Below are 115,343 nucleotides of genomic sequence, written 5' to 3' on the forward strand. Positions count from 1 at the left end.
CACTCATTCAACATTTTTTCTTTGCGATGGCCATGAGTACCTTACTCAGTTGGTTTGCCCATTTGGCTCGGAAAAACTTGGTAGAAAAACAACAAGAGCTTGAACGGGAACGCGATATCGCCCTTAAGCACGAAAAAGAAGCCAAAGCTGCCACAGAAGCCAAAAGTGCCTTTTTGGCCAATATGAGTCATGAAATTCGCACGCCCATGAACGGTGTTATCGGCATGATCGAATTGGTGTCGCAAACCAAGCTCGAAAAAGTGCAGCAAGATTACATAGCAACAGCAAAGCGCAGCGCTGACTCCCTTATGGTGATCATTAACGATATTCTCGATTTTTCTAAAATAGAGGTGGGTGAGCTTACCATCGAGTTAGTGGAATTTGATGTTGAGCAATTTTTTGCAGAATTGGTTCACGACCAACAATTTCAAGCGAGTGAAAAAGGACTAAAACTGTCGCTTATAAAAGAAGAATTACAACACACCAAAGTGGTTGGTGATCCCTATCGTATTAGGCAAATTGTCAATAACCTATTGTCTAATGCGATCAAGTTTACCCAGTCAGGCCATATACAAGTGCGTTATAGCTTGACGAGTTCAAGTGACAACTTGGAGTTGCACTGCGCTGTGACAGACACAGGCATAGGCGTGAGTAATGAGGCTTTGCCTTATCTCTTTGATTCATTCTCTCAAGCTGATACATCAACAACGAGAAAGTTTGGTGGTACCGGGCTTGGTTTATCAATTACAAAACAGCTTTGCAATTTGATGGGCGGAGACATAAAAGTGCAGAGTCAGTTAGGTAAAGGCTCAACCTTCGAATTCTCTGTCAAACTTGCTTTTTCACAATGTTCAAACACCGAGCTAGAAAAGCCTAGCGCAGCCGTAACATTTCCAAACGTGCAAGTTTTGTTGGTTGAAGACAATTTTATTAATCAAGAGGTTATGTTGGCAATTCTGCAAGGGTTAGCAGTAAGAGTGTACATCGCCAATGATGGGCTTGAGGCAATCTCCACCTTGAGTCGTTGCCAAAAAACACGGTTCGATCTCATTCTTATGGATTGCCAAATGCCAAACCTTGATGGTTACGAAACCACTAAACGCATTCGCGCGGGTGAAGCGGGCGACATCTTTAAAGACATTCCCATCGCTGCGCTAACGGCGAACGTGCTAAATAGCGAACGGTTAAAATGCTTCGAGTCAGGAATGAACGAGTATTTGACTAAGCCTGTTGATTTTGACGCATTAAAATCGATTTTGTATAAATACCAACACGCTAATCTCGAACAGTAATACAAAATTATCTGTCGAGGTTAGCGCCGCAAGATTGCTAAAAACGCACTCGATTAGCAATGGCTGAAAGCGCGAAGCGCGCTAATCAGCCCATCTTTTTGTAGTGGTTACTAGGCTTGTTTTTTCCAGTCCAGCAAGGTCTGAATATGCCCAGTAGATGCAGCAATTAAATAACACGCTTGTAAATAGCCCTTCATTTTGAAGTCTTCTAGTGTTTGCCCCTTTAATTCAGCGAGTTTCGCTTCATTAATATTATACAGGCCGTCAAAGCGCTTTTGCTGACCATCTTTTAGGGTAATACTCAGTTGCAACTCTTCAATCAAGTCCAGCTCGAGCAACGCATTGATAAAGACCTCAGTACGGTTGTTTCCTGACATCAATTGACCCAACAAATCAACCATTTGGGTCAGATAAGCACTGGCGTTACCTTGCTCATCAAATAAACGCTCACCTTGCTCAATGTTTACCCTGGGGCTATCCATATCCACTGTGAGTACGGTATTCTCGCTAGTTGGCTTGGCGCCGTTTTCTGTCACCCCCACCAAAAATGGCTGGCGTCTCAAATGAATAGGCACATAATGCGTGCGCCATTCATTATTTTGCAAAAATAAGTTTTCACCCGCTTCGAATCCCGTCAACACATTTAGACCAAACTGCCCCGTGTTATTGTCTTTCAAAAAACAAATAGGATACGCAAGGGCAAGTGCCCTCACCTCATCGGCTATCACTGGAATAAAGTGTACATTCTCGCCGAACTCGGCGCCCCTCTGGGTTTTTATTAGGGTTTTACTATGCTGTTTAAAATCGATTAGTACTGGCTGGGCCACTGCCGCCTCCTTGTTATGCTTGTTTGCTGACTATCCGGGAGTCATGTCGAGTTGAAAAAGTTTACACTTTTTGTAATCCATACTGATAAATTTTATTTATTAACGCGCGGTTACTCGGTAACGTTTTAAGCATTTGCTGAATTTGTTGCGTGTTTTTTTTGCGAAAATTAGTGGCTCTTTGTTTGTATGAGTCTGACATACCCAATGGGTTCGGCTGCGTATTAAACCCCATGCCGTAAAGCACGTACTGATAGCTGGCCGCGGGGAACACCTCTACCGCATGTTCAAAATCATTATGCCAAGGCGGTTGATATTGCCACAGAGTCAATTGGTCTTGCAGGCTTTGAGGAATGCTTGCTGGGTCGCGATTATCTATCCAAAAAGAAGAGTCATCGCGTTTACTCAGCATATAATGCAGTTTCAAAAAATCGATAATACGTTCCCATCGGTATAAGAACGTGCTGTTGAAGCGCTTGGCAACGATTTCCATCGCATCCCGTGTCGTAGGGAATTGGTCAGCAATCATTGACGCTGATATCTCAACGAGTAACAAAGATGATGCTTCTAAGGGCTCAAGAAACCCTGCGGATAACCCAATGGCAACGCAGTTCTGGTGCCAGAATTTTTCTCTGTGCCCGGGATTTAGCGGGATTTTACGAATATCAGCTTCGTTTACATGGCCACCCGTTTGGGCGATATAGTTGAGCAGCTCTTCACTCGCTTGCGCCTCATTGGTATGAGCGCTGGAATAAACATGCCCTACCCCGCGCCTGTTTTGCAAACCAATATCCCACACCCAACCGGCTCGTTGCCCGGTAGATATCGTATGCGATGCAATAGGTGCATCTTCACTCTCATAAGGCACGTGTACCGCCAAAGCTTGATCCACAAACAATACATCCTTGCAGGACTTAAAACCAACCTTAAAATGCTCTTTAAGCAGCAGTGATTTAAAGCCAGTGCAATCGATAAACAAATCCCCCTCGATATCGCCATTATCGGTTGTAGACACACTGACTATATCATTATTTTCAGCGGCGTTAATCCTTGTTACGTTATCCAGAACATGGCGCACGTTTAGTTTTTCAGTGCAATGTTGTTGCAAGAAGGCTGAAAAACGTCCCGCATCTAAATGATAAGCATAATTAATAATGGACGTGTATTCAGCGGTCGCAATTGATTTTGGGGCGAGCCCTAATTCACATACCGCCTCTTGCGGGCTGACCGCTTGCGAGAAAGACTGTTCGAACGGGCGCTCCATCCAATGACGAGCAAGGTTAGTGCTGTCAAAGTCTTGGGGTAACACAAGTGGATGATAATAAAAATCATCTTCGGCTCCTGTGACCCACTTGGCAAATTTAGCCCCTTGCTTGAACGATACATTGCACTGGCGAATAAAGTCGGTCTCTCTAACACCCATCGCCTTTAGTGTGCGACGCATAGTCGGCCAAGTTCCCTCGCCCACACCTATGGGTTTCACATCCGGTGATTCCACTAAGGTAATGCTAAAACCATCAGCGTATTCGCTTTGAAGTTTGGCGGCTATTGTGCCAGCGGTTATCCATCCTGCGGTGCCACCGCCTACAATCACGACCGATTTTATTGCCTGTGCCATATGACTCTCCAGAGGGCTTATTCTCTTGCTAAGCTAAAAGGTAGTAAAACACTTTGCAGGTGATAAAAGCCATGCTTTTCACCGATAATAAAAAGCCGCCCATAAAGGCGGCTCGATTTAATGCTTATAGCGTCAGCTCAGCATTCACGTGCATGTTTACCTGAATGCTCTGTAGTGGCGCCCCTACCATTTACCACTAATACCAAAGCTGAAACGTGGGCCATATTGTTCAGCAGAAATCAGTTGCTCTTGGAAGCGGCCGTGACGACGAACCGTTTCATCCGTCAGGTTTAAACCATCAACATAAACAGTAAAGGTTTCGTTTATCTCGTAGTTTATACTTAAATCCCACTGACCATACGCTTCAGTGAACGTTGGCTCAGTACCAAGAGACAATAAGAAATCATCGCGCCAGTTATAGGCGACCCGCACTTGAAGCTTCTCATTTTCATAGAAGCCGACCAAGTTACCTGAATCACTTAAGCCAGTTAATGCAATCGTTTGGTCAAAGTCATATGGGTCAAATGACTCATCGCTGTCCACCAAGGTGTAGTTGGCCACGGCACCAAATCCGGTGTCAGAGAACATATACTGGGCGTTCAACTCCCATCCATCAACCTCACGATTTTGCAGATTGTCTGGTGTGGCCACATCAAATATCACGATAGAATCAGATGCTTGGCTTAAACACGCTGGGTTTGGCGTATCAGATGAATCTGGGCAGCCAGGACGTGGATTGATACTTGGGTCTCGCAATGGATTGCCATTTACATCGTTAATTGCGCGCTGCTCAACACCTGCGCCGATGAAGTTTTCTACGAATTTTTTAAAGTAACCCACAGAGGCATAACTGCCGTCATCGTCATACCATTCAACAGAAAAATCGAAGTTATCTGAGGTGATTGGCAGCAGATTAGGGTTACCTTGTGATGCGTTAAAGGGGCCTTCTGGTCTAGCATCAATGTTGGTTGACGGGAACATCGCACTTATTCCAGCGCGGGCCAGCGTGCGACTGTATGAGAAGCGGGTTTTCACTTCTCCCGTTAGCTCCATACTAAAATCAAGATTAGGTAGTATACGCGTGTAGTTACCATCCAGCTCTTGGGCAGTTGCTGTAGTATCAAATACGGGGCGCAACTCTTCTGCGTGGCGATAATTCAAGGCAACAATACCTGGCTGCACTGAATAAGCACTTACGTCAGTGTCTTCATAGCGTACCCCTACATTTAAATCGATAGGTAAATCGTTAAACTCCGTTCTGAAATCAAATGACACATACAAGGCGGTGGTTTTTTCATTCACCCCATTCGTCGTCACGTCAGGCGCACGAAATAGACCTTGGTCTCTAACAATATCGACAAAGGTATTTGCGCTGAATTGCGGAATGTATGGAAACAACGCATTTGCACCAGAGAATTGGTCGGCAAAACCACCTAAGGGTTCAAACGTAAGTCCAAGATCATCAAGAGGAATATCAACAAATGAGAAACGCTCAGAAAGATAAGTATCGACTTGATAATCAGTGTGCATAACGCCGAAATTAATCGCTGCTAGTGCGCCATCTTCGATGTTTTCCCAGTTGCCGTTTATCTGATATTGCTTTATGTTATTTTCCATCTCGTAACCACGCAGTTGGTACAAGTCAGACACTATGTTGTCAGGGTTATACGCGCCACCAGCTAGGCCGGAATCATCAACAACTATAGAGGGGATTTCTCCGCTAAAGTTTGCCCCAATCAAAGCAACCGAGCCCGATGGGTTTTTCAAGTTAGCCAATGTTTCCGCTGTTTGTCCATCAGGGTTCGAATGAGATGTTGAATCGTGGGCATCAAACGTGAGGTTTAGCGATTCCGTTGCTTGCCACTTTAGATTAAAACCAACCGAGTCATTTTCTTTTTTCTCATAACGTTCCCACGCCCAAAAATTGAGTTCGTCATTGACATTGGTAATATCAACTAAGGTTCCATTCTCATCAGTAGTTCCTGCTGGATTATCGAACCAGAACGCTTGTTTGTTTGTGGAGCTGGTTTCTTCGAAGCGTGACATGGTGTAATCCAAGGTTGCTTCAATGTCTTCGTTAGGAGCGAACTGCAACACCAACTGTGCGTTTTGGCGCTCACGCTCGGTGTCAAAGCGCTCTATTTCAGGTGTCCAGGGTACCCAATACGCTCCCGTCGGATTATTACTTGTGTTAATGGCACTGGCGTCAACGCCGTTTGGATTTGCACGATTACGTACCCAGCCTGATGATGTACCAACACGGTCACGACCGCTGTCACGCTCTGAATGAGATGCCGACAATAAAACGCCAAACTTACCATCAGCAAAGGTTTGACTGATCATGCCAGAGATTTCTGGGGTAATGCTACTACCTGTGTCTACACTGGAATCATGGACTCCTTTGACACTTGCAAAGGCTTTGAAACCGTCGTAATCGAAGGGTTTTGCAGTACTAATATCGATGGTTGCACCAATGCCACCCGAGGCCACATTAGCTTTACCCGTTTTAAACACAGAGACACCTGAAACACTCTCTGAGGCAATTTCTCGAAAGTTAAAGCTTCTTGAAACACCGTCCGATTGCAATGCAGAAGAATTTGGCATTTGACGACCATTCAAAGTCACTAGGTTAAAGTTAGGCCCAAAACCACGCACAGTCACCTTGTTACCTTCGTTGTTGGCGCGATCAATCGACACACCACTGATACGCTGTAATGACTCGGCCAAATTGGTGTCTGGTAACTTACCAATGTCTTCTGCTGAAATAGCGTCTACTACACCTGATGATTCTTGCTTGATCGATGCAGATTTACTTAGCGCACTTCTAATACCAGTCACATTAATGACTTCAAGGTCGGCGTCTTCGGCTGCTGTGGACTCCTGCTGTGCATAAACGTTAGTGGATGACACTAACATCGCCATGCATATGGCATTCAGTTTAAATTTTGCGTTACTCATTTCGTGCACCTCAAAAAACATTGGAAATTCAGAATGAATCAGTTCTGGTCATGTTTACATCATAACCAAACCAATATTGTCATCAACAATATTGTTAACAATTCACAAACAATAATAAAAATTGTAGTAACAAGTCAATCTAAATCAACATTATTTTTACAAATTAACAGGAGAGCGATTACCCGTTAAGTGAAGGAGCACATGCCAAGCGGAGTCATTTATTACACGCTTTAAAATACATTTAGATTGGCTTGCTAACACTAACCCGCTGAAATTATTCGTTATAAAATTGCGATAACCGAATCAGCTGTTACAGCAACCTAGTAACTTTGAATTTCTAGCGAGGGGTTAACAGCACGATTGTTAAAACGAGAAAGTGAATATTAAGTGGTTGTTCTATGATCAATTGTCACGTGTTAACGCTGAAGAGAAAGAGCAAGAGAAAGAGAAAGAGAAATTAAAAGACAGGGATTAAAAAGGAAGAAATCAAAAAAGCCGCTTCAAAGAGCGGCTTGTAATTTAGCACCCATCTCACTTACGTGAGACGGCTAATCTCACTATTTTATATTCTTGCGAATACTGGAAATAGCGAGTTTCAAATCATTTTTACGTAGCGCATCAACAATATGGCGATGCTCGTCCACCAATGTTTGCGAGTTACGAATACGTTGATAGTTCATACGCATTCGTAGCACAACTGGGTACCATAAATTGGTTAAGTCTTCACCACCGGCCAATCCGACAAAATACTTGTGAAACTCGATATCGGTTTTGGTTAGCTCAGTAAATTCTTCTTTGTCAAAGTGTTCTTGCATCTTATCGATGATGGCATCCATACGGGCCAAATCCGCTTCAGATATATTGTTTTCCAATTGCTTTACTGCATGCTCTTCAATCTTACGACGAATTTCAATACTCAGTTTTTGTAACTCAGGCGTCAGCGGGCTGCTAACCGACGACCCTACATTGTCCTTGCTGACTAACAAGCCTTCTTTAGTCAATTTAATTAATACGTCTCTGATCGGACCGCGAGACGTACCAAAACGTTCAGCCAATTGTTGTTCATTCAACTTTGTGTTCGGCTCTAATTCGCCAGAGATAATATCTGAGCGCAATACATCAGCGATTTGCTCTCTGACGGAAAGAATTTTATTAGATTTCATAAGGTAAGCTTCCCAAAAAGCGGCATTATATTATGTACTATATACTAAACGAAAAAGTCTTCGTGTGATAAATATTTTTAGTTAACAATGCTCATATGTATAGCATGATCAATTAGGTTTGCAATTAATTGTTAACAATGTACAATTAATTCACGGTCAATTTACATAGTCAGGATTTCCATGAGTGTCATTACCAAACTAGACACACCTGCCATGAACAGTTCACAAATTCAGTCAGTCAATGTTGAGTTATTCAACGTGCCCCTTGACGAAGTGTTGAACGATGCTAAGCACGGCGATCATACCCACTTTGAGCTGATCCTATGCACCATTACTTGTACCGATGGTACTCAAGGCGTGGGGTATACCTACACAGGTGGTAAAGGTGGACGCGCTATATACTCACTGCTCAATGACGAACTAAAGCCTTTCTTGATGGGTAAAGATGCTAGCTGCATCAATCATTTATGGGAAGAAATGCAATATCACTTGCACTATGTTGGTCGTGGCGGTTTAGTCAGTTTCGCCATATCCGCAGTCGATATCGCCCTGTGGGACATTCATTGCAAGGTTCTGAATCAACCCTTGTGGAAAGTAGCTGGGGGCTGCAGTGACCGCGTAAACTGTTATGCAGGAGGCATTGACCTTAATTTTTCCACTGAAAAATTGCTTGGCAATATCCAAGGCTACTTAGACTGCGGCTTTGAAGCGGTCAAAATAAAAGTGGGCAAAGAAGATTATCGCGAAGACGTGGCCCGCGTGGCGGCAGTGCGCAACCTGATTGGTCCTGACGCGATATTTATGGTGGATGCAAATTATTCACTTACAGTCAATAAAGCCATTAAGTTTGCTCAGGCGATAGAGCAGTATGATATCACCTGGTTTGAAGAACCGACCATTCCTGATGATTTTGCCGGTTTTGCTCACATTGCCAGCAAAATCAATATTCCGTTGGCCATGGGCGAAAACCTGCACACTGTTTACGAATTCAACCAAGCGATAAGCCAAGCCAAACTTGGGTTCTTACAACCTGATGCATCGAATATTGGCGGTATCACTGGTTGGCTAACGGTTGCCCAGATGGGCTACGCGAACAACTTACCTATTTGCAGTCATGGCATGCACGAATTACATGTATCTCTTATGGCATCTCAGCCAAATGCAGGTTACTTGGAAGTACACTCGTTTCCCATTGACCGATATACCACTCATCCTCTGAAACTTGAAAATGGCAAAGCCGTTGCGCCCAGTACACCCGGTGTAGGCGTCGAGTTCAAGACAGAGTTACTTCTTCCCTATTTAGTTAAACATTCTTAGGAGGCGCGTATGTTCGCTGCTCAATATATTGGTAATAAATCATTCAACGTAGTTGAAGGTCACGCTATTGCACCACAAGCCGGTGAAGTTCGCCTAGATGTTGGCTATGTGGGCATTTGTGGCACCGACATGCATATTTACCATGGCGTGATGGACCAGCGTGTGTCTATTCCACAAACCATAGGTCACGAAATTTCAGGGGTCGTGGCGCAAATCGGTGAAGGCGTAGAAGGCTTTACGGTTGGTGAAAAAGTCGTGGTTCGCCCACTGGACTGGTGCGGTGAATGCCCTACCTGCGAAGCAGGTTTAACGCACATTTGTCAAAATCTCAAATTCATGGGTATCGACACCCCTGGTGCTTTTCAATCAAGTTGGACGGTAAAAGCCCGTACTTTGCATAAATTGCCGGCCGGTGTGGATTTGAAACAAGGTGCATTGGTCGAGCCTCTTTCTGTGGCCTGCCATGACGTGCGCCGTTCTCGCTTAAAAGCCGGTGAAAAAGCGGTTATCCTCGGCGGTGGCCCTATCGGTCAATTGGTAGCTGCGGTCGCTAAAAGCGTTGGCGCTGAGGTATTGGTGTCTGAGCCAAACGACAGTCGCCGCGAATTTGCCGACGAGCTTGGTGTGAAGTCTGTTAATCCTATGGATACCGACTTAGCGGCCTACGTCGACGAATGGACAGGGACAAAAGGTGCTGATGTAGTATTTGAAGTATCGGGCGTGTTACCCGCCATTCAATCGATGACCCAAATTGCTGGACGTCGTGGCCGCATAGTGATGGTGGCGATTCATTCCACTGCACCACCAATTGATTTGTTCCAGTTCTTCTGGAAAGAGCTTGAACTATTAGGTGCCCGCGTTTATGAAGCCGCTGATTTTGATTGGGCAATTGAATTAATCGCCAGTGGTCAAATAGACTTAAAACCTTTCATCAGCTCTGTGAGTCCGCTGGCAGATATCGGCAGTGCATTCGCCAATATGGACGGCAATCCGCAGGGCATGAAAGCCCTGGTTGAATGTAACGCTGAGCAATAAAAAATAGGGCAGAAAGGAAAATTAATATGTTAGAAAAATTCAGTTTAGAAGGTAAAGTTGCTCTAGTAACGGGTTGTAAGCGCGGCATAGGTAAAGGGATCGCGCTAGGGCTGGCCGAAGCAGGCGCGGATATCATTGGCGTTTCAGCAAGCTTAGCGCTTGAAGGTTCAGACGTTGAAAACGAAGTGAAAGCACTGGGTCGTAATTTCAAAGGTTATCAATGTGACTTTTCAGACCGTGATGCGTTGTACGCTTTTATTAAAGAAGTTAAAGCTGATTTTCCTAAAATCGATATTTTGGTGAATAACGCAGGCACTATTTTGCGTGCTCCCGCAGCGGAACATGGCGATGATTTATGGGATAAAGTGATTGACGTAAACTTAAACTCTCAGTTCATTCTTAGCCGAGAAATTGGCAAAGAGATGGTGGCCCGCCAGTCGGGAAAAATCATTTTCACTGCATCATTACTCACCTTTCAAGGCGGCATCACGGTACCGGGCTACGCGGCAAGTAAAGGCGCTATTGGTCAATTGGTGATGGCACTGTCAAACGAATGGGCAGGCAAAGGCGTGAATGTTAACGCTATTGCCCCGGGTTATATTGATACTGACAATACACAAGCATTGCGCGAAGATAGCGAGCGCTCGGCGGCAATTTTAGGCCGAATTCCGCAAGGTCGCTGGGGCAACCCTGACGACTTTAAAGGGCCTGCGGTATTTTTAGCTTCTGACGCTGCCAGTTACGTCAATGGCGCTATTTTATTGGTCGATGGCGGCTGGATGGGGAGATAATCTCAATGACTGTTCAAGATTTACACTTTAAAAACAAGGTTAATTTCATTGGAGGGCAATATGTGCCCTCTAACGAATCCGATACGATTGACATACTTAGCCCGTCAACTGGCAAAGTCATAGGCGAAATACCGGCAGGTTGTAAAGCGGATGCTGAAAATGCCCTAGAGGTGGCTCAGGCCGCGCAAAAAGCATGGGCCAAATTAACCGCTCGTACACGCCAGAATATGCTGCGTACCTTCGCTAACAAAATTCGTGAGAATAAACACATTCTTGCCCCTATGCTCGTCGCTGAGCAAGGAAAATTGTTATCAGTAGCCGAAATGGAAGTGGACGTAACCGCTACGTTTATCGACTACGCATGTGACAATGCCCTGACCATAGAAGGCGACATTTTGCCTTCAGATAATCAGGACGAAAAAATATACATTCATAAGGTACCAAGAGGCGTGGTTGTGGGCATTACCGCCTGGAATTTCCCTCTGGCATTAGCCGGTCGAAAAATTGGCCCTGCGCTTATTACCGGTAATACCATGGTGTTAAAGCCTACCCAAGAAACGCCACTTGCAACGACAGAGCTTGGGCGTATTGCCAAAGAAGCAGGCCTTCCCGATGGCGTATTAAACGTCATAAATGGCACGGGCTCAGTGGTCGGGCAAACCTTATGTGAAAGCCCCATCACTAAAATGATCACCATGACAGGCTCCACTGTCGCGGGTAAACAAATTTATAAAACCAGCGCAGAGTATATGACCCCTGTCATGCTTGAGCTAGGTGGTAAAGCGCCGATGGTCGTCATGGATGATGCCGATCTTGATAAGGCGGCAGAAGATGCACTTTGGGGGCGTTTTGCCAACTGCGGACAGGTATGCACTTGTGTAGAGCGCTTATATGTTCATGCAGGTGTTTACGATGAGTTTATGGCTAAATTCTTACCTTTGGTGAAAGGGTTGAAAGTCGGGGATCCTATGGATGCAGATTCACAAATGGGCCCTAAGTGTAACCAGCGTGAAATAGATAATATCGACCACATAGTGCATGAAGCCATCAAGCAAGGTGCAACGGTTGCCACTGGCGGTAGAACGGCAACAGTTGAAGGCTTCGAAGGCGGCTGTTGGTATGAGCCCACCGTTTTAGTGGATGTTAAACAAGACAACATAGTGGTGCACGAAGAAACCTTCGGCCCCATTCTACCTATTGTTAAAGTCAGTAGTATGGAACAAGCTATCGAGTTTTGTAACGACAGCATCTATGGTTTAAGCGCTTACGTACACACCCAAAGCTTTGCCAATATTAATCAAGCTATCAGTGATTTAGAAGTCGGTGAAGTGTATATCAACCGCGGAATGGGTGAGCAGCATCAGGGCTTCCACAACGGCTGGAAACAAAGCGGTTTTGGCGGTGAAGACGGTAAGTTTGGCCTTGAGCAATACCTGGAAAAGAAAACCGTTTATATCAATGAGGCTTAGTTCTTTATTGGATTCTATATCGCAACAACGCTCACTGATAGTCTAAATAAGCTCAGGCAAGTTTAGACGAAAATAATAATAATGTGCCGACGCAGTGCAAGTCAGTAAGTGATGTGCCCTACAACCCAAAAGGGTAAACTTAGCAATAGGTTTACCCTTTTTTATGACCTTTCTACTGTGAAACACATACCTATAAAGTCGCTTCCTGGGTAACGCTCTTTAGCTATTGTCAGTCAGGCTTTTTTACCCCCAGCAATGATAAATTAATGCGTGCTTTCACGGCTATGGGGCTTTCTGCGCGTGGCACTCGCGCGATCAAGGGTGCATTAAGTAAGCGCGCCAGACTGTGAATGTTCTCTTCCAAAAATGGCATTTCTGGCTCAAGCATATTAGCGACCCAACCAGCAACATTAAGACCGTCCTGCTCTATTGATTGTGCTGTTAACAACGCGTGATTAATACAGCCTAACCGCATACCAACAACTAAGATCACTGGCAGTTTTTGGCTAATGGCAAAGTCAGATAAAAACTGTTCTTGGCCTTGACTATTTTGACCAAGGGGTAAACGCCAACCGCCCGCGCCTTCTACCAAAAGCATATCGCTTTTTTTCTCTATTAAGGCTACGTAGCCTTCGGTTATGGTATCTAACTCAATGGGAGCCCCCTGGCCTTTAGTCATTAACTTTTCACAGGCTAAGTGCGGCGCGATAGGCTCTGCAAACGCAATAGGATTTACTTCATCGTAGCTAAGTGGGGTATTACTGGCTTGTTGTAACGCCAGTGCATCTTCATTTCTAAGGCCCGCCTGGGTCACGTCGCAACCAGCGGATACGGGTTTATATGCCGCTGTTGATAAGCCAGCGTCATGACATGCTGCTAGTAACGCGCAGCTAACAAAGGTTTTGCCCACTTCAGTGTCAGTGCCTGTCACGAAAAAAGCGTGTTGCTTACTTTCTTTTAAGGGCCTCTGATCTGAGGGCGCTTGCTCCGCAGGCGTATACTCTGAAGAGCCTTGTTGTAAGGCATTTTTGCTGATGCTTTGCTGATGACTTTTAAGGTGGCGTTGATTAGTACTGGGGGAGTCTAGCGACATGGCGCTTTCCTTAACAATTCGATGATAACAGTGATAATAAAGATGACGATGCCAGCTTAAGATCAGCTCATTGCTTGCTAACTGGCTTTACCAGCCTTAAGAAGCACACATTGTACGTCAAGGGTAACCCTTGATTACGGCCAAATGTGCTTTGATAGTAGAGCTCAAGTGCATGTAGCGTGTTACGGCTAATGGCTTTTTGTTGCATGTTGCTAGTAACGACATTAGCGCCAATGTTTTTTATTGACCCAAGTAACTCGCGCACATCTTTATGCCATGTAACGTAACCTTTCTGCTGCGTGGTCACCTGTAATCCAGCGGCTTTTGCCGCACTTGACCATGTTTCGGCTGACGCAAATTGATTGATTTTGCGCTGACTATCAACGTGCTGCCAACATGTATCTAGCTCGTGCATGGAGCCTTGACACATGATGGCCAGCACGCCACTTGCCCCAGGGGCTAATACGCGGTTAATTTCAGTACATACTTGGGTACTGTTTTTACACCACTGCAGCGCCATGGATGAGAACACACCACTTGCGGCACTATCCCCCAAGGGCAAATGTTCCGCGTCACCTTGAAGCCAACTAATATTATTGTTAGGAGCGCCCTCAACGGTTTGCTCTCTTGCGTGCTTTAGCATCCCTAGGGCAAGGTCCATAGCGAAAATATGTGATGTGTGCTGCGTATTAAGACGTGCTAATTCACGTGTTACCCGCCCGGTGCCGCAGCCAATATCAATAATGCGTTTAGGCAATATTTGACTGTGCTCGTCACACCTTTCAAAGAACAATTCCAAGGCATCATCGGCGATATCGATTTGTACTTGCGCTGCAGCATCGTAACGCGTTGCTGCACGGCTAAACTGTTTGGCAATACGAGACTTGAGTTGCTGTTCATGATTAATATTGGTGTTAGCAATATTATTTTCAACGCTTTCTATTCGCGCAGAATTTGCCACAGGGCGAATCTTAGCGGCTGAATGCTTAGCAGAAACATTTACCTTATCAGCCACATATAAAGCGGCATTACTTGTCATCAGGTAATTCATCCATCACAAGCGCTAAGCCATCCACTAAGGCTTGAATGTCTCTTTTATGGTGAGAAGCACTCAAGGTAATGCGCAAGCGGTCCGTTCCTTTTGGCACAGTCGGCGTGCGAATAGCGCTGATCCACAATCCCATTTCCCGCAGCCGTTGACTGATAACTAACGTGCGTTTCGGGCAACCAATAATAATAGGCTGAATAGCGGTGATGGATGATGTCAATGGGATCCCAGCAGCAGTGGCAAGCTTGCGAAATTCGTCAATATTTTGTTGCAGCAAGCTTCGCTGATCACTTTGTTGAATCGCTTGCAAACTCGCCAAGGTGGCAACGGCTTGCGCTGGCGGCATAGCGGTACTGTAAATATAATGCTTAGCAAAATTACTTAAATAATCTATCAAATCTTGGCTACCGGCGATAAATGCCCCTGAGGTACCCACCGCTTTTCCAAATGTAGCCATCAACACTGGTACCTGATGTTGGCTCAAACCCGCTTGTTCAACACAGCCCATGCCGGTTTCACCTAACACGCCGAAACCGTGAGCATCATCAACCATAAGCCAGGCGTTATGCTGCGCACTGATACCCGCCAACGCGTGAAGCGGTGCTTGATCGCCATCCATGCTGAACACACCTTCGGTTACCAGCAATACATCTTGCTCTTTGCCTGACTTTTGCGCGTCGCTAGCGCGTATCTTACTCAGCTGAGCCTGTAGATGTGTGCAATCATTGTGCACAAATCGGCGCAAAGTAGCATTGCTGCCCATCGCCCCATCAAGCAAAGAGGCATGCATTAACTTATCTGCCAGTATGTATCCCTCCCCGCTATCTTGAGGAACAGAAGACTGGGCTTTGACCTGAAACAGAGCCTGACATACAGCCTGATTCGCTCCAAAGCCAGAATTGAATAACATGACTGCTTCACGATTTAGGCTATGGGCTAAATTGTCTTGCAACGCTTGATGAGCTCGGGTGTGGCCAGTGACCAAAGGCGATGCACCACTGCCACCGCCAAATTGGCCAATACCATCTACCCAGCCCTGCATCACAGCAGTTGATTGGCGCATACCGAGGTAATCATTGCTGGAGAAGTTTAAATAGTGCTGACCGCCCACCTCGATTAGCGCACCCATAGAGGAATCTAACGTGGTGACTTGGCGAAATAAGTTGTCTTTACGCCGCGCGGCGAGCGCGGCTTGAATAAAATCAAATGCCATTAAATGTTTACTGTTTCTGGTTTTTTCTGGGTAGCATCATAGAACATTTCAGGTGCTTGAGGTGCTTCATTGGTTTGAATTTCATCTAGCAAGGCCGCTTGATGGGCTTCATCAGAATACTCGCGGGTTTGCTTGGCATTGATGCCCAACTTTTTGAATAGCATCACGTCTTCATGCGTCTCAGGGTTTGATGTAGTCAATAACTTGCAACCATAGAAAATCGAATTAGCACCAGCCATAAAGCACATGGCCTGCATTTGCTCATTCATGGCTTCACGCCCAGCAGATAAGCGCACATATGATTTAGGCATCATGATACGGGCAACGGCGATAGTACGAATAAACTCAAAATAATCTAAGTCTTCTACGTTTTCCATTGGGGTACCTTTGACCTTCACTAACATGTTAATGGGCACACTTTCAGGTTGATGTTCTAAATTAGCGAGCTGCATCAATAAACCCGATCGGTCTGAGCCCGTTTCACCCATACCAACGATACCGCCTGAACACACATTCATGCCTGCTTCACGCACCGCATCTAAAGTATTTAAACGGTCCTGATAAGTACGTGTGGTAATGATATCACCATAGAATTCTGGCGATGTGTCCAGATTATGGTTGTAATAATCAAGGCCAGCTTGTTGCAATGCAATGGCTTGCTCGCGCGTCAACATGCCAAGGGTCATGCAGGTTTCCAGGCCAAGCTTTTTGACTTCACGTACCATGTCGGTCACATAAGGCATATCGCGCTCTTTGGGGTTTCGCCAAGCGGCACCCATGCAAAAACGCGTTGAACCAGCCGCCTTTGCCTCGCGAGCCCGCTGAATGACTTTTTCAATTTCCATTAAACGCTCTTTTTCAAGACCGGTATCATAGCGGGCACTTTGCGGGCAATATTTGCAATCTTCTGGGCAAGCGCCCGTTTTGATCGACAGTAAAGTACTGACCTGTACGTAGTTCGGGTCGAAATGCGCCCTATGTACGCACTGAGCTTTAAACAATAAATCGTTAAATGGCATGGCGAATAAGGCGTTCACTTCTGCTAACGTCCAATCGTGGCGTACTTCACTGGCGCCACAGCTACTAGTTGCGTCGACATTGACTGACATACTTGGTCCTTTACTTCATAATAATTCGCGCTTAGTCTAAGTCCGCTTAGCACATTGTCAACTTAAATTCTTTTTCAAACTTTACAAGCGAGTGTTTTTTGAGCAATTCAATACAGGCAAATCTTGCCTTTGACCAACAACATATTTGGCACCCGTATACATCAGCTATCGATCCATTACCTTGCTATCAAGTGTCCGGTGCACAAGGCGTATATATTCATTTGGCCACTGGCGAAACGCTCGTTGATGGTTGTTCATCTTGGTGGACGGCCATTCATGGCTACAATCGTCCAGAATTAAACGCTGCGGCTAAAACGCAAATTGATAACTTCTCTCATGTCATGTTTGGCGGCTTAACGCATCAACCTGCAATTGATGTGTGCAGAAAATTAATCGATATGACTCCCACCGGCTTGGAGCGCGTTTTCCTGGCGGACTCTGGCTCGGTATCCGTCGAAGTTGCCATGAAAATGGCATTGCAATACTGGGCGTGTCAAGGCAGTCCAAATAAGCACAAGTTTATTACCCCGCGCAATGGGTATCATGGTGACACGTTCGCAGCTATGTCAGTATGCGATCCCGTTAACGGCATGCACTCTTTATTCACCGAAGCTCTGGCCCAACAGATTTTTGCCCCCGCGCCACAAACGCGTTTTGCGCAAACCTGGAACGAAGATGACATCGCGCCACTGGAAGAGCTGATCCAGCAACACCACAATGAGCTTGCTGCGCTGGTTATTGAACCTGTGGTGCAAAATGCGGGCGGTATGCGTATTTATCACCCTGAATATTTAAAACGTGCTCGTCAATTATGTGATGACTATGGTCTGTTACTTATTTGCGATGAAATTGCCACTGGCTTTGGCCGCACGGGCAAACTGTTTGCCTGTGAACATGCTGATATTAGCCCAGATATTATGTGTGTCGGTAAAGCGCTGACCGGTGGCTATGTGACGCTTGCCGCCACAATATGCACAGAAGATGTGGCACAAGGCATTTGCCAAGGCAGCCCTGGGGTATTCATGCATGGACCCACCTACATGGGTAACCCTTTAGCATGCGCCATCGCAAATGCCAGTTTAGATATTCTTGCCACCGGTGCTTGGCAGCAGCAGGTACAAAACATTGAGCAACAATTAAAACAAGAGTTAGCAAAATGTGCTGAGCTTGAAGGCGTGGCTGATGTGAGGGTACTAGGCGCAATTGGTGTCGTTCAGTGCAAATCTGCTGTTGATGTGGCCTCGTTACAGCGAAAATTCGTTAAAGCGGGTGTGTGGATCCGTCCTTTCGGTAAGCTAGTTTACATCATGCCGCCTTATGTTATTCAACCAAACGAGTTGCGCCAGTTAACACAGGCAATTTATGACGTGCTGAGCTAAGTGGAATTGGCTTAATAGACGTTGGCTCAATAAGACCGCAGCACGTGTCAGTGCATCACAGGTGGCGTCGTGTTCATGTGTTTAACTTGCTGAGCCAATAACGTCGCAGCTGGGTCCTTGGGACATTGGCGAATGAAATATTGATAATCAATGATAGCCAGTTGCGGGCAGGCCAATTCGTGCAGCAATACGCCCCTATCTCTGCGCTCATAAGGGTTATTGGGGCACAAGGCAATCAACAGCTCAATACTTCGCAATGCTTCTTCGTAGCGTTTTGCGTTGATTAAAGACGCTTTAAGTTGATTTAACATGTGAACGACCACTTCATCACAACTTGCTGTTTCAAGCGCCTCTTTGGGCATGGTTTCGTCGTCAATTTCCTCAATGACCTCAAAATACATTTGCTCTAGTATTTCTTGGCTGAGAACACGCCCATCGTTCGGGTCAATGAATAAGCTGGTGCAGGCCACAGGGGAGTCAGAATATGCCTCTCTATTACCCTGCTGGGATGACATTAGGCCGTTTTGCAGAGTTGCTTCTACCTCTGGTGGAGAAATATCACAGCGCAGTAAAAAATGCCCAGGGAAATTAACACATGCCACCTTAAAACCCAGATGTTGTGCCACGCTACTAAAAACGATCCCTAATGTAACAGGTGTACCACTGCGATAATCGAGAACCTGGTGCAGCACACTTTGGCGCTCTACTTCACCTGGGCTTATGTCACCCCTTAAACGTGAGCCGCTAAAGGCTAAATCTCGATAAAAGAACTGAATTAAACGCTCAAATGCGGCCTGATCAGGCTGTGATATATGAGCCATAACCTTGGCTTGTTTGGCCCATCGTTCCACTTTTCGCAAGCATGTGCAGATGTCTTTTTTAGCACCCACAATATGCTGGCTTGCAATAAGTCCTGCGCGCGCCAGCTGGTTATTTTGAATGGCTTGCTTTATCAACTGCACTGAAAAATATACCTCATCCGTAATCTATATATTTTATCGGAAGATGAAGCGTATTCTTGATAAGAAATTTTGTGGAATGTTGTGAACTCGGTTCGACAAAAAAGCGCAGTACTGCCTGCACAGATCAGGCTGCAAGTATCTAATACCATTCCACATTAATCAGTGAGCACTCAGCGAGAGCATAAAAGGACTTAAACAAGGCGCATGACTGAATGAATAGTTGCTCTCTTTCGACGTCATGTAATGCAGTGTAAGCCCTATTAAAACGCACCTCAGAATGCGGATTGATATAACAGTGTTAAGCGAACAAAATTGGTTGCTTACTGATCGCGACCAATGCGGTGAAGGCTATCCAGCTTAACGCCCCCACTAAACCAACGACACGCATAAAATTGGTACGTGCCATCTTTAATGCTAACGCCACCATAAATACGTACATCAACAAACCCACAAACTTTTCAGTGACCCATGGGGTGACAAATGGGTATTGGCTAATCATGACACACAAAGTCGCAGCACTTAGGATCAGTAAGGTATCAACAATATGTGGGGTAATTTTCACCCATTTTTTTTGCAACATACTTGAGCTGGTCATGGTCCAAAAAAAGCGTATAACAAATAACAAAACACTCAGCGCTATGCAGGTTAAGTGAATGTGTTTGACTGCTGTGTACATGGGTTGGTCCTTATGATGTTAATCGTATTTTACGTTAATTACCTAAATTAGAATCGGGCTAGGTAACCAAGAATCGGGGCGCATATTAACGCACAGCCCCCTGACTGACACCCTCAATTTGATGAATATTTTCACTTAACAAGGCCACCAAATTTGGGTCAAACTGCTCTCCTGCCAATGCTTGTACGCGTTCCAGCGCTTTTTCAACTGACCATGCTGCTGTTTCTTGTGCAGGACAGCGCATGACGCTGTAGGCAATGGCGATAGATGCCACGCGTGAATACAAGTGAATATTATCCCCTTTCAAACCATTGGGATAACCTTGTCCATTCCAATATTCATGATGCTCTTTAGCAATCGTGGCGGCTATTTTGATCAACGGCTTGTTTGACCCTTTTAATAGCCGATAGCCAAAGTTAGTGTGCTTATCGATTGAGTCAACATCGTCTTGTGTGAGTTGCTCTAATTTGAATAACGCATGGGTAGACCCGCACAAGTTGCCCACATCGTGAAGGGGCACCGCCGAGGTTAATAGTTTTAGCTGCGATTTGTCTAAATTTAGCGCTTTCCCTAGTACCTTACATACATCAACGATGCGTTGCGTGTAGTCAAGACTGATTGCCCCATCTTCAGTAACTTGTCCTAAACGCTCGATAATTTCCCGTTGGGTGTCTTCGATGTCCTTGGTCAACATGATGTTGTCAAAAGCGATTTGCACATTTTGCGAGAAAATTTCTACTAGTTTTTTCTGGGAATCAGTTAACTTTTTTGGCAATCCGGACAAGTAAAGTAAAGAGCCGGAACCTCGTTTACTCTCACAATACGCTACCAGATACTCGTCTTCGTAAACCAAAGATTTGTTGTTCAGTGCTGCGCGACACGCTTCTAAATGCTCCCCTGATAACACCGACGACAATGACTTTCCCGCCGCCCTCTTGTATTCACCCTGTCCAGTAAACACATAAAGCTGCTCTAAGGAGTTTAAACGTGATGTCTCTGAGGACTTAGGTCCCGCGACGGCACAGGTTAAGTAAGCTGCATCTTTGCTGCCCCCGAGTAAAGATGAGAGTTGCTGTACGATGCCCTCAATGAAGTGCTCGACGGAATGAGTTTGGAATAGGTTAGCAGATGCTGAGATAATTTTTTCTAAGCCAATGCGATTCTCATTGATTGCCACTATGTCACGATAAGACCGCAGTGCTGCAATAACCACAGTGAACAGCTTTTGCGCAGTTAATTCGGTTTTAGACTTATAGTCATTGATATCATAATTGATAATCACATCACGCTCTGGGGCTTGACCTGGTTGGCCTGTGCGTAAAATGATCCTGATGAAATGGTTATTCGCTTCATTGCGAATAAAGTCAGCAATTCTTAAACCTGCGTCATCGGTTTCCATCACCACATCTAATAAAACGACGGCAATGTCTGGTTCACTTAACAATATTTCACGGGCTTGAACACCATTGTATGCACTCAGAAACTCTAAATTTTTATTTTGAAACTCAAAATCACTCAATGCCAGTTTTGTTACCGCATGAATTTCTGGCTCGTCGTCAACAATGAGGATTTTCCATGTGCCTTGGTACTGAACTGTGTCTTCATCGGTATCGTCTGCAAATAACAACTCGTCGTTCATTCTACCCTTCCCTTCGCTTGCGCAATTATCATTCTGATTTCGTTGTACAACTATATGCATGTCTAAAATAGTACGCTTTTCAAACAGTTGCAATCCTGCAGCATACTAAGCGCTGACTAAACACCCAAGCGTAATACGAGGTAGGTCGTTTAAATCGTTAACAGAATGAACCTGCTCGAAGCCATTGTTTACTAGCAGTGCTTGTACCCCTTGCGCTTGCTGATATCCATGCTCAAAAGCAAGCCAACCGCCGCTAGGCAAAAACGTTATCGCTTTACTAATGATAATGCGAATATCGTCTAAGCCATCTTTGCCTGATGTGAGTGCGCTGGCGGGCTCGAAACGCACGTCACCTTGTTGCAAGTAAACGCTGTCATCTTCCACATAAGGCGGATTGCTGACGATCAAAGAGAACACGTTATGCTGATTGTTTTGCTGGGAGTCTCGCTGATCTAGTTGTGTCTGTTCTAGCGCACTAAACCAATCGCTTTGCATAAAACGGACTTGTGGCAACGAATTTAACTCGGCATTTTGCTTAGCAAGTGCCACCGCATCAGCACTTTTATCGATGCCCAGTACTTGCCAATTGGGTTTCTCACTGGCCAGCGCAAGGGCGATTGCTCCTGTACCCGTGCCAAGATCAAGCACATGAGCATCTTCAGCGATAGGAAGATTAAGCACAGTTTCAACCAATAATTCGGTTTCAGGGCGGGGGATCAATGTCGCGGGGGAAACACGTAAACGCAGGCTCCAAAAATCACGATACCCCAACAGATAAGCGATGGGGTAACCTGTTTTGCGTTTTGCCACTAGTTGCTGATAGGTGCGCAATTGCACCTCATCTAAAAGCTTTTCTGGCCACGTCATCAAGTACGCTGTTTCACATTGTAAAACATGGCACATGAGCAAACGGCTATCCAAAGCAGCACTATCGCTGTCAACGAATTGCGCCTTTGCCAGTGCTAATTGCTCGGCGATACTGTGGCCACTAAGAGCACGTTGCAGGGTGCTCATTGAATTTAGCCTTCGTCAGATAATGACGCTAACAAATCAGCTTGGTGCTCTTGACGAATAGGTTCAAGCACCGCGTCTAAATCACCCGCCACAACGTCATCTAGACGATATAAGGTCAAATTAATACGGTGATCAGTCACTCGCCCTTGAGGGAAATTGTAAGTTCGAATACGCTCGGAGCGATCGCCACTTGCTACCAAATTGCGCCTGGTCGAGGTTTCTTCCGCTTGACGCTTTTCTTCTTCAAGTTTGTTTAAACGTGATTGCAATACCGCCATGGCTTTGGCGCGGTTTTTATGTTGTGAGCGCTCATCCTGACATTCCACCACAATACCGGATGGTACGTGAGTAATACGAATAGCGGAGTCAGTTTTGTTGACGTGCTGACCACCGGCACCCGAGGCACGAAACGTATCAATTTTAAGGTCAGCTTTATTCACCTCAATCGCTTCGGATTCTGGTACTTCAGGCATAACCACCACAGTACACGCCGAAGTATGAATTCGCCCTTGCGATTCAGTTTCAGGCACACGCTGAACGCGGTGACCACCGGATTCAAACTTAAGCACCCCATAGGCGCCGTCACCAATAATATTTGCAATCACTTCTTTGTAACCGCCATGGTCGCCTTCATTCATGGTAACCACTTCGACTTTCCAGCGACGTGCTTCAGCGTAACGGCTGTACATGCGAAACAAATCCCCAGCAAAAATCGCCGCTTCATCACCGCCTGCACCTGCGCGTATTTCAATGAAGCAATTGCTTTCATCGTTAGGATCTTTAGGCAGCAACAGTATCTGCAATTCATCTTCATACTGTTCAATGGCCTGCTTAGACGATTTATATTCTTCTTGGGCCATTTCACGCATTTCAGGATCACTTTCTTGCATCATTTCTTGCGCAGATTCAAAATCTCCCTGAGCACCTTGATAGTCTGCAAAACATTTAACCACGCCCTCGAGTTGCGAGTATTCCTTGGTCAATGCGCGGTATTTATCTTGATCGGCAATAATTTCAGGCTGACTAACTAATGCCTGTACCTCTTCAAAGCGCTCCGTCAATGACTCTAATTTACGCTGAACTGATTCTTTCATGTTATTCCTGCTAATCACCTTTGATTCGCTGTGTACTTGTTGGTCTCAACCCAATGGCTTGAACCTGGCAATAGTACCGAGCAACATAGGTGTAAATGAAGTTACTTAGATGAGTCGTTTGCGCGAGCTAACCCTAGCGCATCCTGTAATAGACTCATATTTTTATTATCTTGCTGCATAGCAGCTTTTTTTAATGCTTTGGTCGGCGCATGTATTAACGAGTTCGTTAACTTATTCGCTAACTCTTTGATAACTTGCTCCGCTTCCTTGCCGTCTGCTAACTGATTTAATGCTTTGGCAATCAACGTATCTCGTTGACTCTCACTTTGCTGGCGAAAATCACGCAATACGTCAATAGATGATTGTCCTTGGCGCCATAGCATGTATTGCTGAGCTTGTTCTTCAATCATCTGCTGAGCTTGCAAAGCAGCATGCTGGCGCGACTCAATGTTCTTTTCGACAATTTGCTGTAAATCATCCACGGTATATAGGTAGGCATCATCGAGCTCACCCACTTCGGCTTCGATATCCCTGGGTACGGCTAAATCAACCAAGAACATAGGCTTGTGGCGTCTGTCTTTTAACGCTCGCTCCACTAACCCTTTGCCGAGTATAGGCAACTGACTGGCCGTAGAGCTGATCACAATATCGGCGTCCTTTAAATGCGCTGGAATTTGCGTCAAGGTTAGGGTTGTTGCTCCCAGCGGCTGAGCAATGGCTTCGGCGCGTGCCAATGTTCTGTTGGCTACGCTGAGTTTTTTAACCCCTTGCTCATGCATATGCTTAGCAACCAGCTCTATAGTTTCACCCGCACCGATGAGCAACACATTACTTTTCTTTAATGAAGAGAATATATGTTTGGCTAATTGTACCGAGGCATAAGCCACTGATACAGCATTAGAACCAATTTCCGTTTCGCTGCGCACCCGCTTGGCCACTGAAAAAGTCTGCTGGAACAGGCGTTCAAAATCACTTTTAATAACGCCAGAGTCTTTAGCACTGACAAAGGCCTGCTTGACCTGCCCTAAAATTTGCGGCTCACCTAGTATTAAGGAGTCTAAGCCGCAGGCTACACGCATAATGTGTTTTATGGCATCTTCTTGATGATATATATAACTATTAAGGCCTAGTTCGTCCGCTTTGGCTTGATGAAATTCAGCGAGCCATGTTGTGAGCGCGTCTGCGGTGAGGTTTTCCGCTTGCGCGTATATCTCTGTCCGATTGCAGGTAGAGACAATCACAGATTCATCAGCACCTGTTAAGTGTGCTAAAGATTTTAAGGCTTCGACCATAGCGTCCGGCGAGAAAGCGACTTTTTCTCGCAATTCTACTGGCGCAGTTTTATGGTTTATCCCAAAGGCAATTAAGGTCATGCGGAATACAGCTTTTTCATTAAACGGTGTTAAGGCCAGATCAGGGCGGCATTGTACGCAAAAGGTAAAACTATTGAAAGCACCCTGCTATGTATGTTCCTATAGCCTCCTTTCATTTTCTAAGTATGGTGCCTGTGAGCGTGCGTTCAACAATACATTTCGCATTACTTATTCTTATTACGATTTTACTCAACGCGTGTGCGACGCCTCCACCCCAAAATATTCAGGTTAATAGTCAAGAACATCAAGCTAAGTTAAGTCAGATAAAGCACTGGAAATTAAAAGGTCGTATGGCCTTTAAAGGTAGCGATGAAAAGTTCAGTGCGAATGTAAATTGGCAACAAATCGACGATAGCTACCATCTTACTCTCAATACTATGTTGGGCATTAATATTCTGACTATGCAGGGAGACAAAGAGTCTGCTGAGCTCAGTACAGACGATGAGCAGTATCAAGATACGGATGCCAGCCATTTAATATGGCGAATCACCGGGTGGCAAATCCCGGTGTCGCAATTTCCATTTTGGATCAAAGGCCAAGCTCAGCCCACTGACAAGGTCATTTATGCGCAAAGTGGCGTAATCGAGCAGCTAATCCCTGTTTGTGACAGCTGTGCGGGTTGGCTGATCACTTACCAAGACTACCACCAAGTGGATGAAGTCTGGCTGCCTCACAATATAGAGCTCAACAATTCCGCTCTTGGGAACCAAATTTTAATCAGAGTAAATCAATGGACCAAACAATAGATTGGTGGCCAAGCCCCGCCAAATTGAACCTGTTTTTACACATCAATGGCCGTTACCCCAACGGCTATCATCAATTGCAAAGCCTATTTCAACTATTGGATAAAGGCGATGAATTGGCTTTTACGGTCACGCCCCGTGCTGAGATTACATTGCTCACGCCGATAGACGGGGTAGCAAATGAAGACAACCTTATCGTTAAGGCGGCACGTTTATTACAAACACATACGGGCTGCTCCGAAGGTTGCGACATCCAATTACGTAAAGTGTTGCCCATGGGGGGGGGAATTGGTGGAGGCTCATCTAATGCGGCGACCACATTAATTGCCCTTAACTATTTATGGAAATGTAATCTAAGCCTGACAGAATTGGCGGAATTAGGCTTAGCGTTAGGTGCAGATGTACCGGTTTTTGTCATGGGCAATACCGCTTTTGCTCAGGGTGTTGGCGAGCAGCTAACGCCTGTAAATATTGCGCAGAAGCACTACCTGGTTGTGTTTCCTGAATGTCACGTGTCTACCGCTGAGGTATTTAACGCCCATGATTTGCCCAGAAATACACCACTTATTTCTTGGCAAGAGTATGATTTTGACCAAACACATAACGACTGCCAGCAATTAGTCTGTAATCGCTTTGAGAATGTTGCAAATACATTACGCTGGTTGTTAGAATACGCGCCGTCTCGAATGACAGGCACAGGTGCTTGTTTATTTGCGGTCTTTACCAGTAACCAAGAAGCAGAAAATGTACTTGCTAATTTACCATCAGGTTGCTCAGGTTTTGTCGCCAAAGGAGTCGATGTGTCTCCCGTGCACGACAAATTAGCGCACCTAGGTAGCATTAGCTAGCGCAAGTAAAACGCGTCATTACGCGGCGAAAGGTTATATTAATACAGAGTATTTTTGGGATATCGCCAAGTGGTAAGGCAACGGGTTTTGATCCCGTCATTCGTTGGTTCGAATCCAGCTATCCCAGCCATTTTCACTTTTACGCACTGAGGAATTTAACGTGCCAGACATGAAGCTTTTCGCTGGAAACGCAGTACCTGAACTTGCACAGAAAGTAGCCGACAGGCTGTATACCAAACTTGGCCACGCCAGTGTTGGGCGCTTTAGCGATGGGGAGATCAGCGTAGAAGTACATGAAAATGTGCGCGGCTCAGACGTCTTTATTATCCAATCGACTTGTGCACCTACCAATGACAACTTAATGGAATTGATTGTCATGATTGATGCATTTCGTCGTGCTTCGGCAGGCCGTATTACCGCTGTTATTCCTTACTTTGGTTATGCTCGTCAAGACCGTCGTGTACGTTCTGCCCGTGTACCAATTACTGCCAAGGTCGTTGCCGATTTCTTGTCAAACGTTGGGGTTGACCGCGTATTGACTATTGACTTACACGCAGAGCAAATTCAAGGCTTCTTCGATGTGCCTGTTGATAACGCCTTCGGTACACCGATTTTGTTAGATGACATGCGTCGTCGTAACATTGAAAACCCAGTGGTTGTGTCTCCAGATATTGGCGGTGTTGTGCGTGCTCGTGCGGTAGCAAAACTGCTAAACGATACCGACCTTGCCATTATCGACAAACGTCGCCCTAAAGCGAACGTTGCTCAAGTTATGCACATCATAGGTGATGTACAAGATCGTGACTGCATTATAGTTGATGACATGATTGATACTGGTGGCACTTTAGCCAAAGCGGCAGAAGCCTTAAAGGCCCACGGAGCTAAGAATGTTTTCGCTTATGCTACCCACGCTATTTTCTCGGGCAACGCGGCACAAAACCTGCGCGACTCTGTAATTGATGAAATTATCATCACTGACAGTATCCCCCTTAGCCCAGAAATAAAAGCCCTTGATAAAGTGAAGCAATTAACCTTATCAAACATGCTTGCTGAGGCCATTCGCCGCGTGAGCAACGAAGAATCAATCTCGGCGATGTTTGAATACTAACGTGTGCTGAGTGAGAATCTATTGAGCCGCTTTTACAGCGGCTTTTTTGTGCTCATTTTCTACCTCTTTATTAACCATTTATAGCCAACCAACTGGGTTTGGTACATAACTTGCGCCACCACGATACCTTAAACTGTTGGTGGAATAACGATGCAAGAAGTTTGGCAGTTTATCCCTTACCCGTGGCTGGTTGTTGGCGGGTTAGTGGCTATCAGTGTAATCACCATGTACTTAGTAAAACGCTTCGTATTGGTGCAATTACAAAGAATAAAGCGCAGTGAAGGCCGACATGTCACTAGCGTGCTGCTCGACTCTTTGAGTAAACCGCTGAATATATTTATTCTTGTCATCAATCTTTACCTCCTGCAATACCTGCTACTTAAATACGAATTAATATCCGATCAGTTTTATAAACAAGTCGATGTCACGGCGCAAATAGGCATTATCATCGCATTGCTGGTATTTGCAGAACGATTTTGCAATCAACTTTTGGTCAGTTACGCTGATACGTCAGAGGCCTTACGCAACAGCCAGAGTATTATTCGAGGTACTAGCAAAATACTCATTATCGGGATTGGCAGTTTAGTCATTTTAGGCACCCTAGGAATTTCTATTACGCCTATTGTGGCATCTTTGGGTATTACCTCTCTTGCCGTGGCACTCGCCCTGCAACCCACCTTGGAAAACTTTTTTTCTGGCGTACAACTGGTTATCGATAAACCCATACGGGTGGGCGATTTTGTTGAGTTGGATTCTGGCGAGCAAGGCTTTGTCGAAAAAATTGGTTGGCGCTCTACTTGGATTAAGATGCTACCGAACAATATTGTGGTCATGCCCAACAGCATGCTGTCACAGTCAAAGGTGATCAATTATTACTACCCTGAAAAAGAGTTGTCTGTACCGGTCGATGTGGGAGTGCATTACGATTCAGACTTAGAGCACGTAGAGCGTGTGGTCTTAGAGGTCGCAAGGGAAATATTGCACTCTCATAAATGGGGCATAGATGACTATGATACGTTTGTGGTTTTTCACACCTTTGATAGTTCAAGTATAAATTTTACTGTGATGCTGCGGGCTGAAGAGTATTTTAACCGCTTTTTTATTAAATCAGCTTTTATAGAAGCGTTACATAAACGTTTTCGTCAAGAAGGAATTGTGATCCCCTATCCCATTCGGGCAATCAATACACAACAAGAGCAGTCCCAGGAGGTGAATACTTCGCGCTGATGCACATCGGAATCCCCGCCCCCTATTGTTGTTTTGGCTCCTGAACGGATGCGTTGCATGCTGGCCCGCTTTAGATAGACAACAACGGAGATCTTTCTTGTTAACTTACTATGTCAGTGGTAACATTCGCCGCCCTTTTTATAGGGCTGCAAATTATCTTGTTTTGATAACGGGTTAATTTAGCGAACATAGTAGATTTTGGTCGCAGAAATCTACACTTTATTACTTACTTATTGGAGTTATCTCATGTCTGAAGGAATTTTCACTCTAGACGCAGAAGTCCGTACTGATTTAGGGAAAGGTGCGAGCCGCCGCCTACGTCACGAAGACAAAGTACCAGCTGTATTATACGGCCTTGGTAAAGAAGCCGTTTCTTTAACTTTGTCACATAACAAAGTTTTCCAAGCGCAAGAATTCGAAGCTTTTTACTCTCACGTTCTTACCTTGAATGTTGACGGTAAAAAAGTTGAAGCCGTTATTAAAGACATGCAACGTCACCCATTCAAGCCTCGTGTAACTCACTTGGACTTTTTACGTGTTGATGCGAAGCAAGCTCTTCAAACAAACGTACCTTTACACTTCGTAAACGAAGATAAAGCAGAATCTATTAAAACTCATGGTGGCCACGCTGAGCACCACATGGTTGACGTAGAAATTAGCTGTTTGCCAGCGGACTTGCCTGAGTTCATCGAAGTTGACGTGACTAACGTTGAACTTGGTCAGACTCTTCACTTGTCAGACATCGCTCTTCCTGAAGGCGTAACGTCTGTTGAACTTGCTAAAGGCGAAGATCACGATCTAGCTGTTGTAACCGTTAAAACTGCTAAAGGCCCAAGCGTAGAATCTGAAGAAGATGATGCCGAAGGTGAAGAAGCTGCTGCGGAATAAGTTGTTTGTCTAACATACAACTTATTGTAGGCCTGGGTAATCCAGGCCTCGAATACAAATACACCCGCCACAATGCCGGTACTTGGTTAGTTGAAAACCTTGCCCGGATGCACAATTGTACTCTGAGTTTACAAAGTAAGTTTTTTGGTTATACCGGTCGTGTGACGATAGGTGGCCAAGATATACGTTTGCTCATTCCCACCACTTATATGAATAAAAGTGGTCAAGCGGTTGCGGCATTAGCCGGATTTTATCGCATTCCCCCTGAATCCATTTTAGTGGCCTATGATGAACTCGATTTGCCCCCTGGCATCGCCAAATTTAAATTGGGCGGCAGTTCAAGCCAAAATGGTATTCGCGATATTGTATCAAGCTTGGGAAATAACAAAGATTTTTATCGTTTGCGTGTAGGCATTGGCCACCCTGGTCATAAAGGCAAGGTGTCAGGCTATGTATTAGGCAAAGCCCCCGCGAAGGAACAAGAACAAATGGATGCCGCAATAGATGAGGGCGTCCGCTGTATTGAAATACTAATAAAAGATGATATGAAAAAGGCCATGAACAGGCTGCATTCATTCAAAGCAGAATAAGCACATCAGTTAATACTGATATTAAAGATAAAGAGGATCTAAAAATGGGTTTTAAATGCGGCATAGTGGGATTACCAAACGTAGGTAAATCAACGCTCTTCAATGCTTTGACCAAAGCCGGTATCGAAGCCGCAAACTTTCCGTTTTGTACGATTGAGCCGAACACGGGCGTAGTACCTGTTCCTGATCCTCGTTTAGACAAGCTAGCTGCTATCGTTAACCCAAAACGTATCTTACCTACCACGATGGAGTTTGTGGATATCGCGGGATTGGTCGAAGGCGCATCTAAAGGCGAAGGCCTTGGTAACAAATTCTTAGCAAATATCCGTGAAACTGATGCGATTGGTCATGTTGTTCGTTGTTTTGATAACGACAACATAGTTCACGTTGCAGGTAAAATTAACCCCCAAGACGATATCGATATTATCAATACTGAATTGGCGCTAGCAGATTTAGAAACCACAGAGAAAGCCCTTTTACGCGTCGCTAAACGTGCCAAAGGTGGTGATGGCGATGCCAAGTTCGAACTTAAAGTACTTGAGAAAATTAAGCCGCATTTAGACGAAGGCGAGTTGTTGCGCTCCGTTGAACTTGAAAAAGAAGAACTAAAAGCCATTAGCTACATGAACTTCTTAACGCTTAAGCCAACCATGTATATTGCCAACGTGAACGAAGATGGTTTTGAAAATAACCCATACCTGGATAAAGTACGCAGCATCGCCGAAGGCGAAAACGCTGTTGTTGTTGCAGTCTGCGCGGAAATGGAAGCAGAAATTGGTGAGTTAGAAGACGACGAACGTGCTGAGTTCATGGCTGAAATGGGCCTTGAAGAACCAGGGCTAAACCGTGTTATTCGAAGTGGCTACAGCCTTCTTAACTTAAACACCTACTTTACTGCTGGTGTACAAGAAGTGCGCGCATGGACTTTCCCAATTGGTTCTACCGCGCCGCAAACGGCTGGTATCATTCATACCGATTTTGAGAAAGGCTTTATTCGCGCCGAAGTCATTGGTTACGACAACTTTGTTGAATTCAATGGTGAGCAAGGTGCCAAAGACGCAGGTAAATGGCGCTTAGAAGGTAAAGAATACATTGTTAAAGATGGCGATGTTATCCACTTCCGTTTCAACGTATAGCTATTTTTAAGATCCGCTAGCGTATCTCCCCCCTTTTTTAAAAGAAACAGAGCTTTTTAGCTCTGTTTTTTTATGCCTAAAACGTGGTCTGTTATGTGCTGGGTAATTCACACCAGCGTTCATCGACTAAAGCATTAAGGAAAAACACCTAATGTACACTAGTATCACGTTAACTCACTATTATATTAACTCGCCCACTGCATCTTAGCTGTGTGTTGCTGTGCTAAATTCGGGCTTAAAAATTAACTAAGCCACTTCAACTTAAGGTATTTTTATTATGCGCTTTTGGCCTTTCATGCTGCTTTATTGCTTTTTGAATATGGCCGGCCCTCATGCCAAAACGAATGAGACCCTAAACATTAGCTTATTAGTGGCCAGTAAAGGCCAGCGAGCGGCATACCATCAATTAGCAGAAGCATTTGAACAGCAGCATCAAAATCTACGGATTGTGTTTACGGTGCAAAACGACAAACAGTACAAAGCATCGATAGAGAAGTGGCTAACCCAAAAAAATGGATTTGATGTCGTATATTGGCAAGCGGGAGAACGTATGGATCAGTTTGCCTCCCAAGGTTTATTAGAGCCGTTGGACGATTTGTGGCAGAAGAATAACTGGCTCACACACTTCCCTCAAAGGATAACGAGAACAGTGCAACAAGGTGATAGTTTATATGCAGCGCCTTTCGCTTTTTACCAATGGAGTATCTATTACAAAAAATCACTCTTTTCCCGTCTAGCGATAGAGCCACCTAAAACTTGGAGTGAATTTCTAGTTGTTTGCGCAGCCCTAAAATCAAATGGTGTTACGCCTATCGTGGTCGGTGGGAAAGAAAAATGGCCAGTGGCGGCATGGTTTGACTACCTGAACTTACGTATCAACGGCCTCGCCTTTCATCAACAATTAATGGCTGGAAAAATAGACTACACCGAGCCAAGGGTAAAATCGGTTTTTAGCGCTTTGAAGCAACTTATCGATTTAGGTTATTTTTTATCGGGTAGCCAAGCAAAAAATTGGCAGGATGCTATGCCATATGTATATAGAGATCTGGCAGGTATGACGTTATTAGGCAGTTTTGTGGAGCAACAGTTTGTTGAGCAATTTCGTGACGATATCGGTTTTTTCCGTTTTCCACAAATAGACAGTAAATTACCGTTATTCGAAGAAACACCCATTGAGGTGTTTATGATCCCTAAAAATGCGCAAAACAAACCGGCTGCACGATTGTTCATGTCCTTTATTGGCCGTGCAGATATCCAAGAAACGCTCAGTAAAAATTTGGGCTATCTGTCCCCGCATCTGCAAGCAACACGGACCCACAATTACCATTCAAACCAGGAGCCTTACATATTCGCTGATAACCAGGATATCACCCAATTCTACGACCGTGACACCACGAAAAATATGTCTGTCGATGGTATGCAGCTCATGTCAGATTTTATTGATAACCCAGATGTTTCCCTGATCACGCGCAAACTGGAACAGGTTCGCTTAAGATCCTTTCCGCAATCTGATATAAAATAGCGTTGTTAGTCTTTGTAGTGTATTTTTATCGCGGCCTGTGTACCGTTTTGGTAATGGCGAATGTTAGTGCTGCTAGGGTTAAATGATTAAGCATTTAGCTCCGCATATAGACCCCTAATGCTCATCAACAGTGAATTTACTATGCACATATCACTTACAATCAGCTAAAAATTGACTAGAAACAGAAGCCGAATGAAACCTATATTTGATATACAGCCGTCTTTAGGCACCACGAAAATCCCTTTAGATGCCCCCAGAGAGCAAGTACTAAATACCCTAAATCAGCCTTTCAAATCCATCAATAAGTATCCTGAACGCAAACTAGCAAGTGACGCTTTTTACCGTAACGATTTGCATGTATCTTACCAGGGTGATCCAGCGGCAGTTGAATCCATCGAATTTGCTTACAGTGAACTATACGATGTCACCTTATTAGGCGAGTCTATTCTGAGCTTGCCGGTGAAGAGTGCATTAACAAAAATCGAAGCACTCACAGGGCACCCGCCAGTCACACATGATAACGGCTACACCTATGAAATTCCTGAGCTTGGATTATGGCTGTGGCGTGAATCAAACGATAACTTTGACGAAAACGGCTTTTACTTTTTTACTATTGGCATTAAAGCCGTCCGCTAATATCACTTAACAGGCTATGCACGTTGCGCTAACGCAAATTGAATAGAGTCTAACTTCTTGGTGGAAGGTTGATGGGAGTTTAGGGTTTGTGTGTAGCGCAAAAAATAACGGCCACACCGTTAGCAATTCCTTGTGGTGCCTCTCTGTTCCGGTGATTGCCTGCACCTACCTTTGAATTCCCGGCTGAACTGATATGCACTCACATCGCCCACTTTGGTAGCAATATCATCAATAGTGGTATTCAGCCCTAAGTGATTGAATAAGTATTCTATTGCATGAGCAATTTCGTTTGCTGCCCCAAAAGCACGCCTGCTTAAAGACCCCTATTCTCCCCTTAACACAGCGCAGTAAAGCTCTCGAAGACGGCTTTCATCAAGGATTGCTGTATCGGTTGGGTTTCCCGTTAACTGCATCAATCGCAATAAGGCTTCGCTGACGTTGTCATCCCATTGAGCCAATACTAATCCTTGCTGCTGTGAGCCACTTTCAGACGTTTTAATTGCGTAACTGGTACTTTGCATCTCAATCGTTAATTCCGCCATTACTTTTGAATCTAATAGGATGTAGGGGGCTTAAAATAAACGTCTTTCGTAATAATAAATGCGCACTAAACAGGCACTCATTGCCAACAGCTTTTTACGGCGGCTAGCGTGCTTGTATCGGCAGGAATGAAAATGATACTGCGGGATCCTTCCAAACCTGCCCCATCTAAAGTTGCCAGAGCTTAGCTTGCGCAATCAAGAGCAAATTTACAAAAAAGGTTCAGATAGAAGGTTCTTGTAAAATCTCAAGTAAAAGAACACTGAAACATCCACACCTCTTTCACATAAAATACTGATTCAGCATCTGCCAAACGTTTTTTTAGCAAAAAGATACCTCTAAATTAACTAAGACAAGAAAAGTCGATTAAAAATTTTATTTAGTTTTCTCAAAAAGACGCCGTTAATGTCAGGAATTGTGTGGTTTTAGCGGCTCAATTTCTATAAAAACAAATCTATTAAACCAGAGTAAACACAAAAACAGACTCATATTGCCAATTTTTTACTCACAAATAGATTAAATTCACACCAGCTGTTTATTATGCGAGCAATCAAACATTTTGCTTTAAAAAAACGGTTGACGACTAAAAGCCTAATCAGCATAATACGCGCCTCTTCTGAGAGGGAGAGAAGGAATGGCTACATAGCTCAGTTGGTTAGAGCACATCACTCATAATGATGGGGTCGCAGGTTCGAATCCCGCTGTAGCCACCATTTCCTGTTTGACTATGTTTATAATAGAGAAACAGGGAAAAAATGTGCGGGAGTGGTGGAATTGGTAGACACGCTGGATTTAGGTTCCAGTGCTTCACGGCGTGAGAGTTCGAGTCTCTCCTTCCGCACCATGTTTGGGATATCGCCAAGTGGTAAGGCAACGGGTTTTGATCCCGTCATTCGTTGGTTCGAATCCAGCTATCCCAGCCATTTTTTCAATAAATAGATTGTTGATATCTGTTTTATTGGGATATCGCCAAGTGGTAAGGCAACGGGTTTTGATCCCGTCATTCGTTGGTTCGAATCCAGCTATCCCAGCCATATTTAGTGATTAATATCACCTGTATATGCTTAAAAAGCCAGACTAATGTCTGGCTTTTTTCGTTTGGGCGACAAATTTATTTTAATTAAGCTTTTCCAGCCTTTTTCCTTGCCTTTTTACTGCCCTTTTCCCGTTTGAACCTAGACACACCCGGCTTTACGCGGCACACTTTATTCCAATCATCATATAATTAAAAATTACGGAACGTCTTTTGATTTCTGAACTTGTCAGTTTTATCAACAATATATTATGGGGTGATGGTCAGGTATTGATTTACCTGCTTATCATTGCGGGAGTTTGGTTTACCTTTAAACTAAATTTTATTCAGTTACGCCACTTTACGCACATGTTCGGTGTCATGAAAGGCAGTAACAAAAGTGACAAAGCAGGGATCAGTTCTTTTCAAGCGCTGTGTACCAGTTTATCCGCTCGGGTGGGTACAGGTAACTTAGCAGGTGTCGCAGTAGCGATTTCATTAGGCGGAGCTGGCGCTGTATTTTGGATGTGGGTTATTGCTCTACTTGGAATGGCAACCGGCTTTGCCGAAAGTGTTTTAGGCCAACTCTATAAAGTACGTGATGATAACGGCGAATATCGTGGTGGGCCCGCTTATTATATTCAACAAGGATTAAACAAACGTTGGTTAGCTATTACCTTCGCACTCTTTTTGTTTCTTGGTTATGGCTTTATCTTCAGTGCCGTGCAAGCCAACACGATTACTGACGCGCTAAATTTCGCTTACGATATCCCTACCCTGCACTCAGGGTTAGTCATCATCGGATTAGCGGCACTTATCGTAGTGGGCGGGCTTCGTGCTATTGCTCGTTTCGCTGAGTGGGTTGTTCCTTTTATGGCAGTGGGCTACGTAGCGGTCACCTTATTCGTGACCATTATGAACATCGACATGCTCCCTGGAATGCTGATGGACATCATCAAGTCAGCCTTTGGCTTGCAAGAAGCCGGTGCGGGTGCACTGGGCGCTGCCTTTAAAAATGGTGTACAGCGGGGGCTTTATTCAAATGAAGCGGGCTCAGGTAGTGTGCCCCATGCAGCGGCTAGTGCCACTCCGAACCCGAATCATCCGGTTTCACAAGGTTATGTGCAAATGCTTGGGGTGTTTATCGACACCATGATTTTGTGTACCTGTACTGCGTTTGTAATATTGCTTGCGGGCGGTTCATCAAGCGACCAGATGGAAGGGATCCGTTTAACCCAAAATGCCATGAGTAGCCATTTAGGCGGTGGCGGTACAGAATTTGTTGCAGCCGCGATCAGCTTGTTTGCTTTTACGTCTGTGGTGGCAAACTATGCGTACGGTGAAAGTAACCTGCATATGTTCAAGCTCGATAATAAACTTGGCAGAGCGTGTTATACCACAGGTTATTTGGCGATGATTTTGTGGGGCTCTATGGCCGCTTTACCAGAAGTTTGGGCTGCCGCGGATATGGCACTGGGCTTGATGACGGTGATTAACATTATTGCTATCGTCATGCTTACCCCAACGATAGTGGCAATTAGTAAAGACTATTTTGACAAGCACAAAAATGGAAAAAGTATGGAATATCGCACCGGTGATTGTGAAATTCAAGGCGAGAGCGAAAAAGGTATTTGGGACAAAAGCGAGTAGACTTATTCACTTGCAAGGCGACTGATTTGTTTGTTTCCTTCTCAAGTAAATTACCAGTAAAAAGCCGCTGTGACGTTACGTCCAGCGGCTTTTTACTGTCCCGTTTACTGGTCTAGCGTGCTTACAAGACTAGTTCGATGTTTCAGAAATTAGTCTAGCAACAATTAATCCCAAGGCACGTTGTTGCTTTTCATCTGTGAGCTTTCCTTGATTATCGAACGCTGTCATTCCACCACCGATTGCCAATTGCTCAGGGATCACCATCACTTGGATATTGCCAAGTAGCATTCGAAGTGGCACTAAACCACGTAGCCCTCCAAGCGCGCCAGGGGAAGTAGACGCAAGTGCAGCCACTTTATCGGTAAAGGCTGACAACGGCCGTTCCTTCTCAACATGGGGGCGTGAGATCCAATCAATGCTGTTTTTAAGTAATGCAGAGAAAGAGCTGTTGTATTCAGGTGACGCAATAAACACCCCTGAATGCTCAATAAACAGCTGTTTCAATTTAATTGCATTTTCAGGCAAACCATTGGTGGCTTCATCGTCACCATCGTAAATCGGCATGGGGGAGTCTTTTAAGTCGATAAATGTCGCATCAGCGCCCTGCTCTAACGCCAATTCATACGCGACTTTGGCCAATTTTTTATTGAGTGAATCCTTGCGAGCACTGCCCGCTAAAAAGAGTATTTTCGAAGCCATAATTTTTCCGTTTAGTGATCCCGTAGCGAGTATTAAAAGTCAGTTAGCGGTAAAGTGCATGATGAGCTGGATAACGACCATCACAACTAATAATGGCAATATCCAACGGCTCATTTTTGACATTTGCTCGTTGGATATTCTAAAGCTTGAACGTTCAAGCAAAGGTACAACGATTAATAAGGCGATGAACAAGACGCCCAAAATAATTAAAACTGTCAATTAATGTTTCTCCTCATGCAGTTAAAAACGATTGATGCGCTTAACTAGCTAGCTTCATCGCTATTAACTTTCATTTGTAGTGGCCTTCATACCAAGAGCGTTAACCCGCACCATTACTGGCAATCCAGCGTTTAACATCACTTCTAACTACAGACATGGGGCGGGCACCGGGTAAAAGCAACAGATCATGAAAACGTTTCAAATCGAATTCACTTCCCAGCTCTCGCTCAGCCATTTGGCGCAACTCAACAAACTGCAGCATGCCGAGTTTGTAACCAAGGGCTTGGCCCGGTAGCGCCATATAACGCTCAACTTCTGCGATCACATCCGTCATGCCCGTGCCTGTGGTTTCATGGAAGTATTCAATTGCTTGTTCACGCGTCCACTTTTTACGGTGCAGCCCAGTATCCACGACTAAGCGCACCGCACGATATAGCTCTGCTTGTAAGCGCCCTAAATCACCAAAGGGATCATTTTCATACATGCCCATTTCTTTGGCGACTAACTCAGAATAAAGCGCCCAACCTTCCACATACGCATTAAAAGGCGCGTTTTGTCTAAGTAGACCAATATCTTGCTGTGCCATGTTAAGGGCAATCTGAAAATGATGCCCAGGTACAGCTTCATGGTAGGTCAGGGTTTTTAGCGAGAAGCTGGGGACAGCTGACATGTCTCGCAGGTTAATCCAAAAAATCCCCGGGCGCTCGCCATCTAATGACGGCTGGGAATAATAGCCACCAGCTTCCCCTGCTTCGGTGACTTTAGGAATACGCTTGACCTCAACCTTCTGCGTCGGCAAAGCGCCATAATACATATCAGTTTTAGCCATTATTTCGGCTATTTGTCCGTTAAGATCGTTTAATAGCTGCGCACGCCCTTCGTCACTGTCTTGATATAAAAATTCAGGTTGCTCAGCCAGCAAAACCATACGCTCACCAACAGAACCCTCGTCGTAACCCTGGGCACGCAAAATAGTGTCCATTTCAGTGCTGATCCGCGCGACTTCATCTAACCCTAACTGGTGAATGTCATCCGGTGTGATGCTTGAATCACCTAAATACCGCACCTCGTGCAGATACATAGCGTCGCCATTAGGCTGCGCCCAAATTCCATCCCCTTGAGGCGCGTTCGCTTGGGTCGCTAATAAAGTGTCTTTCACGGTTTGATAAGCAGGGTAAACCACATTAGTTAATGCCTCTTGTGCCTGCTTAATCAAAGCGGTTTGTTCATCTTGGCTCAGGGGCGTTTGTGCAAGTTTTTTGGCGAACGAGGTCACTAAGGCATGTTCAGCAACCGGGCTGCCTAAAAAGTTCTCAAAATACGCTAAGGTTTTTGGATAGAGCTTTTTCGGTAATTGCACACCGTTTAATTTATCCGTTTTATATTTTTCAACCACACCGGCAACGAGAAAATCGAAGTGTTGTAATCGCGCGATATAATCCTGTGCTTCTTCAAAATTCAATACAGGCTGCTGCACTTGCATCACTTTAGGAACATCGATTAACGGACCTGAAAGCTGGTTAATAATATAGGGTAAATGCCCGGCCCATGTGTCAATGTAACCGCCGTGAAATTCAGAGAAGCCAGCGTAATAGCGTAAAATGTCAGTCACTATTTGTTGATGTCGCTTTTCATCTTGAGCGAAACCCTTGTTATCAACTTTCGCCACCGCCATGGCTGCCGTATTCATATCGTCTTGCAGCTTGCGCATGCCCATGGCAGAAAAATCGGTAAAACGCCTGTTGTAACCCGCTCCCGCTAAGGATTCTGGTACACCTATCGCGGTGGATAATAGCGGCTCATAACGCAAAAACTGCTTAGTGTACTGCTCCACTAAGGTTTGCAGCTGCGCTTGATTAAGCTGGGTATTGACCACGTTTTGTGCTTGCTGTGCATTCGGCGCTTGCAAAGCACTAGCACCTTGGTCATGGGAAGTAGAACAAGCACTCACTACCGCGCTCAGTGCGAAGGGTATCAGTAGACGTTTTATCATTATTATTCTCCTAAAATGGTGTTCAGTTTTTTCTGATGAAAAGCAATGTGCCAGCTTAATCTAACCCCATGGCATATTTCATGACTTGCTGTTTAACTACGCCGCCATTATTAGCCAGTTTCAAAGCGATATTACGCGCTGCTTTGACTAACGGGTTGCGCTGTTTAAATGTGCTGTATATTGCATCCATAGCACTCATCATGAGTAAATTATCATTGCGCCTCTTGCTTTCATACGCCGTGATATTTTCCGCTGAGGGGTTATCCCCATCGATGCAATCAAGTAACGCAGCCACATCTTTAAAACCAAGGTTGACCCCTTGACCAGCCAGCGGATTAATAGCATGAGCCGCATCACCCACCAGCACGACCCGGTGCTTAACGTATTGATTCGCGTGCATTCGCATCAAAGGAAAACGGGCTGTTTTTAGCACATCAAAATCCACTAACTCATTTGGAAACGCTTTTTTAATTTCCTGCTTGAGTGCAGTTTTGGATAATGCTTTTAAGCGATTGATGTTGTCACTGGTGTTGTACCACACCAGTGACGCAAACTGCCCATACATGGGCAAAAAGGCCACAGGTCCAGTTGGTATGAATTGTTGCCAAGTGATGTCTTGCTGGGCAGCATGGGTGATAATTTGAATAGCAAACGCCTGCTGGCGATATTGCCATCCTTTGGTACCAATATTCGCTGCCGTGCGCACGCGAGAATGCAGACCATCAGCCCCAATTAACCATTTACAGGTCAATTGACTCTGGTCAGCAAAATGCACTTCGGGGAACCCATGAGTGACGAGCTTAGTAATCTCACTTTGGGTAAACCAATTCACATTTTCGCTCTGCGACAACGCTGCGTGCAGGCCAAGCTGTAAAATACGATTTTCAATGATGTAGCCAAGACGCTCTGCTTGAATATCAGCGCTATCGAAATCAGTGCGCCCTGAGGAGTTCTCCCACACTGACAAACGCCGATAAGTGCACGTACGCATGTTTTCAATATGTTGCCACGCCCCTAAAGACGCAAGTAACGCTTGTGAGGTGACACTGATGGCTGACACGCGCATATCAGGCTCGTCAGTTGCCTCGAACGGTTTTGGCATATTGGTTTCAATTAACGCCACAGAGAATCCCTTTTGCGCTAAGCCCAATGCCGTTGCTGCGCCGACCATACCGCCGCCTACTATACAAAAATCAAACACCTAAGCTTCTCTTATCATTGGTTTTTTCCAATGCGTTTATGATAAATAACTAACTCGAATTATGCCTCTAGATTAACACACATCCTACTGTTAGCGGCGATATCTGGGCAGCGCAAATTCTAGTATCCACGGCAAAACTCATACTAAAGGATAAGATCACATAACTAACTTTGCACAAATACGTGTAATTTATACACTGTAAAAGAGGTTAATTATTTATCCTTTTGATAAAATTGAGATAAAACATATATTGCATTACCACCAGCCAGCACCTTATGTAACGGACACTAAAGGTAGATAGATCATGAATTATTCTGACAAACGTGTATTGATTGTGGACGACCAACGCCCCTTTCTCACACTCCTGCGCGGTGTGGTGAACAACATGGGGGCGCAATCTGTTGTAGCCGTTCAAAACGCCGACTCGGCGCTTGCTGCATGTAAAAAAGAGAAATTCGATTTTATCATTTGTGATCTACATTTGGGGGCGGGCAAAAAGAATGGTTATCAGTTTTTAGAAGAAGCCAGACAAAAAAATCTGGTTAAACCAGAAACCGTGTTCGCAGTAGTCAGCGCAGACTCTGACCGTCCGGTTGTATTTAGCAGTGTCGAGCACCAACCTGATGACTATTTGATTAAACCTTTTTCCCAAGCCCAGTTAAATTTGCGCCTGTCAAAGGCCTACCATAAACGTATCGCACTGCGCTCGGTTTATGATGCCATGCAAAAAAATAATACGCCCGATGCCATAGCGGCCTGTCGCAAGCTGATCATGTCTGGAACGCGCTACGCTAAAACATGTTGCCGCCTATTGGCTGAACTTTACTGGAAAGCCGGGGAATATTCTCAGGCGAAACACATGCTGACGCCACTGTTGGCGCAAAAACCCCAGCCTTGGGTAAGCATCGCGCTAGCAAAAACAGATATGTACCTAACCAATTACGATGCCGCTATTGCCCTTGCGCAGGATGTATCCTTACGCAATCCCATGCTTTTTGAAGCCCAAGATATTTTGGCCCAATGTTACTTGTTGCAGCATGACTACCCTAGCGCTTTAATCGCCATCGAACGTGCCATTGAGATTGCGCCTTACTCAGTGGAGCGACAACTGACTGCATGTAAAATTGCTCGACAAAATCAACATTATGAAATGGTTAAGCTACGTAGTTTGGATGTATGGGAGCTGTCTAAAAAATCAATTCACCGGGATATCTCTCATCTTTGCTCATATTTTCGCAGTATTTTAGATGCCGCAGAACACTGTGACGACAAACATCTGCGTAGCCGTTACCAGCACGAAATGATGACGGCGATTGCCCGCTACCGTCACGACGATGCCCTAGCCAGAATTGATGAAGACTTTGATTACAATATCTACGAGAATATTCTCACTGCGCGGATCAACTACTTAGATGGGCGTTTACTCGAAGCAAAACGTACCTTGAGCGAATGTCAGCAGCAAATTGCAGTGCGCTTTGAAAAATACCCTAGCGCCTTTGCGCCTGATTCCATAAAAGTGATGCTGGATTTAGGTGAATATGACGATGCCGAACGGTTGAGCAAAACCCTAGCGAAAAGTGGTAAACAGCTGGATGAAGGGACCTTGTATGCGCTGAAAAGCAGTGTCGAACAATCAGCGCAGCGTAGACGCGATTACCTAAATTTTAATAAACAAGGCATAGAGCATTATAACTGCGGGCGATATCAAGAGGCCCATAATGCGTTTACTCAAGCTCAAAAAGTGGCCCCGGTTAATACGGGTGTGGCCCTGAATATTTTGCAATGCAATTTAAAACTCATCGCGCAAATGAAGAAGCCCGAAACCCGTGCCATCAATGCACTAAAACAGATGTATCGGCATTTGAAAAATATGGTTATGCTTGAGTCACACCAACAAAAATTTGAATCACTTAAAAGTGATCTCGGGAAATACGTAGAGGTAGCATGAAAAAAATAATCCTCCTTGTTAACACCACACTCGTACTCGGCCTTTCAGGCTGCGCAAACAAACAGAAACCCTGTGAAGATATTCTCGAAGTAAAACGCCAAGAGCAACAATGCAATGAATGGCGCAAGACCATGAATAACAAACAGTACCCACAACAGGCTATCACGGCTAAAAAGCGCTACGAAGAAGCCTGCGTCAATTTACGCTACTACCGAGACGGTTATGACACCATCTGCAAGGGCAACGATAAAGCCATAGGCGAAAAAAAAGACCGGCCGTGACGGGTCTTGCGACTAGCTCAACAAAGTATTACCTCTGGCTTAGTTAACCTTCTCTTTCGGCTAAGAACACATACAGCCGTTTTAGCGCGTTGAATAAATACACATTTACAAATCCACATCATTTTAATGGTTTAACTTTGCCATCGCATAGGTGTTTTTTCCTGTTCGCTTAACCTCGTACATGGCCGCATCAGCCATATCCAGAAGCCCTTTTCGTTTATCTCCATGAAGTGGAGCACAGGCAATGCCTATGCTTGCTCCTATACTGACATTTATTCCGTTTCTTATTTCTATAGGCTTTGCGAGTGCTACAAGTAGTGCATCTGCTGTTATGCATAGCGCTTTATCCGTCGGCCCAATGTTTTGCATTACCACAACAAATTCATCCCCCCCAAGCCGGCCAACCATATCGCAGGAACGCCTTACAGCATCTTGCATTCGTTGAGCGCAGGCGATCAATACATTGTCCCCAGCTTCATGACCATATTTATCATTAATTTGTTTAAATCCGTCTAAATCGATACCCAATATACTAAGGGGAGTACTTTCCTGTGTACTTTCCATTAGAAAACGTTCGATTAACTCGTAACTAGCAGCACGATTTTTAAGCCCAGTGAGAGCGTCGTGTTCTGCTTTGAACAGCACTGCTGTCTCAGCGCGTTTACGCTCAGTGATATCGTATATAACGCCCTCTGTTATTTGACTCGCTACATTGTCTTTGCGCCACGCGGCTTGATGAACTGAAATAAGGCAGTGCACCCAACGCCTTCCCCCACTGCGAGGAATGAGTTCAAGATCTTTCGAAACCGTTTCTCCGGTTTCAGTCGCTTCTTTTGCATCGCTTGCAGTTCTTCAGCATGGTGAAAAACCTGCTTAACAAAATCCTCATTCTGCAATTCCAATAATCTAAAAAGCGGCACACCAATGACCTTTGCTAACGTTGGATTGCTATTTACCAGTTTACCGTTTCCGTCTAATACAAAAATGCCCGCGCTGCTTGAATCAAAAATTTGACGATATTGCGTTTCTAACGCTTCAACATCAGCTCTAAGCTCCCTTTCTCGTTCAAGCGCTTGCGCATTTGAATCTAGCAATGCGTTTGCGCTGCTCATTAACATACCCACTTCATCGCGCTTATGAAGAGTAGGAATATCTAGGCGCTCATGTGTACCAGGACGCATAGCACGTAACGATATGGCAAGTTGGGTGATTGGCCGAGATATTAAAAACGTCACTACAGCGTAAAGCAACAACGCGAGCACTGATGCTTGAATTATCATCATCACCGTTAACGTCATTGCCTCTTTTTTTGACGCGGCAGCGATATGTGCGGGTTGTGCAAAAATCCGTATTGCGCCAATACGCTCCTCAGCGTCAAAGGGTGAATAAAGTGCCCTCTCGATGTAGGGTGATCTGGCTGCCAGCGAATCGATGTTAGCGGCAGATTCAACCTCAGCGGATTGCAGCAAAATTTGATCATTATTGGAGTAGACTTCCACACGGGCAACAAGAGAATTTCGGGCCAATCCTTTAACGACCTCTTCGAGTAGCACAAGGTCTGACGCGTAAGCGCCTATAGCAACGGTTTTTTCAACCGCTTGCGTCAAATCATTCAAACTCGCCAGACTCGTCTCAATCGCTTTTTGCTGCCCTAGATAGTAAGCCGCAACACTTGCACCTATGGAGAATACACTGGCCCCTAAAACGATAACCAATAGCAGGCGCATTTGAAAACCAGTGAAGCGAATACTGCGCGTGATTTTGCTCAAGAAAGCTCCTTGAGTATGAGCAATACACGAAGGTTTTCATCTTTGGGTACGGATGTTAACCACCCTATCGCACTGGGATTACGCTTAATGATATCTATCATGGCACGTTCATTCGGCAAGGGTTGCGGCGGCATGTTTTGCCCAGAAAACATTAAGCGCGACCAATAACTGTTGACTTGCGCCATGCTCAAACCGGTTAGCGCTCGGTAAAAAGCACCGGAAACAGGCTTGCTTCTGGGCAAGTCAAATACCAATGCGAACTCTCCATTTGCAAAGGCACGACTACGGCCCATAAATAGGTTGACCGCTTCTTTCTGGCTTAATGACTGCTGTTGATTACTTGAATGCGCCACAATATAAAAATCTGCTCTGGCATGAGTGCATATAAGTAATGCGATGCCAAACATGCAATATTGAACAACGCTTCTAAAAGACATCATCAAAATATAAAATCAAGCAAGACAGTGGTTACATTTGCATTCCCTGACGCCATAGTGGCATTAGCCCACAACCTTCCTCCGTAATGATCAATTTGAATATGATCCCACTGTATTTTTAACGCCATGTTAGAATGAAAATCCCAACGCGCGCCAACCGAGTAACTTTGTTGGTTTGCACCAGATTTATTGATTGCAAACTCTGCTGCAGAACCTAATCGTTGTATTTTCTGAGCTTCAGACTTACCTAACACAGCTGTCAATGCGGACGACCACTCTGGTGTAAAGTTAGGCAAATTTGGGCTTGAGATTAAACTAACGCCGGCAAACAGGGTCACCGCATCGAAGCGTTTACCCGCACCCGCACCCGCATATCCACTTGTCATATGTGCAGAGGGGTGACCCGTCACCTTGGTCACTTCGAATGTCCACAACCAGTCACTTACCTCGTAATGTGCGGAAAGTGTGTAATAAACGACGTGGGCGTTTGAGCTATCAAGCCTTGCTTGTAATTGCCGTGCTTGTTCTGCTACCTCGGGTATTTCAATGGCACTGATACTTTCTAAACCCGTTATTATAGGTTTCAACACAGTGGGATTGTCTGACAAGCCAGAATACGCCACCCCAGCTCTTAATGTTAACTCACTTGTTTCTCTGGTTGTGGTGATACCCACAACGGGTTTTACTGCAACACGCGCGTTTTCAGACAAATCGCCACTACGAGACTTTCCCCCATAGGCTTTAAAGCGCCATAGGCTTTAAAGCGCCATAGGCTGTCATCAAATTGCAGCGTTTTGCTGATGTCCGCGCCATCTAGTGTATGGGGCAACGACGCATAAAAGTCCACGGGCGGTCGGGCAAAATGATAGGCAAAACCCACGTTGCGGTAATTTGCTAACAAAAAAGCGTCTATGTTTAACCGTCCAATGCGAAAGGTTAGATCTGTTTGAGGTCGATAAGCTGCAAATGCCCATTCGATGCTGTCGCTCAAAGGGGCGTACGAAGAACGACGAGTGGCAACTAACTGACCGACTAACTCAAATTGCACAGAAGGTGCGTAGTTCATTTGAACACCTAACCGTGAGTCGGTGTCTGCTCGCGTTCCACCATCATTTTGGGGCTGAGAAATTGCGCGCCGATACCCCCACCCGTCAGGCCCACTGCTGTGGGTCAAGCCAAGTGTGCCAAAGCCGCTTATTCTAACGGATGATTCTGGCAGCTCAGGTACGCCTGACTGCGCCGATACGCAGTTAATGCCCCCACACGAAACCAGCAAAATGAACGCGCTATAGGCGACAATCTTTGAGCGAGACCAACAAAACATTAATGCACTCTCTTTGAAAATACGGCGCGCAATTTTGTGGTAGTAGGATATTGAAAATGTTCGTGTTGTTTATAAGTAAAACGTTTCATTTAACCATCCCTAATGAAAAGCATCTAGTCAAAACGAAACCGTCATTCAAACCTAGTAAAAATGGCGGTATTTTCGTTACATGACGCGAAAAAAACATTAAACAGACGAAACTAACGATAACAATGTACACATCAATTTATGTAAATAAATATTCACACACGATTTTTCTGCCAAAGCAGATATATAGAGATAAGAGATGAGGAGAATAAGAGTCCCCAAATATCATCCATATTAATGAGGCTGTTTTTACCCAGACTTAACAACTATCTATTTTATAACCAAAAAATCAAATGTCCGCAAAGCCTATTTTTTATTGCCTTGGTACATTTCGTGTTTTGTATATGAAATCGTAAGGAACCTAGCGGTGAAGACCACCGCTAGGTTAGGTGAATATACATGAAAGGTCATTTTAAAATAACATCAACGAAAACGGCTAAATGCATACACGTTTTGCTGATTAAAGCCTACTGATTAAAACTGGCTTTTATCTACCTCTTTTAACCAAATCGGGTTCGAATAAGCTTTGTGCCCTTGCATATCTTCGACCACTAAGGCGGCCCAGCCCGATACCTTAGGCAGGTTAAAGGTAATCGACGCACTATCACCACTGAGTGCCTGGTGCTTGATTACTCTGCTGCTGTGTTTGCCTGGGCTTTCATTTTGAATTTGGGCAGAACGACTAGACTCGCTCACGCCACCAATCAACTGTATAGACTTAAGGCCGTTGACTGCAACCAGATCCACTGTAAGCAATTGAGGTTGGTCTTTAGCCAGTTTAACCATGTCACCAAACATCACATTTTGCGGGTAAATGATCGGGCCGAATGACACATAAGAACGTCCATTTTTCATGGCTTGAGCGAACGCATGTGCATCGGGTTTGCTGGCCGTGTAAACGAACATGCGATTTAAGCCGCTGGTTTGATTCCATACATCGTGAGTGTCTGATCCTGCGGTATAGTAGTAAGGCAATCCCTGTGACCAAAGCTGATGGGCTTTCTCAATTGTTGGCGCGTTATCAACTCCAGCGTTTAACTCGAACAAATCAAGACTAGGGTTGAAACCACCTGGAGCAGTGTTTTTATTCAAGCTGCTTAGGTAACCATAGGGAATATACGGGTGGTTTGATGCGATTACCGTGGCGCCCATGCGGCGCATATCTTTGATCAGGGTGTGAATATCATCCACCCCTGGGTCGACCGATAACTGTGCCCCGCTATCAATTGGGAATGCATTAAAATGCCCCCACGACGGTGACACCTCAATTGACGGAACAAAAGGCACACCGCGCTTATCTGCCAGCGCTTGTATTTCAGCATTGTTTTTGGTCGAATCATGATCGCTCACAAACAACACATTTAATCCCGCAGCTAATTGCGAGCGCACCAAATACTCAGGGGAAGTTGAGCCTTCGAGCACGTTAGCATGGTGATGTAAGTCCCCTGCGTACCAACCATGCTGTGTCGAGTACGTACTGATGGTAATAGCACTGGTAATATTTGTAGTCTCATTAGCTTTGACTTTGGCGTTCATTAATTCAGGGTTTGCGTTGAAACCACCACCAGCAGAGATACTCAGTTGGTATTCACCGGGGGCCAGTGGAAATGTCGCTTGGCCTTTACTATCAAGTTCAGTGAAAAACGTGCGCGCACCTAAAAACTCAATCAATGGCTGATTGCCTTTTTCAATTTTAATTTTCGCATCAAGGGGCGCGTTGGTGTTGGCATCGGTTACCTGAACACTGACCTTACCGGGGGCGAGAAGATCATTGAACGACAATGTTTGGGTTTGCTTTTCAGTTATTTCAATATCATGAATTTTGCTCGCAGAATAGCCTTTGCCGGTGGCATAGACTTGGTATTGCCCAACGGGTAAATCAAATTGATACTGGCCATTTTGGCCTAACCCCCACATATAGGGTACATCGTCTTTGGTCACGACAATGGCAGGTTGTGTGAGCAAGTTTCCGCTTTGAGTGCGTACTTCTCCTGAAAGCGTGCCCGCTTTCGCGTTTTTACGGGTAATTTCAGCCCGAACCACTGGGGCTAAATCGCCGCTGGCCAAGACTTGGTAATCACCTGTGAACGTCACAGTTTGACCTTTTTGCAAACTATGCTGGGTATATAAATCTCTTGATTGGTGTTTGGTTTCGCTCAGGTAAGGAGCGTGTAAGGCAACTGCCCAATCGGCAGCATAGCCCACAAAGCGATCAGCAATAAAATTCGCAGCCTGCTCCTTTTTATCATCCGATTTATGTTCTGGTACCGCAAACTTGTATCCCCCATCGGGCCATAAGGTAAACCCTGAACGCATGTCTGGGATCGCTTCACCTTGATTGGTCATAGTGGTTTGTACATGAATAAAGTCAGAGCCTGAAAGCAAACTATAGGTAGTGCTTATTTCAACCTGCCCAAAATCTCGGGTAATGTTAACGATGGCTTCATCAGGGCTGTCTTTTATCACATCAAGGGTTTGATATGTGTTGGGCCAGCTTGACCAATCATTCGGTATGAAATCCGCAAATGCTACGCGGTCAAGGCTCAGCGCTCCATCGGCTTCAACGTTTGCAATATCAACAATACAACCTCGCGCTACGCCCCAAGGCGGTGCTGATCCCATGGCTAATGAAAATGCGAGTTTGTCGTTTTTAATGGTGATGTCGCTGTCTGAGGTCGCGTTGCCATGGGGAATAACGGTTTTGCCTTTTATGATACTGACAGTGGCATAGCTTGAAAATGACAAGGTAAGGCCTGTCAATAGGATCCCGAGACTGGCAAATAAAGAAGAGCGAGAAAAGAGTTTCATGGTTATCTACCTGTGGCAGGCTTAACGCTCTGCCTGTTCTGATTAAATTAGGTTTATCACATCTGCGCGAAATAAGAATCTAAACGCGTTTTATGTCAGTTTTTGCAGCGCGCATAATAACAAAATGGCCGTATTCATGAGCAATCGTACTGACAAACACGATCACGAACGCAAGTACAAGTACAAAAAAGGCCACAAACAGAGAGTCTGAATGTGGCCTCGTAGGGTCAGTAATTTTACATTACGAATCTAACGTTAAATGATGCGATACGTGGTGCACCAATCCAACCGGCATTTGGCGCGATTGAACCTAAGTACTCTTCGTCAAATACGTTGTTTACGGTAAAGCTAAGCTCTACGCTCTCGATGCTGCCACCGATATCGTAAGCTGTTTTACCTACATACAAATCGCTCACTACATAAGAGTCGACTTCTTGAGTGTTGACTTGGTCTAAGAAACGCTCACCTACATATTTGGTGCTAAAACCAGCGTAGAAGTCATTCTTGGCGTAATCGAAACTGATAACCGCCATATCTTCTGGGCTACCGATAACTGTTTTGCCACGAACGTCAATAACTACATTAGTGGCGCTTACTTCTAGACCAGTATAGGTCGATTTATTCTTAGTGTATGAAACATACACACCGAAGTTCTCGTTAAACTTATAATCGATTGATGCTTCGATACCATCAGATTCAATACCACCTTCATTGAGGAAGCCACCCGCATCAGATTCTAAGAAATCAATACCGTTGACGTCTTCGTTGCTGATGAAGGTGATACGGTTTTCAAACTTGATGTTGTAATAGGTCAAGCTTGCGTTAAAGCCAGGCGTTGAATAACGTAAACCAAAATCAATGTTATCAGCTGTTTCTGGCTCAAGTGTGCTCACATCAGCGTCATCACGCTCTAATACTGAATCTTTTACTGCGGCAAAGTTCTCAGCATAACCACCGAATACTTCTAGGCCGTCTAGCGGCAATGGCGCAACAAAACCAGCTGAAATTAGTACATCTGAATCAGATGAGACATCCAAGTCGTTCTCTGGTACAAACTGGTCATCTTTAGATACATCGACCTTGAATTGCTTTGCTCCTAAACGGAATTTAGCGAAGCCAGCATCAAGTTCGTCTTCAATGTAATACATCAACGTTTCAACTGGGAATTCACGATCGTACTGCACCCAATAAGGAGTTTCGTCATAGCGGGGGCTCGTGGCTGCATCTATGGTTTTGTGCCAATCACGATACTCGTCACGTTGGTAATCTTCATACCAAAATCCGCCGCGTAACACGTTGTCCATATCAGAAATACTGGTATTCCAGGTAAAGTCACCGTTTACGCCGTAACGTTTTTTATCATAATGGGTATGACGGTTTGAGCTAACTGGAATAGCGCCTTGCTCGTAACAACCTGGGTCGATTTCTGCACCACCACCGCCGTAAGGGAAGCCAATTGAGCTTTCACAACCAGCGATTGGCGATAACGTTTCGCCAGCGCGATTAGTAAAATAAATCAAACTTTGTGATACACCACCATAGGCAGTGGTCGATGAATCTAGCTCAGAATTTGGATTACCTACGCCGTCATCAGTGACATTAGCAATGTAATATGGGATCCATTTTCCTGCGCCTTCATTCTCGTGGTAATAGACGTTAGTACTAAAATCAACTTCCCCTACCGCGAAGTCAGCTTTTAAGTAGGTGAAAAAGTTCTCGCGCTCAGTTACCCAACCTTCACGAAACACTTGGTCTTGGTATGGCACGCCAGACCAATCTTCAGTCAAGCCATCCCATTCAGCGTTTTGCTCGTATTGAGCTAAACCGTAAACTCGTTGATAAGTGTATTCTTCTGCATCGTCGTAACTAACATAAGCGGTAAGATCCACTTCACCAATGGTGCTGATAATTTTACCTTCAGCGTGATCACGTTTGTTGGTGATTGAACCGTCCATGTAGTCATCATTTTGCTGGCTTGATAGTGACATCCACGCGAACGTGTCTTGTGCTATTTCGCCGGTATCGTAACGAACGTAAAATTTTCTCGCATTATGTTCTGCAAGTGTTGTGCTAACCGTTAATTGCTCATCTAACGCAGGTAGAATGGTGGTGAAATCCATTGTCCCGCCAAGCGCTTCGTTTGAGCGCGAGCTGATATCAGCAGTACCTTGAGATACTTCTACACCACGCAAGTTTTCGGTATCGATATAACGACTGGCTTTGGTACCACCGCCGTAGTTCGAGTTACCATTTGATATGCCGTCAACCGTCATACCAATTTGCTGTGATTCAAGGTTCAATTGAAAACCACGAATTGAAATACTGGTAGACCATTCATCAGAGCCAAACGGGTCACCTTCAGTCACTAATACGCCTGGCAAGTTATCGACTAAGGCCAGCACGCTAGTCATGGGTGTTTGCTGCTTTTTCATTTCTTCAGAAGCGGCACTGTTTGCGTACGACACGTTACGTCCCGTTACTACGATAGACTCAAAGTCTTCTTCTTGTTGTTTTTTTGCACTGGCTTGTGCGTCTGCTTCTTGAGCAAAAGCTGGCAATGACGTCATAGACATAGCTGACAGCACAGACAAAGCAATAAGGCTTTGCTTCTTTGGCACATAAGTATTCATAAAAAGTCCTGTTTTGTGTGTTGTGTTTATATTGTGTGAATTGATGGCAAATTCCTTAGTTACTAATTCTTGGTGTTAATATTTCAAACTTTTAATCTACTGAATCTATTTTAGTGAAATCAATTTCGTTATCTTTTGGTGAACTGTCGATGTTTTTGACTGTTTTAGGTTTGCTATAAGCGATGAAAATTGCACAGCTAAAGAACAAACCGATCACCAGCGCTCCAACCCATTGAATTTGCAGAAACTCTAATTTGAACAGTAAGGTCAACAACGACAATGTGACCACGTTTAAGGCGATGTAACCGAGCTTACCCAAACGCTTGACCGTCATATTTAAATTGTCGGTATACAAGCGGATCAGCGAATCGAGTGAATTGATCACAAACACTATGCCCACAAAAGCCATGGCGAAGTTCTTCAGCCCAGCGGTAGGAATGCCCGCTTCATGGTATTGATATATAACGCTGAACCACACCGCGATAGGAATAGACGGGAAAATCAACATGGCGCCAAGTACTTGATACGTTTTTAAGCCGCCGACAAAACGAGAGGTAAACTGACCAATCATGATGCTCCACGCAAACCACCAGAATAAATAAAATTCGTGGTACTTGTTCAGGGGCAATACAAAATCTTCTAGGTTGCCAAAATAGCTGCCTATCAGCTCTAGGTTACTCACAAATGCGGCAACGTGGCTGTCACTGCCTAAGAAGGCCCCCGCCCACATAAAAGCGATCAAGGCGATAAACAGCCAGGTAGTAGAAATACTCAATATGCGTACATATTTGATGTCAGTACTGGAATAAACCGCAAAGCAAATAGCGGCAAATACAATAAAATAGAAGCTAGGGACAATTGATTCGCCATCACCGATGGCCGGTAGGTACCAAGGCAAATTAGATAACAACAAAAACGCAGTAAAGGCACAGGTGCCAATGATCACCATATTGTTAATCAGTTTAACCAGCGGGATCTCGAAAAACTTAACCTTGGGCTCGACCACACAGAAGTAAAAACAAGTAAGAAAGTAAAAGCCCCAAATCAGAAACCCCCAATAACCAAATTCAATGGCCATTGGGTTGGTAAAGGCGTATTCGGGGTTGGCCTTTAGGTTTGCATAGCCACCAAACTCGGTCAGCGGGAACATGATCAAGCCAACGTCTAGGCCTGAGGTAAATAGAATAGCGATAAAAGTGAAAAGCCTGACCGGCGTAACACCGACACAAACGACATTTCCCCATTTGAGCAAAATAACCACAATGGCCAATAGGGTGAAAATGATCCCAGCGTTAAGCCATAAGGTCATTTGAGCCTCCCCAAAATAAGCGATAAAACTTCATCTTTCTTCCTGTTTTTTGACTCGCGTTACGCAGCAAACATACCTCTTACTGCGTGTCAGGTGGCCAGATTAAATCGTTGCGTTACGTTGCACAGTTTGCCAATTGCTTGAAGTCGCAACCGTTACCTGCGCTTGACTAAGTGCAGGTGTGCCCAAAATCATGTCTGCGGCCTTTTCTGCCACCATAATGGTGGGGGCATTCAAGTTGCCGTTAGGCACAGTGGGGAAAATGGACGAATCGACCACTCTAAGCCCTTGAATACCGTGCACCTGAGTGCTGGAATTCACCACAGCCATGGCGTCTTCACCCATACGGCAAGAACACGACGGATGGTATGCACTCTCAGTTGCTTGGCGCACGAACGCGTCTATTTCTTCGTCAGTTTGGATGTGCTTACCCGGCTGAATTTCATCATCACGGTAATCATCAAACGCGCTTTGCTCGATAATTTCACGCGTTAAGCGCACGCAGGCGCGAAAGCCTTCAATGTCATCTTGGTGCTGCAAATAATTGAACTGAATTTTTGGTGCTTCAGTCGGATCAGCAGATTTAATCGTGACTGCTCCACGACTTTTGGGTTTGTTATGGCCCACATGCACTTGAAAACCATGCCCATCAAACGCGCTTCGCCCGTCATAACGCATAGCTGCCGGTAAAAAGTGGTATTGAATATCTGGCCACTCAACGCCGGGTTTTGAGCGAATAAACGCACACGACTCAAAGTGATTGGTGGCGCCTAAACCTTTGCGGGTAAATAACCAGCGAGCACCAATCAAGCCTTTAGAAATAAGGCCAAGTTTGCCATTTAACGTGATGGGCTGCTTGCACTTATATTGGAAATAAAACTCCAAATGATCTTGCAGGTTTTGCCCTACGCCAGGTAAATGATGTTTCACCTCAACCCCCGCGGCGGTGAGTGTGTCACTGTCACCGATCCCGGAAAGTTGTAACAGGTGAGGAGAGCCAATGGAGCCTGCGCTTAACACCACCTCTTTCGAAGCTTTAGCCGAGGTTTTGTTGCCGTTAATGCTGTACTCAACTCCAACGGCCTTTTTGCCGTCAAGCAGCACTTTTTCAGCAAGTGCACCTGTGACTATGGTTAAGTTCTTGCGAGACTTAACCGGGTCAAGGTATTCGCGACTTGTAGAGCTGCGCACACCGTCTTTTACAGTCATGTGCATGGGGCCAAACCCCTCTTGCTGTGCCGCATTGTAATCATCGGTGGCCGCGTAACCCGCTTGCTTACCAGCCTCGATAAACGCGGTGTAGAGGGGGTTCGCCATTTCATTGCCATTATTGACGCCAAGAGGGCCTTTATCACCACGGTAGGCATCTTTACCTAAGTAAAACGTTTCTGCTTTTTGAAAGTAAGGTAAACAAGACTGATAATCCCATCCCTGTGCCCCGTGCTCTTGCCACTCGTCAAAGTCTTTGGCATGGCCTCGTACGTATACCATGCCGTTGATAGACGACGAACCGCCTAACACCTTGCCCCTAGGGCAATGCATTTTTCGATTGTCTAAATAAGGTTCAGCTTCGGTGTGAAACTGCCAAGCGAGTTTTTCAGTGTTCATCGGAATGGACAGCGCAGTGGGCATCTTGATAAAGATGTTTTTATCGCTGCCGCCGGTTTCCAATAACAACACTTGATTGTTGGCATCTTCAGATAAGCGATTGGCCAATACACACCCTGCAGAGCCTGCGCCCACTATTATGTAGTCGTAAGTTTGCTCAGCCATCAAAATGGGCTCTCTATGTCGGTTATACCCACATAAACGGATTTAGTTTGGGTGTAATGATCGAGTGTTTCGATGCCGTTCTCACGGCCGATACCCGATTGTTTATAACCACCCACCGGCATTTCTGCCGGAGAATTACCGTAGCTGTTGATCCAGCAAATACCCGCTTGTAATTTGTGAATAACGCGGTGAGCGCGCTTGATGTCTTTAGTGAATACCCCCGCGGCCAAGCCTAAGTGCGTATCGTTCGCACGGCGTATAACATCAGCTTCATCATCAAACACCAACACACTCATCACTGGGCCAAATATTTCTTCTTTGACTATGGTCATGTCGTCGGTGCAATCGGTGAACACCGTAGGTGCCACAAAATAACCGTTCGGTGCTGATGCAGGGCTAAGCGTTGTTCCGCCCGTTAATACGGTCGCGCCCTCTTCAATGCCCTTGTTGATATAGCTCATGACTAAGTCTTGGTGATTTTTAGAAATCAACGCGCCCAAATTAACGTTTGGATCAAGCGGGTCACCAGCAATAATGTTCTGCTCAGTGCGGGTTTTAAGCTCGTCTATAAATGCCTGATACACAGACTTGTGGACATAAACCCGGGTACAATTGGTGCACACTTCACCTTGGGTGTAGAAGTTACCAAGCATTGCGGCGCTCACCGCTTGTGACACGTCGGCATCTTCAAACACGAGTAACGGGGATTTACCGCCTAATTCCATGGTCACATCTTTTAGTGAGCCAGCTGCACTGGCAACGACTTTTTTGCCTGTGCCTACTTCACCGGTGAAAGACACCTTCTCGATGTCTGGGCTTTGGGTCAGCCATTGGCCTACTTCTGCAGCGCCTTGCACCACATTGAACACACCGGCTGGTACACCCGCTTCGAAGAAAATCTCTGCTAATTTAATCGCGCCTAATGGGGTTTCCTCAGACGGTTTGAAAATAAGTGCATTACCCGCAGCAAGCGCTGGGCCCGACTTCCAACAGGCGATCTGCAGAGGGTAGTTCCATGCGCCTATACCAGCACAAATGCCAAGAGGCTCTTTGCGGGTGTAATAAAAATCATCACCTATCGATTGTTGCTGACCAACTTGAGCTGGGGCTAACCCAGCAAAGTATTCGATAACATCAGCACCCGTTTGTACGTCCACGCACTCGGCCTCTTGCCACGGTTTGCCGGTATCTAGCACTTCAATTTTTGCTAAGGCGTCATTACGCTCACGCAGTAATGACACAGCTTTCAATAAAATCCGACTACGTTCAATGGGCGTCATAGCTGACCAAAGTGCAAAGCCTTCTTTAGCACTGTTGATTGCCGCCTGTTGAACGGAATCATCTGCTACTTCAACGCGATAAATCACGTCGTCAGTTGCTGGGTTTTTAACAGCAAATGTTTCGCCAGATTGGTTAGCGAGGAATTGGCCATGAATGAAATTTTGGTAAACAGGTGTTGTCACGTTAGGATCCATATTGTTTGATAAGCGAGCGCACGTAGCCTTTTGCCAGTCGCTCACAGTGTTCAAATTCATCTTTGTCAGACTTGCTTAGTACCGCTCTTAACCACAAGCCGTCTATCATTGCCGCGCTTAATTCAGCGGCAGCTCTTGCGTCTTCAGCGTTCATTAACTGTTTAAATGAACACGCTAAATTACTGCACAGTCTTTTGCTGTTTACGTTCTGCAAGCGATGCAACTCAATGTCGTGCATGGATTGCGCCCAAAAGCTCAACCAAGTCTTGGTTGCATTACTTTGTTGTTGAAGCCGTGAAAAGTTAGCTTCAACGATTAACATCAGCCTTTGCTCTGAGGTGGTATCTGCCTTCAGCCCACCTAATAACGTTTGTTTTAAGTTAGATAACAAATAACGCACGGTCGCTTCGATAAGGCCCTGCTTCCCACCAAAATAGTGGCTAATGATGCCCGACGATAAACCTGCCTTTTTACTGATGCTATTGATGGTAGTCGCACGTAAACCAAGCTCAGCCACCGACTCTATCGTGGCGTCAATTAGTTGTTGTCGACGTACTGGCTGCATTCCAACTTTAGGCATAGTGTGCAAAGACTTTTGTTAATTGAACGTTCAATAAAAATAAATTTTAGGGTAATAGGTTTGATAATTCAACGTTGACAAACTGTAAACTGGCCAGATAAATGCGTAGAGCTAAATCTAATTCGTTGGCACGCCGCGTAATTAAAGAGCAAACAAAAAGAATAAAAATAATCACATTTTTTTAATTAAAATCTTTAAAAGGGCTTTAAAACGAGCATATTGCGTAAATGTAATCTCATAAACGCGTTTATTAGGGTCGTCATAAAACTGTCATATTTAGTAGAGCACTAACGATTTAACGAGTGAAAACACCTCATCGAAGTCAGCATGGCGATACCGAAAATGCCGACCGCTAACTGCGTCTTGTTTCTACTTCATTGCACGGTTATTAAGCGACAGTCTTAAGCGCGAGTCATAAGCGACAGTCTTACGCGAGTATTGCGCACGCACTAGCAATGCTTCGTGCTATCTGCTTGATGTCTATTGCCTCCCAACAAACACCGCGTGATTGAGCCAAGCTAGCCATATCCAAATTGCCTTAGGCGCGCTACTATTGACGTCTTAGCATTCATCCACGAAGGATAAAAAACGTTTATGAATCAACACGTACTTGTGCTCAATTGCGGTAGTTCTTCGATTAAATTCGCCATTATCGATGCCGAAACAGGCGCGGCTCCTTTGCAAGGAATTGCTGAAAACCTCGGGGCACATAACGCCCAATTACGCTATAGCTTCGATGAGCACAAAACCACCGTCGCACTCACTGACAATGCCAACCACAAACAGGCCCTGACCAGTATCGGCCAAGTGTTAACGCAATATGACGCCTTACAATCAAGCATTATTGCGATTGGACATCGCGTGGTACACGGGGGGGAACGTTTTGAGCAATCGTGTTTAATCGATTCATCAGTCAAAGAAGGCATTCGCGATTTAGCGAAAATGGCGCCACTGCATAACCTGGCGCATGTGGCGGGTATTGAAAGTGCCCAAGACGCGTTTCCAGATTTGCCCCAAGTCGCGGTTTTTGATACTGCGTATTTTCAAACACTTCCCAAGCACGCCTATCTATACGCCCTGCCCTATAGCCTTTACGAGCAGCATGGTATTCGTAAATACGGCTTTCATGGCTCCAGCCATCATTTTGTGTCACATGAAGCCGCCAGATTACTGAATAAAGATATTACCCAATGTAATCTGATCACTGCCCATTTGGGCAACGGCTGCAGTATTACAGCGATAAAACAAGGTAAGGCGATCGATACCAGCATGGGGTTCACCCCACTTGAAGGCCTAGTCATGGGGACTCGATGTGGTGACATTGATCCCAGCGTGGCGACCTATCTGATTGAGTCATTAGATTACAGCGCCGCTCAGGTAAGTGCGCTGATGAATAAGCAATCGGGCCTTCAAGGCATTTCACAGTTGAGCAATGACTGTCGAGCATTAGAGGAGCAACAAGCATTAGGCAACGAGAACGCCAAACTTGCCCTCGATATGTTTGTGCATCGCTTAGTAAAATATATCGGCTCATATTTGGCGCTTGTTGGCCCCTTAGATGCCTTAGTGTTCACTGGCGGCATCGGTGAAAACTCCAGTTATATTCGCCAGCAAACCATAGCGCAACTTGCCCATATGGGCTTTAGCTTAGATGAAACGTTAAACACTGAAACACGATTTGGCCGCTCAGGACGCATTAGCAACGCAACCTCTAAGCCTGTTTTTGCCATCGCCACCAACGAAGAGTGGGTTATTGCTAAAGACACCATTCATTGCGCCTTTAACGCCTAAGGAGACACCATGGCACGTAGAATAATGTTAATCCCTGTTGGTAGCAGCGCCGGACTCACCAGCGTTTCATTGGGTATGGTTAGAGCCATGCAGCAGCAAGGGTTAAAAGTGAATTTTTTCAAACCGATGGGCCAACCGCGCCATGGCGACGATGAACCAGAGAAGTCGACAACGATTATCACTCAGCTAGGCCCAACAAAACCCGCAACCCCCTTCACCTCGGCGTATGTTGAGGACATGATCAGCAATGACAAGATGGACGTCTTTTTAGAAGAAATTATCGCCTTATATGAAACACACTATGCAGACGAAGACATTGGTATTATCGAGGGATTAGTGTCTACCCCAAGTCATCCTTATGCAGTGCGCCTAAACCGCGAAATTTGTAACGCACTTGACGCCAAAATTGTGTTGGTGAGTTCCCCTAGCAACCTCACCATGAACCAACTCAATGATAAATTAGAGATAGTGGCAGATAATTACGGTGGTCACAGAAGTAAAAAAGTGCTCGGGTGTATCTTCAATAAAATCAATGCTCCATTGGATGATCGAGGCCATTTAAGCACTGAACTACTGGAAAATCATGACGAGAGCAAAACCGCCGATATAATCAAACGACTTGAAAATCTGCCCATTTTTAACAAAACGTTTGCCCTTCTTGGGTGCATAAGTTGGAGCTTCGATTTAATTGCACCTCGGGTGGATGATTTAAGAAAACACCTGAATGCAAAGTTACTCAACGAAGGCGATTATAAACACCGCAGATTACGCAGCGTGAACCTATGTGCCCGTGAGATCCACAATATGGTGTGGGTATTAAAACCCGGCGCATTGCTTGTTATTTCAGGCGATAGAAACGACATGTTTGTGATGGCCTGCCTAGCGGCTCAAAACGGCACCAAAATCGGGGCTATTTTGCTAACCGGCGGGTATGAACCTGACCCAAGAGTAATGGCATTGTGCTCTCAAGCCATGGAAACCGGCTTACCTGTGATGCTGGTAGATGACAACACGTGGCAAACATCACTAAATTTACACTTCTACAACTTAGAAGTGCCGGTTGACGATGAGCAACGCATTAACCGCGTGATGGATCACGCCGCCAGTTGTATTGATCCCCATTGGATAAACTCACTAAGCGCTGGCGCGTCAAAAGCTCTGCGGCTATCGCCCCCTGCATTTCGCTTTAAACTCACCCAGCTAGCCAAAGCCGCTAACAAAACCATAGTGCTCCCTGAAGGTGATGAGCCGCGTACCATAAAAGCCGCGGCAATTTGTGCCGAGCGCGGCATTGCTAATTGCGTATTGTTAGGCGACAAAGTAGAAATCTTAAGAGTGGCCGAGCAGCAAGGCGTTGTGCTGCCAGATTCAGTCACCATACAACAACCACAGGATATACAGGCACATTACATCGCCCCGCTGGTTGAGCTGCGCAAGCACAAAGGGTTAACCGATGTGGTAGCGCAAGAGCAACTGCTCGATAACGTCGTACTTGGTACCATGATGTTAAAGCAAGGTGATGTTGATGGCTTAGTGTCTGGCGCGGTGCATACCACAGCCAATACCATACGCCCTGCCCTGCAGTTAATTAAAACCGCACCTGGGGCGTCTTTGGTGTCGTCCATCTTCTTTATGCTGCTGCCGGAACAAGTACTGGTATACGGTGACTGTGCAATTAATCCAGACCCAACTGCCGAGCAACTAGCGGATATCGCCATACAATCTGCTGACTCAGCCGCTGCGTTTGGTATTGAGCCCAAAGTCGCCATGATCAGTTACAGCACGGGCACATCAGGCACTGGGGTTGATGTAGACAAGGTTAAAAAAGCCACGGAACTGGCACAACAAAAAAGACCTGACTTGTTGATTGACGGACCGTTGCAATACGATGCCGCTGTGATGGAAAGTGTTGCCAATAAAAAAGCACCGAATTCAAAAGTAGCCGGCCAAGCTACCGTATTTGTGTTCCCGGATCTCAATACAGGCAATACAACCTACAAGGCCGTACAGCGCAGTGCTAACTTAGTCAGCATTGGCCCTATGCTGCAAGGTATGGGTAAGCCAGTGAACGACTTAAGCCGCGGGGCGCTGGTGGACGATATCGTATATACGATAGCGCTAACAGCGATTCAAGCGACGCAACTAAATAGCTAAGGTGTAACTCCTAAATGTTTGAATGCCCGTTCTATCGAGCAATAAATACGGTCAATGGTAAATACCACAAGGTATGAACATTGTCCGGGGCTCGATTGTCCGGGGCTCGATTGTCCGGGGCTCGATTGTCCGGGTCTCGAACGACCGGATCACTGATGGCACGTCGCGATTTAGTGCAAATTATTGACCGCACACTTTAACGGCAAAACAAATCCACTAGGCGTTGTTGCTCCAAATCGATGGCATGTTGCTTGGTTATTTCAGAAAATGGTGTCAGTACAGGCTGATTATTGCAAATACCCGCCATCTGGTTACTTTCCCCTTGAATAAGGGCATTTACTGCCACCACGCCTAGCCTTATGCCTAACATTCTGTCTGCTGCTGTAGGGTTGCCTCCTCTTTGAATGTGGCCCAGTTTGCACACACGTAAATCTATTGCGTCGTTCACTTTACGTATCTGCTGTGACACACGGTCGATGCTCAACTCGTTGCCTTCTGACAACACCACTATAAAGGCATCTTCACTTTCGTAACCCTGAATTTTATCTAGCAGGTACGCCATATCCTGCGGGCTTTCTGGGATTAGGATCGAGTCAGCCCCTGATGTTAAGCCTGAAAACACCCCTATATAGCCTGAATCTCTGCCCATGACTTCAATTACAAACATTCTGTTATGAGACTCTGCGGTATCCCGTATATTATCAATACAGTTCATCGCCGTATTGACCGCAGAATCGAACCCCAAGGTAAAGTCAGTGCCTACCGTGTCATTATCTATGGTGCCCGGGACACCGATACAGGGAATGTCACTTATCTGTGACAACAGCGAAATACCACGAAAAGTGCCATCTCCGCCAATCGCGATGAGCCCGTCGATTTTATTATCGTGGATATTCTGTAACGCCACTTCTCGCCCTTCACTCGTTCTAAAGCGCTCGCTTCGCGCGGTTTTAAGCACGGTACCGCCCAGATGCATCGTTTTTTGTAACTGGTTAGTCTTCAGCTCCACGAAATCGTTATCAATCAGCCCTTCAAACCCTTTGCGTATCCCGCTGACTTTAATGCCATTGGCGCTAGCCGCTTTTACCACTGCATACAAAGCGGCATTCATACCAGGGGCATCGCCGCCTGAGGTAAATAAGCCAATATGCTTGATATCTTTTGTCATAAATCGTCATCCAAATCGTTGAAGAAATCTATACTGGTATTACTCAAGCACCTGCTTACTGAGTATGTCCATTGCTGTATTGCACTGATAAATATGAGGGCTAGCAGTTTTTAATTCATATGCAGCAATCTGCGCGGCGGTCATTTTTTCAATGTGCATAATAATGGCGCGCAACGAATTACCGTGAGCGCAAACCAACACATTCTTGCCTTGCTGTAGAGCCGGAACAATATGCGATTGAAAGTAAGCGATCGCGCGAGTGGCGGTCATCGCGAGGCTTTCGCCATTGGGCGGTGCGACATTATAACTTCGCCGCCAAGTATGAACCTGTTCATCACCGAACAACTGCCGCGCCTTGTCTTTGTTCAGCCCCTGTAGGTCGCCGTAATAGCGCTCATTCAGTTGCTGTGAAACGTAAATTCTCAGCTCAATTTCCTCAGCAGGAGACGCTTCAAAATGCTCATACCACTGACTACCAGCATCATGAATACGCACGTATTGGTGACATTGGCGATTATGCCGAAGTATCTCATATAGGGTATCTTGCGCCCGCAGTAGCTCAGAGGTAAATGCTAAATCAAAGCGCTGCTGGGCTAACATTTGTGCGGCTCGCTGCGCTTCTTTTACCCCTGACTGGCTAAGCGAAACATCCACCCATCCGGTAAACCGATTTTGCTGATTCCAAATGGATTGCCCATGGCGTACCAAGGTTAATAACGACATTTTCGCGGCCTTTCATCAATGTACCTATCATTGATTATGCCGCGCTACTCCCTTAAAAATAATCAGGGTTTATACCTATATTCGCCAATTTTGCTTGCAGCCCCATGTTCAACGCTCTCTTGCGTAACAGGCACTTTTTGTGATGCAGACGGCCCTTGTGATGAAGACGACTCTATGCCCATTTATCTCCAAGGCAGCTATTTTGGTGGGCTATTTTTTCGCGAGCTGTTCTTTCGCGGCGAATACTATGCCGTGCGGGCTGTAGGTGTGCCCGTCAAACTGACGGCTTTCAGCCACGAGTTACATGTTGCACTACGTATAAGCCACGCGTTTGTAGGTGGAATTACGCATAAAAATAACCTTAAGTAAGGCGTAAAATATCGGTGATTTAAGGTGCCTCCACTGACATTTTGTTGAGTTAACTCGTGCCTCTGAAAAACACAAAATATAGCCTTTACAAAATGGACGTCGCTCGCCCGAGTCAACTAACACTTTGATCCCAACACGCCTATCAACCCAGCCACGGCTATCGGTATTGATCGGGTGTGGAACAGATCTAATTACGCAGTAAATTGAGTTGCAAAACACAAACGTGAGATGAGTCAGCAATACATTATTTCGTAAAGTTTCATGAAATGCATCGGCTCAGCTAACGCAGTTCAACTCGACTTGCTGCTACATTCTACTCTTCAGCAAAAGGTAAATTTTATGAAAGATTCAACACGTTATGTTCGCTGGTTTAAAGAGCTCGGTATTGCTGATGTGGCTCTTGTTGGCGGCAAAAACGCCTCTCTAGGGGAAATGTACCAAAACCTGACAGCAAAAGGTGTGCGCGTACCGAACGGGTTTGCCGTTACCGCTGAGGCTTACAATTATGTGCTTGAATCTAATAACGCATGGCCCAAATTACATGCCGCGCTGGATGGGCTCAATCCAGATAACATCAAAGACTTACAAGCCGGCGGAAAGAAAGCCCGTGAGATAGTGATGAACTGCGTGCTGCCAGATGATCTCAAAGCAGCCATCCTAAGCGGATACGCTGAACTCAAACAAGAATACGGTAACGATATTTCACTGGCTGTGCGTTCATCTGCGACCGCTGAGGACTCTCCAGAAGCCTCCTTCGCTGGTCAAAATGACAGTTACCTGAACATAAGCAATGACGAAGCATTACTGGATGCTTATCAACGTTGCTTAGCATCAAACTTCACTGACCGCTCTATTCACTATAAGCACGATAACAATTTTGATGTGTACACCGTGTTTTTATCTGTGGTCGTGATGAAAATGGTACGCAGTGATATCGGTGCCAGTGGCGTGATGTTTTCATTAGACACTGAAACATCTTTCAAAGATGTGGTTTTTATCAACGGTGCCCTTGGCTTAGGCGAGAGCATTGTGCAAGGCACAATTGAACCCGATAGTTTCTATGTACATAAGCCCACTTTTAATCTTGGGCATCGCACTGTACTCAAGCGCCGCTTAGGTAAAAAAGAATTAAAGATGATATTCACCGACAGTCTCAATACTGACAATATCGCGGTGGAATATACCAACAATATTGAAACCAGCGACGACGAACGAAAACATTACTGTATTTCGGACGCAGACGTCATGGTATTAGCTGACTACGCGATTAAGATTGAAAACCATTACTCAGGCGACGCAGGCCATTACAAACCGATGGATATGGAGTGGGCGAAAGACGGCATCGACGGTGAGCTCTATATTGTTCAGGCGCGTCCTGAAACCGTTTCATCGCAGAAAAACGGTGCGCTTCTAGAGATTTATCATCTAAAAGAAACCGCGAATGTTGTTGCACGCGGACAAGCCGTAGGCACACGCATTGGCGCGGGTAAGGTTCGGGTTATCAATGACGTAGCCTTACTGAGTGACTTTCAGCCCGGTGAGGTATTGGTCGCCGATACCACCACCCCTGATTGGGAGCCGGTGATGAAAATAGCATCCGCAATTGTAACAAACCGAGGCGGTCGTACTTGTCACGCCGCCATTGTTGCGCGCGAGTTGGGCATTCCCGCCATTGTCGGTACCAATAACGCCACTGAACTTCTCACCGATGAACGCCCTGTGACGGTTAGCTGCGCCGAAGGAGAATTTGGTAATATCTATGAAGGTATTTTGAATTTCGACATCGAAAAAACAGACCTTAGCCAATTGGCGCACCCTAACACCGAAATCATGATGAATTTGGGCAACCCTGACCGAGCATTTAGTCTGGCCTCTTTACCGGTCGACGGCATAGGGTTAGCGCGCATGGAGTTTATCATTAACGAATACATCAAAGTGCATCCTATGGCGCTGCAACATCCCGACCAAACCGATGACGACACCCGCCAAAAAATAAATGAATTGTGCGCAGCTTATGAAAGCCCCCAAGATTTCTTTGTAAAAGCCTTGTCTGAAGGTGTTGCCTCAATTGCAGCAGCGGTGTATCCCAAACCTTGCGTTGTTCGTATGAGTGATTTTAAAAGCAACGAATACGCAACATTATTGGGGGGCACGTTTTTCGAACCTGAAGAGGACAACCCAATGATTGGTTTTCGCGGCGCGTCTCGCTATACCCACCCTGCTTACGCCGATGGTTTCGCGTTAGAGTGCCAGGCCATGAAGCGAGTAAGAGATGAAATGGGCATGACCAACGTTAAACTAATGATCCCCTTTTGTCGTCGTGTACAAGAAGGCGAAAAGGTAATAAAAGCGATGGCTGAAAATGGCCTGACGCGTGGTAAAAACGGCTTACAAGTGTATGTGATGTGCGAAATCCCCAACAATGTCATTCAAATTGATGCGTTCGCGCAACTGTTCGATGGTTTCTCAATTGGATCGAACGACTTGACCCAATTAACGCTAGGTGTGGATCGTGATTCGCAAATCGTTGCTTTTGATTTCGACGAGCGCGATCCTGGCGTAAAAGAAATGCTTCGTTTATCAATAGAAGGCGCCAAACGTAACGGTCGCCACTCAGGTATTTGTGGGCAAGCTCCGTCTGACTATCCCGAAATAGCCGAATATCTCGTGGAACTAGGCATTGACGCCATGAGCCTAAATCCAGATACGGTATTGGCCACCACAAGGCGCGTTTTAGACGTTGAAAAGCGCTTAATACGACCGGCTAAATCAGCATGAAAGTAGACTACGTCATAACGTAAAGAGCAAGGAAGAAAATGTGCGCAGTAGTCAAACAAGACTACTGCCACTTCACGTTAGTGTTATTCATTATTGAGCATTCAATAGACGTAAAACCCAAGAAATGATCTTCGAATCCCACCACATGATAAATACCAACACATCGACGCCATTTTAATCAACTTTGGATAGAAAATTGATTGCTATCAAGCCGATTAATGTCAGTTAATCAATAATCACCTTTGATAATCAGATGAAGATAATGCGTGTTTAATTCATCGGAATATATCGTAAATAGCATGCAGCGTATGCAACCCAAATCAGCTTATGAATATTCGAGAATTCGGCCATGTTTGAAAAATACAATTGGCGCACCAGACGTGAAATTTATATGGGAATATGGAGCTTTGGTCTTGGTATTGTTGGTGCCATTGGGGCACTTGGGTTTATTTGGTTACTGCAAGTGTGCAGCGAATTTTTTATCGTGGGCATAGGTGAGTTCGATGAAACTCAACCCCTGACCTTTCCGTTTTTAATGCCGTTGTACTGGGTACCTGTGGTGACCACTTTAGGTGGATTAATATCCGGGGTTATCGTTTATCGACTTGCACCTGAAGCGGAGGGACATGGTACCGATGCCTATATCGAAGCCTTCCATCAACATGATGGCGCCATACGCAGCAGAGTCCCTTGGGTAAAAGCGTTAGCGAGCGCAATCACTATTGGCTCAGGAGGCTCTGCTGGACGAGAAGGCCCCACAGCGCAGATTTGTGCGGGGATCGCCGCCATCCTTGCAGATCGTTTTGGACTAGCAAATGCAGATCGTCGCTTATTAACAGTGGTTGCCACAGCTGCCGGACTTTCAGCGATATTCAAAAGCCCACTTGGGTCAGCTCTATTCGCGGTTAAGGTTCTTTATTCTGGGTTTTCAATGGAGACCCGTGCTTTATATTTTGCCATACTCGCTTCAGCCACGGCGTACACCATTATGGGGTTTGTTGTCGGTTGGTCGCCTATTTTTAATATCCAGGCGGCCTTATCACTGACACATCCGATGGAGCTAAGCTGGTATGTTGGCTTAGGAATAGCCAGCGGCATTATCGCAAGTATTATTCCAACGATATTTTATACAATTCGCGACCTTTTTCGCCTAATCAACATACCTCATTTTATTAAACCTGCGATTGGCGGGTTACTGCTTGGCTTAATTGCCATGTGGATACCGCAAATTCTCGGCGGTGGATATCAGTGGATTGAACTGGCAATCAATCATCAACTGTCACTCACAGTGTTACTTGTTCTACTTTTACTAAAACCCCTAGCGATGGCCTTAACCATAGGCTCTGGAGGATCGGGAGGTATATTTGCACCAACATTATTCATTGGCGCTATGTTGGGTGCAGTATTCGCTGAATTAGCCGGTGCGGTAGACTCTTTTTCCCCGAGCTACGCAAGTTGTGTGATTATCGGTATGTTAGCGCTGTTCGGTGCTGCTGCGCGCACGCCACTGGCGAGTTTAGTTATGATTATGGAAATGACGGGGGAATATGGTCTGGTCGCGCCAGCAGCCGTGACAGTGGTAATAAGTGCATTGGTGCAGCGAACCTTAACAGGTTCACTTAAGTACCCCACACTGTACGAATCCCAAGTGGCATTGTCTATTGACAGTCCGACGATCCGCAGAGAATACATCGGCCAAATGGTCGCATTAGCGGATCCTAAGGGGCTGAATCTGCCACCTACGCTTTTGGTCGACGAATCCATTCGTCATCTCAGTAACGGTCAAACTATCTCATTTCCTGACGGACGAGTGATGCGTGCCTACAGTATAACTAACACCACCAGCAAAGACGGTTTACTCGCCTTGGCGCAACAAAATCACGTTTTGTTGCTCAGTATCATTCGCAATGGCGTCAGCATGATCCCGGGAGATGGTGTCAGTCCAGCAGAAGGGGACCTTGTTATTGTTGTCGGCTTGCAAGCAAGCCTACCTGCGTCGTTAACGTCAGGCGAAGAAGCTGTGTAATATATATGTGACGCGGGATTACTCCCGCATCACATGTTACGCTTCTGTGGATATCAAGATGCCTTGGCTAAGGCGAGAGCGGTATCTAACATCCGGTTAGAAAATCCCCATTCGTTATCATACCAAGCACACACCTTAACCAGTTTTCCGTCTATCACATTGGTTAAGCTCGCATCAAAAATGGAAGACGCTGAATTATGGTTGAAATCAGTAGATACCAGTAATTCATCATAATATTCAAGTACCCCTTTTAGCGCCCCATTACTTGCCGTGCGCATAATAGAGTGAATTTCGTCAATAGTGGTAGCACGACTCGCGATAAACGTTAAATCCACCATGGATACATTAATGACAGGAACGCGAACCGCGAAGCCTTTGAGTTTGCCATCTAATGCGGGTAGCACAAGGCCCACTGCCGTGGCAGCTCCGGTTTTAGTGGGGATCATCGACATCGTTGCAGAGCGCGCCCGACGAATATCCTTGTGATATACATCGGTGAGCACTTGATCATTTGTGTAGGCGTGGATGGTGGTCATCGTGCCGCTTTCTATGCCAATCGCCTCGTGCAGTGGCTTTACTAATGGTGCTAAGCAATTGGTGGTGCATGATGCGTTCGATACGATTGTATGCTCAGCCAACAGCGTGTCGTCGTTAACGCCAAATACGATTGTTGCATCAATGCTGTCTCTTGCCGGAGCGGCCAAGAGCACTTTCTTTGCACCCGCATCAATGTGCATTTGTGCCGTTTCTCTGGTGCGAAATAAGCCAGTGCATTCTAAAACGATGTCTACATTCAACTCGCTCCAGGGTAATTTCGATGGATCTCGCTCTTTAAACACTCGCACCTCGTCATTGCCGATAATGATGTTATCACCATCAACACGTACCTCTGTTTGAAAGGTTCCGTGCGCTGTATCATGTTTTAGCAATAGCGCATTGGTGCTTGCATCACCTAGGTCGTTTATCGCTACGATGCGCAGTTCATCTGCTCGTTCAGATTCATAAAGAGCTCGCGTGACCATGCGCCCTATACGTCCGAAACCATTTATCGCAATATTGATAGCCATTTATATCCCCCTTAATAGAATTCAATTCATGAAACACCCATCTGTGAGAATTAAAAAAATTCCCAGCGTTATTGATGCATCACTACCATTACATTGAGCAAATATTCGATATTGATGGGCATCAATAATGGGATGTTTGTTGAGCAAAAAGTTAAAAACACACACTCATGACAGCCCATTGTTAGCAAAATTTGCTAGGGCAAATGAGGCGCTTGTGCCCGTTAGGTAGTGAGACGTGAGAGGTGAAAAGTGAAAAGTGAAAAGTAATAACTGAAAATCTCCACTGTCGACCAAACAATGTAAATTGCGGCATACCACTAATTAACCCACATGGAATTGCGGAAAACCCTTATATAGCGAACGATCTTTTGTCGCTAACATAAAGGTCTATTGATACCGCTACTTCGATTGCTAGCATGGTTAATAGATATCCTCGATATATAGGTACCGACCTCTTTTGGGCCCATCAGTATCACTGCTAGATGGGCTCCTTTTTACGTGTCATCTTGCCGAATTTTCACGCAATATTAAGCGCTAATTTTCAGCAAAGCCAAACAGCGTAACTTTAATTAGTGGGTTGAATATTAGGCCATGACCCCAAACATCTACTGTATACAGGGTTTCCACTTGCGCTATCTATATGTGCTTTGTGAGCAGACTGTATACATTAGCAATGTAAATCACACCATACAGAGGAAGCTTTATGACTGACTACAACGATCAAAGTAACTTACAACAACGACCTGAATTGGCGACTCAAGCTATTAAAACAGCGATCGCTAACGGCGACGAAGTACGACTTAAAGCATTACTGACCAACGAGCTATTTGATGAGTTGGAGAAAAAGCACTTTATTGAATTGGCAAAAGAGAACGGAAACACCAATATTGTAAAATTACTCGAAGGAACGCCAGCAACCCCTTAGTCTGAAAGCTAACGGCCTATACGTTAAGCGCTAACAATTACAACGTGACGTTACGCTTGACGTTAAGTTTGTTATAGATTGCTGCGACATCCGTGCATCTTCAATTCTGCGCCCTGCACCGGCACAGTGACTCTAACGATATGCCAACCAGGCCTCATCTGAGCGGGTGTCGGTTATCAGTGTCTTCCACCTGACTTAAAAGGTTTCTTTGAGCAGGTTTAACATGTCATCCACCGACAGCTTAGTCGCGGCTTCATTTCCTTCTAATAAGGTATCCGCTAAGTCGCGTTTATGCTGATGCAGGGAGACGATCTTCTCCTCTATGGTGTTCCGAGTAACTAAGCGGTAGACAGTGACTGGGCGCAGTTGCCCTATTCGATGGGCGCGATCCGAAGCTTGTTCTTCTACTGCTGGGTTCCACCATGGGTCCATGTGTATAACGTAATCCGCAGCGGTTAAGTTTAAGCCTGAGCCACCCGCTTTTAAGCTAATCAAGAAGATATCCCCCTCCCCGCGCTGAAAAGCATTAACGCTAGCGTGTCGCTGCTTTTGCGGTGTCGAGCCATCTAAGTATTGGTAACTAAATCCTTTGGCTTCAATGTGCTGCTTGATCAATTGTAAATGCCCAACAAACTGGCTAAAAATAAGCGCTTTATGATTATTCAGCTTGAGCTCTTCTAATAACTCATCAAGTGCTGCAAGTTTGGCACTGGGTATTGTCGTTTCCGCCATGACCAATTTGGGGTTGCAGCAGGCTTGGCGTAATTTTACGAGCTCTGCGAGCATTCTAATGCGCTGCTCACCTGCGTTAGCTTGTTGACCGCTTTGGCTAATATTGTCGATGGCATTGAGTCTAAGCGCTTCATAAAAATCGCGCTCCTGAGCGCTCATTTCAACACGAATATTAATCTCAGTGCGGGATGGCAACTCCGTTAACACTTGGTTCTTCATGCGCCGTAATATAAACGGCTGTATCAATACTTTAAGGGCTTGACTGGCCTTACGCGCTGCCAACGGGTCTTCATGGGCATTTTCGATAGGCACTGAAAAGCGCTGACCAAAGCGCTTAATGTTACCAAGCAAGCCTGGGTTGATAAAACGAAATAGGCTCCACAGTTCAGTCAGGTTGTTTTCAATCGGCGTGCCTGTTGTAATCATCTTAAAATCACTTTTCAGTGCACAAGCCGCTTTTGTGCGCTTAGCCAGCGGGTTTTTCAAGGCTTGGGCTTCATCTGCCACTATGCTGTGCCAATGCACACCTTTGAGTATTTCGCTTTCTCTTTGCAGTAATCCATAACTGATGATCACGCAGTCGAACGGACCTAAGTCGTTCAACAGTATTCCGCGTTGTAGCGTGTTAGTCGAGTCAGCGAATAACTTTATATTCAAGGTTGGAGCAAATTTAAGCGCCTCTTGTTGCCAGTTAAAACACACAGATGTGGGGGCAATCACCAAGCTTGGCCCATTGCTGGCCCGAGACAATAAAATGGCCAAAGCTTGTAAGGTTTTCCCTAACCCCATGTCATCGGCTAAGCAAGCCCCTGCCCCCCAATGAGCAAGGCGTGACGCCCAATCAAAGCCAACCAGTTGATAATCACGTAATTGCGCTTGAAAGGTCGAGGGGATCAGCGGCGAAATCTCGCTCGCTTGGTGCATTTTTTCGGTTTGCTGCTCCCACGCATGAATGGTTTTCATGCGCATACCTGTGGTGGCTTCTTCCATTTGCAAACTGGCTAATGGGTGAAATTTTCCGTCATCAGTAACTTGATTCATTAACTCAAGTTTATGCCGCAAATCGTCAGACAAGGCGAGTATTTGTTCCTCACCAAGCTCGATAAATCGTCCATGGCTGGTTTTAACCAGTTCAAGCAGCTTTCTTAATTCAATGACCTGTTCATTGTCTATTTGTAAGTCACCGGTAATATCAAACCATTCATTCTTTTGACTGACCGCCAGCTGCAAGTGCTCACTGTCTAGGGTTTTCGACAAGGTCACTTTTTTACCTTTCGGCCAGCGCAGCACTAAATCAAAGGTGTCTCGCTTGTGGGCTATTTCTAACTGTTCAAGTGCACTCAGGGCCGCTTGCAAATCATCTAACAGTAGAACGTTGTCCGGCATATCCAAAAACACTGGGCAGGCTTGGTCTAGCTCATCGAGTAAGGTTTCTTCTCGCTGCAAATCACGTTGTGTCGCCATGCGTTTGCCGTCTAAATCGGTGGTCAAACTGGCATTGCCCACACCAGGTTTGAACGCCGGTCCATTCTCTCCAAATGGCATTACGACGCAGGTAAAGGTCAAGCCGTTTTGATTTGGCTGAATATTGACCACCAAATTAGGATCGCACTCAAAGGCTTCTAATCCGGTGTCCAGCTCAGCAATATCAGATTGAATATTCAAAAAAGGAGCAATCGCAGAAATCCCTTCAAGGGCTTTTTGTTTGGCGCTAATGGGTATAAGCAAACCGGATTCGCCAATGATGTCGGCCACTTTTAGATGCGATGTTGAGAACACGGTCAGCTGATATTGATTATCCGAAACCGCCTTTAGATTGTAGGCGGGCTGATCGTCGTCTTCGCGAATGTCATCGGGTAAATCAGCAATGCTCAAACAGAGTTGTTCGCCTAACGCGCTAACCAATAATTCTGGTTCGCGTTGGGTGATGTCAATCTTTTGGTTTACATCGTCCGCTTTGTATAAGTTGTCTATGCCAACGGCGGCTTGCAGCGCAGGTAACCCTTGCAGCATATAGTCAACTTTTGAGTAGTAGCCCCAACTTTGATATGCATCAATGGCATGGCAAAGCTTTTTGTCACTTTCGGTTAAATAGTCAAATTTATGGGGTTCTTCTTTGAGGCGTTTTAGCGAGACCACTCGCCCTTTGCTCCAGCCTGACTTATTCAACTTCTGCTCTCGCGCCGTTAAACTGTGGGCATAGGTCTGTTCAAATTCCCAAATTAAGCGCACCGGCTTGATGACCACCTCTTTAGCGGGTGTGTCATTTTTAGGTGCATTTGGGTTAAGGGCAATCAGTTTATCAAGGGCTAAATCCCATTGTGATTTAGTCACGACCAAACGGGTAAAATCCACTAGATTTCCTGCTAATTCTGCCGAGGATGCGAGCGTCGAAGATGGCGCGGACTCAGCTTTCTCGTGATTGAAGCTGGTGGCAAATTGCGCGCATATTTGCGCGAAAAGCGGGTAATCAAGTTGCATAAAATGCCCTTGATATTTCAACGCTAACGTTGCCAATGCTGGATCTTGGCTTTGATTACACCAAACCTGCCCTAAGAAATAATTGAAGTAACACAGCTGATGGGCGAAGAAGTCTAATTCATCGTCAATGCTGTTGTAACCAATATTGATATCGTATTTTAGCCCCGCAGAAAGGCACATAATGGGCTTAACAACGCCTTGGCCTATATAATAAAAGTCGCTGTTAACTTTACGATCGCTTTCTTCATATTCCACTTGTTGCAGTGCACTGCTAAACGCACTCACATCATCTTGATTCGCCTTCACCATTAACGCCAATTTATAGAAGTAACCTGGCAGCTCATTCAAGTATTGTTTTTTGCGCTTCGTTAACTTGTTTTTTGCCAGCATGGCTTGTTCGAAATAACCAATAGCAAGCTCATTCTGCCCTGTTAAAAAACAATAAGTGCCTCGCAGCTGCAACCCATAGCTGCTTTTGTCTTGTGGATTTTGAATACGTAAAAAGTCATCAAAGCGCAGCTGATATAAATACTGCTCCGCTAATAGATGATGACACTCGCTATTGTAACTCGGCTCTGTGGTATCTGGTGCAGCTGCGCAAACTTGCTCTAATAATTGAATGGGGTACGCACAGCTTTGCCCTTCTATTTGAAACGTTCTAAGAAGCGTCGCGAATGCTTGGTATTGAACCGCGCTGGAAAGCTGTAAAAAAGATTTTAAATCAAAGGGTAAGAAAAGAACCTCGAGCAATACCTTGTTCTTTGTATGCTCAATAATTTGGGGGTTCTTATGAAAATCTAACGCAGCTTCAAAGTCATCCATTTGATGCAAATAATACAAATCACGGATCACTCTAGCGCTATCAGCTTCTTTGTTCTGCCAACTATAACTGTTTATGACTGGCACTACTTGCTCGCCAGTCATGATGATTTCGAGTAATCTTTGCCCTGGTTCAAGGTCTGCGGCGACAGGCAATTGGTCGATTTTTTTCACTAAAAAATTGCCCAACAGCGGATTAAGTTGCAAGCCTTCTCGGTTGTTTATTAACAACGATTCAGAGGTGAGTTGTTCTTTTTTCTCAGAGGTAAGTGCGTATTGTTTTTTGGGTAACGCCAGTAAGCCTCGACCAATCAGTAAATCAATGACCAAGGCTAATTTCAGCGCCCCAATGGGCTTATGAATGACGGATAAAATGAATAGCGTCGCTTGCTCAGCTTCACTCAGCGTTAAAAATTTCTGATATAACGCTTCGATTTGATGATGTGATTGGGGATGAATTAAAGCAGCAAGCTTCATAGTCAATTGATTCTTAATAACGATTCTTTTTCAGTGGCGTGAAGTTATCAAAATCATTGCCGCTAAACAATTGCTATGAGTCAGCTTCAAGTGCCCCCAGCCGATCCAATGCTTCGTTGTTTAGCCTAGACTGGCTATCGCTACTCGCGCTAGCCAAACCCATAACGCTTGCTATTTTGATTGCCAAAGCTAATCAACAGTTACCGAGATTTTAAGCCGTGCGTTTTTCTTTGCTCATACATCAAACATTCAAAAATACGCTCAAGCCCTGCGAACGTTTAATCGAGTTTAACGGCTAAATAGTGAACACCTGCGTTTGATGATTGTGCCAAAAAGTAAATGTCGTAATATTTAAAATACTGCTGGCCATCTTTGCTAACCGGCTCGGCATCTTTTGGTAGCGAGTCATACGCCTTACCCAATTCATATCCTGTGTTATTAGCGGTCGACTGCTGATATTCCAGCGAATTTGCCACAACTGAGTTATCTTCAGTGACGTATTCGTCCCCCAAGTAAGCAGGCTCGTCAATCACTCGGTAAGCGCCATTATCAAACACATAATAAATGCCTTGAGCAAAATAGTAAGCACTGCCCCTCATAACAATACGCTCGTACCCTGCAGGCAGATGATTGACTCTGAGCCCAACGGGCGGACGCACCACCTTATAACCTTGCTTGACGTGGCGATAATATAGGCCATCGTGAAAAACAAACGACACACCACCAAAGCGCAAAGCAATGCTGTTTACTGGTGCTTTACGCACTAACGCGCCGGTTTTATACACCACCCGTTTTTTTACTATTGGCTTGTGAACCGACGGTGCATGTACAACGTTCTTTTGTATGACCGTTTTATACTCGGGGGAGTGGTGAACAACACTCTTTTTCACCAGCACTTTTTTATCAACGACGTTTTTATTAACGACTTTTTTGTCAGTGACCTTCTTCACGACCACATCGCCATTATGCCGCTCATTCTTATACTGTGCCTGACTTAGAGGAGATACAGCACTTAAGCTAATAACCAAGGGCAACAACCATTTTATATTCATAGTGATTCCTTAATAACGATTTTCGTTATGGGTGATATTAGGCCGCAAAACTGAATATAAACTGACTGCAATGCCCTATACCTGCTACTTTACGTAAACTTTGTAGTTCTTAACGTTTCTTAACTTTCCCGCCCTTTTTTTATTTAACGTCAATAAGGGTAGCCCTTCACAACAGCAACTTTTTACAACGGCGAATTCACAACAGCAACTTTCTACTGCAGCGAAAATATTCAACGTGGGCAAGGTGAATGTCGATGTGCGTGCACTTCTTCTTAAAATATAAAGTCACGTCTTTCAAATATAAGCCAGACCGTTACTCGCGTTTGCATTGCCGCTTTTATGGATTGCACATTGGGTTTTCGTCACCGCGCAATTAGCATCAATCACAAGATATAATTACTTTTTTGCAACAAGTTAATTTACTCTACAGATAAATGGCCATAAATAAGGTGCTCACATGCAGTTAAACGTAAACGGTACATCCCACGACGTGGACGTGGATGATGAAATGCCCCTGCTGTGGGTGTTACGTGATGAACTGAATATCACAGGCCCCAAGTTTGGCTGCGGTATTGCGATGTGCGGTGCCTGCACTGTGCATATTAACGGCCAACCCGCGCGCTCATGCTCTATGCCCGTAGGTCAAGTATCTGGCCTTGTGACCACCATTGAAGGCTTAGGGACGCCGGACGCTATGCATGAAGTACAAGCAGCGTGGGTTGAACACCAAGTCGCCCAATGCGGATATTGCCAACCCGGGCAAATTATGTCGGCGGCGGCGTTATTGCAAATGAACACGAATCCTGATGATGAAGCCATTGATCGCGCCATGTCAGCCAATTTATGTCGTTGTGGCACCTACCCGAGAATTCGCGCTGCGGTGAAAACCGCCGCACAAAATATTCGGGAGAAAAACGCATGAGCACACTCGGTAAAATTACCCGCCGCAGCTTTGTGATTGGCTCTGCCGCCATTGCGGGCGGCGTGCTTTTTGGCGTGTACAAATATAAACAGCCTTACCCTAATCCGCTTAAAAAAAGACTTGCCCCAGGCAATACCGCCCTGACACCTTACGTACTCATTAATGCAACCGGCGTCACCATTATTGTTCCACGAGCTGAAATGGGCCAAGGGGTCAAAACCACCCTTGCAGCATTAGTCGCAGAAGAGTTGGATATAAACGTAGAAAACATCACCATTGAACACGGTGTTCCGTCACATGCCTATTACAACGCTGCGGTATTGGAAGAAGGCGTGCCTATTCCTTCCCAAGATAACAGCGCCATGGCGAAAATGGCGCGTAATTTTATGCATGTACCGGCTAAGCTTTTCGGGGTGCAAGTCACAGGTGGCTCATCATCTACCGTGGATGCATTTGAGAAAATGCGTATGGCCGGTGCCACCGCCAGAGAGGCCCTGCTATTAGCCGCCAGTGCCAAGTTAAATGTGCCGAAAAACGCCTTAAGCACAGACAACGGCGAAGTGATTACACAAGACGGTAAGCGTCTTTCGTACACCGAATTAGCCAGCTTAGCTGCGAGCGTAGAATTACCTGATGACGTAAAGCTAAAACCACAGAGCCAGTGGAAGCAAATAGGCAAGTCCATTTCAAGAGTGGATATGGTCGAAAAGTGCACCGGTACTGCCACCTTTGGTATCGACGTGCTGCAAGATGAAATGCTTTACGCTACCGTTAAAGTTAACCCTAATTTGGGTGCGAAATGCAATTCGTATACGGCGAATAATGCCGCGAGCATGAAAGGTGTTAAGGCAATTTTACCCCTTGCAGATGTGGGCGTTGCAGTGGTTGCTACCAATACTTGGTATGCGTTTAAAGCCGCAGAAAAAATCGAGTTTGACTGGGCCAAAACGGACTATGGGCAAACCACAGAGGATTTATTCGCCTCTGCTATCGCTGCTTTCACTGAGGAGCATCACGACAGCGAAACGCGCAATGATGGTGATGTTGAAGCCGTCATTGGCCAAGCGGGAGACGCCACCGTGCATCGTGAGTACCGCGCGCCATTGTTAGCCCACGCCACCATGGAGCCCATGAATGCCACGGCATTGATGAAAAATGGCGAGCTAGATGTATGGGTCGGTACTCAAATGGCCACATATGCGCTGTCCGAAGCGTCACGGGTGTCGGGCATAGACCCAGAAAACATTCGTATTCACACCACCTATTTAGGCGGCGGCTTTGGCCGGCGGCTCGAAATGGACTTTATTATTTACGCGGTCATGGTCGCCAAACAGCTTGAAGGCACCCCAGTGAAAGTGACTTGGACCCGAGAAGAAGACATGACCCACGACAGTTACCGACCTTTCGCTGTAGCGCGCTTTGAAGGCATTACCAAAGGCAAAAGTGTCAGTGCTTTAGATGTAAAAATATCCTCTCCTTCGGTGATGGAGTCACAAATGGGTCGCCTTGGCGTGTCGATACCCGGGCCAGATAGCACCATAGTACAGGCCCTATGGGATCAAGCCTACATGATAGAGAACTACCGCGTGACGGGTTATCGCGTCCCTATGGGTATGCCTGTCAGCTCTTGGCGCTCTGTGGGCGCTTCACAAAACGGCTTTTTTAATGAATCAATGATGGACGAGCTGGCCATTGAAGCGCATGCGGATCCTATTGAGATGCGCTTGGGTCTTATCACCCATCAACCGACCCGAGATGTGCTTGAAACCGTCGCCAAAATGGCAAATTGGGGACGTGACCTTCCAGAAAACCATGGCTTAGGCGTGGCACTTGTGACCTCGTTTGGGGTGCCAGTGGCTGAAATTATAGAGGTGGTCAATACACCAAGGGGGATCAAAATACTCAATGTGTACGTGGCAGCCGATGTGGGCATTGCCATTGATCCAGTGAATATCGAGGCACAATTAATCTCAGCGGTTAATTTTGGTTTAGCTGGGGCCATGATGGGCGAAATTACCTTATTAGACGGTAAAGTACAGCAGACTAACTTTCACAATTATGATGCTATTCGCATGCATCAAGCGCCCGCTATACATAGTAAAATACTCGAAAATGGTGAGCGTATTCGCGGCATCGGCGAACCAGGCACCCCACCAGCAGCACCCGCTCTTGCTAATGCCATTTATGCGGCAACGGGTCTTCGCCTACGCGAAATGCCATTTAATAAGCAAATACAGTTTGTTTAGGAGCACCATCATGCAAATGAAATCAATCATGCTAAAAACCGTTGCTCTTATTCTATTGCCTATGCTGTCGTTTGTTTTTAACGCCTCAGCTCAAGTTAACAGCCTTGAGCAGGTAGACAGCCCTGAGCCACTAAAGGCCCAAGTGGCCAGCCAAGCCTGGAATAAGATCTACGAAGTATTCTCACATCCGCGCTGCGCCAATTGTCACGTGCCAGATGACAATCTACCCCGTTGGTCTGGTCCAAATTACGGCAAAACTAGCGTGCATGGCATGCATATCTCTGGTGGGCAGAGCCGCATCGGCGTTGAGACCGTGATGTGCAGCACCTGTCATGCGCACACAAATTCAGATGAGCCACATGGCCCGCCGGGCGCCCCCGTATGGATGCTTGCTCCAGTAGAAATGCTCTGGTGGCAGCAAAGCTCAAAACAAATTTGCGAACAAATTAAAGATCCCGCTCGTAATGGGGGGCGCACCCTAGAAGAAGTCGCCCATCATATTGAAGAAGATGAACTAGTCCATTGGGGCTGGAACCCAGGTATTGGCCGAGAGCCCGCCCCTTATTCGGCCCGAGAAACGGCAGCCTTTGTAAACGTATGGGCAGACGCTGGCGCCCCCTGCCCCGAATAACATAGATTTTTTAAAGGTAAAAAACGGGTACCCAGCATAATATTGCCTTGATACCCGTTTACCCGTTGCTGAGTCTTAATTTGTCTCAGTTAAAACCGAGCGCGCACACCCAGGCTAACTGAACGACCAGGGAGAGGTATTTCATCTTTTACGTAAGATGAGTGCACTCGTCCCTCTTCATTCGTTAAATTGCTGCCTTTTAAGTAGAACGTCATATCAAGATCATCAAGCGCTAGATAGTAATTCGCTGCAGCTGACCACATGGTGTAGCCGTCTGTGTCCGTTTCATACGCAGCAATTTTATTTTGTTTACTATTGCGCACCACTTCGACTTCGCCGTGCCAATTGCCTTGCTCATAATGCAGCGAGCTACCGACCCGCAGCGGCGGTATTCGCGGCACGTTGCCCCCTTCATCCAACTCTGCACGGGTATAATCACTGAAGACTTCCCAGCGCAGCGCTTCAGTCATATGCACATCAACCTGGGCTTCAAAGCCATACAATTTGGCGTCTTGTTGCTCAAAGTTGATAACAGATAATCCATCCGTTTCCTCTTCATATTCGCCGTTTAATGCCACATTCGCAGCATAATTTTCTGCGGTGATTAGTTCACCACCGGCATACACTAAGCCAGTACTTTGCTCGAATATATAGTCGCCTACTTGGTTGTAAAATACGCTTGCGGTGGCGTTCCATGTGTCGTTTTGGTAACGGTATGTCACATCTATATTGTTAGATTCTTCTTTGTTTAGACTGCTAGGTGCCTGATTAACACTGTAAACACCGTTTTGCTCATCGATGTTAAAACCGCCCCCAATTTCATAGGTTTGCGAGCCCACATGAGGGCCGTATGAAAACATTTCAGAGGCTGAAGGCGCCCGCTGGGAATAGGCATAATTGAACGCTAAAGAGTGATGCTCATTTAGGCTCCACACTACACCGGCTGAGCCTGAGAACGAGGTGTAATCTTTATCGTTAAAACCGATGCTATTGTCTGAATCTAGCTGATCATAAAAACTGTTATCGACCTCATGGTTTAAGGTTTCAACTCTTGCCCCTAATTGCCAGAGCAACGGCCCTGATTCGTGCTCTTCCATGACAAATGCGGCGATTGAATTGGTCTTGGTGGGGGGCGAAAAGGCTTCTTCACCCAGGGCTGAGGCATCACTGTAGTTATAATGAGCGCCCATAACCCCCTTCCAGCCAGCCACTTCTTGATGATCCGCCCATAAGCGCGATTCCACCGATTTATTTTTAAAGGTGGTGCCTACTTCTTCACCTTCAAATTCCGTGTGCTGGTAATCAGTGAAGCCATTTTGAAAATGTACCGCCTCAAAGAAACCATCAAGGTTTTTCCAATCAACAACAGCCTGGTAGCGGTCCTGTTTCAATTTAATGTAAACGTCTTCTTCTACGGGCAAGCCGTATTCTGAATCCATGCGACCGTAAGACAATGCAACGCGCGTATCATCGGTGATCCAACCACCCCCTAGGTTAAAACCGTGAGCACTGACGGAGGAATTATCTAATTCGCCGCTACCACCTTCATCATCCACATTGCCAGGCACAGGAATTTTATAATCGTCGGTGTCGCGATTGTAGCCGTCAACATGAAACACAAAATCCCCAGTTCCCATGTTCAAATCAGTAGATACCGTTTTCGCATCTGCAACATTGTCGTATTGGGCGAATACCTCACCGGTTAGTCCTTCTTGGCGCTGGGCTGGCAAGCGATTATCTACCACGTTAACCACACCACCAATGGCACCACTGCCATAAAGTAAGGTTGCAGGACCGCGTAACACCTCAATTTGGCTGGCCGTTGAGGTTTCAGTGGCAACTTGGTGGTCAGGCCCTACTCGGGAGGCGTCGGATGCGTCCAAACCGTTTTGCACTACCTTAATACGAGGGCCATCTAGGCCACGAATAATTGGGCTACTTGCCACCGGCCCGTAGTACGAACTATGCACACCCGGCACATTACTTAACGTGTCACCTAAGGTAGCGGCCTGATTTTGGTCTAATTCTTCGCCACTTAAAATAGACACTGGCGTACTGGATTGCAGTACCGTCTTGCTGATGGGTGATGCAGTAATAAGTAGCGTTTCTAAGTCCGCTTCATCTTTATGTAAGTTCTTTTCTTGGGCGTGCGCCATTGACGTTAACGCAGCTAATACTGCGATTAACACGGTTGAGTGTTTCGTTTTCATTGGTTTTCTCTTGAGAGCATGAATACACACCGGTTTTCGAAATGAAAATCGGCCAATTAAGTAAATATGAGTAAGCTAATAGTCTGAGGGGGGATCGCGATTACCAGCCGCTTTACTAAACGGCAAAATAATTTGTGCGATTATTACCTTAGTCGTATCTCCTGCAAGAGAAACGTCAAATAAGGGAGGTGAGAAAAACGCTAACGGATAGTCATAATCATCAAATGCGACACAAACTGAACAATGATTGTCAGCTTTCGCTAAATGAGAGGTCTCGTGCCATTCAAAGACGATATTCGAGGCAAACGAAAACAACAGCAAAAACACGACGCTATATTTCAGCATCATAGGTTTGATTGGGGTTCGAGGAGATGAATAATGTGACATATGTTATAACGTATCATTTATCATTTTAGGGGTCGAGCGAACATCCACTTAATACGTGCTTTGTTACAAAGTCTGCTCGTTACTTGCGAAAATATTAGCCACCTAACGCATAACGGCTAGATTTTATCGGTCTTAGGTGTTCACGAAGCATTCACCGAAACGATGAACGGTTAGACAATGAGAACGTCGGTTTCTTGTGCACAAGCAGCACACCAAGCGGTAGTCTATGAGCACAGCGCCTCTGTCTTTAACATTGCCTCTGTTGAAATACTGACGCGGTCTTTTGCAGAACGGGCGAAATCTTAGCTAAGTTAGCTTCGTAACTCCGTTGTGAACTGAGTCGCTGCCCAATACAGGGCACCTTTTACTGGTGCCCTACACATCGTCTCATTTGAACTTACTTAGCGGCAATAGCGGCAATTTATGAACGTTTACGGCTAGCTGCAACGCCCGCAAAGCCAAGCATTAACACAAATAAGCTACTTGGCGCAGAGACAGGCACTTCATCCAGCGTTACGCTTAGGTTGTAAGCATAATTTGTGAAGGTATCAAAGAACCCTTCGTTTCCGCCAACCGCTAAGGTGTATGAGCCAGCGGTTAAAGCGATATCGGTTAAGCTACCCCCTAGACCCGGCACAAAAGGGTTATTACCCGCGATGAAATGTAAGTCACCAAATAGATCAGTAAAATCGCCACCCTTTGAAAAAGGGATGGCAAAATCATTGACTACACTGCCTTGATAAACACTCAGACCTAAGTTGATTAACGCTGAGCTTGTTATTGATAGAAGGGAATCTTTGCTGACGTCAAAAGTGACGAAGTCTAGTGCATCCCCGAACGTATCTTCATTAAGCCAGCCACTGCCACCAATCAGTGAATCCGACACGTTCCCATCGTTTGGTAGAGCAATAATGGATGCCGAAGCCAGTGTGCTTGTGCATAAAGCCACTGTCATCAGAAGTAGAGTAAAATAGCGTTTCATAGTGTAATTCCTTAAATAGACCCTGCATCTGGCACCAATGAATAGATATGCATTCGTGCCAACGGCGCTGATGATGACCACCAACGCCTACAGATAAAAAGCATTGAAATTGAGAATTGGTGTAAGTCAGCTAGCCCCTACAGTGCGCCGTTTTCCCAAGGGCCCGTAATAGCAAACGTGACGCCTGGAGACTGCACATTGGCGAACAACCAGCGGCCATGGAAACACGCCCCTGCCCATTCGCGGCTGGTGAAGCTGCGACGAGCGCTCCCGTCAACTGACTCCCCCACCGAGTCCCAAAAATTAGCTTGAGTGCCAGGATAAATGCTGTCGATAGAGGCTAAGTCACCTTCGTCTAACGCAATGTTATTCTCAGCAAATGGAAAGATGTCACCCGATTTAGTTAATCCCACAAGGCGCTTAGGATTAGAGCCGCCGTCTTCACATAACAGCATGTTGCCACGTGGGCTGATAGCGATGTTATCTGGACCATCAACTTGGGTGAGCGCGTCTTGAGATTCAAACAATATGGTGACTGTCTCCTTGCGCGGGTCATAGCAGAACACCTGACCAAGATTAGCTGCGCCACCCGAGGTAGAAACGAAATAAATTTTACCGTCGTCGTACCAGCAACCTTCTCCGCGCTCTATGATGGCGGCGTTAAATGCTTGGTCGAAACAACGTTCACTCATGGCATCTGGATCTGGCACTTCTTGCCACGTCACGTCCCACACCGTGCCTTCGACTAAACCACCGCGTAAGTCAACCCGTGGTTGATCGTTTACAACCATCGCATACAGTTTACCGCCTGATTTTAAATCTCCCCACTGACCCGCTGGTTCAAACTTATAAAAAGCAGACGAACCTGCATCTTCCGTTTCATAAACAAAACCTGTGGCTGGGTCAACTGCTGCTGCCTCATGAGAAAAACGCCCCATTTCACGGATAGGTTGTCCATCTGAGATACCAAACCCTGGGACTTCGAAAACGTAACCATGGTTAACGCCCTGAGGACCTGCGTTCCAGGCATGAAAAGTCTCTTCGCATGACATCCACGTGCCCCAAGGTGTAACACCACCAGCACAATTGCGTATCGTTCCACCTAGGCTGTTATAAGAAGATAAAAACTCACCCTTTAGTACATCAAACATGATGGTTGAGGTACCGCCATTTTGTGCTTCATTATAGACACCGCGATTCCCTCTGGGAGATGATGGAAAGCCTTCTCCTTCGGAGCATTCGTGGTTCCGTACCAGTGCGATAACATTACCTTTTACAGCAGCTACGCCCATTCCGTCATGATCCGTTGGAGTGGGTAATCGATCGGCTTGAACTTGACCTGTCCATCCGTATGAGGTGTATTCAAACCCTTCTGGCAGTGATAACAACATTAGGCCTGTCGCTTTATCAGCAGTAGGAAACAACGGGCCGTAAGCGCTGCTAAACGGCAAAGATGCCGCTTGTGATTTACTGGATAACGCCATAAATGCCGTACTGGCCGCAGCCACTGAGCCGCCTTTTAATACTTGCCTACGGCTAAATGCCGGTTCGATTTTCCCTTCGCTTACTGGTCCTAAATCTTGGTCTAACATGGTATCTCCTAAGGATTAATTTTTATTTATTCAAAGGTTCAACAGCGCGTTGACGACAACCCCGCAAGCACTAAATTAGCGATATTAGATTACAATTTGTTAGCGTTTTTCTTACGATTTAAGGATGCTTTTATGGCGTATTTGTGTCGAATTTATGGCGTAAAAATGACACACACCCAGTCGTTAAATAGACGGACCCATTTGTTTTTGCTGTAGGTGCTTTTTGTCTGACTCACTGCGCTTTATCAATACAATTGACAGCTCGTATAACAGCAAAATTGGCACTCCTAATACAATTTGAGAAATCAAATCTGGTGGGGTAATCAAAGCGGCGATAAAGAAAACTAATACTATGGCATGTTTGCGATACGTTTTAAGCATGTCGGCGTCTACCACCCCCGCTTTGGCGAGCACCAACAACAGCACAGGCAATTCGAAACATAGGCCAAAGGCGAGGATCAATCGGATCACTAGGGCTAGGTACTCGCTCATTTTTGCTTCCAGCTCGACGCTGATCCCATCCTCTTGGCCTAGTGATTCAAAACTAATAAAAAACTCCCACGCTAATGGCATGACCAGATAAAAAGCCAGTGCCGCGCCGCCTATAAATAGAATGGGCGTGGCAATAAAAAGCGGTGAAAGGGCTTTTTGCTCCTGTTGATACATACCGGGGGCAATAAACTTCCAAACTTGAATTAGGGTGATGGGCAAGGTGCAAAACGTTGCGCTAAAAAATGCCAGTTTAAGGTATGTAAAAAACGCTTCGTGCAAGCCGGTGTAAATCATTCGCCGACCGCTGTCGGGGCCAAAGATCTGCAGTAAAGGTTGTTGTAGAAATTGGTATATTTGCTCAGCAAAAAAATACGATCCACCAAACATCAGAGCAAAAAATCCAAAGCAGTACAGTAAGCGACGTCTAAGTTCGATAAGGTGTGTTAGCAGCGGGGCTTTATTGGCATCCATTGCACTACTCATGCTTGTTCCTTTTTGTTTTGCGTAGCAGATTTTATAGTTTGCACCTTCGCCGCACTAATAATATCTGTTCCTCCAAGCTCGCTGTCTTGCTGCTGTTTGGCTTGCGCTGCTACTTTGGCAGCGTGATGAGCTTGCCGCCTTACACGGTGATCCTCAGCAGACATCGAGCCAGGGGTGAAATCATCTGGCAGGTGCTGAATTTCTTCAGGAAGGTACTCTCTCCAATGATCGCTCTGTTGCCCTTGGCTGATATTGATTTCGTTTTCCAACTGCTTAACGCTGCCCTTAACATCGTTGAGCATGCGTTTAGATTTATTCATCACGTGACTCATCATGCTAAACAGCTTGGGCAAGTCCTTTGGACCGATAACAATCAACGCCAAAGCAGCAACAAAGCTCAGCTCTAACCAACTTAGATCGAACATTTTTTCGCTCCGGTAAACAAGGTAGACAGTACTTTCAAGGTAAAAGGCAGTGCTTCACAAAGTAGGAGACTTTTTCTCTAGGGTTTCGCCTGACGTTTTTTCAACGCCCTGCTCGTCCTGACTTTCGTCTTCGCTTATTCCACGTTTAAAACTCTTGATCCCTTGGGCTAAGTCGCCCATTAGGGCTGGAATACGGCCCCGCCCAAATAGCAAAATAAACAACAAGGCCACCAATACCAACTGCCAAACACTTAAGCTCATGCTTGTATTCCTTAAAATAAGTTTAACGTTACAGGCTAAAAAGAATGGCGCCGAAATATGACCTAGGGGTGACAAAAATATGAACTTAACATGTCTATCGAGTGGAAGCGGCTTTGGGGCTGCTATCTATTGAATACCGATTTTCCATAGGTTTACTTTTTCTTAAATGTTCCGCAAACCATCTGTGATACGATCGGTGTATCTAGAGCAGTGCGCCTCATCTTTGTTTTTTATCGGCGCTATTTAAAAAGGTAAGTACATGAAAGTTATCATCGCCCTCGTTGTTTTAGTCGCTGTTGGGGTAACCCTATGGCTTTCCAATCAAGGGCAAACTGAAAATCCAGTGTCTCAAACAGAAACACTACCGGTTATCTCGCGTCAGCAAATTTTAACCGCTACTGATTTAGTTGATGGGGTCAAAAATGCCCTGCAAGAACAGGACGAAGAGGCGATTTCCCAGTGGTTAGACAGAGCCCTAGCAGTAGCAAAAGAAGCGGATATGTCACAAGAAGACATTAACTATATTGCCTCTGATATGGCCAAAGACTTCGTTGTTTTTCAAGCCCAGCGCAGTATGTTTAATGATGCCGTAGAGCAAGCTTATTATGAGTTATCTACCATCGATGCGATTAAAGCTGCTTACCCCCAAGCCGAAGATTTATTCGCCAGCGCCGATAAATTAATCATTGAAAGAGATAAACTCATCGAAAAAATCGCCACAGAATTAGCTGGCGGGGATACCCCAAGCGACGCTGAAGTGCGAACCGCTCGTCAGCAATGGCTAATGCGTTACGCACATCAATAACTGCGCCGCAAGTTAATCTAAAAAGCATCGCAACTGAGTTTGAACAGAGCGTTGCGGATAAAAACACGATTCAAAGATTTAAGAGGATGAACTTGAATGCCAAATTTTGTTATCGAATACAGTGCGCCGTTAGAACAACAAATTAATGAAGACACGCTGATGGACAGCGTCTTTGAAGGGGCTAAAAATAGCGGTCACTTTCCGCCAGAGGCGATAAAACTCAGAATAGAAAAACGCAGTGGCTTTCGTTTACACGACAAGCAAAAGGACTTTTTACATATTTCGGCGCATATTCTAAGCGGAAGAAACGACGAGCAAAAGAGTGAAATCTCTAACGCTGTGTTAGCTGAACTTAAAAAGCTAACCTTGAACAGTGTATTTGTATCGGTAGAGGTAGTTGATATACACCGGGCCAGTTTTGCAGATTTTGCGTTCTGAGAATAAGTGTAATGACGCCCCTTTAAACGAGCGCTTGGTACAGTTTTTGGTCTCATCCTAGCGAATCATGCCCTCCTCGCCTTGATTAAAAATAGCCGCTATTAGTTAAATTTAGCGGCTATTTTGTATAGCCCAAGTTACTACCAGGTGATTGGACGTAGCTTAATTCAAGTAGCTATTGTCCTTTAACCAAGCATTAGCAACGCGGTCTATGTCCTCCCCTTCTCTGCTGACCTGATAATCAAGCTGGGCAACGTTGTCATTTGAGACCCGTAACTCATCTAAACGCCCATTGCTCGCCTAAACGCCCGTAGCGCGCCTAAACCCGACAGCATAAAAACCAAATGTTACGCCATTCTTAAACAAATGGTCAGTAAAGGGTTGGTATCTCCTAGCGTATTCGATTGAGGCGCACTTGGTTTAATTTTCATTGAGTGTTTTACGTCACTTAGTGTCTACTCGAACACGGGCTGATTGCCCGTTCTAGTTTATGAATCAGAGCGATTGATTCTTTCAATTATCGCAACACCACGGCCTTGTTTAGAATTGCGTTATCAAGTTTCTAGCGCAACTATCACAAAAAAACATAAGAGGTCACCATGAAATCCCTAGCTTCAACCAACGCCATTAACCTAAACAAGTCTGCGCAGCCTAAGCTCGCGCTGATTGCTGAAGGTGGCGGGCAGCGAGGGATATTCACCGCAGGTGTACTCGATGCATGGTTAGAAGAAGGCTACGACCCTTTTGATATGTTTTTTGGCACCTCGGCTGGCTCGCAAAACTTGACCAGCTACTTGGCCCGGCAAAAAGGCTATGCCAAACGATTGATTCGGGGGTTATCACGGCACAAACGCTTTTTTCATTTAGGCAGAGGTTTAGTGGGTAAACACATAGTGGATTTGGACTGGTATTTTGACAAAACCACCGAGGCCAATCGCGCCATTGATTTCACCACAGCAAAACGCAGCTTGGGCGATCGTGAGTTATACATTACCGCGACCAATGCTCGGGATCGTAACCCGTACTTCTTAAGCCCAACAGGCGAAAGCCAGCAATGGCGCGAGTTGCTAAAAGCCTCTAGCGCGTTACCGTTTTTGTACAAGCGTGGGGTGAAACTCACGCCTTGGCTAGGTGCTACTGCAGCGAATGAGTCAGACGCGACAGCAGCCAAAGAGCCAGGCGCAGTCGAGGCGCAAGCAGACTTTTACCTAGATGGCGGTTTAGCGGCGCCATTACCCGTGATAGAAGCCTACAACCGAGGTGCGCGTAAAATCGTGGTTATCCGCACGGCCGACGCGCAGTTTCAAGCACAATCAGCCTGGGTACACAAACTGAGAACCTTAGTCTGTGCGTCAGGCTACTGCCCAAAAACCATTGATTACTTGGTGCAGCACGAACAAGCTTATCAGCAGGAATTAGCGTTTATTGCCAACCCACCAGCTGACGTGGAAATCGTGCAAATTTTTGCCGGTGAAAGGCTTCACAGTAAATTGCTTGGCAGTACAGATATGGATCTTAAGCACGATCATAAAATCGGTGTTGCCGCAGGCAAAGCCTTCTTGCAAGGGCAATATGCTTTTGAAAGCGCTGAACTAGAAAGAGCCCAGCCAGAAAGTGCTCAGCTAGAAAGTGCCCAGCTAGAGAATGCTGAGCTAGATGGCATCGACCAAGCAGCTCTTTATGACACCCTTGGTAATGTCGCGTTCGAAGCTCGTCACCAAGAGCGCCCACCTGAAAAGAGCGAACTTAGAAACAAAGCACCTGAAGCGGTAGTAGTTGAAGAGATAGCGCTTAAAGCAATTGCAGGTGAAGACGTAGCAATTGAAGACGCTGAATACGATGCACTGACGCTTGACGCACTCGTAGCGAGCCAACAAGCGACCATGCCCCAGCGCTTATCGGCCTAATCATCGCTCATATCTGAGAAGCCAACGGGTAAGGTCATTCAACGCGTCAACGAATGACCTTGCAGGTTTTATAGATTCAAAGACAAACCTGTAATCTGTAGTGGCTCATATCTGATCTGACAGTTTTGGTGAATAGGTTTGGAGTTCATCTGACGGACAGCTATGAACGAAAAGCGGTCATTGGCGAAACTTCGATAGTAGTCCGCTCAAGACAAAAAGCGGACATTCAACGCCAAGCTCACCGGCGCATATTGCGGGGAGCGTTTGTGTAAAATGGAGCACCGCGACATACACAAACGAGCGTAGCAATATGCGTCCGGTGCAGATTTTTGTTAGGCTGCCATGCGTACCTACGTGCAACTAGACCACATGTAAATGACCTATTCTTCATCGATATTTTCTTTCTGCAGGGCAACTGCAGACGCTACGCCAATTAATAGAGCAAATACGGCGAACCCGAGTACAGCCTCAAATGAAGCAATTACTTCGGCTGGAGTATTTGCAGGAACGAGATTGCCATAACCCAATGTTGTAAATGTTACGACGCTGAAATATATGTGCTCCCATAGCCCAGAAATTGGCTGATTATCGTGACTTTCTACCACCCCAAAAATCATATATAGGCAGGCAAATAGGAAAATATAGACAAGCATCATAAAAAAGATTGTTATTATGAACCCCGCAAACCCAATCGTACGATCCCGAACCATCACAAGAAGGTTAGCCAGTGGTGCCAAAGGGCTACTTCGAAATAACAAAGTCGGGACCACCAGAATCCAAATAGTAAATATCCAAGGGCTTATTAGTGCAGTAAAGATAAGACTTGTATTGAAAACATTAAACCAAACTAAAAATTTATTCTGGTTTCTCGTATCTTTCGCAATCCACTCAAACAACAAAGTGAATACTTTAAACTTTATAAGCCACACTACACCTTTTTCGATTTTTTTCTGAAAATCTGACATGTATTCCTTAGCCGATAAAAATGTTTCTGTGATTGTTGAGCCTAACGCCTGAATAATGTGTGAGCTTAGTTTGGCAATTTTATTGCGCTGTTTGCAACTAAAAATGACAAACTAAGGCGAATCACGATTCATTCTCTTGTTAGGTACCCGTTGGCTTCTCACTAAAGTTAAAAGAAACCTCATAGCCATTTCCACTGCAATAATCGCCGTACTCTACGATTAAAACAGCATCCTTTAAAATGGTTCTGTGGTAAAACAAACCTGTTAGCCAATTTTCTTCATCATCAGCCTTTTCAAGATCTGGGAAGAATAGTAAATCAGGGTTATTTATATCCCCCACAAGAACCATGGAGCCTTTATATTCGAGGTTTCTGAATTCGGACTCCACCGAAAATACATACTGAACACCATCGGGTACTTTATATATTGAAAGGACTTCTTCTGAATTTATACGGCCATCAACTTTCGGATTGCAGATTACTGTTGTAGCTATTACTTCACATGATAACAACGCAAAAGCTATAATTGTGATGAGACTCTTCATCAGGGTACCTAACGCCTCAATAAAATGTGAAGCCAGTTTGGCAGTTTTATTGCGTTGTTTGCAATAGAAAATGCCAAGCGGGCGGGGTCGTTTTCATTGACTTGTTCTGTGGCAGCCTGACATTAGTCGTTTTGGCTGCGGAGATTGGAAAATTCGAAAAAATAGTACTTGCAAGAGAGAGCAGATCCTTAAGCTTAACTTGTGGTCTGATTGGAAATAACGCCGATTTCAACAGCCACTAAGTTAAGCTTAAGGGATTGAAATACAGTGTAGTCCCGTCAAGTTTCTCTGCTAGATTTTATTGTCCTTAAAACCGGCTTAATTATACTGATTATTTATACAGCAAAACCCTCTGTAAGGACTATACTATCTAGGTTTCCTTCTTTCCAATTCCACCAGAACAATTTAATATAGCGCGATTTGCGCGTTTTTCTGCCGACGCATCGCTCACTTTTATACTTCAGCTATTAATACCAAACTAACTATCATATTGCTACATAAAGGAAAACTGGCGATCTGGATAAAATGATAAGAACAAAAACGAGCGATTGGGTCGTTTTCCTGAATATATGGGAAAGCCCTTTAACTTGTATATTCAAACAGGGGTTTACGCCTAAATAATCAAAAATATTTTAGTCAGCTATTTGACTGAATGCAGAAGGGTAGAATCAGTCGAGGGACTCCTGATCGCTCATTGACGTCAGTCAATTTTTCTAGCGCTAACTTCCGCTTTACGTACAGAGCTGTCATTAATATTTTAGGTCTATAACGACCGCTATTGGCACATATGAGACTGTCAGATTTGATTGAGTCTTGTAAATCAGAGCTGGCAGATTCTGTTTAGACTTATTCATGTAATCAATAGAGTCAGTGACAGATTTACTCTGACTCCTGTTTACCTCACCCGTTTATACGAAAACTTTTCCTCTGTGGTGTTGCCGCTGTCTTCAATGGCCACATAAATATTCATTTCATTGCCGCTAACACGCTCAAGGGTTAAGCCGTGGAAGTACACCTTGTTTTTCGTCACTTTGACTAACGCAAAATCCACTGTCTTGTCTTTCTCTTCCCAACCGGTTAAGTCTTTGTTGAAGTGTTTTAATTTGAATATGAGTGTGTCATTGACCTCTGATAGGGTTTCAATTTCGTAGAACTGTACTTGGCCTTCAACCACCAGCTTGAATGCGCCCATCATGCTGCCACCAAGAGGGGGCGACCATATCTCTTCAATAAGCCCACCAAAGGCTTCACCACGCCAGTGGCCTGCCAGCCAATTCACCGCACTAAGATCTGCGCGAGGTGATTGCTGCTTATCATCTAAGAACATCAGATTCGGGAATTTGCCTTGTGCTATTCCATTAAAGCAAACCAGCATAAGCAAACAAAGCAGACTTTTCTTTATCATTTTTTATCCCTTGTATAGTGCGTATTTACATCAAATTTCGCTTTCGGCAAAAGTATAGTCTTTCTACTTTGGAATGGGTTTTGTTGTTTTTCGCGGCTCAAAACGCCGAAATTATTAACATGGCTGTCCTGTTAATACTGTTTTGGCGACAGAGTCGCTGCTTTTGATTTACACGCGACTCAAACTTTCCGGATAGAAGTAACGGTTTGTCAGATGACCAGACATGGACGTCTGGACAAGGCGTGTTGCTTTACAGGGATGTTTCCTCACGCCGCTCTGACATTAAAGCCGTTACTTTTGGCGGTGGAGAAAGTTTGTTGGAGCAAAAGACTTTTTGGTTACTTTGTCGTCTTTTGAAAAAGTGACTGGCTGACCATGGATGGTCTGTCATACCCAGCATGGATGCTGGTGCACGAAGTGCATAAACAGCGTAGCTGTGCTCAGTGAGCGAGGCTCATAAGTGCACGCAGTGCATAACGTGAGCGAAGCGTATAAGTGCACGCAGTGCATAACGTGTGCGCAGCACATAAGTACGCAAAGCGTATGCTCTGATAGCCGAAGGCGATAAATAAGCGAAGCCCATAAAGTGTGAATTCCCATTTCATCAGGTAGAATGCCGTCACTTCGATTATTAATTCTTTTTGGGTAGTTTCTCGATGCAAATTAATCGTGTACTTCTAACGGCTGTGGGCAGTGTATTACTCGCTATGGTGACTATTCAGTCTGGTGCGTCTTTAGCCAAGCAGCTTTTCCCTATCGTTGGCCCAGAAGGCACCACGGCACTGCGTTTAGGATTTGCTGCTGCGGTACTTTGGTTAGTATTTCGTCCATGGCGAGCACTCCCTCAGGGGCGAGATTGGCGCAGCATTATTGTTTACGGCCTGTGCTTAGGCGGTATGAATATTCTGTTCTACTTGGCGATTGAACGTATTCCCTTAGGGATTGCAGTTGCCCTTGAATTCACCGGCCCGCTGGCTGTGGCTTTGTTTTCATCTAAACGAAAAAGTGACCTATTGTGGGTCGCTTGCGCCATAGCGGGGATCGTACTGCTAATGCCTGATTTATCCAGCGCACAGGGCCTCGACCTTACCGGCGCACTGATGGCATTAGGTGCTGGTGCATGCTGGGCAGGTTATATTTTATTTGGCACCCGTACAGGGAAACAAGCCTCTGGTGGCATCACTGTCGCTTTAGGCATGACGGTGGCAGCCATTGTGCTGGTCCCCGTTGGCGCGGTGACCCAAGGCTTAGCCTTATTTAGCTGGGAAGTACTGCCTCTAGGATTATTGGTGGGAGTGTTATCTAGCGCCCTACCCTACTCTTTGGAAATGGTCGCTCTTAGAAATATGCCGACACAAGCGTTTAGCGTACTCATGAGTTTAGAGCCCGCCATTGCGGCCTTGGCGGGCTTGGCTATTTTGGGCGAGCACTTGAGCCTGTTGCAATGGGCTGCCATTGCCTTGGTGATTGTAGCGTCAATCGGCAGTAGCTTTACCCCTAAAAAAGCGGTCGATATGGGCGTGTAGTCGTTGCGCGAAAAGACAAGGCTGTAGCGCGCTCAGGGCGATTGCCCGCTCAAGGCTGTTACTCTCTTGGCGCAGCTCACTGGCTATGCAAAACTAACACGACAACCGGCATTCACTTTGATTCGGCATTCACTTTAATAATAATGGCAGCTGACTAACCCAGGTTTTTAAGCCTAGTCACCACTTCTTGTGGCTAAGTTTGCGGCGACAGGTTAATCGGTTAACTTCGAGATAATCCATTTTTGCAGTGGCTCGTCATTGTATCTGGGATGCCAAGCAGCAATAACATCGAATGGCTCGGGGCAATGCTCAAGTTCAATTTCGACTAAATCTAGGCCTTTAATTGCTCTGGAGGGCAAAAAGGCGATGGAGTCTGTGGTGTTCAAATACATGGGCACAATAGAAAAGCACGGGGCTGACACCACCACATTGCGTTTCAAACCAAACCCTTTAAACCAGTCATCAATTGAGCCTTTAAAGTTTGGCCGTGAAGGTGACGCAATAATACTTGGGTAGCTTGCCACCTCAGCCAGCGATGGGCTTTGCGTCGCGATAGAAGCATGGCGAGATGCCACACAAACATGGTGCTCTTCAAACAAGTTGATGATGGGGTAGCTATCAGGGATATAATCAGGAAAAGCAATCGCCAAGTTCACTTTACCGCTTTGCATTAAGTCATGAAGTGTGTCGATTTCAAAATCGCGAACGATGATTTTCAAATGTGGCGACTCAACTCTAAGTTTTGCAATTAAACTAGGCAATACAACCTGTTGCGCATAATCCGTGGCGGAAATAACATACTCACCACTGATGGTTTTTGGGTTAAACACTTTTGGCGATAACAGTGCCTGAAAACCGTTCAATAGTTTATCGATATCAACGGAAAGTTGTTCCGCCAGTGGTGTAGGAATAAAGCCGTTGGTTTTTCGCAGAAACAACCTGTCGTCGAACACATCGCGTAGCTTCTTTAACTGTTCGCTTACCGCTTGCTGGGTTAAGCCCAGTTGACTGGCCGCTTTTGACGCATTTTTCTCGCGTATCAGCGCCTGAAAAATCCTGAGTTGTTTAATATCTAACCTGTCTATTTTGCTCATATTATTCCTCGGCCAAGCAGTTCGCGTTTTATCCAAATACCGGTAGCATGCTAACACTTAACCAATTTATCCTGTATCACTAACAAAAAAACGTTGTTTCTACTTGTTGTGAATAGTCACTAATATCCTGCCATCAAATGACTAAACACAACCGGAGAGACAAATGAAAACAGTAATTTTAATTGGTGCATTGGGCAAAATGGGGCAAGCAGCATTAACCGGGCTTGGTAAACACAACGTTATCACTGCTGGGCGCTCTGGCGACGTTGACCACATAGTGGATATCACCAGCGAAGCGTCCATTCGTGAGCTGTATGAAAAAGTAGGTCACTTTGATGCAGTTGTGAACACTGTTGGTGTGTGTGAGTACGCAACCTTCGGTGAGATGACAGAAGCACAGTGGATGACCACAGTGATGAGCAAAATGATGGGCCAAATCAACCTAGTTCGCATTGGGCAAGAGTACATCGCTGACAGCGGCTCGTTCACCCTAATCAGCGGCATCTTAAATAAAAAGCCCATCCCCTTTGCGATTGCCGATGCCACTACCAGCGGCGCCATTGATACCTTTGCTAAAATCGTATCACTGGAAATGCCACGAAACACCCGTATCAACGTGGTCAACCCAACGGTACTCACAGAAGCATGGGACGTTTACGGTGAAATGATGCCAGGCTTTCAGCCTGTACCAAGCGAATTGGTCGGCAAAGCGTTCGAACGCTCAGTAGACGGCTTCATCACAGGCGAAGTCATCGTCGTCGACGCCTAGCGCTTTAGCTGTCCAGAACGTACAAAGGATGTCGATATCTGCAAAGAGCGCCGAGAACGTAAAGAGAATTACCGGGCATTCAACGCACTTTTAGAGTGTGTTGAATGCCTGTATGCAAATGAGCTTTAACATAAGATGTGGTTAGCATTCTGGCTCACCATTGCAGGCGTAATGAAGACAGCGAAGAATGCTTACCACCATTCTCATTCGCAAATCGCAAATCGCATTTAGAATATAAAATTTATATTAACCACGTATATACCAATATCCTGGTTTTCTATGATTATGCATTATGGCAACAATATTAATTTGATGATTTTCAATAATCTTGTAAACAATAGAATATGGGAAACGGCTTAAACAAAACGACGATGAGTTTGCCCCATCTTTGACCACGCGGCAGGTAACGATTGAATTGACGCTATTGATTCTTCTATTTCGTGAACAAACTCGTGACCTAGTCCAAGAGATTGCTCCTGATACCAATCAAATGATGCTTTTACTTCAACTGCGACATCAGGATGAAAAATAACAGAGAACGTCGACTAAATAAGATCCTGTTTGATATCCCTCCAAGAGATACCTTCTACCTTCCCAGACTCTAATTCAGCACTTCGCGCTTCTACAAGCTTTAACCACTGGATTTCAACATCATCTTCGGCAGTTGAATCCATAGCGGTTAAAAGACAATGGGCAGCAAGTGCTTTCTCTTTTGTACTTAATTGCTCGATGTTTTCAAGCATGATTTTAAGCGCACCGGACATATTTGAGTCTCCAATAAATTCCGGTCCATAATACCATCAAAACGAAAGGAAATAAGATGCAAGTTTTCAAGCTGATTGATAGCTATCTCATCATTAAACATGATCGCTCGGTGAGACCATTGTTTGAGAGTAACTCAAATTCATATAAACCACAGCCCTATTACAAAATCACCGCAGCAAACAAGTCATTAGGGTTATTTCCGCTGGCCTATGTGATAATTTTTAGCGGCTTACCTGATAAATTGACAAGATAAAGTGCCATGACTCCCCTGTTAATGTGCGTGCTTTCGTATAGAATCCCCGTCGTATTTTTACTTGTATGAATAAAAACGTGTTAAGCCGTTTAGCCTCAACCTGTATCTGACAACGCCTTCCCTTTCCTCGGTAAAATGACAAAAAATGATGAATGATAAAATAGTAGTAACCCACAGCGGCAATTTTCATGCTGACGATGTATTCAGTGTCGCGGCCCTTAAAAGCGTTTTCCCTACGTTTACCCTCATTCGCACCCGTGATAAAGACACTATCGCCAAGGCAGATGTGGTAATTGATGTAGGCGGCGAACACAATGCAGCAACAGACCGCTTTGACCACCACCAACGTGGCGGCGCCGGTGAGCGCGACAATGGCGTGCCCTACTCGTCATTTGGTTTGATTTGGCAGAAATATGGCCTCACCATATGTGGCGATAATCAAGAGCTCGCCAACGCGATTGACGCCGGTCTGGTGTCTACCATTGACGCCATCGACTGTGGCCATGTTAAAGGAGTCGCTGAAGGCATTAGCCTTAGCCAAACCATTTCAATGTTCAACCCAACGTGGCAAGAAGAAGGTGATTTTGACGCCGGCTTTAACGAAGCGGTTGATTTCGCAGCGCGCATATTAGCGCGCGCAATAGCAGCGGCCAGCGGTGGGATAAACGCAAAAGCCATCGTCGCCGAAGCAATAAAAAATGCACAAGATCCAAGAGTGATCGTGCTAGAAAAATACACCCCATGGAAGAAAACAGTTCACACCCTATCAGAGCAAGCATTGTATATGGTCTACCCGTCACAATCAGGGCAATGGATGATTCAAACCGTCCCCGTAGAGCCCGGCTCATTCGAAGACAGAAAATCCCTACCCAAACCATGGGCAGGCTTATCAGATGCAGAGCTACAAACAGAAACAGGCATAAAAGACGCCATGTTCTGTCACAACGGCTTATTCATAGCCGGCACCGCATCCTTCGAAAGCACAATGAAAATGGCCGAACTAGCCCTACAAGACTAAAGCCCCAAAGGGGCAACGCATACAACAGTTGCCTTGCTTACCATCTATTTCAACTTTGGCTGCCGACGCAGAAGCGCAGCCAAGGCTACCCCACCAAGTAAGTAACCCTCACAATCAGTTAGTTTTCATGAGTGTCTTCGTAATTTGTTCTAAACAGCCAAAACATTAATATGAATAAAAACAACCATATATCAGGCTAGCCACAGCCAAAATGTATTGTATTTACCATGGGTGTCTTTATAACTACCCCCTTTGTTATATAACCCCCCCTGATTACCACGTATAAAAACCGCTGACTTCGCAATGCCCCTTTTTTGTTTTATTTTTGAACAGTATTGTTTCTTCAGCTTGCGAGAGAATATGCCCGTCAATACCAATGATCAAAAAACACTACTCACCGATATAGAAGTCGTGCAAAGAATTTTCGCACATATCGACAACGGCACAACCGATCAAGGCAAGCAAAGCTGGCGGGAGCCCACAGCTAATTACCGCTCGAAAGCGCGACTTGAAGCAGAGCTTGGTATTTTGCAAAGTCGGAGCATCGTTTTTTGCCCTTCAAGCGCACTCGCCAAAATGGGGGACTATGTTGCCCGTGACACAGCCACCGTGCCTTTGATTGCTGTACGCGGATTGGACGGCGTTATTCGTGCCTTTAGAAATGCCTGCCGTCACCGAGGCGTTAAACTCGCTGATGGCCAAGGCTGTGCTCGTGCATTGGTTTGCCCCTATCATGGTTGGGCATACAATCTTAACGGGAGCCTGCTAAGTATTCCCCATGAAGATGGGTTTCCAGATGTTGATAAAGCAACACGTGGACTTGTCGAGGTGGCCTGTATTGAGAGCAATGGCTTGGTATTTATTAACCAAAACCCGCAAGCAAATATAGAGCAAGATATAGCGCCTATTCCTCACCTTATTCCTGAGCATTACCGTTTATTAAATTCAACCCGTCAGATAGTCAAAGCGAATTGGAAGCTTTATCTAGAAAGCTCTCTTGAGGGTTACCATATTCGCCAAACACACAAAAGCACGTTTTTCCCCGTGCAATACGACAACCTCACGGTGATCGAAGCCTTTGGGGAGAATAGCCGCGTAACATTTCCCTACAAAGCAATAGAGGGGTTAAGGCATAACAAGGCATCTGACATCTCAGTTGATGGGCGACTTACCTACGTTTATCACCTGTTTCCCAATGTGGTTATTTCAACCTTTCCAGGATGTATGCAAGTCAATGTGCTTGAGCCTATTGATGAGGCAACAACAGAGCAACATACCTACCTTATCAGCGCGATTGGCGAGCACGACACCCCAAGGCTTGATGCTGTTAATGAAGGTCAAGAGTTCGCTGCTAAAGGTGCGGTTGAAGATTTACAGATAGTGCTATCCGCTCAAAAGGGACTGGCAAGCGAAGCAAATGAATTTTTAGAATTTGGCTTATTTGAGAGCGCGATTGTGCGCCTGCATACCCACCTTGCAAAAGAATTTGAGCGAAAGCAAAAGGCTAAACGTAGGTGATTAATTGGAAACGCCACTGGCTATCAAGTAAACCTAGCAGATTGGTATTTCACGCCGCACCTATTGAATAAATAAACAGGGGCTAACATGCCTAACAACGAACCCTATATCCCCCACAATACGCCCTCCGCCGAGTTGCGATCCCAAGGACGTGCTGTAAAACCTAAAGATGCCGCCACCCTGATTATTGTGCGCCGGGACAGTACTCACCCCCAAATTCTGATGGGTAAGCGCTCAGCTGAGCATAAATTCATGCCGAATAAGTTCGTGTTCCCTGGGGGTAAGATTGAAGCGGCAGACAGTCGTATTCGCCCGCCTAACGACCTTCAACCCAGCGTACTGCAACGTTTAATGAAAGGATGCTCTGAGTCACGTGCTAGAGGGCTTGCACTGGCGGCTATTCGTGAAACGTTCGAGGAAACCGGATTACTCCTTGGCGAAACTGATAGCTTACCCATAAGAACCCGCTCACCCCAGTGGCAGGCGTTTTTACAACATGGTGTTAATCCACGCCTTGATACCCTGAGTTTCATAGCAAGAGCCATCACGCCGCCCTATCGAAATCGCCGCTTCGATACGCGATTCTTTATGGTTGACGCAGATATTATCCAAGGGGATGTACACGAAACGCCCCAAGGGTCTGGTGAATTGCTCGCCATGCACTGGGTATCACTGGTCGACGCCGAAAAGCTCGAATTACCTATTATCACCCGAATGATACTTAAAGAAGTAGCACAACGCTTAACCAGCGGCCAAGCGTCTGAAGCCGAAGGCCCATTTATATACTTTCGCAACGGCAAACCCGTGATAGATAAAATATAAAACGCAAAAACTGGCAGGAACTATCACGGCTGTTTTGATGATTATGGCGTGAGCGCAACACATGCTTTGGCGACAAAGTCGCTGCTTTTTATTTTCACGCGACTCAAACTTTCCCGTTTAAAGTAACGGTTTGTCAGATGGCCAGACAGGGACGTCTGGTCAAGGCGTGTTGCTTTACAGGGATGTTTCCTCACGCCGCTCTGACATTAAAGCCGTTACTTTTGGCGGTTAAGAAAGTTTGTTGGAGCAAAAGACTTTTTGGTTACTTTGTCGTCTTTTGAAAAAGTGACTGGCTGACCATGGATGGTCTGTCATATCCAGCATGGATGCTGTGCACGAAGTGCGTAAAGTGTGCGCAGCACATAAGTACGCGAAGCGTATGCCCTAGTAGCCGAAGGCTATAAATAAGCACCGCGCATGCTTAGCACAAGCAGTGTGTAGACAGCGAAGCTGTAATCTGTGCACGAAGTGCATAAATAACTTAACTCCCTCCTATCACCATACTTTGCACACCACTGACAAACGGCAACACCTTATCATTCAAAAACACCGCTCCGTCTTCTGTATGCAACCAATACAAACCGCCTAGATTTAACACCACAGTAAACCAAAAGACGTTTTTAAACTCCGCCTTACTCGATTTATGTCGCAAGCGATTTTGTGCTAACAAGGCGCCTGGCCAGCCACCTAAAAAAGCAAACAAATGTAACGTGCTCTCTTTTGTGCGCCAACGACCATTCTGCGCAGCTGACTTATCAAGCGCATAGGCAACAAATGCAATCATGCTCATGACAAGGTACACACCACCAATAACCAGAGGTAGTGCCCCCATCAAAATAGATACAACTAAGGCAATCGAAAACAGCACTAAGAATACATTCACGGTGGTATTGTTATTTGTTCTACGCTTATTTGCTTTGTTGGGATTAGCAGACTTTATACTGGCTTGCCTAGTGCTAGCCCCGTTTAATCCCCGAGCAAACTGAATATTCTCAGCTTTACAGCGATTGTGAGACTCGCGCACCAACTCATAGGTGATGACGTCCCCATCGACCGGCCGCCGAGAACGTGGCGTAAACGCTTTGATATGCACAAACGCCCGCTCACCGCCCCCATTTGGCTCAACAAAACCAAAGCCCTTGTCATCATTCCAATTAAACACCTTTCCCTGAAACCGCATAATCCCTCTTACATTCTACAAACAACATTTTGAACAACACTGAAAACTCAAAAGTCAAATAAATTTACCCAAGCTAGCCATAAATAACCAGCAAAAAATCAAAGAATGACCAACAAGTCAGTTGGCTAAGCAAACACCCTAGATAAAACAGCCAGCCAATGTTTATTACGGCTGCTCTGATAACTCGTCCTGCTAACACTTGTTCTTGATAATTCTTAGCGTCTTGCCACAATTGTTGCAAGACGCTACAATTAAACCATACAAATGAGGAAATGATGATGGCAACTGCGAGTATTAGATTGGACCAAGAGCTAGTAGAAAAAGCCAGCATAATGGCTAAAGCACTTAACCGCACAACACCAAAGCAAATAGAGCACTGGGCGAAAATTGGTGAGATGATGGAAGACAATCCTGAACTGCCATACGAGTTTGTAAAACAGGCCATTATTGCAAAAGCTGAGAAAGAAGCAGGAAAATTAGAGACCTACGATTTTGGCTAAAATCACAAAAGTTTTACAAACATCCAGTTTTAATAAGGCTGCGAAGAAACTCAGAAAAAATCAAAAAGCCGATCTTGACGACGCAGTCCGAGCTTTAATGGAGAATCCTCTGTTAGGAGAGCAGAAAAAGGGAGACCTTTCATTTATGCGCGTATACAAATTTAAGATGGCAAAACAACTCACCCTTCTCGGCTACAGTTATCAAGATGAAGCCGTTGTACTTGAGCTACTCACATTCGGCACCCACGAAAACTTCTACCGCGATGCCAAAAAACTCTTTTGAGTGATGACTTCCCGCACAACAGCCGAGCAGGCACGTCACAGCGGGTAACAGAAACAATTGCCTAGCAAAAAAGCTGCTGCTTCAGATTTTACGCGTTTCAAACTTTCCGGTTTAAAGTAACTGATTTTTAGGTGACGAGACAAACATCCGGACAACAATTATCATGGGTGTCTGGATAATTCGTCCTGCTAATTTAAATTCTATTATTACCAATGGATGTCTTTGTAATTTGCAGTCCTGCTAACTCCTACTAACTCCCTAACCATGGGTGTCCTGCTAATTAGTCATCCAAACAGTTTGAGATGAAAGATCATTAGTTACTTTTACACCTAAAGATGAAAAGACTTCTTTTTCGGCTTTTGTCCACATCGGTTCCGAATCGATTAACGTTCCATCCATGTCAAAAATTGCAGCTTGCATCATACTGATTCCATTTAACGCTTAACATATGGGGATTTTAGGAGCGCTTTTTCAGCGAGTAAAATTCCCACCATGATGCACTTGTTAGATAATTTTAACTGCATGACTTGCTGATACCCTTTTGTGCTTTTTCTGTGAGCCACTGATAGTGGTGCGCCTGCGGATAATCAGGGTAATAGCTTAATGAATATGCTTTTTTATGGTTAAACAGTTCGCGCCAGACAACAACACTTATTTTACAGTTAGTGCGGTAAGGCACTCCTTTTGGTAAACGTGCTTCTACAGTTTGACCGTCTGCCTCTATTTTCACGTTGGTATCCATAGGGCTAACAAATGGATGCTTAATAGATAGAGTTTTACCATCGATATAATCATACCGCCCGAGTACATAAATGTAAGACAATGCGCCCCCGAGAGCTACAATTAACGCGAAGCCAGGTAAGTTCGTTTGCTGGCTGTTCTTGAATTTCTTTCTAGGATAAAGCCACCAAAAAATAAAACCACCAGCTGCACCCATTAGGCTAAAACCACTAATAGATTGAAGGCTGTATACCAACGGCACATGGGACTTGGTAAATAATAATATTCCAGGAACAGCACACAATGAGCCACCCAGAATAAAATACGACCAACCGGATATGTTCGCTTTATTGAAAAGGGCAAACAAAGGAATACCTACAAGAGCAGCGCAAGCGTAAGCGACCGGTGCCCCGAACATAAAAACGAACAGGCCTGCTGGTAGTGAAAATACGCTAACAATCGCTATCGGTATTGCAGGGGCAATAGCAAATGCTTTAGCGATTTCTTTCTTATCATCAGTCCAGTACATAGTTGGTTTTCATCTAACGCCGTTTTAAGCGGCAAATTGCAGTTGGCTAAAATAAGTGAGGCACGAACAAAAAGCCAACTGTAATTTGTCCGACTTGAAAACCCTTTTTAGGTTTTGCATAACTCTCTATTCATGTTTATGCCTTTTTGCCCTAACTCTGCAATTTTAGCTTTATCAAGAGTTTTGATATTCTTAATTTGCGAAATACTATTCTTACCTGAGATAACACCCGTTTTTGTTGGACACTCAGACCAATTTAATGAATTCACAAATGAGTATTTTTTCTCATTTTCTGGTGTGAATATATGCTTTGAAGTACATTCGTAACCGTTAACTGGATGAATTAAACCAAATGCTAAAAATATAGGCTTACCTGATTTTACTTTAACAGTCCCTGGATTTCCTAATGGTGAGTTTGTCGAAATTTTAATATCCCCAAGATAACCAAATTTAACTTGTCCTGCTTTTTCTGGAGAGCAAAGTTCGTAAATAATTGCTGTATGTGGATGTGGCGCAAGTCCAAAACCATCTGTTTTTAGTTCAGTTTCTAGATGTAGGTATGCAATTGAACCGCTTTTGGGCTCTTGGTATTTGCTAGATTGACCTGAAAATGTAGCTCCGTATTCCGTACTTGCACATCCAACTATACCAATACAGGTAAGGATGATTATAAATACTCTCATTTAAACTCCTTTGCTCGACGCAAAACCTAACAATATTAATAGTCGGAAAATTTCCGCATTTAATCACGGAAGTTTTTCACCTTTCTACATCTGTCTTTTTTAGCATACAGGGTAACTTACTGTACAGATTAAATTTTTTCCATATATTGACCTTGATCTTGTAGAAATACGGAAAACTTCCAAGACCTTGCTCTTTACCGGAATGACAGAGGGGAGTGTATATAAAAACATCCATACAATTGATTACATCTAAGTGAGCAAAGCGAATGCTTTGGCGACAAAGTCGCTGCTTTTTATTTTCACGCGACTCAAACTTTCACGCTCAAAGTAACGGATTGTCAGATGGCCAGACAGGGATGTCTGGACAAGGCGTGTTGCTTTACAGGGATGTTTCCTCACGCCGTTCTGACATTAAAGCCGTTACTTTTGGCGGTTAAGAAAGTTTGTTGGAGCAAAAGACTTTTTGGTTACTTTGTCGTCTTTTGAAAAAGTGACTGGCTGACCATGGATGGTCTGTCATATCCAGCATGGATGCTGGTGCACGAAGTGCATAACCTGGGCGTAGCCCATAAAAAGCACGCAAGGTGCATAACGTTTACCTAATAAAAGCTAGAATGGCGCAAAATCATCCAATGGTCCCGTTGGCACTGCCCAGCGCAGCTTCGCATCGACTGCAACACGATCAGCGCCTTGCATCGGTATTCTGCCGTAGTCACCATACAACCAAAGAACGAAGTTGGTGCGCTCACCACTGGTGATAGGTTGTGCGGCATGCACCACATTGCCACGGTGGATCATCGCACTACCCGGCTTAAACGCCAAGCCAATCATTTTGCCTGTACTGGGATCGTAGAAGTCCACATTTGAACCGGTGAACGGCTCATCAGGTAGATTCAAATTGATGTTCAAGGTGACCGCTGAGGCGTCTGTATGCGGGCGAATCGATGTATCTGTATTTGGTTTGTAATGAATCGAAAAACCAAACGTTTGGGTATCGTAACCCACTATTTCAGGGAACAACAAACGAGCTATGGGGCGCATGTATCTGTCTAGCATTTCACGATAAAACACTTGAAAGCTTGGCGCAGCCAAATACCCTTCAGAGCGGCTGTCTAACATCGCACCGCGTCGATTCAATACAATGCCGTACGGTGGGCGAAGGGGAATGTGTGCTTCCCACACTTGCTCAAGATAGGCACGTAAATCCGCCAATCGCTGTGGGTCGAAAAACTGGAATTTGAATACATCTGGTGCCACTTCTTGCATCAAGTCTTGTACTGCTAATTCTTTACTTGGGTCGGCCCATGCTTGCTCTACGGCGTCTCGCAAACGGCTATCGAGCAAGGAGCTGTCAAGTGTTGCCAGCGTGTCGCTGTTGCTCTCTTCCCACTCTTTCCATGCATCGCTCAGTAAGTTGTAGTGGTTGGTCCAAAACTGCTGGACTGAAGGAGTGCGATGCAACATGGCTTCACGGGAAGGTAAATCTAAGTTGCGTGCTTGATTTAGTTGGTTTAGTTGATTGGTTTGCATAATAAATCATCCTGTTATGTTGCACGATCTTATATCTGCAACCGAGGCGCACAATTTATTACAACTACTTTCATGGATAAATACGCTACCAAAGGAAACAAAATCAATTAATTCTATATAATCACCTGCTAACGACTGAGCCACGCTATGCACAATCACCGCCGCAGCACCACGTTACGCCTTCCCAGTAATAAGTCGCGATGATAAGTCGCAGTGACGAAAAATTGCCGATTATGAATATGAAGATTGGGGAAAGGTCAAAAAGTCAGGCATACTTATTTTACGCAGCGTTCATACTCGCTATTTCTCAGGCTGCCCCTAAGCATTGCCAAAAAAGCAGCCAATAGCCAAGTAACAACCTAGTCAACCTCAGAATATGAACATCGCAAGTCATAAAGGAGACCAAGATATCAGTGAATAATATTAAGCTGACCCAAGACGAAAACTTGTCCATACGAGTCGGTTATCAGCTTTTGCCCAGTGATCACCAAAGACTCGACCTGTATTTTTCATTGCCTGATGAAATGGGTATCAGCGCAAAAACCTTGACCGAGGAACAGTACTTTCACCACAGCATTCAAAACCACAGTGCCTATTATTCTGACCAACTGCATGTGCCATTGGTGCGCAGCCGATACATTAGTCAAAAGAAAGGCGAACAAAGTGATTATCGCTTAAACCTCAATTTATATTCTTATCAAATTCGTACCGCCCTTGATACTGACATCAAGCAAACGCTTAAGCTTAAAGACAGCAAAGAGTTTTACCCCCAAGCGATAGAGCTTGCTGAGCAAACCTCTGGCCTGCTTAAAAAATTAAGGCGCTATACACCGTCTGATGAAAAGCTTAGGGCGTATTTTGAAAATGCTGATAATTACCTGAGCTGGCAAGTGGAGCAGTCGTTTTTAAAGCTGCTATCAAGGGCGCCCAAAAGCGCAGAATACTCCAGTGAAAGAAACTTTCTGTTCGGTTTATGCCGCCGAGAAAATGAATATCGAGAAGAAAACCAGTACAACTCGCAAACCACCCTCGGTGACCCGAATCGCATTACCAATAAAATGCGCTTGTTACAGCGTTTAATAGAATACGGAGTGGTATTTCAAAAGAAAACCAAGAACCTCAACAGCTATTTAAACCGCATCGTCAAAGGTACCGTAACCGCGATCATTATGGCGTTTGTGATGGTATTAGTGTTAAACGCGCGAACCAATTTTACCGAGGTAACCATTGCATTGGTGGGTATGTTAGGAGTGATTTACGGCTTACGGGAAATATTCAAAGAAGACATTACGCGTATTATTTGGCGGCGTATTCAAAAAGGTTTGCCAAAATGGCGGATCTTATACAGCCACAGTGTGAATAAGAGCAAGGTTGCCAATCAAACCATTTGGCTTGAATACATTCGCAATAAAGATTTGCCGCCTCAAGTAGACAAACTGTTTCAAACACGTCGCCAGCAAAACAAACAAGCGGCGCAATTGCTGCATTTTCGTAGCGAAACCAAGGTCTTCGCGAAAAGCTTTTTACCGGGCTATGATGAGGTGCGCCAGCAAATTTATTTCAATTTAACCCCCTTTATTCGGTTTCTAAGAAAGGGCGAAGGTCGCCTTTATTCTTTAGAAAACAACAAAATCACTAAGCAAGCAGTGGAAAGACGTTATCAAATTAATGTGGTGCTAATGCACACGGATAAAGACAAGAAGCAACAAACCCAGCGCTTTAAGATCACCTTGAATCGCTCGAACATCATTAATATTGAGGCGTTAGAAGTTCGCAAAAGTGAGTGAACTCACCTGACGTTAACGACTGCCGACAAACGAAGTTAATCGTGGGCGCATAAATTTACGCCCACGGACTGCCTAGCTGAAAAGGTTCATTGCCAGTGCGTCGGCAAAGTTACATGTGCTCGCTGATAGAGCCTGTAACCTTGTTGGCATCAAATATTTCAATCCAATAACCGTCAGGATCTTTTATAAAAGCGAGCCCTTTCATTGCACCATCATTGGGGCGTTTTTGAAAAGGTACGTTCAACGCTTCAAAACGCTGACAGGCTCCGTCGAGGTCGGGTACGTGAAAACCGATATGACCGAAGCCTTTTGGCTCACTGTTACCATTGTGATATTGGGTATTCTCAGGTGTATCATCCCAATTATGAGTCAGTTCAAGCATGGCTGGACGACCAAAAGTTTGCACTGTTCGCGCGTTGTCATCATTACTCACGTCAGAAAAGTCATCGCCTGCACTTAAAAAGTACAAGCTAAACTTCATTTCTGGGAAATCGAGGCGCTTTAATAGCGTCATGCCCATTACCCGGGTGTAAAAATCTAACGAGCGCTTTGGATCAGCAATGCGCAGCATCGTCTGGTTAAACACGTAACCAAGGGTGGTGGGATCTCTTTGTTCACACAGGCCGTCGGCCTTATCAAAATGACGACTCATAAAGTTAGCTCCTCATAATATCTAAAATTCATACTCACTCAGTGGGGGCAAAATAGATAATTAACAATGGATTAGTGTAAAAACGATGGTAAACGCTAACATGCTAGACAAACTTACACATACCGTTTCCCAGTAATGTATTTGGTCTGCTTACGTAGCCATATCGTTCATAAAATGGCTCTTTACCCTTGGCTGCCAATAAGCCAATAGTGGCGCCCTGCGCAGCTGCACTTTGCAGATACTCTTCGATGTTCAGCATAATTTGGTGACCTACCCCTTGGCCTTGATGGGTCGGTGTCACTATTACATCTTGAATATAAAAATACATTGCGCCGTCGCCCACGACGCGTCCCATGGCGAGTAATGCGTGTGATTGACGGATACACACACAGTACAAGGTATTTTCAAGGCTTTTTTGGGCGATATTAATATTGATTTCTCCCCACCCTGCTTGCTTACGCAGAGCGATAAACTCCGCAAAGGTTGGGCTTGCTTCTATCACTTGATACCGTTTCACTTATGCTCCTTGCATGCGTTTAGCCTTTAGCGGTGATGGATACATCTCATGCTAGCCACATCATTTTCAATATTATTTTGAAAATGTTTCGTCACCACCCCAGTTTTTCTTCGAACTGCGTTGCCATAAAGTATCGCCATTGGTGCTTGAGAACAAAATTTAAATGTTCGTTCAGCCAGATGACATGTGTGTAACGTCTGTCATCATTTTCAAAATGAAATATTACATGTATCGATTTTTAAACCCTAATAGGAGAACAAATTATGTCAGTACCTAAGCAAATGAACGCCATCGGTTTCACTCAATCATTACCTATTGAAGAACAAAATAGCCTATTTAAATTTACCATGCCTATCCCGACTTTGGGCGAAAACGATATGTTGGTGCGTGTTGTCGCCACATCCATTAACCCTGCTGATGCAAAAAACCGGGCGCTTTCCGCGATTGATACCCCTCACCCACAACCGGTTATTTTAGGTTATGACGCGGTGGGCATCGTTGAAGCACTTGGCAAAAATGCCACAGGTTTCAGCGTGGGCGATAAAGTGTATTACGCTGGGGACGTGACCCGTGCAGGCTCAAATTCTGAATATCAAGCTGTTGATCATCGAATCGTTGCCCATGCACCAACCAGCCAATCAGATGCTCAAGCTGCGGTAATGCCACTCGTTTCACTGACTGCGTATGAGGCGTTATTCGATCGCCTTCGTGTGTCCAAGACGCAGAAGAAAACGTTGTTGATTATTGGCGGTGCCGGTGGCGTGGGATCAATTGCTATTCAACTTGCTAAGCAGCTGACGAACTTGACGGTTATCGCAACTGCTTCTCGCCCTGAAACCGAAAAATGGGTTCGCAGTATGGGCGCAGATTATGTGGTTAATCACAGAAACCTACTGGACTCTACTCGTGAAAGTGGTTTTCAACATGTTGATTATATCTTCAATGTTGCCGATACGCAGGGCCACTGGGATGCCATGGTAGAGTTAATCGCGCCTCAAGGAATGATAAGTTCAATCGTTGAGGTCGATAGTAAAGTAGATATCTCACCTTTAGCAGCAAAATCGGCAGGGTTTGTTTGGGAGCTGATGTTTACCCGCTCTATGTTCAACACCAGTGACATAGTACGTCAACAAGATATTCTGGCTGAAATAGCGCAATTACTTGACCAAGGCAGTATCAAAAGTACGTTAACTCAAACCTTCAATGGTTTTAATGTTGACACCTTTAAAGAAGCCCATAGCGTGATCGAAAGTGGTAAATCTATTGGCAAAACAGCTGTCATTTATTAGGGACTTAAGATTTAGAATTCTGTCAATTTAACAGCACTCTTTTTAGCAGCACTCTTTTTAACAGTACTCTTTTTAACAGTACTCTTTTTAGCAGTACTCTTATAGTGCCAGCTGCTACAAGCAGGCCGATAGAATCGTCAGCGACAGGTGTAGTACCCTTTAGTGTAAAACTAACCATGCTTCTCAGCCCGCTTCACGCGGGCTTTTTTATAACTCAACGTTGCAAAGCAATGCATAAGCAAAAAATCAATTGCAATTAAATAGACGATCGGTCTAATATATTTAGGTAGCAAACTGATTTCCCCCAAGTGGTAGCTTAATACGCAGATGAATGTGCAAACAACAAAACCAAGACGCGGCCGGCCGCCCAAAGTCGCTCGTGACAATTACGACACGAAAGCAGAGCTTCTGCGTGTTGGCTTAGAGCACCTGACCGAATTTGGCTTCGCCTCGTCAGGCATTGATACCATGCTGAAAAAAGCCGGTGTGCCTAAAGGCTCTTTTTATCATTACTTCGCCAGCAAAGAAGCCTACGGTGAAAGCCTGATTGCGCATTACGATAGCTACTTTTCACGTAAGCTAGATATGCACCTGCTTAACGAACAACATGCCCCTTTGTCGCGAATCGCAAATTTTGTGAATGACGCGGCTATTGGCATGGCGCGTCACGGCTTTAAGCGCGGCTGCTTGGTGGGCAACTTAGGCCAGGAAGTGGACGCCTTACCCGTTAACTTTCGAGCACAACTGACAAATGTTTTTCTGAATTGGCAGCGCAAGATTGAAGCTTGCCTCATTCAAGCAAAGGCTAATGGCGACATAAATCAAAGCGCGGACTGCGGCGCACTGGCTGAGTATTTTTGGATCAGTTGGGAGGGTGCAGTCAGCCGAGCGAAGTTGGTACAAAGCGACAAGCCCCTATTACTTTTTTTGCAGTATTTTTTACAGGCTCTGCCCAAATAAGCACTTGGGCTTTTTTTTAGATATTAATAGACGATCGGTCTAAATTGGAGAAATGACATGAATGATGCGACTACTACCCAAAACAGTACAGAAGCAAGAGCAGAAAACACCTTTAGCGGTATTTTAATCAACAAAGACGAGCAAGGTTATCGCGCGGCTTTGCAGCAGATTGAACATAGTGTGTTACCCGAAGGTGACGTGACAATAAACGTGCTGTACAGCACGCTGAATTATAAAGACGGACTGGCGATTACCGGTAAAAGCCCTGTGGTACGCCAGTTTCCTCTAGTGCCAGGGATTGATCTGGTCGGCGTAGTTGAGCACAGCGACAGTGCAGATTTTAAAGTAGGCGATGTAGTCATTAATAACGGCTTTGGCGTAGGTGAAAAGCACAGCGGCGGCTTAGCGCAAAAAGCCCGCATGAAAAGCGAATGGCTCATCCCCTTGCCCGCTAATATCAGCCCTAAACAAGCCATGATCATAGGCACCGCAGGTTACACCGCCATGCTGTGTGTGCTTGCGCTTGAGAAAAACGGAGTTACCCCCGAAAAAGGCGAAGTTCTGGTCACTGGAGCGAACGGCGGAGTGGGCAGTTTTGCCATCTCGATACTGGCAAAACTGGGCTATACCGTGGTGGCTTCAACCGGCCGATTGGATGAAAGCCCTTATTTGAAAGCACTAGGGGCAAATGAGGTTATTCACCGTGATACGCTATCTAGTCAAGGCAAACCACTGGCCAAAGAACGCTGGGCTGGGGTCATTGATTCTGTAGGCAGCCACACATTAGCCAATGCTTGCGCCAGCACAAAATACGGCGGTACCGTTGCCGCTTGTGGTTTAGCCCAAGGCATGGACTTTCCAGCCAGTGTGGCACCGTTTATTTTGCGTGGTGTGACCCTTGCAGGTATCGACAGTGTTATGCGCCCCATTGAAGACAGAAAGGAAGCATGGCAGCGCTTAAGCGACATTTTAGAGCCGAGTGTATTTGATGATATCGCTCAAGAAATCAACTTAGAACAAGTGGTAGACGCTGCAACTAAGTTACTCGATGGTGAAATTCGCGGTCGAGTGGTAGTTAACGTGCAAGGGGAATAGTGGATCCTAATCGGTAAAAATGCATAAAAAAACGATGCAAAGTTGCATCGTTTTTCTATGTCAGAGCAAACTACATTAGGTTTTACGTTTACGGTTGCGTAATCCCAGCCCTAACCCGAGAGCCATAAACGCTAGCCCCATTGGTGCAGGCACGTCTACAGGCTTTTCCCCACCGGCAGTCGCTGACCCAAACGTTATGTCATCGTAACCCGTTTGATTTACGGTTCCGCCAAAATCAACTGACATTGCAGTGCCCGCAAACGAAGCGCCAACGGCTGTCCAATTACAGAACTCCCCGTTTGGATCTCCCGAGCAATTATCCGTATGCTGAGCTGATAAATTCAAGGTTGCTAACAAATTTCCAGTCGCATTTAATCCATCATACACAAATACAGACGCTGCCGTGGATGAGGTGTAAAAGAACGAAAAGCCCGTATCAAAACCCGGAACGTAATTCAGTATGGCAGTCCCTGTAAGAAAGAACATGATAGTGTCTGATGACGGTTCATTAGCGAAATTTCCCGTCCCTCCGGCGTCAGCATCAATGAGTCCTAAGGTATTGGTTCCAAATGCGATATCATAATCGACACCGGAGTTACCTAGACTGTCAGTTCCTCCATCGTAAAAATCATTGATATTAGCTCCGCCACCCACACCTTCGAAATCAAGAACAATAACCTCAGCAGTGGCGATTTGTGATGCGGCTAATAAAGCTGCTCCGGAAAGGGCAAGCTTGAGCCGATTAAACGATTTATTTTGCATACATTTCATCCTTTTTTAGTATTTTTTTGTAAGTTGCCACAATCCGTATAGCGTAGAAAGAATGCCTAGGCATCAGCTTACATGCAATTATAAAACCAGAAATAAAAACACTACTTATCAATAAGATAGAATGTATTTTATTGCGCGAGATGCTGATATGTTTATTTTTTCGACAGTCATTTCGGGCTTATGTCTTAAACGTTTATTGATGTTCGAGTTTAGGCAGGTAGGTTTTTTACACCAATCAAGAAGTTTGGTTGGAGAAATAAAAACACCCGACGTTATCGGGCGTTTTCTAATTGCGGTTACACAGAGATACCTAACGCTAGATGAAGTGACTTGTTCAATCGGCCAAGCGGTTTTGGTACATAGTGGATGTCACCTCTTTGACCGCTTGGATCATATGCGGATATGGGATATCCGTTACTGTTACAAAGCCGATATTGGCGTTTTCGCCGTCAAATGCGCGCCCCGATATGGGCTCATCTATGTATTGAAACCAATGGGCCCCGACCATATACGGCTTGTCTAACACGCTTTGCATGTAATCTTTGTACATTCGGGCTCTGTCTTGCTGGTTTGCGCTGTGCACAATACCCGGGTTGTACATGCCTGAATCTGTCGTGCTGCCAATATGAAACTCACCAATCACTACGGGCAAGTCGACGTCTTCAAGGAACTTCCAATAGTCTTCTTGCACCCCTTCCTCATAAATATTGAAGCTCAGTACGTCAGAGTATTTCAATGAGGCAGTAATGATTTCATCAGGCATGCCCCAGTTGGCCATGCGCGCGCCCATGTACAAGTGCTCTGGCAGCGCCGCTTCTAAGGTATTGTGTACCACTTTAAAGTACTGCTCGCCGAGCATCTCGAGCATTTTTGACAAATCAGCAATTTGGGCATCGGTGTGCGTGCTGACGCTGGCGTCATCTTCAAACATTTGCCAACTATCGAAGTGTGATGACCATGCGGAATTTAATGCATCGATCGTCTGGTATTTTTGCTGCAAATGGGCTGCAAAGGCCGTTTTTGCAGGGCTCTTCTCAATATTTTTTGATAGTGCATCAAGGATCACGCCATAGCGTTGTGACACTGTGCCTTCGCGCTCTCCCCAGCTCTTCTCATTATCAATAAAAATACCCGCACACCAAGGTGACGCTTGAATATTTTCGGCGATAGCATCGATAGTGACCTTTGCTCGCTGTGCAAATACGGGATCAAAAGGATCTGGCATCAAGCCCCAATGATTAGTGTGACCCGACAGTGTTTGGTAATCGCCGATGATCCAACCATTGGCGAAATAAGGCACTTGCTCTGATTGATAAAACGCTGGGTCTACCCAGTTACCAAAAGAGGTAAACCCCCAGTCATGCATACGCTGTGCGGTGACGTCATGCCATTTTTTTACGTAGGAAGGCTCGCTGCCTTGATTTTCGCCTTCTTTTTCACCTTCACCTGCGCGTAGGTCGTCATCACCGTATCTGCGTTCTAAATTAGCGCGGTAAAAGCTGTAGGTCTCGCCGTAGGGAATAGGCCCTTTGTGGGTAGAGCGGCGATAGCTATAGTGCTCAGATAGCTCATCATCATAGCTTGGTAACCACTGAAACATATCGTTGCGCGCCTTTGAAATGACATAGCGTTTTTCTTTTGCGCTGTCAGGAACAGATACAATTCCCATGGAATCTTCCGGGGTAATTTCATCACTGGTGCGCACGCGAATACTCGGTTGGTCGTAGTCTATTCCGGTCAACGTACTCATGTTTGCCATACGCACGTTCGCTGGCCCGTGTGAGAAAAACAGATAGCCATCAGGGTCGACCATCCACCACTTACCATCGACCTTTTCCGTTCTAAAAAAGCCGGTTGCTTCACGTTTTGGGGCTTTGGTGTAACCACCAAAACGAGAGCGATCTGGCATACCCGATGATTTGGCTAGCTTGGCCAGTTCTTCATCGGCTTGTTGTTTTAGTTGGGCATCTGAATGCACATCTAAAGGGGTGCTTTGTTTGGCGTTTTGCCCGTATTTATCGATTAATCCGACCGATACGTTCGGGTCGTGAGCTGGATTGGCGCGCAGACGCACATCATCCAAAATCACAGATTTGTTTTCCAATATTCCAATAGTGAAGAAATTAAGCGCGGTGAGTTGGCTATAGTCTTGCTCTGCTTTGCGCCAAGAACGCCACACCATTAAGTCGTCTTGGGTTTGCCAATGAGGCACATCTCCCCACATGCCGCTGTCGGTTTTTGCTTCAATACCATCGAGGGGAAAATACACAGTGCCTTTGTAATTCGGAGCCAGAGAAATTGAGTGACTCTGGATTTGTCCGTTTA

The 115,343-nt window shown here is 45.3% G+C and carries 98 protein-coding genes, 5 tRNA genes and 1 pseudogene (2 of these 104 cut by a window edge); 47 read left to right on the top strand and 57 right to left on the bottom strand.

From position 1 onward, the window contains the following. Window positions 1–1,292 carry the 3' portion of an ATP-binding protein gene (locus AC0VYA_RS12905; protein WP_475488523.1) on the top strand. The gene continues 427 nt to the left of window position 1, outside the view, so the window shows 1,292 of its 1,719 coding nt (coding positions 428–1,719); its start codon lies beyond the left edge, outside the window; the stop codon is at window positions 1,290–1,292. 110 nt (window positions 1,293–1,402) lie between these two features. Here AC0VYA_RS12905 and AC0VYA_RS12910 read toward each other — a convergent pair whose 3' ends face one another. From AC0VYA_RS12910 to AC0VYA_RS12925, 4 genes are all read right to left on the bottom strand, one after another. Continuing rightward, window positions 1,403–2,119 (bottom strand): SapC family protein, encoded by a 717-nt coding sequence (locus tag AC0VYA_RS12910; RefSeq protein WP_475488524.1) that lies wholly within the window; start codon window positions 2,117–2,119, stop codon window positions 1,403–1,405. Between the two features lie 61 nt (window positions 2,120–2,180). Further along, window positions 2,181–3,734 carry a tryptophan halogenase family protein gene (locus AC0VYA_RS12915; RefSeq protein ID WP_475488525.1) on the bottom strand — a complete coding sequence of 518 codons (1,554 nt, stop codon included), beginning with the start codon at window positions 3,732–3,734 and terminating at the stop codon, window positions 2,181–2,183. A gap of 183 nt (window positions 3,735–3,917) precedes the next feature. Then, window positions 3,918–6,692, bottom strand: a complete 2,775-nt coding sequence (locus tag AC0VYA_RS12920) for a TonB-dependent receptor (RefSeq protein ID WP_475488526.1) — start codon at window positions 6,690–6,692, stop codon at window positions 3,918–3,920. A gap of 557 nt (window positions 6,693–7,249) precedes the next feature. After that, entirely contained in the window at window positions 7,250–7,855 is a 606-nt protein-coding gene (locus AC0VYA_RS12925) for an FCD domain-containing protein (protein ID WP_473481199.1), read from the bottom strand. 180 nt (window positions 7,856–8,035) lie between these two features. Between AC0VYA_RS12925 and AC0VYA_RS12930 the strand changes: the two genes are divergently transcribed. Genes AC0VYA_RS12930 through aldA form a run of 4 tightly spaced genes read left to right on the top strand, consistent with a single transcriptional unit; the run spans window position 8,036 to window position 12,467 of the window. After that, window positions 8,036–9,172: a mandelate racemase/muconate lactonizing enzyme family protein gene (locus tag AC0VYA_RS12930; protein ID WP_475488527.1), complete on the top strand. Its 1,137-nt coding sequence runs from the start codon at window positions 8,036–8,038 to the stop codon at window positions 9,170–9,172. Between the two features lie 9 nt (window positions 9,173–9,181). After that, complete coding sequence (locus AC0VYA_RS12935; RefSeq protein ID WP_475488528.1) at window positions 9,182–10,207, top strand: zinc-dependent alcohol dehydrogenase; 1,026 nt, start codon at window positions 9,182–9,184, stop codon at window positions 10,205–10,207. Window positions 10,208–10,233: 26 nt separating this feature from the next. Next, window positions 10,234–10,998, top strand: a complete 765-nt coding sequence (locus tag AC0VYA_RS12940; RefSeq protein ID WP_011575334.1) for a 2,5-didehydro-3-deoxy-L-galactonate 5-reductase — start codon at window positions 10,234–10,236, stop codon at window positions 10,996–10,998. Window positions 10,999–11,003: 5 nt separating this feature from the next. Continuing rightward, complete coding sequence (aldA, locus tag AC0VYA_RS12945) at window positions 11,004–12,467, top strand: aldehyde dehydrogenase (RefSeq protein ID WP_475488529.1); 1,464 nt, start codon at window positions 11,004–11,006, stop codon at window positions 12,465–12,467. A 229-nt stretch (window positions 12,468–12,696) separates the two neighbouring features. Here the strand turns inward: aldA and bioD are convergent, their stop codons facing one another. The 4 genes from bioD to bioB all read right to left on the bottom strand — a co-directional run bounded on the left by bioD (window position 12,697) and on the right by bioB (window position 16,930). After that, window positions 12,697–13,560, bottom strand: coding sequence for a dethiobiotin synthase (gene bioD, locus AC0VYA_RS12950; protein ID WP_475488530.1), 864 nt, complete (start codon window positions 13,558–13,560; stop codon window positions 12,697–12,699). Window positions 13,561–13,627: 67 nt separating this feature from the next. Continuing rightward, on the bottom strand, window positions 13,628–14,599 hold the full coding sequence (locus AC0VYA_RS12955) for a methyltransferase domain-containing protein (RefSeq protein ID WP_475488531.1): 972 nt from the start codon (window positions 14,597–14,599) through the stop codon (window positions 13,628–13,630). Then, a complete protein-coding gene (locus AC0VYA_RS12960) occupies window positions 14,589–15,821 on the bottom strand; it encodes an aminotransferase class I/II-fold pyridoxal phosphate-dependent enzyme (RefSeq protein WP_475488532.1) in 1,233 nt (410 codons plus the stop codon). The genes AC0VYA_RS12955 and AC0VYA_RS12960 overlap by 11 nt, the downstream gene beginning before the upstream one ends. Further along, on the bottom strand, window positions 15,821–16,930 hold the full coding sequence (bioB, locus tag AC0VYA_RS12965) for a biotin synthase BioB (RefSeq protein ID WP_475488533.1): 1,110 nt from the start codon (window positions 16,928–16,930) through the stop codon (window positions 15,821–15,823). The genes AC0VYA_RS12960 and bioB overlap by 1 nt, the downstream gene beginning before the upstream one ends. Before the next feature lie 98 nt (window positions 16,931–17,028). On the opposite strand from bioB, the gene bioA reads away from it, so the two are divergent. Next, the gene (bioA, locus tag AC0VYA_RS12970; protein ID WP_475488534.1) at window positions 17,029–18,309 is read left to right on the top strand and encodes an adenosylmethionine--8-amino-7-oxononanoate transaminase; all 1,281 of its coding nucleotides are present in this window, start codon (window positions 17,029–17,031) and stop codon (window positions 18,307–18,309) included. 47 nt (window positions 18,310–18,356) lie between these two features. Here the strand turns inward: bioA and AC0VYA_RS12975 are convergent, their stop codons facing one another. From AC0VYA_RS12975 to hemA, 6 genes are all read right to left on the bottom strand, one after another. After that, window positions 18,357–19,271 carry a SirB1 family protein gene (locus tag AC0VYA_RS12975; protein WP_475488535.1) on the bottom strand — a complete coding sequence of 305 codons (915 nt, stop codon included), beginning with the start codon at window positions 19,269–19,271 and terminating at the stop codon, window positions 18,357–18,359. Between the two features lie 298 nt (window positions 19,272–19,569). Beyond that, window positions 19,570–19,947: a SirB2 family protein gene (locus AC0VYA_RS12980; protein WP_011575342.1), complete on the bottom strand. Its 378-nt coding sequence runs from the start codon at window positions 19,945–19,947 to the stop codon at window positions 19,570–19,572. Window positions 19,948–20,032: 85 nt separating this feature from the next. Continuing rightward, complete coding sequence (locus AC0VYA_RS12985; protein WP_011575343.1) at window positions 20,033–21,586, bottom strand: DUF3369 domain-containing protein; 1,554 nt, start codon at window positions 21,584–21,586, stop codon at window positions 20,033–20,035. A gap of 105 nt (window positions 21,587–21,691) precedes the next feature. Then, a complete protein-coding gene (gene prmC, locus AC0VYA_RS12990) occupies window positions 21,692–22,600 on the bottom strand; it encodes a peptide chain release factor N(5)-glutamine methyltransferase (RefSeq protein WP_475488536.1) in 909 nt (302 codons plus the stop codon). 5 nt (window positions 22,601–22,605) lie between these two features. After that, a complete protein-coding gene (prfA, locus tag AC0VYA_RS12995; protein WP_006990506.1) occupies window positions 22,606–23,694 on the bottom strand; it encodes a peptide chain release factor 1 in 1,089 nt (362 codons plus the stop codon). 101 nt (window positions 23,695–23,795) lie between these two features. After that, entirely contained in the window at window positions 23,796–25,067 is a 1,272-nt protein-coding gene (gene hemA / locus AC0VYA_RS13000; RefSeq protein WP_011575345.1) for a glutamyl-tRNA reductase, read from the bottom strand. 140 nt (window positions 25,068–25,207) lie between these two features. Between hemA and lolB the strand changes: the two genes are divergently transcribed. The 10 genes from lolB to AC0VYA_RS13050 all read left to right on the top strand — a co-directional run bounded on the left by lolB (window position 25,208) and on the right by AC0VYA_RS13050 (window position 33,765). Next, window positions 25,208–25,813 carry a lipoprotein insertase outer membrane protein LolB gene (gene lolB, locus AC0VYA_RS13005; RefSeq protein ID WP_475488537.1) on the top strand — a complete coding sequence of 202 codons (606 nt, stop codon included), beginning with the start codon at window positions 25,208–25,210 and terminating at the stop codon, window positions 25,811–25,813. Continuing rightward, entirely contained in the window at window positions 25,798–26,658 is an 861-nt protein-coding gene (ispE, locus tag AC0VYA_RS13010) for a 4-(cytidine 5'-diphospho)-2-C-methyl-D-erythritol kinase (protein WP_475488538.1), read from the top strand. Before lolB ends, ispE begins: the two co-directional genes overlap by 16 nt. 55 nt (window positions 26,659–26,713) lie before the next feature. Further along, a tRNA-Gln gene (locus tag AC0VYA_RS13015) sits at window positions 26,714–26,788 on the top strand. A gap of 30 nt (window positions 26,789–26,818) precedes the next feature. After that, window positions 26,819–27,766, top strand: a complete 948-nt coding sequence (locus AC0VYA_RS13020; RefSeq protein ID WP_006990502.1) for a ribose-phosphate pyrophosphokinase — start codon at window positions 26,819–26,821, stop codon at window positions 27,764–27,766. Between the two features lie 150 nt (window positions 27,767–27,916). After that, a complete protein-coding gene (locus AC0VYA_RS13025) occupies window positions 27,917–28,993 on the top strand; it encodes a mechanosensitive ion channel family protein (RefSeq protein WP_475488539.1) in 1,077 nt (358 codons plus the stop codon). A 246-nt stretch (window positions 28,994–29,239) separates the two neighbouring features. Next, on the top strand, window positions 29,240–29,881 hold the full coding sequence (locus AC0VYA_RS13030; protein WP_011575349.1) for a 50S ribosomal protein L25/general stress protein Ctc: 642 nt from the start codon (window positions 29,240–29,242) through the stop codon (window positions 29,879–29,881). A gap of 5 nt (window positions 29,882–29,886) precedes the next feature. Next, window positions 29,887–30,471, top strand: coding sequence for an aminoacyl-tRNA hydrolase (gene pth, locus AC0VYA_RS13035; RefSeq protein ID WP_006990498.1), 585 nt, complete (start codon window positions 29,887–29,889; stop codon window positions 30,469–30,471). 44 nt (window positions 30,472–30,515) lie between these two features. After that, window positions 30,516–31,607 carry a redox-regulated ATPase YchF gene (ychF, locus tag AC0VYA_RS13040; protein WP_011575350.1) on the top strand — a complete coding sequence of 364 codons (1,092 nt, stop codon included), beginning with the start codon at window positions 30,516–30,518 and terminating at the stop codon, window positions 31,605–31,607. A gap of 277 nt (window positions 31,608–31,884) precedes the next feature. Beyond that, entirely contained in the window at window positions 31,885–33,129 is a 1,245-nt protein-coding gene (locus tag AC0VYA_RS13045) for an ABC transporter substrate-binding protein (RefSeq protein ID WP_475488540.1), read from the top strand. A 192-nt stretch (window positions 33,130–33,321) separates the two neighbouring features. Beyond that, complete coding sequence (locus AC0VYA_RS13050) at window positions 33,322–33,765, top strand: hypothetical protein (protein ID WP_475488541.1); 444 nt, start codon at window positions 33,322–33,324, stop codon at window positions 33,763–33,765. 323 nt (window positions 33,766–34,088) lie between these two features. Here AC0VYA_RS13050 and AC0VYA_RS13055 read toward each other — a convergent pair whose 3' ends face one another. Beyond that, on the bottom strand, window positions 34,089–34,307 hold the full coding sequence (locus AC0VYA_RS13055) for an AraC family transcriptional regulator N-terminal domain-containing protein (protein WP_475488542.1): 219 nt from the start codon (window positions 34,305–34,307) through the stop codon (window positions 34,089–34,091). A gap of 634 nt (window positions 34,308–34,941) precedes the next feature. Here AC0VYA_RS13055 and AC0VYA_RS13060 point away from each other — a divergent pair. From AC0VYA_RS13060 to AC0VYA_RS13080, 5 genes are all read left to right on the top strand, one after another. Then, window positions 34,942–35,018: transfer RNA gene (locus tag AC0VYA_RS13060), tRNA-Met, on the top strand. 46 nt (window positions 35,019–35,064) lie between these two features. After that, a tRNA-Leu gene (locus AC0VYA_RS13065) sits at window positions 35,065–35,149 on the top strand. Window positions 35,150–35,153: 4 nt separating this feature from the next. Continuing rightward, a tRNA-Gln gene (locus AC0VYA_RS13070) sits at window positions 35,154–35,228 on the top strand. 36 nt (window positions 35,229–35,264) lie between these two features. Next, window positions 35,265–35,339: transfer RNA gene (locus tag AC0VYA_RS13075), tRNA-Gln, on the top strand. A 212-nt stretch (window positions 35,340–35,551) separates the two neighbouring features. Further along, complete coding sequence (locus tag AC0VYA_RS13080; protein WP_475488543.1) at window positions 35,552–36,967, top strand: alanine/glycine:cation symporter family protein; 1,416 nt, start codon at window positions 35,552–35,554, stop codon at window positions 36,965–36,967. A gap of 129 nt (window positions 36,968–37,096) precedes the next feature. Here the strand turns inward: AC0VYA_RS13080 and AC0VYA_RS13085 are convergent, their stop codons facing one another. From AC0VYA_RS13085 to AC0VYA_RS13100, 4 genes are all read right to left on the bottom strand, one after another. After that, the gene (locus tag AC0VYA_RS13085; RefSeq protein WP_475488544.1) at window positions 37,097–37,666 is read right to left on the bottom strand and encodes an NADPH-dependent FMN reductase; all 570 of its coding nucleotides are present in this window, start codon (window positions 37,664–37,666) and stop codon (window positions 37,097–37,099) included. Window positions 37,667–37,705: 39 nt separating this feature from the next. Continuing rightward, window positions 37,706–37,885 carry a hypothetical protein gene (locus AC0VYA_RS13090; RefSeq protein ID WP_041713833.1) on the bottom strand — a complete coding sequence of 60 codons (180 nt, stop codon included), beginning with the start codon at window positions 37,883–37,885 and terminating at the stop codon, window positions 37,706–37,708. Window positions 37,886–37,985: 100 nt separating this feature from the next. After that, window positions 37,986–39,878: a DUF885 domain-containing protein gene (locus tag AC0VYA_RS13095; RefSeq protein WP_475488545.1), complete on the bottom strand. Its 1,893-nt coding sequence runs from the start codon at window positions 39,876–39,878 to the stop codon at window positions 37,986–37,988. A gap of 55 nt (window positions 39,879–39,933) precedes the next feature. Next, window positions 39,934–41,079: an FAD-dependent oxidoreductase gene (locus AC0VYA_RS13100; RefSeq protein WP_475488546.1), complete on the bottom strand. Its 1,146-nt coding sequence runs from the start codon at window positions 41,077–41,079 to the stop codon at window positions 39,934–39,936. Window positions 41,080–41,383: 304 nt separating this feature from the next. Here AC0VYA_RS13100 and AC0VYA_RS13105 point away from each other — a divergent pair, with 304 nt between their 5' ends. Both AC0VYA_RS13105 and AC0VYA_RS13110 read left to right on the top strand, forming a co-directional pair. Further along, window positions 41,384–43,027: a response regulator gene (locus AC0VYA_RS13105; protein WP_011575357.1), complete on the top strand. Its 1,644-nt coding sequence runs from the start codon at window positions 41,384–41,386 to the stop codon at window positions 43,025–43,027. After that, entirely contained in the window at window positions 43,024–43,308 is a 285-nt protein-coding gene (locus AC0VYA_RS13110) for a hypothetical protein (RefSeq protein ID WP_475488547.1), read from the top strand. The genes AC0VYA_RS13105 and AC0VYA_RS13110 overlap by 4 nt, the downstream gene beginning before the upstream one ends. Before the next feature lie 123 nt (window positions 43,309–43,431). Here the strand turns inward: AC0VYA_RS13110 and AC0VYA_RS13115 are convergent, their stop codons facing one another. The 11 genes from AC0VYA_RS13115 to betI form a co-directional block, all read right to left on the bottom strand. Next, window positions 43,432–44,067: a diguanylate cyclase gene (locus AC0VYA_RS13115; protein ID WP_475488548.1), complete on the bottom strand. Its 636-nt coding sequence runs from the start codon at window positions 44,065–44,067 to the stop codon at window positions 43,432–43,434. Beyond that, window positions 44,016–45,077, bottom strand: a complete 1,062-nt coding sequence (locus AC0VYA_RS13120; RefSeq protein WP_475488549.1) for a PAS domain S-box protein — start codon at window positions 45,075–45,077, stop codon at window positions 44,016–44,018. Before AC0VYA_RS13120 ends, AC0VYA_RS13115 begins: the two co-directional genes overlap by 52 nt. Further along, window positions 45,074–45,484: a hypothetical protein gene (locus AC0VYA_RS13125; protein WP_041713835.1), complete on the bottom strand. Its 411-nt coding sequence runs from the start codon at window positions 45,482–45,484 to the stop codon at window positions 45,074–45,076. Before AC0VYA_RS13125 ends, AC0VYA_RS13120 begins: the two co-directional genes overlap by 4 nt. Before the next feature lie 32 nt (window positions 45,485–45,516). Next, window positions 45,517–46,224: a hypothetical protein gene (locus AC0VYA_RS13130; protein ID WP_475488550.1), complete on the bottom strand. Its 708-nt coding sequence runs from the start codon at window positions 46,222–46,224 to the stop codon at window positions 45,517–45,519. Then, entirely contained in the window at window positions 46,197–46,838 is a 642-nt protein-coding gene (locus AC0VYA_RS13135) for a hypothetical protein (protein ID WP_475488551.1), read from the bottom strand. The genes AC0VYA_RS13130 and AC0VYA_RS13135 overlap by 28 nt, the downstream gene beginning before the upstream one ends. Before the next feature lie 561 nt (window positions 46,839–47,399). After that, the gene (locus AC0VYA_RS13140; protein WP_475488552.1) at window positions 47,400–49,733 is read right to left on the bottom strand and encodes a CehA/McbA family metallohydrolase; all 2,334 of its coding nucleotides are present in this window, start codon (window positions 49,731–49,733) and stop codon (window positions 47,400–47,402) included. Between the two features lie 236 nt (window positions 49,734–49,969). Then, window positions 49,970–52,363: a TonB-dependent receptor gene (locus AC0VYA_RS13145; protein WP_475488553.1), complete on the bottom strand. Its 2,394-nt coding sequence runs from the start codon at window positions 52,361–52,363 to the stop codon at window positions 49,970–49,972. Window positions 52,364–52,454: 91 nt separating this feature from the next. After that, window positions 52,455–53,672, bottom strand: coding sequence for a BCCT family transporter (locus AC0VYA_RS13150; RefSeq protein ID WP_475488554.1), 1,218 nt, complete (start codon window positions 53,670–53,672; stop codon window positions 52,455–52,457). 102 nt (window positions 53,673–53,774) lie between these two features. After that, entirely contained in the window at window positions 53,775–55,445 is a 1,671-nt protein-coding gene (gene betA / locus AC0VYA_RS13155; RefSeq protein WP_475488555.1) for a choline dehydrogenase, read from the bottom strand. Further along, entirely contained in the window at window positions 55,445–56,908 is a 1,464-nt protein-coding gene (gene betB / locus AC0VYA_RS13160) for a betaine-aldehyde dehydrogenase (protein WP_475488556.1), read from the bottom strand. The genes betA and betB overlap by 1 nt, the downstream gene beginning before the upstream one ends. A gap of 1 nt (window position 56,909) precedes the next feature. Further along, complete coding sequence (betI, locus tag AC0VYA_RS13165) at window positions 56,910–57,500, bottom strand: transcriptional regulator BetI (protein WP_011575367.1); 591 nt, start codon at window positions 57,498–57,500, stop codon at window positions 56,910–56,912. 594 nt (window positions 57,501–58,094) lie between these two features. Here betI and AC0VYA_RS13170 point away from each other — a divergent pair. The 3 genes from AC0VYA_RS13170 to AC0VYA_RS13180 all read left to right on the top strand — a co-directional run bounded on the left by AC0VYA_RS13170 (window position 58,095) and on the right by AC0VYA_RS13180 (window position 61,645). Further along, on the top strand, window positions 58,095–59,291 hold the full coding sequence (locus AC0VYA_RS13170) for an acetate kinase (protein WP_475488557.1): 1,197 nt from the start codon (window positions 58,095–58,097) through the stop codon (window positions 59,289–59,291). A gap of 9 nt (window positions 59,292–59,300) precedes the next feature. After that, complete coding sequence (gene pta, locus AC0VYA_RS13175; RefSeq protein ID WP_475488558.1) at window positions 59,301–61,445, top strand: phosphate acetyltransferase; 2,145 nt, start codon at window positions 59,301–59,303, stop codon at window positions 61,443–61,445. A 95-nt stretch (window positions 61,446–61,540) separates the two neighbouring features. Next, complete coding sequence (locus AC0VYA_RS13180; protein WP_475491071.1) at window positions 61,541–61,645, top strand: hypothetical protein; 105 nt, start codon at window positions 61,541–61,543, stop codon at window positions 61,643–61,645. Here AC0VYA_RS13180 and AC0VYA_RS13185 read toward each other — a convergent pair. Together AC0VYA_RS13185 and AC0VYA_RS13190 are read right to left on the bottom strand one after the other, a co-directional pair. Beyond that, entirely contained in the window at window positions 61,642–62,613 is a 972-nt protein-coding gene (locus AC0VYA_RS13185; protein ID WP_475488559.1) for an ATP-dependent 6-phosphofructokinase, read from the bottom strand. The genes AC0VYA_RS13180 and AC0VYA_RS13185 overlap by 4 nt on opposite strands. Before the next feature lie 39 nt (window positions 62,614–62,652). Then, complete coding sequence (locus AC0VYA_RS13190; protein WP_475488560.1) at window positions 62,653–63,336, bottom strand: histidine phosphatase family protein; 684 nt, start codon at window positions 63,334–63,336, stop codon at window positions 62,653–62,655. Between the two features lie 174 nt (window positions 63,337–63,510). On the opposite strand from AC0VYA_RS13190, the gene AC0VYA_RS13195 reads away from it, so the two are divergent. The 3 genes from AC0VYA_RS13195 to AC0VYA_RS13205 all read left to right on the top strand — a co-directional run bounded on the left by AC0VYA_RS13195 (window position 63,511) and on the right by AC0VYA_RS13205 (window position 68,509). Next, window positions 63,511–63,705 (top strand): hypothetical protein, encoded by a 195-nt coding sequence (locus AC0VYA_RS13195; RefSeq protein ID WP_475488561.1) that lies wholly within the window; start codon window positions 63,511–63,513, stop codon window positions 63,703–63,705. A 339-nt stretch (window positions 63,706–64,044) separates the two neighbouring features. Further along, window positions 64,045–66,483 carry a phosphoenolpyruvate synthase gene (gene ppsA, locus AC0VYA_RS13200; protein ID WP_475488562.1) on the top strand — a complete coding sequence of 813 codons (2,439 nt, stop codon included), beginning with the start codon at window positions 64,045–64,047 and terminating at the stop codon, window positions 66,481–66,483. 349 nt (window positions 66,484–66,832) lie between these two features. Further along, window positions 66,833–68,509 carry a chloride channel protein gene (locus tag AC0VYA_RS13205; RefSeq protein WP_475488563.1) on the top strand — a complete coding sequence of 559 codons (1,677 nt, stop codon included), beginning with the start codon at window positions 66,833–66,835 and terminating at the stop codon, window positions 68,507–68,509. 53 nt (window positions 68,510–68,562) lie between these two features. Here the strand turns inward: AC0VYA_RS13205 and gap are convergent, their stop codons facing one another. Next, window positions 68,563–69,576: a type I glyceraldehyde-3-phosphate dehydrogenase gene (gene gap, locus AC0VYA_RS13210; protein ID WP_475488564.1), complete on the bottom strand. Its 1,014-nt coding sequence runs from the start codon at window positions 69,574–69,576 to the stop codon at window positions 68,563–68,565. A 703-nt stretch (window positions 69,577–70,279) separates the two neighbouring features. Between gap and AC0VYA_RS13215 the strand changes: the two genes are divergently transcribed. Next, complete coding sequence (locus AC0VYA_RS13215) at window positions 70,280–70,501, top strand: hypothetical protein (RefSeq protein WP_011575375.1); 222 nt, start codon at window positions 70,280–70,282, stop codon at window positions 70,499–70,501. Window positions 70,502–70,696: 195 nt separating this feature from the next. Here AC0VYA_RS13215 and AC0VYA_RS13220 read toward each other — a convergent pair whose 3' ends face one another. Beyond that, complete coding sequence (locus AC0VYA_RS13220) at window positions 70,697–75,010, bottom strand: DEAD/DEAH box helicase (protein WP_475488565.1); 4,314 nt, start codon at window positions 75,008–75,010, stop codon at window positions 70,697–70,699. Window positions 75,011–75,288: 278 nt separating this feature from the next. Beyond that, complete coding sequence (locus tag AC0VYA_RS13225; protein WP_475488566.1) at window positions 75,289–76,062, bottom strand: DUF6515 family protein; 774 nt, start codon at window positions 76,060–76,062, stop codon at window positions 75,289–75,291. Window positions 76,063–76,519: 457 nt separating this feature from the next. Between AC0VYA_RS13225 and AC0VYA_RS13230 the strand changes: the two genes are divergently transcribed. From AC0VYA_RS13230 to AC0VYA_RS13240, 3 genes are read left to right on the top strand one after another with little or no spacing between them, the layout of a single operon-like run. Continuing rightward, complete coding sequence (locus AC0VYA_RS13230) at window positions 76,520–76,984, top strand: (2Fe-2S)-binding protein (protein WP_475488567.1); 465 nt, start codon at window positions 76,520–76,522, stop codon at window positions 76,982–76,984. Next, window positions 76,981–79,230 carry a xanthine dehydrogenase family protein molybdopterin-binding subunit gene (locus AC0VYA_RS13235; RefSeq protein ID WP_475488568.1) on the top strand — a complete coding sequence of 750 codons (2,250 nt, stop codon included), beginning with the start codon at window positions 76,981–76,983 and terminating at the stop codon, window positions 79,228–79,230. The genes AC0VYA_RS13230 and AC0VYA_RS13235 overlap by 4 nt, the downstream gene beginning before the upstream one ends. A gap of 10 nt (window positions 79,231–79,240) precedes the next feature. Beyond that, complete coding sequence (locus tag AC0VYA_RS13240; protein WP_475488569.1) at window positions 79,241–79,861, top strand: hypothetical protein; 621 nt, start codon at window positions 79,241–79,243, stop codon at window positions 79,859–79,861. An 89-nt stretch (window positions 79,862–79,950) separates the two neighbouring features. Here AC0VYA_RS13240 and AC0VYA_RS13245 read toward each other — a convergent pair whose 3' ends face one another. The 7 genes from AC0VYA_RS13245 to tatA form a co-directional block, all read right to left on the bottom strand. Next, entirely contained in the window at window positions 79,951–82,071 is a 2,121-nt protein-coding gene (locus tag AC0VYA_RS13245; protein WP_475488570.1) for a TonB-dependent receptor, read from the bottom strand. Window positions 82,072–82,146: 75 nt separating this feature from the next. After that, the gene (locus AC0VYA_RS13250; RefSeq protein ID WP_475488571.1) at window positions 82,147–82,458 is read right to left on the bottom strand and encodes a hypothetical protein; all 312 of its coding nucleotides are present in this window, start codon (window positions 82,456–82,458) and stop codon (window positions 82,147–82,149) included. A gap of 421 nt (window positions 82,459–82,879) precedes the next feature. Beyond that, entirely contained in the window at window positions 82,880–83,440 is a 561-nt protein-coding gene (locus AC0VYA_RS13255; protein ID WP_475488572.1) for a PEP-CTERM sorting domain-containing protein, read from the bottom strand. 137 nt (window positions 83,441–83,577) lie between these two features. Next, a complete protein-coding gene (locus AC0VYA_RS13260; protein WP_475488573.1) occupies window positions 83,578–85,032 on the bottom strand; it encodes a PhoX family protein in 1,455 nt (484 codons plus the stop codon). A gap of 183 nt (window positions 85,033–85,215) precedes the next feature. Beyond that, a complete protein-coding gene (gene tatC / locus AC0VYA_RS13265; protein WP_475488574.1) occupies window positions 85,216–86,007 on the bottom strand; it encodes a twin-arginine translocase subunit TatC in 792 nt (263 codons plus the stop codon). Continuing rightward, window positions 86,004–86,432, bottom strand: a complete 429-nt coding sequence (locus tag AC0VYA_RS13270; RefSeq protein ID WP_475488575.1) for a Sec-independent protein translocase subunit TatA/TatB — start codon at window positions 86,430–86,432, stop codon at window positions 86,004–86,006. Before AC0VYA_RS13270 ends, tatC begins: the two co-directional genes overlap by 4 nt. Window positions 86,433–86,486: 54 nt before the next feature. Further along, window positions 86,487–86,693: a twin-arginine translocase TatA/TatE family subunit gene (gene tatA, locus AC0VYA_RS13275; protein ID WP_041713846.1), complete on the bottom strand. Its 207-nt coding sequence runs from the start codon at window positions 86,691–86,693 to the stop codon at window positions 86,487–86,489. A 259-nt stretch (window positions 86,694–86,952) separates the two neighbouring features. Here tatA and AC0VYA_RS13280 point away from each other — a divergent pair, with 259 nt between their 5' ends. Then, complete coding sequence (locus AC0VYA_RS13280; RefSeq protein WP_475488576.1) at window positions 86,953–87,498, top strand: hypothetical protein; 546 nt, start codon at window positions 86,953–86,955, stop codon at window positions 87,496–87,498. A 96-nt stretch (window positions 87,499–87,594) separates the two neighbouring features. Continuing rightward, window positions 87,595–87,936: a 5-carboxymethyl-2-hydroxymuconate Delta-isomerase gene (locus tag AC0VYA_RS13285; RefSeq protein ID WP_475488577.1), complete on the top strand. Its 342-nt coding sequence runs from the start codon at window positions 87,595–87,597 to the stop codon at window positions 87,934–87,936. Between the two features lie 162 nt (window positions 87,937–88,098). Here AC0VYA_RS13285 and AC0VYA_RS13290 read toward each other — a convergent pair. Continuing rightward, window positions 88,099–88,173, bottom strand: a pseudogene (locus tag AC0VYA_RS13290) (hypothetical protein); the annotation flags it as partial. A 362-nt stretch (window positions 88,174–88,535) separates the two neighbouring features. On the opposite strand from AC0VYA_RS13290, the gene AC0VYA_RS13295 reads away from it, so the two are divergent. After that, entirely contained in the window at window positions 88,536–89,843 is a 1,308-nt protein-coding gene (locus AC0VYA_RS13295; protein WP_475488578.1) for a patatin-like phospholipase family protein, read from the top strand. Between the two features lie 380 nt (window positions 89,844–90,223). On the opposite strand, the gene AC0VYA_RS13300 is transcribed toward AC0VYA_RS13295, so the two are convergent. The 3 genes from AC0VYA_RS13300 to AC0VYA_RS13310 all read right to left on the bottom strand — a co-directional run bounded on the left by AC0VYA_RS13300 (window position 90,224) and on the right by AC0VYA_RS13310 (window position 92,757). Further along, window positions 90,224–90,808 (bottom strand): ion channel, encoded by a 585-nt coding sequence (locus AC0VYA_RS13300; protein ID WP_475488579.1) that lies wholly within the window; start codon window positions 90,806–90,808, stop codon window positions 90,224–90,226. Between the two features lie 139 nt (window positions 90,809–90,947). After that, window positions 90,948–91,352 carry a hypothetical protein gene (locus AC0VYA_RS13305; protein ID WP_475488580.1) on the bottom strand — a complete coding sequence of 135 codons (405 nt, stop codon included), beginning with the start codon at window positions 91,350–91,352 and terminating at the stop codon, window positions 90,948–90,950. Window positions 91,353–92,247: 895 nt separating this feature from the next. Beyond that, on the bottom strand, window positions 92,248–92,757 hold the full coding sequence (locus AC0VYA_RS13310; protein WP_475488581.1) for a DUF6265 family protein: 510 nt from the start codon (window positions 92,755–92,757) through the stop codon (window positions 92,248–92,250). Window positions 92,758–93,413: 656 nt separating this feature from the next. On the opposite strand from AC0VYA_RS13310, the gene AC0VYA_RS13315 reads away from it, so the two are divergent. Further along, window positions 93,414–94,283, top strand: coding sequence for an EamA family transporter (locus AC0VYA_RS13315; RefSeq protein ID WP_475488582.1), 870 nt, complete (start codon window positions 93,414–93,416; stop codon window positions 94,281–94,283). Between the two features lie 212 nt (window positions 94,284–94,495). On the opposite strand, the gene AC0VYA_RS13320 is transcribed toward AC0VYA_RS13315, so the two are convergent. Continuing rightward, window positions 94,496–95,377 carry a LysR family transcriptional regulator gene (locus AC0VYA_RS13320; RefSeq protein ID WP_475488583.1) on the bottom strand — a complete coding sequence of 294 codons (882 nt, stop codon included), beginning with the start codon at window positions 95,375–95,377 and terminating at the stop codon, window positions 94,496–94,498. Window positions 95,378–95,540: 163 nt separating this feature from the next. Here AC0VYA_RS13320 and AC0VYA_RS13325 point away from each other — a divergent pair, with 163 nt between their 5' ends. Next, window positions 95,541–96,146: a short chain dehydrogenase gene (locus tag AC0VYA_RS13325; RefSeq protein WP_475488584.1), complete on the top strand. Its 606-nt coding sequence runs from the start codon at window positions 95,541–95,543 to the stop codon at window positions 96,144–96,146. 545 nt (window positions 96,147–96,691) lie between these two features. Here the strand turns inward: AC0VYA_RS13325 and AC0VYA_RS13330 are convergent. Continuing rightward, window positions 96,692–96,910 carry an addiction module protein gene (locus tag AC0VYA_RS13330; RefSeq protein WP_475488585.1) on the bottom strand — a complete coding sequence of 73 codons (219 nt, stop codon included), beginning with the start codon at window positions 96,908–96,910 and terminating at the stop codon, window positions 96,692–96,694. A gap of 402 nt (window positions 96,911–97,312) precedes the next feature. Here AC0VYA_RS13330 and AC0VYA_RS13335 point away from each other — a divergent pair, with 402 nt between their 5' ends. The 3 genes from AC0VYA_RS13335 (at window position 97,313) to AC0VYA_RS13345 (ending at window position 100,522) form a co-directional block, all read left to right on the top strand. Beyond that, window positions 97,313–98,182 (top strand): MYG1 family protein, encoded by an 870-nt coding sequence (locus AC0VYA_RS13335; protein WP_475491072.1) that lies wholly within the window; start codon window positions 97,313–97,315, stop codon window positions 98,180–98,182. A gap of 360 nt (window positions 98,183–98,542) precedes the next feature. Beyond that, window positions 98,543–99,700 carry an aromatic ring-hydroxylating oxygenase subunit alpha gene (locus tag AC0VYA_RS13340; protein WP_475488586.1) on the top strand — a complete coding sequence of 386 codons (1,158 nt, stop codon included), beginning with the start codon at window positions 98,543–98,545 and terminating at the stop codon, window positions 99,698–99,700. A gap of 87 nt (window positions 99,701–99,787) precedes the next feature. Next, window positions 99,788–100,522 carry an NUDIX hydrolase gene (locus AC0VYA_RS13345; protein WP_475488587.1) on the top strand — a complete coding sequence of 245 codons (735 nt, stop codon included), beginning with the start codon at window positions 99,788–99,790 and terminating at the stop codon, window positions 100,520–100,522. 481 nt (window positions 100,523–101,003) lie between these two features. On the opposite strand, the gene AC0VYA_RS13350 is transcribed toward AC0VYA_RS13345, so the two are convergent. Then, complete coding sequence (locus AC0VYA_RS13350) at window positions 101,004–101,702, bottom strand: DUF1294 domain-containing protein (protein WP_475488588.1); 699 nt, start codon at window positions 101,700–101,702, stop codon at window positions 101,004–101,006. Between the two features lie 275 nt (window positions 101,703–101,977). Between AC0VYA_RS13350 and AC0VYA_RS13355 the strand changes: the two genes are divergently transcribed. Both AC0VYA_RS13355 and AC0VYA_RS13360 read left to right on the top strand, forming a co-directional pair. After that, window positions 101,978–102,202 carry a TA system antitoxin ParD family protein gene (locus AC0VYA_RS13355; RefSeq protein WP_011575406.1) on the top strand — a complete coding sequence of 75 codons (225 nt, stop codon included), beginning with the start codon at window positions 101,978–101,980 and terminating at the stop codon, window positions 102,200–102,202. Further along, the gene (locus tag AC0VYA_RS13360) at window positions 102,195–102,485 is read left to right on the top strand and encodes a type II toxin-antitoxin system RelE/ParE family toxin (RefSeq protein ID WP_475488589.1); all 291 of its coding nucleotides are present in this window, start codon (window positions 102,195–102,197) and stop codon (window positions 102,483–102,485) included. The genes AC0VYA_RS13355 and AC0VYA_RS13360 overlap by 8 nt, the downstream gene beginning before the upstream one ends. Before the next feature lie 276 nt (window positions 102,486–102,761). On the opposite strand, the gene AC0VYA_RS13365 is transcribed toward AC0VYA_RS13360, so the two are convergent. The 4 genes from AC0VYA_RS13365 to AC0VYA_RS13380 form a co-directional block, all read right to left on the bottom strand. Beyond that, on the bottom strand, window positions 102,762–102,908 hold the full coding sequence (locus tag AC0VYA_RS13365) for an HAD hydrolase-like protein (RefSeq protein WP_475488590.1): 147 nt from the start codon (window positions 102,906–102,908) through the stop codon (window positions 102,762–102,764). Window positions 102,909–102,999: 91 nt separating this feature from the next. Next, entirely contained in the window at window positions 103,000–103,734 is a 735-nt protein-coding gene (locus tag AC0VYA_RS13370) for a hypothetical protein (RefSeq protein WP_475488591.1), read from the bottom strand. Between the two features lie 107 nt (window positions 103,735–103,841). After that, window positions 103,842–104,417 carry a hypothetical protein gene (locus tag AC0VYA_RS13375; RefSeq protein WP_475488592.1) on the bottom strand — a complete coding sequence of 192 codons (576 nt, stop codon included), beginning with the start codon at window positions 104,415–104,417 and terminating at the stop codon, window positions 103,842–103,844. A gap of 609 nt (window positions 104,418–105,026) precedes the next feature. After that, entirely contained in the window at window positions 105,027–105,947 is a 921-nt protein-coding gene (locus AC0VYA_RS13380; protein ID WP_475488593.1) for a 2OG-Fe(II) oxygenase family protein, read from the bottom strand. A 413-nt stretch (window positions 105,948–106,360) separates the two neighbouring features. Here AC0VYA_RS13380 and AC0VYA_RS13385 point away from each other — a divergent pair, with 413 nt between their 5' ends. Next, window positions 106,361–107,734, top strand: coding sequence for a hypothetical protein (locus AC0VYA_RS13385; RefSeq protein WP_011575410.1), 1,374 nt, complete (start codon window positions 106,361–106,363; stop codon window positions 107,732–107,734). 109 nt (window positions 107,735–107,843) lie between these two features. Here the strand turns inward: AC0VYA_RS13385 and gloA are convergent, their stop codons facing one another. Together gloA and AC0VYA_RS13395 are read right to left on the bottom strand one after the other, a co-directional pair. After that, a complete protein-coding gene (gene gloA / locus AC0VYA_RS13390; RefSeq protein ID WP_473474709.1) occupies window positions 107,844–108,386 on the bottom strand; it encodes a lactoylglutathione lyase in 543 nt (180 codons plus the stop codon). A gap of 103 nt (window positions 108,387–108,489) precedes the next feature. Next, window positions 108,490–108,903 (bottom strand): GNAT family N-acetyltransferase, encoded by a 414-nt coding sequence (locus AC0VYA_RS13395; protein ID WP_475488594.1) that lies wholly within the window; start codon window positions 108,901–108,903, stop codon window positions 108,490–108,492. A gap of 263 nt (window positions 108,904–109,166) precedes the next feature. On the opposite strand from AC0VYA_RS13395, the gene AC0VYA_RS13400 reads away from it, so the two are divergent. From AC0VYA_RS13400 to acuI, 3 genes are all read left to right on the top strand, one after another. Next, window positions 109,167–110,192, top strand: coding sequence for a zinc-binding alcohol dehydrogenase family protein (locus AC0VYA_RS13400; protein ID WP_475488595.1), 1,026 nt, complete (start codon window positions 109,167–109,169; stop codon window positions 110,190–110,192). A 327-nt stretch (window positions 110,193–110,519) separates the two neighbouring features. Next, window positions 110,520–111,152 carry an acrylate utilization transcriptional regulator AcuR gene (acuR, locus tag AC0VYA_RS13405; protein ID WP_475488596.1) on the top strand — a complete coding sequence of 211 codons (633 nt, stop codon included), beginning with the start codon at window positions 110,520–110,522 and terminating at the stop codon, window positions 111,150–111,152. Window positions 111,153–111,209: 57 nt separating this feature from the next. Further along, window positions 111,210–112,247, top strand: a complete 1,038-nt coding sequence (gene acuI / locus AC0VYA_RS13410) for an acrylyl-CoA reductase (NADPH) (protein ID WP_475488597.1) — start codon at window positions 111,210–111,212, stop codon at window positions 112,245–112,247. 75 nt (window positions 112,248–112,322) lie between these two features. On the opposite strand, the gene AC0VYA_RS13415 is transcribed toward acuI, so the two are convergent. Beyond that, a complete protein-coding gene (locus tag AC0VYA_RS13415; RefSeq protein ID WP_475488598.1) occupies window positions 112,323–113,009 on the bottom strand; it encodes a PEP-CTERM sorting domain-containing protein in 687 nt (228 codons plus the stop codon). Window positions 113,010–113,352: 343 nt separating this feature from the next. Next, window positions 113,353–115,343: the 3' portion of an agarase gene (locus tag AC0VYA_RS13420; protein WP_475488599.1), read on the bottom strand. The gene runs 451 nt beyond the window's last position; only the last 1,991 of its 2,442 coding nucleotides appear in the window; its start codon lies beyond the right edge, outside the window; it ends in the stop codon at window positions 113,353–113,355.

It is taken from the genome of Paraglaciecola sp. QJM3NY_14, from assembly GCF_056173245.1.

Bases quoted from the DNA above. Each gene is read 5' to 3' on its own strand.
- ppsA (WP_475488562.1), top strand. From the start codon at position 64,045: ATGAAAGATTCAACACGTTATGTTCGCTGGTTTAAAGAGCTCGGTATT.
- ychF (WP_011575350.1), top strand. From the start codon at position 30,516: ATGGGTTTTAAATGCGGCATAGTGGGATTACCAAACGTAGGTAAATCA.
- AC0VYA_RS13400 (WP_475488595.1), top strand. From the start codon at position 109,167: ATGTCAGTACCTAAGCAAATGAACGCCATCGGTTTCACTCAATCATTA.
- AC0VYA_RS13135 (WP_475488551.1), bottom strand. From the start codon at position 46,838: ATGTTTTGTTGGTCTCGCTCAAAGATTGTCGCCTATAGCGCGTTCATT.
- AC0VYA_RS12955 (WP_475488531.1), bottom strand. From the start codon at position 14,599: ATGACAAGTAATGCCGCTTTATATGTGGCTGATAAGGTAAATGTTTCT.
- AC0VYA_RS13030 (WP_011575349.1), top strand. From the start codon at position 29,240: ATGTCTGAAGGAATTTTCACTCTAGACGCAGAAGTCCGTACTGATTTA.
- AC0VYA_RS13110 (WP_475488547.1), top strand. From the start codon at position 43,024: ATGAAAAAAATAATCCTCCTTGTTAACACCACACTCGTACTCGGCCTT.
- AC0VYA_RS13310 (WP_475488581.1), bottom strand. From the start codon at position 92,757: ATGATAAAGAAAAGTCTGCTTTGTTTGCTTATGCTGGTTTGCTTTAAT.
- AC0VYA_RS13240 (WP_475488569.1), top strand. From the start codon at position 79,241: ATGCAAATGAAATCAATCATGCTAAAAACCGTTGCTCTTATTCTATTG.
- bioD (WP_475488530.1), bottom strand. From the start codon at position 13,560: ATGTCGCTAGACTCCCCCAGTACTAATCAACGCCACCTTAAAAGTCAT.
- tatA (WP_041713846.1), bottom strand. From the start codon at position 86,693: ATGAGCTTAAGTGTTTGGCAGTTGGTATTGGTGGCCTTGTTGTTTATT.
- AC0VYA_RS13355 (WP_011575406.1), top strand. From the start codon at position 101,978: ATGATGGCAACTGCGAGTATTAGATTGGACCAAGAGCTAGTAGAAAAA.
- prfA (WP_006990506.1), bottom strand. From the start codon at position 23,694: ATGAAAGAATCAGTTCAGCGTAAATTAGAGTCATTGACGGAGCGCTTT.
- AC0VYA_RS13325 (WP_475488584.1), top strand. From the start codon at position 95,541: ATGAAAACAGTAATTTTAATTGGTGCATTGGGCAAAATGGGGCAAGCA.
- AC0VYA_RS13250 (WP_475488571.1), bottom strand. From the start codon at position 82,458: ATGTCACATTATTCATCTCCTCGAACCCCAATCAAACCTATGATGCTG.
- gap (WP_475488564.1), bottom strand. From the start codon at position 69,576: ATGGCTATCAATATTGCGATAAATGGTTTCGGACGTATAGGGCGCATG.
- AC0VYA_RS13215 (WP_011575375.1), top strand. From the start codon at position 70,280: ATGACTGACTACAACGATCAAAGTAACTTACAACAACGACCTGAATTG.
- AC0VYA_RS13280 (WP_475488576.1), top strand. From the start codon at position 86,953: ATGAAAGTTATCATCGCCCTCGTTGTTTTAGTCGCTGTTGGGGTAACC.
- AC0VYA_RS13050 (WP_475488541.1), top strand. From the start codon at position 33,322: ATGAAACCTATATTTGATATACAGCCGTCTTTAGGCACCACGAAAATC.
- AC0VYA_RS13305 (WP_475488580.1), bottom strand. From the start codon at position 91,352: ATGAAGAGTCTCATCACAATTATAGCTTTTGCGTTGTTATCATGTGAA.
- gloA (WP_473474709.1), bottom strand. From the start codon at position 108,386: ATGAGTCGTCATTTTGATAAGGCCGACGGCCTGTGTGAACAAAGAGAT.
- pta (WP_475488558.1), top strand. From the start codon at position 59,301: ATGGCACGTAGAATAATGTTAATCCCTGTTGGTAGCAGCGCCGGACTC.
- AC0VYA_RS12930 (WP_475488527.1), top strand. From the start codon at position 8,036: ATGAGTGTCATTACCAAACTAGACACACCTGCCATGAACAGTTCACAA.
- betI (WP_011575367.1), bottom strand. From the start codon at position 57,500: ATGCCTAAAGTTGGAATGCAGCCAGTACGTCGACAACAACTAATTGAC.
- AC0VYA_RS12960 (WP_475488532.1), bottom strand. From the start codon at position 15,821: ATGGCATTTGATTTTATTCAAGCCGCGCTCGCCGCGCGGCGTAAAGAC.
- AC0VYA_RS13140 (WP_475488552.1), bottom strand. From the start codon at position 49,733: ATGAAACTCTTTTCTCGCTCTTCTTTATTTGCCAGTCTCGGGATCCTA.
- AC0VYA_RS13085 (WP_475488544.1), bottom strand. From the start codon at position 37,666: ATGGCTTCGAAAATACTCTTTTTAGCGGGCAGTGCTCGCAAGGATTCA.
- AC0VYA_RS12925 (WP_473481199.1), bottom strand. From the start codon at position 7,855: ATGAAATCTAATAAAATTCTTTCCGTCAGAGAGCAAATCGCTGATGTA.
- acuR (WP_475488596.1), top strand. From the start codon at position 110,520: ATGAATGTGCAAACAACAAAACCAAGACGCGGCCGGCCGCCCAAAGTC.
- AC0VYA_RS12980 (WP_011575342.1), bottom strand. From the start codon at position 19,947: ATGTACACAGCAGTCAAACACATTCACTTAACCTGCATAGCGCTGAGT.
- AC0VYA_RS13375 (WP_475488592.1), bottom strand. From the start codon at position 104,417: ATGAGAGTATTTATAATCATCCTTACCTGTATTGGTATAGTTGGATGT.
- AC0VYA_RS13185 (WP_475488559.1), bottom strand. From the start codon at position 62,613: ATGACAAAAGATATCAAGCATATTGGCTTATTTACCTCAGGCGGCGAT.
- bioB (WP_475488533.1), bottom strand. From the start codon at position 16,930: ATGTCAGTCAATGTCGACGCAACTAGTAGCTGTGGCGCCAGTGAAGTA.
- AC0VYA_RS12985 (WP_011575343.1), bottom strand. From the start codon at position 21,586: ATGAACGACGAGTTGTTATTTGCAGACGATACCGATGAAGACACAGTT.
- AC0VYA_RS13270 (WP_475488575.1), bottom strand. From the start codon at position 86,432: ATGTTCGATCTAAGTTGGTTAGAGCTGAGCTTTGTTGCTGCTTTGGCG.
- tatC (WP_475488574.1), bottom strand. From the start codon at position 86,007: ATGAGTAGTGCAATGGATGCCAATAAAGCCCCGCTGCTAACACACCTT.
- AC0VYA_RS13285 (WP_475488577.1), top strand. From the start codon at position 87,595: ATGCCAAATTTTGTTATCGAATACAGTGCGCCGTTAGAACAACAAATT.
- AC0VYA_RS13230 (WP_475488567.1), top strand. From the start codon at position 76,520: ATGCAGTTAAACGTAAACGGTACATCCCACGACGTGGACGTGGATGAT.
- AC0VYA_RS13380 (WP_475488593.1), bottom strand. From the start codon at position 105,947: ATGCAAACCAATCAACTAAACCAACTAAATCAAGCACGCAACTTAGAT.
- AC0VYA_RS13330 (WP_475488585.1), bottom strand. From the start codon at position 96,910: ATGTCCGGTGCGCTTAAAATCATGCTTGAAAACATCGAGCAATTAAGT.
- AC0VYA_RS13150 (WP_475488554.1), bottom strand. From the start codon at position 53,672: ATGACCTTATGGCTTAACGCTGGGATCATTTTCACCCTATTGGCCATT.
- AC0VYA_RS13365 (WP_475488590.1), bottom strand. From the start codon at position 102,908: ATGATGCAAGCTGCAATTTTTGACATGGATGGAACGTTAATCGATTCG.
- AC0VYA_RS12920 (WP_475488526.1), bottom strand. From the start codon at position 6,692: ATGAGTAACGCAAAATTTAAACTGAATGCCATATGCATGGCGATGTTA.
- AC0VYA_RS13295 (WP_475488578.1), top strand. From the start codon at position 88,536: ATGAAATCCCTAGCTTCAACCAACGCCATTAACCTAAACAAGTCTGCG.
- ispE (WP_475488538.1), top strand. From the start codon at position 25,798: ATGGACCAAACAATAGATTGGTGGCCAAGCCCCGCCAAATTGAACCTG.
- AC0VYA_RS13145 (WP_475488553.1), bottom strand. From the start codon at position 52,363: ATGAATACTTATGTGCCAAAGAAGCAAAGCCTTATTGCTTTGTCTGTG.
- AC0VYA_RS13235 (WP_475488568.1), top strand. From the start codon at position 76,981: ATGAGCACACTCGGTAAAATTACCCGCCGCAGCTTTGTGATTGGCTCT.
- AC0VYA_RS13300 (WP_475488579.1), bottom strand. From the start codon at position 90,808: ATGTCAGATTTTCAGAAAAAAATCGAAAAAGGTGTAGTGTGGCTTATA.
- AC0VYA_RS13105 (WP_011575357.1), top strand. From the start codon at position 41,384: ATGAATTATTCTGACAAACGTGTATTGATTGTGGACGACCAACGCCCC.
- AC0VYA_RS13205 (WP_475488563.1), top strand. From the start codon at position 66,833: ATGTTTGAAAAATACAATTGGCGCACCAGACGTGAAATTTATATGGGA.
- AC0VYA_RS13245 (WP_475488570.1), bottom strand. From the start codon at position 82,071: ATGAAAACGAAACACTCAACCGTGTTAATCGCAGTATTAGCTGCGTTA.
- AC0VYA_RS13345 (WP_475488587.1), top strand. From the start codon at position 99,788: ATGCCTAACAACGAACCCTATATCCCCCACAATACGCCCTCCGCCGAG.
- AC0VYA_RS13045 (WP_475488540.1), top strand. From the start codon at position 31,885: ATGCGCTTTTGGCCTTTCATGCTGCTTTATTGCTTTTTGAATATGGCC.
- AC0VYA_RS13320 (WP_475488583.1), bottom strand. From the start codon at position 95,377: ATGAGCAAAATAGACAGGTTAGATATTAAACAACTCAGGATTTTTCAG.
- AC0VYA_RS13125 (WP_041713835.1), bottom strand. From the start codon at position 45,484: ATGTTTGGCATCGCATTACTTATATGCACTCATGCCAGAGCAGATTTT.
- AC0VYA_RS13315 (WP_475488582.1), top strand. From the start codon at position 93,414: ATGCAAATTAATCGTGTACTTCTAACGGCTGTGGGCAGTGTATTACTC.
- AC0VYA_RS13195 (WP_475488561.1), top strand. From the start codon at position 63,511: ATGCCCATTTATCTCCAAGGCAGCTATTTTGGTGGGCTATTTTTTCGC.
- AC0VYA_RS13095 (WP_475488545.1), bottom strand. From the start codon at position 39,878: ATGATAAAACGTCTACTGATACCCTTCGCACTGAGCGCGGTAGTGAGT.
- AC0VYA_RS13025 (WP_475488539.1), top strand. From the start codon at position 27,917: ATGCAAGAAGTTTGGCAGTTTATCCCTTACCCGTGGCTGGTTGTTGGC.
- betA (WP_475488555.1), bottom strand. From the start codon at position 55,445: ATGGCTGAGCAAACTTACGACTACATAATAGTGGGCGCAGGCTCTGCA.
- AC0VYA_RS13225 (WP_475488566.1), bottom strand. From the start codon at position 76,062: ATGAATATAAAATGGTTGTTGCCCTTGGTTATTAGCTTAAGTGCTGTA.
- AC0VYA_RS13370 (WP_475488591.1), bottom strand. From the start codon at position 103,734: ATGTACTGGACTGATGATAAGAAAGAAATCGCTAAAGCATTTGCTATT.
- acuI (WP_475488597.1), top strand. From the start codon at position 111,210: ATGAATGATGCGACTACTACCCAAAACAGTACAGAAGCAAGAGCAGAA.
- hemA (WP_011575345.1), bottom strand. From the start codon at position 25,067: ATGACCTTAATTGCCTTTGGGATAAACCATAAAACTGCGCCAGTAGAA.
- prmC (WP_475488536.1), bottom strand. From the start codon at position 22,600: ATGAGCACCCTGCAACGTGCTCTTAGTGGCCACAGTATCGCCGAGCAA.
- AC0VYA_RS13260 (WP_475488573.1), bottom strand. From the start codon at position 85,032: ATGTTAGACCAAGATTTAGGACCAGTAAGCGAAGGGAAAATCGAACCG.
- aldA (WP_475488529.1), top strand. From the start codon at position 11,004: ATGACTGTTCAAGATTTACACTTTAAAAACAAGGTTAATTTCATTGGA.
- AC0VYA_RS13415 (WP_475488598.1), bottom strand. From the start codon at position 113,009: ATGCAAAATAAATCGTTTAATCGGCTCAAGCTTGCCCTTTCCGGAGCA.
- AC0VYA_RS12915 (WP_475488525.1), bottom strand. From the start codon at position 3,734: ATGGCACAGGCAATAAAATCGGTCGTGATTGTAGGCGGTGGCACCGCA.
- AC0VYA_RS12940 (WP_011575334.1), top strand. From the start codon at position 10,234: ATGTTAGAAAAATTCAGTTTAGAAGGTAAAGTTGCTCTAGTAACGGGT.
- AC0VYA_RS13170 (WP_475488557.1), top strand. From the start codon at position 58,095: ATGAATCAACACGTACTTGTGCTCAATTGCGGTAGTTCTTCGATTAAA.
- AC0VYA_RS12935 (WP_475488528.1), top strand. From the start codon at position 9,182: ATGTTCGCTGCTCAATATATTGGTAATAAATCATTCAACGTAGTTGAA.
- AC0VYA_RS13190 (WP_475488560.1), bottom strand. From the start codon at position 63,336: ATGTCGTTATTAACCTTGGTACGCCATGGGCAATCCATTTGGAATCAG.
- AC0VYA_RS13055 (WP_475488542.1), bottom strand. From the start codon at position 34,307: ATGGCGGAATTAACGATTGAGATGCAAAGTACCAGTTACGCAATTAAA.
- AC0VYA_RS13220 (WP_475488565.1), bottom strand. From the start codon at position 75,010: ATGAAGCTTGCTGCTTTAATTCATCCCCAATCACATCATCAAATCGAA.
- AC0VYA_RS13350 (WP_475488588.1), bottom strand. From the start codon at position 101,702: ATGCGGTTTCAGGGAAAGGTGTTTAATTGGAATGATGACAAGGGCTTT.
- AC0VYA_RS13255 (WP_475488572.1), bottom strand. From the start codon at position 83,440: ATGAAACGCTATTTTACTCTACTTCTGATGACAGTGGCTTTATGCACA.
- AC0VYA_RS13335 (WP_475491072.1), top strand. From the start codon at position 97,313: ATGAATGATAAAATAGTAGTAACCCACAGCGGCAATTTTCATGCTGAC.
- AC0VYA_RS13340 (WP_475488586.1), top strand. From the start codon at position 98,543: ATGCCCGTCAATACCAATGATCAAAAAACACTACTCACCGATATAGAA.